Genomic DNA, 114,543 nt, shown 5'->3' with positions numbered 1-114,543 from the left:
GCTGCTGCTGAGGTTTAAAGGGCGGTTGTGGATATTGCGTCGTCGGATCCTGCTTCCGAGGCGGCGCAGCGACCGCGGCATTGCTCGCGGCACTGGCCTGTTGCACCTGCGCGGGGGTTGCAAGAGCCGCCAGTACGCCTGTCGCCATGCCGCCAACCAACTTGCGCCGGGATGGATCCGCGGGCTGCGGGTTGCGATCGTCCGTCATCTGTAACTCCGTGTTCAGGTGGCTAATCCTGCCCGGATCGCTGTTCCGGCCCAGCCCGAAGCAACGGGGCCATCGATTGTTCCAGCGCATGTCAAGATTTTCTGCCACCGGCAAGCCGCCGGGCTGGCGTTCTCAGTCCTTGCGATCGCGCTCAATGAATTTGTTGAAGCGGCTGGCCTTTCCGTCGCTGGTCTTGGCCTGATAAAGGAAGGCCAGGTCATTCTCGTCGAAAATCCGGAAGAACTCGTCCCAATCGATGGGCTCGAATGCTTCCTCTGGCTCGCCGAAGTCGATCCGCAAGATACCGCCCTCGCCTTTGGTGCGGACCACTGCCGGTCGGCCATCGCGCTCCTCGGCCCATTTGCGAATTTCGTCATGATTGGTGGTCGTCTCGGACTGCGACATCGAAACCTCCTTTGATCATCGGCCTCGCCCATTGGCGTCATGGCAGGTGCCGGGCGCCCTAACAGCACACCGGCGGCAATGTTCCAGTCATCGTGGCCCGACGGCGATACGCGCCTTGGTTCGAAGCCCCGCGAGGGGAACTTTGTTGAAGCACAGGGAACAAACCTTTTGCCGAAAAGTTCGGGGCGCCGAGGTCACTTGTCCGAGGAGTCGTCGTGAAACGCATATTGGTTACCGGAGGCTGCGGCTTCATCGGCCGCTACGTCACACAAGAACTCATCTCCCAGGATTATTCCGTTCGCATCCTCGATGCCCTGCTGGAGCAGGTGCATGCGGGCGAGGCTGTCGCGCTCCCTGCCGGAGCCGAACTGATCAAGGGTGACATCCGTGACCGCGAGGTCGTCATCGAGGCGCTGGAAGGCATTGACGCGGTCATTCACCTTGCGTCTGAAGTCGGCGTCGGACAATCGATGTACGAGATCGCGCGTTATGTCAGCACCAACGATCTCGGCACGGCTACCCTGCTCGAGGCGTTGATCAAACACCCGGTCGAGCGGATCGTCGTCGCCTCCTCGATGAGCGTCTATGGCGAGGGCCTCTATGTCACGCCCGGCGGCCGGCGTATCGACAACGCCCGGCGCAAGGCGAGCGAAATCAAAAGCGGACAGTGGAATCCGCTGTCGCCGGAAGGCGAACCCCTTTCGCCGGTGCCGACGGATGAAGAAAAGCCGGTCGATCTCGCCTCGATCTATGCGCTGACGAAATACGCCCAGGAACGCGCCGTGCTGATCTTCGGCGAAGCGTACGGCATCGATGCGGTCGCGCTGCGCCTGTTCAATGTCTTCGGTGCCGGCCAGGCGCTGTCCAACCCCTATACCGGGGTGCTGGCCAACTTCGCTTCACGTCTCGCCAATGGCCAGCGGCCGATGATCTTCGAGGATGGCGAACAGAAGCGCGATTTCGTTCATGTGCAGGACGTCGCCCGCGCCTTTCGCCTTGCGCTGCAGCAACGTCAGGCAAAGGGCCACGTCCTCAACATCGGCAGCGGCCGGGCCTATGCGATCAGCGAAGTCGCGCGATTGCTGGCCGAGGCCATGGGAACGCCGAACCGCTCGCCCGAGCTGCTCGGCAAGGCGCGCTCCGGCGACATACGCAACTGCTTCGCCGATATTTCCAAGGCACGTGAACTGCTCGGCTTCGAGCCCGGGCAACGATTGGAGAATTCTCTGGGCGATTTCGTTTCCTGGGTGCGCAACACGGCCGCGGTCGATCGTGGCGCCGAAATGAAGCGCGAGCTCGAAGAGCGCGGATTGGTGTCATGAGCCCGGGTGCGCGCAACCGTCGCGAAGCGCCGGTCGCCATCGTCGGCGGCAGCGGCTTCATAGGGTCAAACCTGGCCGACAGCCTGTTGTCGGACGGCGAGCCGGTGCTGGTGATCGACAATCTCAGCCGTCCCGGCGTCGAACAGAACCTTGAATGGCTGGGCCAGAAACACGGCGGCCGCCTTACCGTCGAGACCATCGACGTGCGGGACGCCAATGCCATGGCGCCGGCTCTGATGAGATCAAAAGCGATCTTCCATCTGGCCGCGCAAACGGCCGTTACCACGAGTCTTGTCCGGCCGGACGAGGATTTCGACATCAACCTTCGGGGAACGTTCAACGTGCTGGAAGCGGCTCGACGGAGCGGTGAGCGCATCCCTGTGATCTTCGCCAGTACCAACAAGGTCTATGGCAGCCTTCCCGACGTCGCGGTTCGCGAGGACGGCGATCGCTACATACCTTGCGACAATGCCATCCAGGCCAGCGGCATCGATGAAGCCCGCGGCCTGGATTTCTGCACACCCTACGGCTGCTCCAAGGGAGCGGCGGACCAATACGTGCTCGATTATGCCAAATCGTACGGCATGCCGACAGCGGTGCTGCGGATGAGCTGCATCTACGGACCCCGCCAGTTTGGAACCGAGGATCAGGGCTGGGTAGCGCATTTCCTGCTCAGCGCCCTGACCGGACGGCCAATCACCATCTATGGCGACGGCAGGCAGGTGCGCGACATCCTGCACGTCTCCGATGCGGTCTCCGCCTATAGGGCCGTTTTGGACCGTATCGAGACCACCAGGGGCCAGGCATTCAATCTCGGCGGCGGACCTGAAAATGCGCTCAGCCTGCGTATGCTGTTGAGCGAGATCGGCGACCTGACAGGCCGTGAGCTTTCGATCCGCCACGATGGGGAGCGGACCGGCGATCAGCCCTTCTTCGTCGCCGACACCCGCAAGATCGAGAGCGCGCTTGGCTGGAAGGCACGTGTCGCGTGGCGCGAGGGCATTCGCGACCTTGCCGACTGGCTGCAGCGCCACCGGCTTGAGTCCCGCCCCGAAACCGTGAGGTACGTGGCATGAGAATAGCCCTGGTCAATCCCTACTGGACATATGACGACAGCATATATTTCGGCTGCCGCCAACCGCATCTGCCGCTGGAACTCGGCTATTCGAAAGCCCTGCTCGAAGCGGCCGGTCATGAGGTGCTGCTGCTGGACGGGCAATTGCAGAAGCTTGACAATTCCGGGCTCTGCGACCGTGTGGCCGATTTCGCGCCGGCGATGACGGTCGTCAGCACCGCGCCGACTTACCTGTTCTGGCGCTGCGCACCGCCGGAGTTGCGCGTACCCGCCGACTTTCTCAATCGTCTCGCCGGGCGCGGCGGGCGCACGGTCGCGGTCGGGCCGCATGGATCGGCAACACCGGCGCCGACTTTGCGCAAGCTTGGCGTCGACATCGTCGTGCGCGGCGAATGCGAGGAGGTCGTCGCGGACCTTGCCCGACGCGACGATTGGAGTGCGGTGCCCTCGACCGCCTATCTGCGGGACGCCAAGCTGGTTTCGACCGGCGGCGTCCATGCCAGTTCGTTTGTCGATCACGCGCCGCTGGAATGGCCGTCCGACTGGATCGCCGCTCATTCGCATCACCATCACAGGTTCGACGACCAACAGCATGGGTTCGGCGCCGAGGTCGAGGCGTCACGCGGCTGTCCGTACAATTGCAGCTTCTGCGCCAAGATCGATTTCCGCGACGCCTATCGCCGCCGCAACCACGAAGCGGTGGTGAGCGAAATCGATCGGCTGATCGCCCAAGGTGTCGGCTACATCTACTTCATCGACGAAATCTTCCTGCCGCAAAAAGCGTTGCTGGAGGCATTGGTCGATCGCGACGTGAAATTCGGCGTACAGACCCGCATCGATCTGTGGAAACCCGAGCTGCTTGAATTGCTGGGCGAGGCCGGCTGCGTGTCCATCGAAGCCGGCCTCGAAAGCCTGACGGTCGAAGGGCGGGCGATGTTGGCCAAGCGCTGCCGGCTCGGCACCGAGGAATTGGCCGCGCTGCTGGTCAAGGCCAGACGCCACGTTCCCTTCGTCCAGGCCAATCTGATCGGTGTGGTCGAGGACGACCCTGCCCTTGTCGATCACTGGCGAGCCCACCTGATCGACAATGGCGTGTGGGCCAATGAACCAGTACCGCTTTATCCATATCCGAGTTCGCCCAGCTATCGCGAGCTTTGGGGCGAACCCGACGATCTTGCCTGGGAGCGAGCCCATGACCACTACCTCGCATCATTCCAGAAGTTCAGCGATATCCAGGAAAAGCGCCCGCGTCCTCTGGCGGAACTGGAGGCGGCATGTTGCGGACACTGAGGCCGCGCAAGCGCCGCATCCTGATGACCGTCGACGCCATGGGCGGAGTATGGCGCTATGCGCTTGACCTCGGCCGGGAACTGGTCAACGGCGGTGACAGCATCGTGTTCGCCGGCCTGGGGCCGCAACCATCCAGGCAACAGGCCGAGGAGGCGCAGTCTTTCGCGACACTCATCTGGCTTAATACGCCGCTGGATTGGATGACCCGTGACGCCGGCGATCTCGACGGCTTGCCGCGGGAATTGCGTGCGCCAATGCGTGACCACGGCATTGACCTCGTCCACCTCAACGCGCCGTCGCAAGCGGTGGGATTGGATGCGACCTGCCCAGTCATAGTGGTTTCGCATTCATGCGTGACGACATGGTTCCATTCGGTCAAGGGACAGGCGTTGGACAGCGCATGGAACTGGCAGAAAGAGCGCAACAGGCGCGGCTTCGACAGGGCGGACGCGGTGATTGCGCCGAGCCGTAGCCATGCCGCGTTGCTCGAGACATGCTATGGGTCAATCGCAGGCCTCCACGTCGTCGGAAATGCCGCACGCCCGGTCCCGAAAGCCGAAAACCGCCAGCCGGTCGTCTTCGCCGCCGCCCGCTGGTGGGACGAGGCAAAGAACGTTGTGGCGGTCGATCAGGCCGCCTCGTTGACGCAATGGCCCATCTTCACAGCCGGTTCGGTTCACGGCCCGAACGGCGAGCGTGCCACCATCAACCGAGCCGTTCCTCTCGGGGCGCTGCCGTATGACGAGGTGCGCTCCCTGATGGCCCGCGCCGGTATTTTCGTATCGCCATCGCTCTACGAACCGTTCGGTCTCGCGGCGCTGGAGGCGGCGATGTCGGGAACGCCCCTGGTGCTCTCGGACATCCCGACCTATCGCGAACTATGGGATAAGGCCGCGGTGTTCTTCGACGCGCGCGACGCGCATGATCTTGCCGCCTGCCTAAATCATCTGTCCAGCGATGCCGAACACAGGCGAGAGCTCGGCCAGGCAGCCCTTCGCCGCAGCCGCAGGTACACGCTGGCGAGGCAAGCAGCGGCCATGCGCGATCTCTACGAAAAGGCGGCGCTGGCCGTGGCGGAGCGCTGATCATGCGCTTCCTGTTCTACACCCACTCGCTCGTCTCAGACTGGAACCACGGCAATGCCCATTTCCTTCGGGGCGTTATGCGAGAATTGGTGGCGCGCCGGCATCAGGCCATCGCTCTGGAGCCGGCGGATGGTTGGAGCCGGTCGAACCTGCTGGCCGAGAAGGGATCCTACGCGATCGAACGTTTCCGCAAGGATTTCCCCGAATTGATGCCGGTGACCTATGATTCCGGGTTCGACCACGAAGCCTGGATCGCCGAGGCCGACGTGGTGATCGTCCACGAATGGACCGACCCGGAGCTTGTCGCTCGTATCGGCCGTGCCCGGGCCGGTGGCGGCAACTTCATCCTTCTGTTTCACGACACGCATCACCGGGCCGTGTCGGCCACCGAAGCAATCTCGGCACTCCGTCTGGAGCATTATGACGGCGTTCTCGCTTTTGGCGAAGCCTTGCGCGAGAGTTATCTGCGCGCCGGCTGGGGCAAGCGTGTCTTCACCTGGCATGAAGCGGCGGACGATCGGCTGTTCAAGCCGCACCCGGAAATCCACCGCACTTCCGATCTGGTCTGGATCGGAAACTGGGGCGACGACGAGCGGACCGCTGAACTCAAGGAGTTCCTGATCGAACCGGTCCGCGATCTCGGCCTTGAGGCCACTGTTCACGGTGTCCGCTATCCCAGGCCGGCACTTGCCGATCTGTCCGCCGCTGGGCTGCACTACGAAGGGTGGATCGCCAATGCCGACGTGCCGAAGGCGTTCGCCGCGCATCGTGTCACGGTGCACATTCCGCGGCGCCCCTATCGTGAAAGCCTGCCCGGTATTCCAACAATCCGCATGTTCGAGGCACTCGCCTGTGGCATTCCGCTGGTTTCAGCGCCCTGGTCCGATGTCGAGCAGCTTTTCAGACCCGGCATCGACTTCCTGTTTGCCGAGGATGGCACACAAATGCGGCTACGCCTTCAGGCGGTGTTGGCCGATTCCGATCTTGCGACCTCCCTGGTGAACTCGGGGCTCGAGACCATCCGCACCCGACACACCTGCCGCCACCGCGTCGACGAGTTGTTCGACGTGCTCTCGCAATGCGCGAACCGGCACACCGCCCACCCGACCGCCGCAAAGGAAGCCGCCGCATGAAGATCGCATTCTATGGATCGAGCCTTTTGTCGTCCTACTGGAATGGTGCCGCGACCTATTACCGTGGCTTGCTGAAGGCGCTTTCCCAACTGGGCTACGACATCACCTTCTATGAGCCCGACGTCTATGACCGGCAGAAGAACCGCGACATCGAGGCGCCGGACTGGTGCTCGGTCGTCGTCTACGAGGCGACCCGGCATGCTCTCATGCAGGTGGCGGCGCGTGCCGCCGAGGCCGACATCGTCGTCAAGGCGAGCGGCGTCGGCTTCGAGGACGAGGCGCTGCTGCGCGCCGTGCTCGACCACGCCCGCAGCGACGCGCTCATCGTCTTCTGGGATGTGGACGCGCCGGCCACGCTCGCCCAGCTACGCGACGAGCCGGACCATCCGCTCCATCATGCGCTGCAGGAAATCGACCTTGTGCTGACCTATGGCGGCGGCGACCCCGTGGTCTGGGCCTATCGTGCCATGGGTGCAAACGAGTGCGTGCCAATCTACAATGCGCTCGATCCCGAAACGCATCATCCGGTCGCCGGCAATGCGCGGTTTGCCTGCGATCTGGCGTTCCTCGGAAACAGGCTGCCGGATCGTGAAGCGCGTGTCGAATCGTTCTTCCTCGATCCTGCAAGCCAGTTGCCGAAACAACGTTTTCTCCTCGGCGGATCGGGCTGGGGCGACAAGCCGCTTCCCGCCAATGTCGGCTGGCTCGGCCATGTCGGCACCCGCGATCACAATGCCTTCAATGTCACGCCAAAGGCGGTGCTGAACATCAGCCGCGACAGCATGGCGGCGAACGGTTTTTCGCCGGCCACGCGTGTCTTCGAGGCGGCAGGCGCCGGCGCCTGTCTGATCACCGATGCCTGGCTGGGCGTCGAGCTGTTCCTGAAACCCGGCGAGGAGATCCTTGTGGCGCGAGACGGCGGCGACGTCGCGGAGATCATGCAGGCGCTGACCCCCGTTCGGGCAAAGGCAATCGGCCAGGCCGCGCTTCGCCGTGTTCTCGCCGACCATACCTATGCATTGCGCGCGGCCGTGGCCGATGCGGTCTTCAGACGGCATTTGACGCACGGCACCGTGGAGGCGGCCGAATGACCAAGAAACTGGACATCGTCTTTCTCGGCCTTTCGCTGTCCTCGTCCTGGGGAAACGGCCACGCCACCACTTTTCGAGGTCTGCTGAAAGGCCTTTGCGAACTCGGCCACCGCGTGACTTTCCTGGAGCGCGATGTGCCGTGGTACGCAAATCACCGCGATTTGCGCGATCCGGATTTCTGCGCCTTGCGCTACTACGAAACCGTACAGGAACTGCAGCGCGACTACGCCCGGTGCCTGCAACAGGCCGACGTCGTGGTCATCGGCTCTTTCGTGCCGGAAGGGCGCGCGGTGATCGACATCGTCGCTTCGCTTTGCAAAGGACAACTCTGCTTTTACGATATCGACACGCCGGTAACTCTGGCGAAGCTGTCGGCTGACGATTGCGACTACCTGAGCTGGCGCCAGATCCCCTACTTCGACATCTATTTCTCTTTTGCCGGCGGGCCGATGCTTGTCGATCTGACGCAAACCTTCGGCGCACGCCGCGCCGAACCGCTCTACTGTTCGGTCGATCCGGAACGGCATCACCGCACCGCCGATCCGATCCGCTGGGACCTCGGCTATCTCGGCACCTACAGCGCCGATCGGCAGGCTACGCTCGATGCGCTTCTGCTCGAGCCTGCACGGCGCATGCCGGACCGCCGTTTCGTCGTGGCCGGATCGCAATATCCCTCCGAGATCGACTGGCCCGATAATGTCGAGCGCATCGAACACTTGCCGCCGGCCGATCACGCCGCGTTCTATAGCCGTCAGCGCTACACGCTGAACGTCACACGCCATTCTATGATTGCAGCGGGATGGTCGCCCAGCGTGCGCCTTTTCGAAGCCGCCGCTTGCGGCACGCCGATCATCAGCGACCGCTGGCCAGGCCTCGACAGTTTCTTTCCCGCGTCGACCATCCACACAGCCAAGAAGCCGGACGAGGTCGTCGCGATCCTGTCCGGGGAGTCGGCTCATACACGTCTCGCCATGGCCGACCGGGCACGCGAACTCGTCCTTGCGTCCCACACCGGTGTGGCCAGGGCTCGCGAATTCGTCACGGCGCTTACGCAAAGGGGGCCGGTAGTCCTCGATCTCGATATCGGAAGTGCAGCATGACTGGCAGACAGGAGAAAATCGCGATGCGACAAACAAAAAAAGCGCAAGGGGCAAAGACGGTGCTTGTCGCCGGTGGCGCGGGCTTCCTCGGTTCGCATCTTTGCGAAGCATTGTTGCGCGATGGCTGGCGCGTGATCTGCGCCGACAATTTTCTCACCGGTCGCATGGATAATATCAACGCGATCATTGACCAGCCGGGTTTCCGGTTGATTGACCAGGATATCTGCCGTCCATTGGATCTTGGTGAGCCGGTGGATCGCATCTTCAACCTGGCATGCGCCGCCTCGCCGCCGCGTTATCAGGCCGATCCGATCCACACCACGCGAACTTGCGTCATCGGAACGCTGAACCTGCTCGAACTCGCAGCCCGCAACGATGCCCGATTGCTGCAGGCTTCCACGAGCGAAGTGTATGGCGATCCGGAACAACATCCGCAGAGGGAAGATTATGTCGGCCATGTGAACTGCACCGGCCCACGCGCCTGCTATGACGAGGGCAAGCGCACGGCCGAGACACTTTGCTTCGATTATCTCCGAGCCGGCAAGGCCGACGTTCGTGTCGCGCGCATCTTCAACACCTACGGGCCGAGAATGGATCCGGCGGACGGTCGCATCGTCTCGAACCTGATCATGCAGGCGCTGGAGAAGCGCCCGCTGACGATCTTCGGCGACGGCATGCAGACCAGATCCTTCTGCTACGTCTCCGATCTGATCGATGGATTGAGGCGCCTGATGGATATCGATCCCAATCCGGGCAAGCCGATCAATCTGGGCAATCCCGGCGAGTTCACCATTGTGCGACTGGCGGCATTGGTGAAGGCGATGACCGGCACCAAGTCGGATATGACCTTTCTGCCGCTGCCGCAGGACGACCCTCGACGCAGGCAGCCCGACATCTCGCGCGCAAAAGCGCTGCTCGGTTGGACACCGAAAGTACCTCTCGACGAGGGGCTTGCGCGGACAATCAGCTATTTCGCCACGATTGAAGGCGGTCCGATCGGCAACCAAATAGCAGATCGCACCACAAGGGCGAGGCCCACGCCAGGCGGGCTGCAGAACCTGCCTGCCTAACGGCGGGCCGCAGCCGTGTCGACATCCTGCGGAACATCCGCTCAAGTTTGTGGTTGGGCGAGAGGACCAGACATGGAGGAGTCCTCATGCAACCCAAGCGATCCACAGCCGATATCGACAAGATGGCGCAACGGGAGACGGCTGCCTATTTGCGGCGAGCTTCGATCACCTATCTGGAGTGCTGCATCAGCCTGATGATGACGCATCTGCAGCGCGAAGAAGTGGCTACTATTCTCGAGCAGGAAGCAGACATGCTGCGACGACTGGATTGACGGGCCCTGTCATGCGTCGGTCTCGGCCAGGAAGCGTGTCAGACCCGCCTTATACCGGTTTGCCATCTTCGCCAGCCTGGCTTTTTCCGCTCCACTCTCTGATTGGGCAGCCATGCTCCACAACCCCAGTTGAAATGCCAGATAGCAAGGTTCGAAATAGCCGATTAGCCCGGCGTCGACGTGGTCGCGCATTCCGCCGATCAACGTCGCAGCTTCGCTCTGCGACAAACCATACTCGACGCAAGCGCCGGCAATGTCCCACTCTATCGGCTGGCAGCCGATCAGATCGTGTCCCCGGCAATGGTCGACAGCATCGGTCTTGACGAGCGTGCCATCGGAACCGACCAGAAACTCCCAGGGATGAAGCCTGCCGTCGATCTCGACCCGTTCCGGCACGTGCGCGGGAGCCTGCTTCGACAACCAGGTCCGCAGTCCCGCCGCCTGGTTTTCGCCCAAAGCCTCGGAAACATTGTGAACGGCCATCTGCCCAAGGGCAGGCAATGACGCACCTGGTTCGCGGGTTCGCAGATGGGTCGCCCGCCAGGCCAGGTAGCGTGTGAGCTCCGCGACAAGTCTCTGCCTGGGCAGCGGCAGCTGATCCATCGTGGTGCCGTCGGTCCACCGTTCGACCAAAAAACCGTGGCAGAGGCCGACGACTTGCGGTCCGAGTCCGGCCTGATGCAACATCTTGGCGGCGCGTGTCTTACGCAGCCCGGTTTCGCCAAGGCCGACAAATTTGACATGCCAGCGATCTTGACCCGCGGAGGCCAGGAACTTTCGCCGTTCGGTGCCGCGTGCGCTCGGTGGCCAGAGCTTTTCGCCGGCGTAGTGAAAGGTCCGCCACGCGCCGCCAGATATTTCGGTCAAACGCACTTCCGGTCTGCCGACCGCCTCGGCCACCCAATCGCGCAGCGTTGGAATTCGCGAGCTTTCGTGGAAAGTGCGTTCAAACGTCATCGCCACGTGTTTGCGGCAGCGCATCCATGTCTCCCGAATGTCCTGCGACGCTTCGGCCCCCGGCTCGCCCGAGTGGCTGGGGAACAGGTGAATGCGGCCTGTTTCGATCCCCAGCTCCCGCAGCCAGGTGACGACGGCGTGGATCGAACTTCCCGACAGGCCGGGACCTTCGTCGACGACAGCGAAACGAGCCGACGGCTTGTTTCTCCAGACAGCGATCAGCCGTGGATCGGCCTCGACGTGCCGACGGAAAGGATGGCCGACCGGACGCAGGCTGATTGGCGCCGGCGCACCGAGCGCGGCGGCCACCATGGCCGCAAGCCCCAGGCCGATGCCGCGGATGCCGATCACGCATGTGTTCGCATCGAGACCTGATTCCTGCGCCGCGCCCAGATAGCTTTCGGGATAAAGCGCATAATGCGCGTAACCCTCGGCCGATCCGGTCAAAATCTCCGCCTCGCAATCGAGCGCGTCGAGCATCTGGAGCAGTCGCGGGTCGATGCCACCGCAGACGGCGAAACCGCTTCGCCACGACTCCGCCACCTCTGCCGCGAGTTCGACCAGCAACCTGGCGCCTCGCTGTCGCGAAGGCGAATTGGTGTCGACGCCCCGGGCCTTGAATTCGGCATCGGCGAGCCCCCGAACCAGTTCCGACACGATGACGAAGAGCTCGACCAGAGCAACATGGCGCTGGATGCCGCGAGACATGCGACCGAGGTTTTGGGCCAGTTCAATCGTGGCCTCTTGAAGCTGTTGCGCACTCTCGCTCCGCTTGTGGTCGCCGTAGACGATCATCGATCGATTTCCTCTGCTTGCCGTGCGGGCAACGCGGCGGCTGCAGCTTCGATCCATGCTGCCCCATGCAATCTTTCGGCCAGTCCCGCAATTTTTCCGCGGCCCGAGGAACATTCCGGCGCGATGGCGGTTCGGCGCAAGGAACTTACCTTTGAGCAGCATAGGACGGCGGTTTCGTGGGATCGAAAAAGGTTCGTGTTGGTATCGCCGGAGTCGGCAATTGCGCATCCTCTCTGGTGCAGGGCCTCTCCTATTATCGTCACGCAAAAAGCAACGAACCGATCCCGGGCCTGATGCATGCCGATCTCGGCGGCTATCACGTCGACGACATCGAAATTGTCTGTGCGTTCGATGTCGCCAAAAGCAAAGTTGGCCGCGACGTCGCGGAGGCGATCTACGCCGCCCCGAACAACACGTTCCGCTTTGCCGACGCACCGACGACCGGCGTTCGCGTCGAGCGTGGGCCGACGCTTGACGGGATCGGCAAATATCTGCGCGACGAGATCGAAGAGGCACCCGAACCGGTTGCCAATGTCAGCGATATCCTTCGCGACAGAGGAGCCGATGTGCTGGTCTCCTACCTGCCGGTAGGTTCGGAGGAGGCTACGCGCTTCTATGCCGAATGCGCGCTCGAGGCTGGCTGCGCCTTCGTCAATTGCATACCCGTTTTCATCGCTTCGCGTCCAGAATGGCGCCGGCGCTTCGAGCAACGCGGGCTGCCGCTGGTCGGCGACGACATCAAGAGCCAGGTCGGCGCGACAATCGTGCACCGGCTGCTGGCCAATCTCTTTCGCGAGCGCGGCGTGCGAATCGATCGGACCTATCAGCTGAATTTCGGCGGCAACACCGATTTTCTCAACATGCTGGAACGCGAGCGGCTGGAATCGAAGAAGATCTCCAAGACGCAGTCGGTGACCAGCCAGCTCGATGTTCCCCTCGAGCCGGGCAACATTCATGTCGGACCGAGCGACCATGTGCCTTGGCTCACCGACCGAAAATGGGCCTACATCCGTGTCGAAGGAACAACCTTCGGCGGCGTGCCGCTGAATGCCGAGCTCAAGCTGGAAGTGTGGGATTCGCCCAATTCAGCCGGCGTGGTGATCGATGCGGTGCGCTGCGCCAAGCTGGCGCTCGATCGGGGCATCGCCGGCGCGCTGACCGGTCCTTGCAGCTATTTCATGAAATCGCCTCCCGAACAGTTCACCGACGTCGAGGCCCGCCAGCGCACGCTCGCTTTCATCGACGGCAAAGACGAGCCTTTGCTGGATGCCGCGGAATGACGACGACGTTCTTCTTGGTCCGCCATGCAGCGCACGACAATGTCGGCTCCTATCTTGCAGGGCGCATGGCCGGCGTTTGCCTTGGCGAAGCCGGCAAGGCTCAAGCCGTACATCTTGGCGGCCGCATGGCCCGAGAGACGATTGCCGCCATCCTTTGCAGCCCGCGCGAGCGCACGCAGGAGACGGCGGTGCCCATCGCGCTCGCTTGCGGTGTCGGTGAAATCGCGATCTGCGCCGAACTCGACGAGATCGACTTCGGTGACTGGTCGGGAAAGACTTTCGACGAATTGAACGGCGATGCCGGTTGGCGCGCTTGGAACGACCAGCGGCAGGAGGCCAGGACGCCCAGCGGCGAGACCATGCTTGATGTCCAGCAGCGCATCGTCTCGCTGATGAACGGCGTCCGCGAACTGCATCAGAACCAATGCGTCGCGCTGATCAGCCACGCCGATGTGATCAAGGCCGCCGTCTGCAAGGTGCTCGGCTTGCCGGTCGGCGACTGCTTTCGCTTCGACATCGATCCAGCCTCGATCACGACGATCGTATGGGGCGACTGGGGCTCGAAGCTCCTGCGATTGAATGAAGCGGCCTGACGAGGAGATGCCTGATGAGGATGGTCATTTTCGGTCTCACCGTCACGTCTTCATGGGGGAACGGCCATGCCACGCTGTGGCGCGGGCTGATCCGCGCCCTCGCCCGGCTGGGCTGGTCCATCACCTTTTTCGAACGCGACACTCCCTATTACGCCGGGACCCGCGATCTGGATCAGCTCGACGGCGGCAATGTCGTCATCTATCCGGACTGGGAGGACATCCGCCGCGTCGCGGAGCGGGCGATGAAGCAGGCGGATGTCGTGGTCGTCACGTCCTACTGTCCCGACGCTGTTGAAGCTTCCCGCTTGGCGCAGCAGGCAAGTCGCGGACTGCGGGTCTTCTACGATCTAGACACCCCCGTCACGCTGGCCCGCGTCGAGCAAGGGGAGCGTCCGCCTTATTTCGGACCTGAGGGCCTTGCCGACTACGACCTCGTCCTGAGTTACACCGGGGGCTCGGCGATCGAGGCGCTGAAGACGGTCCTGGGTGCGCGCCACGTGATGCCGCTCTACGGGCACGTCGATCCGGACCGACACCGGCCGGCACAGAAGCGGGCCGAATTCGCCGGTGATCTGTCCTATCTCGGGACCTACGCGGCAGATCGCCAAGCAGGCGTCGAAAAGCTGCTGGTCCGCCCGGCCGCACGCCTGCCCGATCAGCGCTTCATCATCGGCGGCGCGCAATATCCGCAGGAATTCCCGTGGAGCGACAACATCTTCTTCGTCAGGCATCTGCCGCCCGCCGACCATCCGGCGTTCTTCTCGTCATCGCGGCTGACGCTTAACGTCACCCGGGAAGCGATGGCGCAAAAAGGCTGGTGCCCGTCGGGACGGCTCTTCGAAGCGGCCGCGTGTGGGGCCGCCATTGTCACCGACGTATGGCCGGGGCTCGCGGAATTCTTCGAACCCGGCCGCGAAGTCCTGCTGGCGCACGACACGGATGACGTGGTCGCGGCATTGCAACTTCCGGAGTTCGAACTCGACGCCATCCGAAGGCGTGCCCGCGAGCGGGTCTTGAGCGAGCACACTTCCGCGAAGCGTGCAGCGGAGCTGGATGGAATCCTGGCCGATGCCGCACGAGATCCGGTCGGCGAACCGATGAAGGAAGCAGTCTGATGTTGGGCATCGTGCCCGCTGCCGGACGCGGCAGCCGCATTCAACCGCTCGGCTTCTCGAAAGAGCTGCTGCCGGTTGGCAGCCGGCTCGACGGCCAGACCGAACGTCCCTGCGCCGTAAGCGAGTATCTGGTGCGGCGCATGGTCCAGGCCGGCGTCGACAAGATCTGCTTCATCATCGGGTCGGGCAAATCCGATATCCTCGAATATTATGCCGCGGGCTACGGCGACGCGGCGGCACTCTTCGTGGTGCAGCCCCAACCCGTCGGACTCTGCGATGCGATTTTCCGAGCAGCGCCGCTCGTCGCGCCCGACGAGGTGGTCCTGGTCGGTCTTCCTGATACGATCTGGTTTCCGGAGGACGGTTTCTGTCAGTTGCCTGACGATCAGCTTTCATTTCTGCTCTTCCCGGTGGATAGCCCGGAATTCTTCGACGCCGTCGTTACCGATGATGACGAGCGGGTGATCGAAATCCAGGTCAAGCGACAGGATGCCTCGACAAACTGGGTTTGGGGGGCGTTCAAGATGCCCGGCCATATCCTGCACCGGCTTGCGGCACTCTGGCGCGAGCGGGATGGCGGTGATGAATATATCGGCACATTGATCAACGCCTACCTTGCGGCCGGGGGTGTAGCCTATGGCCTCAAGGCCGGGTCCGCTTATGTCGATGTCGGCACGTTCAACGGCTATCGAACCGCCCTGCGGCTGCTTGAAACCGGCGTCCCGCCAGCTCATCACCAGCCTGCCACGATCATGCCCGGCGCGCTTTCGCATGTACCCGTCGTTCCGGGCGAAGGAGCTTGACCATGTTGCATTCCCATGCCGAAATCCGCCGACGCATCGACGCGCTCGGGCCGTGGTTCCACAACATGGAACTTGCCGGCGTCGAGACCGCGCCCGATCACTTTCTGGGCAATTACCCGCTGATCAAATGGCGCAAATTCGCCGATGCCATACCCGCCGATCTGGCCGGCAAGACCGTGCTGGATATCGGGTGCAACGCCGGCTTCTATTCGATCGAGATGAAACGGCGCGGCGCCGCCCGTGTCCTCGGCATCGATTTCGACGAGGCCTATCTGGCGCAGGCACGCTTTGCCGCCGAGATCGCGGACTGCGACATCGAATTTCAGAAACTGTCGGTCTACGATGTTGGTGCCCTGCGCGAGACGTTCGATGTGGTGCTGTTCATGGGGGTGCTTTACCATTTGCGCCATCCCCTGCTCGCGCTCGACCTGATCCGCGAGCACGTCGCAGGCGACCTGATGATCTTTCAGTCCATGCAACGCGGCAGCGCGGACCTGCCCGAGCTGGAAGAGAACTATCATTTCTGGACACATGATTTGTTCGACCGGCCGGATTTTCCCAAGCTGCATTTCATCGAACACCGCTACGCCGACGACCCGACCAACTGGTGGATCCCGAACCGGGCTTGCACCGAAGCAATGCTGCGCAGCGCCGGTTTCGAGATCGTTCTACATCCCGAGCAGGAGGTCTATTTCTGCCGTGCCGCCGGCGACCCGGCCGGCGGCGGCGCGATTTACCCGTCGAAAGGAAAGTTCCATGATTGAAGCCGCGATGATCTGGAACGAGCCTAACAACAAATCGCATTGGGATCCGGAACTCGATCCCGATTGGAGCCGCTTTGCCAAGATGGCAATCCTGTCGGCGGACGCGATCGAATCCGAGAACTCGGCTTTGACAAAAGTGCTTGGCGGCATCTCGCCGATAGATCCCGGCTTTATCACGCGCATGAAGGAATACGGCGTGCTGGGCCATGTCGACGCCGTCGCGGTGCACGGCTTTCCTCTCGACTGGAACCTGTGGCAAATCCAGGAATGGCCGCAGAAGATCGGTGAGATCGCGACCGTCACCGATCTTCCAATCTGGGTCAGCGAGGTCGGCGTGTCGACCTTCGGAGCCGAGGAAGTACAGGTCTGGGGGCTCAAGCGCACCGCCGAATTGCTGCTCGGTAACGCACCGCGCATCCAGTGGTACAGCCTCTATGACCTTCCGCGTGAATGGGAGGCAACGACGCGGCATCGCGAAGCGGAGGGATCCTCCTATTATCGTCATTTCCACATGGGGTTGTTGCGCCAGGACGGCACGCCGAAGCCGGCCCTGGAGGAATTCCTGCGCTACACACCCGCGTTGGGGCTGGTGCAGTGGTTTCATTTCGAGGACCCGCGACTGGACGATGCGGTCGCCTGGATGAAGCGGCTCGGCGTCACCAACTTGCGCACGGGGTTGTCCTGGGCCGACAGCTTCAGGCCGAATGCGTTGGAGTGGTTCGATCGACAGATGGAAGCACTTGCCGATTTCGAAGTCACGGTCACCTTCTGCTTCACGCCTGAACATCGCGGAATGATGCCTCACCACACCAGCCCCCCGTTGGTGCCCGAGGAATTCGCCGAGTTCTGCGCAACGATGGTCCGCCGCTACGCGCCCGGCATGACGACCGCCTCACGCCCGGCGCAACGGATCTCGGCTGCGTGAGGCTCTCATGCGACCCGGTCCACGATCATTGGATGTCCTGACCGAAGTCGAAGCTCACGCATCCGACATCAATCCACTGCCCTTGGGGTTCGGCTGGCCATGACGCTCACCGTCCTCAATGTCGCCTATCCCCTTGCGCCCGTCGGACCGGATGCGGTCGGGGGTGCCGAACAGGTGCTGTCGATGCTTGATCGGGCACTGGTCGGCGCGGGTCATCGGTCCATCGTCGTCGGCTGCCGGGGCTCCAGCGCGAGCGGCACCCTTGTGGAGACACCTTCTGAAAACGGCGTGCTCGACGAGGCCGCCAAGAGCCGCGCGCAGCAGGCTCATCGCGCCGCGATCGCTGCCGCCCGCGCCAGTTGGCCGATCGATGTCGTTCATCTGCACGGCATCGATTTCGATGCCTATCTGCCAAGCGATGGCCCGACCTTGGTGACCCTTCACCTGCCACTGGACTGGTATCGGGCGGAGGCACTGCGCCCGACGCGCGACGACCTGTGGCTTCATGCGGTTTCGGCCGCCCAGCAGCAAACCGCGCCACCAGACGCCAGACTGGCCGCGCCAATTCCGAATGGCGTCGATATAGACGCGCTGAACCTGTTGCAGCCGAAGCGCGACTTTGCGCTGGTTCTCAGCCGGATCTGCCCGGAAAAGGGCATTCACCTGGCGCTGGACGCAGCCAAGCAAGCAGGTGTGCCGCTGGTTATCGGCGGCAAGGTTTATTCCTATGAAATACACACGCAGTACTTTCGTGACGAGGTCCAACCTCGCCTCGATGGCCGCCGTCGCTTCCTTGGTCCGCTCGGTTTCACTGCCAAACGGCGCTTTCTCAACGCTGCGCGCTGTCTGATCATTCCAAGCCTTGCCGCCGAGACCAGCTCACTTGTCGCCATGGAGGCGCTGGCCTGCGGCACACCGGTGGTCGCCTTTCCGAATGGTGCGCTTCCCGATGTCATCGAGCACGGCAAGACCGGGTTTCTCGTCGATACGATCGACGAGATGGCGCAGGCCATCGTTGCGGCGTCCAGCCTGGACGCCGAGACATGCCGGGCCGAGGCGCGGCGGCGCTTTTCGCTGGAACGAATGATCTCGTCTTACATGAACGCTTATCAAGCGCTGGCACGACTTGGCACCGATGCCGGGCACCTCGCCGCCACACCGTGAGCGAGCTTGTGTTGCGCAGCGAGATCATCGATGACCCGGCGCAATTCGATGCGCTGGCGCCGCATTGGTGGAAACTGTGGGGGCAGAGCACCTCAGCGACGCCGTTTCAATCTCCGGCCTGGCTGGTGCCATGGTGGCGCACATTCGCGCCCGGCGACCTGGCGACGGTCGCGGTCTGGCGCGGAGGCGACCTGATAGGGCTGGCGCCGCTCTATCTCGAGCACGGGAACACCGGCTCGAAACTGCTCCCGGTCGGCATTTCGCTCAGCGACTATCTGGACATCCTGTGCGCCCCCGGCATCGAGGCTCGGGTCCTCGCCCTCATTGTGGAAAAGATCCTCTCGATCGGCTGGTCGCAATGGATCCTGCCGGATTTGCCTGAAGGCGGTGCCGGTCTTGCGATTGCGCATCCCGATCTGAAGGCGGGGCTGCCGACCACCCATGGCCCTTGCCCTGTGCTCGCCATCGCCGGCGACGAAACCCTTGCGGGCTGTGTCCCCTCCCGGCGCAGGCGCCAATTGCGACGGGCGTTCCAAGCCGCATCCAGACGCGGCCGGATCGCGTTGTCGTCGGCAGGCGGCAATCCTCAAACGTTCCTCGATCAACTGATCCGCCTGCATGAAGCGCGCTGGGCCGGACATGGAGGCGGCGTGTTGGCCGACGTCGCGGTCGAGCACTTCCACAGGCGCTCACTTCCCTTGCTCGACGCTCACGGACTGGTTCGATGCTGGCTGTTCGCGATCGACGGCAGGACCGTCGGCGCCTATTACGGCTTCCACCATCGCGGTCGTGCCTATGCCTATCTCGGGGGCTTCGAACCTGCCTATGCCGATGAGAGTCCGGGCGCGATCCTGATCGGCCACGCGATCGCGGAGTCGATCCGCGAAGGTGCGCGCGAGTTCGATTTCCTGCGCGGTCAGGAGGCCTACAAATATACCTGGGGTGCCGTCGACAGGTGGACGATGCGCCGGGTCTGGACGCGGAGTTGATACCTTGACTGCAACCAGGCCAAAAAAATCCGCACAGCGCCAGACAGCAATCAGGTCGGCCGTCGAAGACTGCATGGCGGATGGTGTTTGCGCGGAAGCCGTCGTCGCCCGGCTGGCGCTTCATCTGCCGACGGCGGTGGACGCGGCGGAACTGGCGGAGATCGCGCGGGATATGGTTCCCTTGGATTCGCGAGACGCAGAAAGGCTGCAAGAGGTAGCCGGGCTGCTTCGCCGCAAACCAGGCGTCTTTGCTACGTTGCGAGCGACAGGCGCCGCCGTTCGGCACGCACGCGACGACGAAGAGACGGATGCCGCCGTCGTCATGCGGCTGGCTTCGAGTTTCGATACGGCAGCAGCGATTTCGGAGATAGCAAGTGTCCAGCTCGCATCCCTCGGCGATGAGGATAGGCTGTCAACCACGACAGAGGAAGTCGCTGCATGGCTCAAAGAGCAGGACTTCACCGGAACCGGGCGGAATATCCTGGACATCGGCTGCGGCATCGGCCGTTTCGAGCTTGCGCTTTCCAAATCCTTCAACCGGATGGTTGGCATCGATATATCCTCGCGGATGATCTCCATCGCCTCGGAGCGGTGTGCCGCGCTGGGCAACGTAGACTTGCGGCAAACCTCCGGTCTCGATTTGACCGAATTCGACGATAGCAGTTTCGATTGCGTGCTGGCGGTTGACAGCTTTCCTTATCTGGTTCTGGCCGGCATGGCCGAGCGGCATTTCGATGAGATCGCACGCGTTCTGAAACGGCGGGGCTGGCTGGCCCTGCTGAACTATTCCTATCGCGGATCGCTTTTTTTGGACCGCGCCGATGTCAGCCGTCTGGCGGAAGCTCACCAATTGCGGGTTGTCATCAATGGCGAGAAGCCGTTTCGGTCATGGGATGGCGACGCCTTCCTGCTTGCTCGTGGCGACGGAACATTACCGCGCGCCGCCAGTTCGGGCGTCGAACCAGAGGCACTTGAAAGTGCCACCAATCCGAAGGAGGACATCATGGCATCCGGCCGCAAAAAACATTCCGGCCTCGGCAGCCAAGGCAAGGGCACCGGTGCCGGCGCAATAACCAACGACCAAGGACAAGATCGAGGAAAACGCGGTTCTGTCCAATCGTGACATGAAGCAGCATAGCGATGAGCGCGGACTGGACGGCAATCGAATCAAGTCCGACCAATATCAGGATCACGTCGCGAACCAATTGCCGAAGGATTGAGCGCCGTGACGCCGCATTCCTGGCCCGCCGCGATGCGAGGCCAGAGAAATAAACATGTGCAAGGGTCGCCGGCAACCCTGCAGGCGGTGGACATCGCCTTGTAATGTCGAGCATTTGTCACCACACTAGCGCCAAGGGACCGCTTTATATCAAGGGAATATGATGTCTCGTTCGAGCGACGATCCCGTGGACCCGCATGTGGGCTTGGCGATGGATCAGGAGATTACGTCTCTCCTGTCTGCTATAGAGCAGGAAAAGATTCCGGACCGGCTGACCAAGCTGGCGATAGAATTGCAAAACGCGCTTGTCGAGAGGCGTCGGCGTGACGTGAAGAACTGATTATCCGCGGCTGTCACCCTCGACATCGAGTTGACCATCCGACAGATGATTTCGTCTTTCAATCAATGTCTGGAGCGAACTCTCCCCAAGCAACTCGAGAATATTGGCGCGGGCACGGTTCAGCCGACTTTTGACCGTCCCTACTGCGCAGCCGCATATCTCGGCCGTTTCCTCATAGCTCACTCCCAGAACGCCGATCAGCATCAGAACCTCGCGTTGGTGTTCGGGTAGCTTTTGAATGGCGCCATGGACTTCCTTGCTCTGAACGCTCCATTCCTGGGTGGCTTCCGAAATCGGCCTGGAAGACGCACAGTCGAGCAGGCCCGGCGCTTCCCGGGCAGCAATCTTGATCCGGGTGTAGTAAGTGTTGCGCATGATGGTGAAGAGCCACGACTTCATGCGTGTGCCGGGTTCGAACTTGTCGATGTTTGCCAGCCCCTTGGTCAACGTCTCCTGCACGAGGTCGTCGGCATCGTCGGGAACGCGGCAGAAGGTACGCGCGAAAGCCCGCAGCGCGGGGATGAGCTCAACGATGGAAACTTCATTGGTTTCCTTATCAGCCAGAATGTAGCCTCCGGATGACAATGTTCCAGCTCCTAGAAAGAATGTACGAACGCAGCCCCAGCTAAATGCATGGAACTTTGGTTCGTTCCTCGTGCTTGAGACAACTCTTCAGAATTCGTGAAGGCGGTCTTCAGAATTGGTGCAGGCGGAATATCTCACCAATCGGCCGGTAGCATCGCTGCAACGGCGACGGTTCCTTCGACCATGCATGCGTGCCGCTCCCGTTCTTTTATGGGAACAAAGCCGCGCACCGGCAGTTTGACGCCCTGAGCACTTCAACCTTCCGGCATCAATCGAGGATCTGTCATGGCCAAATCCGCCCGTCGCTCCGCTCGCCAATCGGCAAGTGGACTGGAACCGGACAGCGCGCGCGGAAACGGCGGGGAATTACACCAGATCGCCGGAGGTGAGACGCCCACTCTGACCACCGCGCTCGGAACACCCGTCTCCGATGATCAAAATACACTGCGGATCGGGGAACGCGGACCGTCGCTGATCGAGGACTCTCATTTTCGCGAGAAGATTTTCCACTTCGACCACGAAAGAATCCCGGAAAGGGTCGTCCATGCCCGCGGCTACGGCGCGCATGGTTACTTCGAGACCTACGAGTCACTGGCCCAATACACACGTGCCGATATTTTCCAGAGAGCCGGCGAAAAAACACCGGCTTTCGTGCGGTTCTCGACGGTTGCCGGCAACAAGGGCTCGTTCGATCTCGCCCGCGACGTGCGCGGCTTTGCGGTCAAGCTCTACACGAAGGAAGGCAATTGGGATCTGGTCGGCAACAACATTCCGGTCTTCTTCATCCAGGACGCAATCAAGTTTCCCGATCTCATCCATGCCGCCAAACAGGAGCCGGACCGGGCCTTCCCTCAAGCCCAGACCGCGCACGACAATTTCTGGGACTTCATCAGCCTGATGCCGGAATCGATGCACATGGTGATGTGGATCATGTCGGATCGCGCGATCCCGCGCTCCTTCCGCTTCATGCAGGGCTTTGGTGTGCACACGTTCCGCCTCGTCAACGCGAAGGACGAATCCACCTTCGTCAAATTCATCTGGAAGCCAAAGCTCGGCATGCAATCGGTGGTCTGGAACGAAGCGGTCAAGATCAATGGCGCCGATCCCGACTTTCATCGTCGCGATCTGTGGGACGCCATCCAGTCCGGCAATTTCCCGGAATGGGAGTTGACGGTACAACTGTTTGATCAAGATTTCGCCGATAGCTTCGACTTCGACATTCTGGACCCGACAAAGATCATTCCGGAAGAGGTACTCGAACCAATCCCGGTCGGGCGGCTGGTGCTCGACCGCATGCCGGATAATTTCTTCGCGGAGACCGAGCAGGTTGCCTTCATGACGCAGAATGTGCCGCCCGGAATCGACTTCTCCAACGATCCGCTTCTGCAGGGCCGCAACTTCTCCTACCTCGACACCCAATTGAAACGGCTAGGCAGCCCGAACTTTACCCATCTCCCGATAAACGCGCCGAAGTGCCCGTTCGCCCATTTTCAACAGGATGGGCACATGGCCATGCGCAATCCGGTCGGCCGCGCCAACTACGAGCCGAATTCATGGGGGCTCGGGCCGCGCGAGGATCCGCAACGCGGCTTCCGTTCCTTCGCCGATGCCGAAGAAGGGCAGAAGGTGCGCCTGCGCGCGGAAAGCTTCGCCGATCACTACAGCCAAGCCCGGCAATTTTTCAACAGCCAGACACCACCGGAGCAACGCCACATCGCCATGGCGCTGACGTTCGAATTAAGCAAGGTCCAAGCACCAGCGATCCGGGAACGCATGGTGGCGCATCTGCTGAACATCGACGAAACCCTGGCGACCACCGTCGCCGACAAGCTCGGCATTCGCAACATGCCCGAACCCGCGGAGGCAGCCGTTCCGACGCGCGACGACCTGCCGCCGTCGCCGGCGCTTAGCATCATCGAAAACGGACCCGATAGTTTCAAAGGCCGCAAAGTCGGTGTCCTGCTTGGCAATGGAGCCGACATCGCGCTGTTCGAAGAACTCCGTTCCGCGATCGAAGCGGAAGGGGCGGTGCTGGAGGTGGTTGCGCCCAAGGTGGGCGGCGTCGAGGCGGCTGACGGCACTCACATCGAGGCCAGGCACATGATCGACGGCGGTCCATCTGTGTTGTTCGACGCGGTGGTGCTGCTCCTCTCCGAGGAAGCAGCCGAGATGCTGGTCAACGAGGCAGCCGCGAAAGACTTCGTGTCCGATGCCTTTGCGCATTGCAAATTCATCGGCTTCACACCGGGAGCCCAACCTCTCCTGGCCAAGGCGGGCGTAGCTCCCGATGCCGATGAGGGGCTGATCGAGCTTGGTACCGCAGGTTCCGTGAAGACGTTTATAGAGGCGTGCCGCAAACTGCGGCTGTGGGCACGGGAGACCGCCGTCAAGCTTTGATGCGGAGAGCAATGCGTTGTCACACCGGCGCATGGCTGCAAGGCCCGGTATGCAGCCATGCCCAGGCCCTATGGTTGGCGGGCCTCTCTGGCGGCCTGTTCTCGCTGCCGTCCCAGGACCTCGTCGGTCCCGACCAGCTTCTTTGCTCCGCCTGGAATTGCTGTGGACACCACCGCGGGCGGGTCGCTTGCCGGAAAAGAATCCTCCAACCCTGCCTGCAGTTGATCCTCGAGCGTCTGCGGTTCTTCGGAGCGGCCGGGCGTCCTGCGTGTATCTATCTTCTCCAGCGGCTGTTTCTTCTTTGGCGATTCATTGGCTTCCCGGATCAAGGCATAAAGCTGCTCGATCGCGAATTCCTTGATCGTTTCGATGTCGGACCGATCGTCCTGCGTCGCCTCTATCTGGTCGACCATGGCCTTCTCGAACCGCCCAAGGCTTTCACCGCCGCAGGCGTGGGATAGGCGCAGCAATGCCTCGTGCAGCATCATCGGGGTGAAGTAAGCCGACGCTTCAAGCCTGAGTTGTCGCAGACGATCCGGAGTGGCAGCCTGGAATTTTGACATGGACGGTGTCCTTTCTCTCACGAGCGTGTCAACGACAGTTGATCGCCGATGTTCCACCACGCCTGAACATACTTGATGTCCAGCGACCTACCGGAACCAGCTTACCGCCCTCTGGAGTAGTCCATTATCTGCGTGACTGGTCATGAGAAGCCGGTTCTCCTGCAAGGGGCCCGACGACGCCTCCAACATGTCACGATTTCTTGTGATGAAGGAACCAACTCGGGATTGACCGGTTCGGACGTCATCCACCGGAGCAATCCTGACATGGCAAATGCAGCAGAAATTCTCGTCGATACACTCATCGCCTGGAACGTCGAGGTGGTGTTCGGCTTGCCAGGAGACGGCATAAACGGCGTCATGGAGGCGCTGCGCACCCGCCAGGACAAAATTGCCTTCGTGCAGGTCCGGCACGAAGAGTCGGCCGCCTTCATGGCATGCGCCTACGCCAAATGGACAGGAAAGCTAGGCGTCTGCCTGGCGACCTCAGGTCCCGGCGGAACGCATCTTCTGACCGGCCTTTATGATGCCAAGCTCGATCAAGCTCCGGTGCTTGCGATCACTGGCATGCAGTTCCACGATCTCATCGAGACGTTCACGCAACAGGACGTCGATCTGACGCGCGTGTTCAACGATGTCTCCGTCTACAATGCCCATGTCTCCGATGCCGCGCATATGGAAAACGTCGCCAGCCTCGCCTGCCGAACCGCACTGGCGCGCAAGGGCGTCGCCCACCTTTCGATTGCAAGTGACGTCCAGGAGCAAGAGGGCGATCCCTCCAAGCGCAGCCAGCGCAATCGCCCGGCGCACACGCCGCAGCAAATGTTCGTCGGCCACAGCATGCCGCTGGACGCCGAACTCGACGAAGCAGCCGCCATTCTGAATAATGCCTCGCGAGTGACGATCCTGGCGGGACGCGGCGCTATCGGCGCGACCGCCGAGCTTGACCATACGGCGCGCCTGTTGCGGGCACCTGTCGCCAAGGCGTTACTGGGCAAGGCGGTGCTACCCGACGACCATCCTCACACGACGGGTGGGATAGGCATCCTCGGAACCCTGGCTTCACAAGAAGCGATGGAAACCTGCGACGCGGTGCTGATCGTCGGTTCCACCTTCCCCTATATCGAATACTACCCGAAGCCCGGCCAGGCCCGTGGCGTCCAGATCGACTGCGATGCGCAACGGATCGGCCTGCGCTTTCCGGTCGAGGCCGGTCTTGTCGGCGACGCTGCCGAGACATTGCGCGCGCTCAATCAACGTCTGACGCAGAAGCCATCCGGTGAATTCCTGCAGCGCTCCCAGGAAACCATGAGGAAATGGCGCGAGATGATGAGACAATCGGAAGACGCGCAGGCGCAACCGTTGAAACCGCAAACGATTGCCCGTGCGTTCGGACAAAGACTGGCCGGCGACACCGTGCTGGCCACCGACTCCGGTCAGAACACGGAACTTGCCGCCCGCCATGTCGATCTTCGCAGCGGCCAGGCATTTGGCGTATCCGGATCGCTGGCATCCATGGCCTGCGGCCTTGCCTACGCTATCGCCGCCGGCATAGCATTTCCTGGTCGACCGATCGCAGCTATCGTCGGTGACGGCGGTTTTGCCATGCAGCTCGGCGAATTCTCGACAGCGGTGCGCTACAAGATCCCGCTGAAGATTCTAGTCATCAAGAACAACATGCTCAACCAGATCGCCTGGGAGCAGATGATGTTTCTGGGCAACCCGCAATTCGGTTGCGAACTGCAGCCGATCGATTTTGCCAAAGCGGCGGAAGCGATGGGCGGGAGCGGTTTTCGCATCGAGCGGGCCGATCAGATCGAGACCGTTCTCGACGAGGCCTTTACAACCGAAGGTCCGGTTGTGGTCGAAGCATTGGTCGATGCCTATGAGCCGCTGATGCCGCCCAAGATGCCGTCCGACTATGCAAAGAATTTCCGCCAGGCCTTGCCACAGACGCCAGGGCACGAGCGCATCGAAGAAAATATCGCCCGGGAGCCGGCGAAGTCGATGATGGATGCCTAGAGCAATCCGGTCGAACCCAGTTTCGCCGGAAGTGCTCCAGAGCCGCGAAATGCACCCTGGAGGGCGATGCCTCAAAGGCGGACCATGAGCTTCGACGCACTCTTCTCGACCTCTATCTGCTATGGCAACGGCGCCCCGCAAGCCGGATGGACGCTGGCGTTTCCGATTACATTTCCGCTCGCGGCTGTTGTGTCCCTGTACATTGCTGGCGCCAGCCGGCTCTGGCGGCGGAGCGCACGCGGACGTCCTTTGCGATCGCGGCAGGCCCTGCTGTTTTTCGCCGGCTGAGCCGCACTGGCGGTTGCGCTTGTAAGCCCGATCCATGCATTGGGCGAACATGTGTTTGCCGCTCACATGCTCGAGCACGAACTGCTGATGGCCGTCGCGGCACCTCTGCTGGTCGCTTCCCGCCCAACGGCGGCGATGATGTGGGCGCTGCCCGCGCGGATGCGCCAGACGGTCGGTGCGTGGCCGCAAACGAAATCCATGTCCCGGTTGGAGAGCCGGTCAAGGTCGAGCTCGATTCGCTCGATGTCATCCATAGCTTCTGGGTGCCAAGCCTTGCCGGCAAACGGGATCTCATTCCAGGCAGGCCAAGCGACCTCACGCTTATTGGTTCGGCGCGAACAGCTCTTGCTGGCGGACAAGTTCGTCCGCGATCGGCTGGCGCAGGCGTCGCGTGCCATCCGCCTGAATGACCGAAAACAATCCCACCTCCGCATGTCTGGAGTTGTCCCACCCGGGGTAGGCGGTTATGGGATACAGGCAAATACCCTCGATCGGTGCTTCGAGGCTCATCGCGGCACGCACCTCGTCGCAGACATAGTGGAACCAGGCCGGCCCGCCGGATCCCTCCGAGCCGGTCTCGGCAATGAACATCGGCTTGCCGTATCGATGAGCGACCTCGATCAACATCTCCGACAGAGCACGGTACTCGTGATGCCCCATCGGAATCGTCGGCCCGCTTAGGTACCATTGATTGTGCGGGTAGAAGTTCAGGCCCACGACATCGATGACATCTTCGCTCCCGCCCAACTCAGGTTCGACGCGGCCCAGCAACATGTCGTAAGCCTCGAACTGTCCCAGTCGGGCGTTTTCGGCCCGGCGCCGTTCGCCGGGGCTGCGGTCGCGAGGCGCGATATGGATGAGCGGCTCGGCCCAGACAAATCTGCATGCCGGATCGACCTGCCGCATTGCACGAACACCGGCGATGGCAGCCTTGACGAGGTGCCGCTTGAACCATCCTCGCTTGTTGGGACCCACGCGCGGGAAATAGCCGACTTCCACAGCCCAGGCGAAGAAGGAGATCTCGTTGATTGGACACAACAAAGGCGATGTTCCGGTGATCGAGCGGTGTACCCTCACCGCTTCCGCCGCGAACGAGGCATAGGCATCGATGAAATGGATGGACCCCTGATCGACATGGTCCGGGGATCCGTAATGGAAGATGTCCCAGATGACCTGGACACCTGCCGTCTGCGCAGCCTCGACCATGGGCGCCCAACTTGACCAGTCATAGGTTCCGGGAACGGTTTCGATCAGGTGCCAGCGCAGCCCGTCGCGGATAGTGCGAAGGCCGAGTTCGGCGCAGCCGCGGTAGTCGCTCAAGGCATGCAAATTATGCGAGGTCGCACGAATAAGGTCGAGGCGGACGCCGTCCTTGCGCCGGTGCGAGGAGCACTCGAAGCCCGCCATGAAAAAACTGGCGAAGCGCGAGTCTCCCGAAACCGACGCGGCCACTTCGTGCCCGTGCGCGCCTCCCACTTCGTTCATTCGAAGTCTCCTTTGGACGGTCCTTTTCGAACTCGGCTGCCCTGTTCCGACCCGAATTGCCTTGGCGAAACGCCGAATCCGTTCGGGCAGCCGCATCCCATTGCTCAGCTCAGCAGACCTCGCGTCCTGCCTGACCGGATAGTGCAGAACCGACTGGCCGAGCCTTTGTTCCTGTGGTCGCCCCCGCGAGCTGGGTGGCGACTGGCGACATCAGGAACAAGGAGGCTCGAGCCAAGTTCGGGGCGATGCAGCACCGGCGTCGCTTAATTCGACCGGCTGCTCGGCAAACAACAGAGGCACGGGATGATATGACCGTTCAAATTCGACTTTCCGATATCGACCATGCCAGGCGTGAGGATCGTGGCGACGGCGCTTGGAGCATCGCGCCGGATCTCGCCTATTTGCGGCTGGCAATCGTCAATGTCGTGTTCTTCGGCGCACCAGGCAGCGGCGATCGCAAATGGGTGCTGATCGATACCGGGTTGCCGACGTCCCGCAGCAGCATCCTTGCTGTCGCGGAAAAGCGGTTTGGGACTGACGCGCGGCCGGCCGCCATCATCTTGACGCATGGCCATTTCGACCATGTGGGAACGGTTCTGGACCTGGCGAATACGTGGGACGTACCCGTCTTCGCGCACCCGCTCGAGCGACCCTATCTGGACGGGACCACATCCTACCCGCCGCCGGACCCTTGGGTTGGGGGTGGACTGATGGCGCTGCTTTCGCCGCTCTTTCCCCGCGGGCCGATCGATCTTGGCAACCGTCTGGAACTCTTGCCGGCCAACGGGTCGATCCCCGGAATGCCAGGATGGCAATGGCTGCACACGCCAGGACACGCCCCGGGGCATATCTCGCTCTGGCGCGAGGAAGACCGCTCGCTGATCGTGGGTGACGCTTTCATCACCACAGGCCAGGAATCCGTCTATGAGGTCGCCGTTCAGGATCTCGAGATGCACGGTCCGCCACGCTATTTCACGCCGGACTGGGATGCGGCGGAAAGATCCGTGAAGCGTCTGGCCGCGCTGAAGCCGCAGATAGTCATCAGTGGGCACGGGGCGGCGGCGGCTGGCGTGGGCATGCAACAGGCTCTCGACAGTCTGGCTGATCGGTTCACGGAGTTCGCCGTCCCGCCAAAAATGAAATTCGTGCGCGAGCCAGCAACGGCGAGCAGCTGAGCTCTGTCCAAACCGCGGCACTCCGCTGCTCCAATATCTGTCAAAAGCGTGCCAACTTTGCTGCTTGGTCGGTTAGGACAGGTGTCGGGGAACAAACCCTGGACGCGCCAGTTAGGGCGTCGTTGGACGGCGGGCGGCACCCGGCGAAGTTCCACGTCAGGGAAGACTTGAAATGGAAAACGCGAAGAGCGCGTGCCCTTACGACGCGTCCTCCCCGAGATGCGTGGCGGAACCGCCGTTGTTGCCATCCAGCCTAAAGCCAGCGCGCTCGCTGCTCTGGATCCCCACCGCGGCATGCCTGCCCGGTTGCGCTGGGGGCGTGCTCGACCCGCAAGGGCCAATTGGCGCGGGCAATCGCACCATCCTTTTGAATTCGCTGGCGGTGATGCTGGTGATCGTCATCCCGACGCTGATTGCGCTGCTGGCCTTCGCCTGGAAATTCCGCGCCTCCAACAGCAATGCCCGCTACGACCCGGAATTCACCTATTCAGGGCGGATCGAGCTGATCGTCTGGTCGATCCCGACGCTCACCATCCTCTTCCTTGGCGGACTGATCTATTACGGTTCCTATCACCTCGACCCGCGCAAACCGATCGCCTCGGCGCAGCCACCACTCGATATCCAGGTGGTGGCGCTCGACTGGAAATGGCTGTTCCTCTATCCCGAGCAGGGTGTCGGAGCGGTCAACCAGCTGGTCATCCCGGCCGGCATTCCGGTGCATTTCAAGCTGACCTCGGCCAGCGTGATGAACACGTTCTTCGTGCCTCAACTTGGCAGCATGGTCTATGTCATGAACGGCATGCAGACCGAGCTGCATCTGCAGGCCGACCGCGAGGGCAGCTATTTCGGTCAGTCGGCGCATTTCAGCGGCGACGGCTTCTCGGACATGAACTTCAGCGTGAGCGCGGTTTCGGCCGATGCCTTCACTCGCTGGGCGTCGTCGCTGCATGGGGGCGGCGGCGTGCTCAACGCCAGCGCCTACCGCGAGCTCGCCCGGCAAAGCACAAACGTGCCGCCCGCCTCGTTCGGCCACGTTCAGCCTGGGCTGTTCGAGGCGGTTGTTCAGCAGACGCTGCCGCCGGGTCCGGGGCCCGCCGAAAGGGCCAGCAGCGGCGAGCCACAGGCGAGGCCGAGTGCCTTACCCTCGGCGCCAACCATTGCGCACCACCAGCAGGCGGAAGGGGGAGAATGACGATGCTCGGCAAGCTCGATTGGTCGGCAATTCCGTTCGACCAACCCATCCCCCTCGGTGCGGCCTTCGCCGTGTTCCTCGCGGCGGCAGCGGTGCTCTGCTGGATAAGCCTCAAGGGATATTGGCCCTATCTGTGGAGCGAGTGGATAACTTCGGTCGACCACAAGCGCATCGGCGTGATGTACATCGTGCTGGCGATGCTGATGCTGCTGCGTGGCTTCGTCGATGCCATCATGATGCGCACGCAGCAGGTGCTGGCGATCCACGGGCCGGGCTATCTTCCTCCGGAGCATTACGACCAGATCTTTTCGGCGCACGGCACGATCATGATCTTCTTCGCGGCGATGCCTTTCATGATCGGCCTGATGAATTTCGTCCTGCCGCTGCAGCTTGGCATCCGCGATGTCGCCTTTCCGACGCTCAATTCAGTCAGCTTCTGGCTGACGGCTACCGGAGCCCTGCTGGTCAATATCTCGCTTGTCATCGGCGAATTCGCGCGCACCGGCTGGTTGCCCTACGCGCCCTTGTCGGAAACCACCTACTCGCCGGGCGTCGGTGTCGACTACTATCTGTGGTCGATCCAGATCTCCGGCGTCGGCACGCTGCTGACCGGCGTGAACCTGGTGACGACCATCCTCAAGATGCGTGCGCCGGGAATGGGGTATTTGCGCATGCCAATGTTCTGCTGGACATCGCTGGCATCCAACCTGCTCATCGTCGCAGCCTTCCCGATCCTCACCGCCACGCTCGCGATGCTGACGCTGGACCGCTATCTCGGCTTTCATTTCTTCACCAACGAGGCCGGCGGGAACCAGATGATGTTCGTCAACCTGATCTGGGCGTGGGGGCATCCCGAGGTTTACATCCTGGTGCTTCCAGCCTTCGGGATCTTTTCCGAGATCTTCTCGACCTTCTCGTCAAAGCCGCTGTTTGGATACCGTTCGATGGTCGCGGCGACGATGTTCATCTGCATCGTCTCGTTCATGGTCTGGCTGCATCATTTCTTCACCATGGGCGCCGGAGCCGACGTCAATGCGGCCTTCGGCATCGCTACCTCGGTCATCGCCGTCGGCACCGGCGTAAAAATCTACAATTGGCTCTTCACCATGTATGGCGGGCGCGTTCGCTTCGACACGCCGATGCTGTGGGCGCTGGCTTTCGTGACCACCTTCACCATCGGCGGCATGACCGGCGTTCTGCTTGCCGTCCCTCCCGCCGACTTCGTGCTGCACAACTCCCTTTTCCTCGTGGCACATTTTCACAACGTCATCATCTCGGGCGTGCTGTTCGGCGCTTTCGCCGGTTTCACCTACTGGTTCCCCAAGGCATTCGGCTTCCGGTTGCACGAAGGCTGGGGAAAGGCGGCATTTTGGGTCACCTTGGTCGGCTATATGCTGGTCTTCGTGCCTCTCTACATCGTCGGCCTGCTTGGCATGACGCGGCGCCTTCAGCACATCGACATGGATCTTTGGGCGCCGTGGCTGGTGGTGGCCGCGTTCGGCGTGCTGGTGATGATCATCGGCGCCGCACTGCAGATCATGCAGCTGGTGGTTTCGATCCGGCATCGCGACAAGCTTCGCGACGAGACCGGCGACCCGTGGGACGGACGCTCGCTGGAATGGTCGACTTCCTCCCCTCCGCCCGCCTTCAACTTCGCGCGGCTGCCACATGTCGAGAACGAAGAACCCTACTGGAGCATCAAGCAGCGGGGAATCAAGGAGCAGAGCGCGGAGACTGAGGCCGCGTACGATCCCATCGAGATGCCGCGCAACAGTCCGACGGGCTTCGTCACCGCCTTCTTCAGCACGCTGATCGGCTTCGCGCTGATCTGGCACATCTGGTGGCTGGCGATCGTCGGCTTCGTCGGCGCTTACGCCACCTTCGTCGTCTTCGCCTGGCGCGATCATGGCGACTATGAGATCTCCGCCGACGAGGTCGCACGTATCGACCGGCATCGGCAGGCCGCGCAGCTTGCCTGGCTGCGCAACTGGGAGCGCCCGGCATGAGCGATCACGCCTTCACCATCAGCGCTGACAGCCGGATACGCGACCCCTATCGGCTCAATCGCGCCGGCGGGCATGGCACAGGATCCGCGACAGGCCACGGACAGGGCGGCCCTGCCTCGAAATTCGTCACCGTGGCCTACGGGTTCTGGATCTTTCTCCTGTCCGACATCATCATGTTCTCGGCCTTCTTCGCCGCCTATGCCGTGCTTGCCAAGGCAACCGCCGGCGGGCCGACGGGCAAGGATTTGTTCGAACCCGCGCGCGTTGCGGTTCAAACGGGCGTTCTGCTTACGTCGAGCTTCACCGGCGGCCTGGCAACGCTTGCGAGCCACCGCAGATCGATGGCTGCCACTCAGTTCTGGCTGCTCATAACGGGCTTGCTCGGGGCGGCCTTCCTGTTCCTGGAAGTGCAGGAATTCGCGACGATGATCGGCGAACAGGCAGGCCCCTCGCGCAGCGCGTTTCTTTCAGCCTTCTTTGCGCTCGTTGGTTGCCACGGAACCCACGTCGCACTCGGCCTGCTCTGGCTAGGCACCATGATGGCGCAGCTGTGGGTCAAGGATTTTCGACCCGATATTTTGCGGCGGCTCCACTGCTTCGGGCTCTTCTGGCACGCGCTCGACATCATCTGGGTTGCCATCTTCACCCTGGTTTATCTGTTGGGAGCATCGCCATGACCGAGGTCGGCAACGAGAGCGGGACCAGCGAGACGCCAGACCGCCGCGATTCGGCACCGGGGGAGGAGCGCATAACCGAACACGAAATGGCGGGGGGCCTTTCGGGCTACCTGCTCGGCTTCGGCCTGGCCATCCTGCTGACGATCGCTTCGTTCTTGGCGGCTCAGACCAATCTGATCTACCAGCCGGCGGTGATCTCGGCCCTGGTGGTGCTCGCTATCGCGCAGATGGGCGTGCATCTTGTCTTCTTTCTGCACCTGACGACCGGACCGGACAACACCAACAATGTCCTGGCCCTCGCCTTTGGCGTGTTGATCGTAGCACTGGTGGTGTTGGGCTCGGTCTGGATCATGGCCCACCTGGATCAGAACATGGCAGCCATGACGGCCCATCAAGCCGGAGCGATGCCCTGAGCGAGCTACACGCCGGACGCGCCTTGGCCTGACTTGGGTTCGCTTCGCGAAGGGCCTTGAACGGCGCCCCTTGCAGAACAGCGCGTCACGCGTTTCACGCGGGAACATTGGTTTCGGCAGCAAGTTCGAAAGCCATAGCACACAACAGGCACGCGGAAGATGGGCGCCCAGATCAATCACTTCGTGAAGGATATCCTCATCGAGGTCGCTGAAATGCTTCCGTCCGTGACTCCAAGACATAAAACGCCAACCGACGAACTGCCCGTCGAAGCGGCGAACTTTCCCCATGATCTGGAACCGGTGATCCGAGCGAACCCATCATGGGCGGCGCCGGGCCGCACGCAAGGCGCCGAGCACCGTGCGGACGGCATCGACGCCTGAGCCGCGGGACTGGGTGGACGGCCTGAAGATCAACCGGCCGTTGCGGAACTCGAAGCCCTGTGCGTTTTTCAAGCGCCATTTTGATGCCGCCGCTTTCTCGCGGAAGCTGATCGCGATCGCTTCGGGCCCCACATCGACCTTGCTGACGCCAAGTTCAGCCGCGGCTATGCGCAACCTGGTCAGTTCCAGCAAATCCGCTACTTCGCCGGGCATATCTCCAAAGCGGTCCTCGAGCTCTTCGCCGAATGCCTCGAGGTCCGTCTCGGAAGCCATGCGAGACAGCCTCGCATAGAGGCTGACGCGCACCGTCGGCTCGTTGACGTAGCTTTCGGGAAAGGCTCCCTTTCCCGCGCCGTTGATGTCGGCAAGCTGCCTGTCGTGATCGGTCCCTCCCCCAGCCAGCGAGACCGCCCGCCCCAGCAGATGTTGATAAAGGCCTGCTCCGATCAGCTTCATGTGTCCGGCCTGATCTTCGCCGAAGAGGTCTCCTGCCCCGCGCAGGTCGAGGTCCCTTTGGCTGATCGCAAGGCCGGAGCCAAGCCGATCGAGCGCAATCATCGTCGAAAGTCGGGCGCTTGTGCCTTCGGCCAGTTCGACGCCAGGCTCGGTCAGAAGAAAGGCAATGGCCTGCACCGCTCCCCTTCCGACCCGGCCGCGAAGCTGATGCAACTGTGCCAGACCGAACCTGTCCGCCCGCCAGATCAGGATGGTGTTGGCCCGCGGCACGTCGAGGCCACTCTCGATAATGTCGGTGCTCAACAGGACGTCGCCGTCGCCGTCAGCGAACCCGACCATGATTTCGTCCAGCTGTCTCCCTTTCATTTCGCCATGCGCCGTCTTCACGGCGAGTTCCGGCACCAGTCTGTTTAGCTGCTGGCGAACCGGATCGATGTCCTCGATGCGCGGAACCACGAAGAAGCTCTGTCCGCCCCGGCGGAGTTCGCGCAGAAGGGCGGCTCGTACCGAAGCTGGATCGAAGGGGGCAAGGATGGTGCGAACGGGACGTCTTTTGGCCGGCGGAGAATTGAGGACGCTGACCTCCTGGATGCCCGACATTGCCGATTGCAGCGTCCGCGGTATCGGCGTGGCGCTCATGCTCAGCGTATGAAGGCAGGGCGCCATGTTTCGCAACGCCTGCTTCAGCTTGACACCGAACCGGTGTTCCTCGTCGATCACCAGCAGTCCGAGATTGGCGAATCCGACGCTCTTGGCCGCCAGGGCCTGGGTACCCACAACCACCGCGACCTGACCGCTCCGCAGCCTCTCCTTCACCGCTCTCGCCTCCGCCGCTCCGACCATTCTCGAGAGGTGGGCAACCTCGAGGCCCGTTCCCGCGAATCTTCGGCTGAACGTTTCATAGTGCTGGCGTGCCAATACCGTTGTCGGTGCTATGACCGCAACCTGCTTCCCGCAGAGGGCCACGGCGGCGCAGGCCCGCAGGGCCACCTCTGTCTTGCCGAAGCCGACGTCGCCGCAGACAAGCCGGTTCATTGTTCTCCCCGACGACAGATCGTCGAGCACGTCGCGAATGGCGGCAGCCTGGTCGGGAGTCTCGGTATAGGGAAACCGCGCCGCGAACCGGGCCAGGTCGGCGCGAGAGGGTTTTATGATCGCGGCAGGCTGGCTGGACCTGGCTTTGGCGATGTCCCTCAAGCGTTTGGCCAGCCTGTCGACGTCGCGCAGCGCCGCCTTGCGGCGGCTGAGCCATCCGTCGCTGTTCAAGCGGTCGAGCGGCACGGCACCGGGTTCCGAGCCGTAGCGCCATATCCGTCCAAACTCACCGACCGGTACCAGCAAGGAAGCTCCGTCATGGTATTCCAACCTGACGACATCCTGCTGCTGACCGGCCAACTCGACCTGTTCGACCGCCGCCAGCACGGCCAGGCCATGGTCCTCATGAACGACGGCGTCGCCAATGCGCAACTCGGGTTCCAGCAGGGCGGTGGCCGCGCTGCCATTTGCCTTCATGACCTGGCCAAAGACGTCGCCTGCGGCCACCACCGCGATGCCTGATTGCTCGTCGACAAAGCCTTCGTCGAGAACGATCTCGGCCTTGAGAAGAGAGCCCCTTGGGGCCGAACGGATCCGCGGCCAGTCAGCCGCTTGCTCCATTCGCCGGCCGAGCTTCCGATCGAGCAGACGATCCGCTCGATGCAGGTCGGAGGCGTCGCCCATGAACGTCACAGTGAAACCCGATCTTGTCTGCCTCTCCACAAATTCGGCGAACTGATGCCCGGATCGCGCCTGCCGGAAGAATTTGGGAACTCGGGCGGCAGAAACGGCAAGGCTCATGCCGTGGCGTTTGCGGACTGCGATGTCCCATTCTTCACGCGACAGGTAAAACTGTTCCGGCAAGGGCTTGGCGGGCACGGCGACCTCCTGCCTCGCGCCACGTGCGTCTTCGATCAGGTCCAGGAAGCGGTCGAGCGGCGCGCCTTCGAGACCTTCCGCGATGGAGACACATGCGCTGGACGTCACATCAAACACCGACGGCATGCTGCCGTACAATGCGACGAGGCGTTCTTCCATCGACGTCGCGCGCATGGCAGCCAACTCGGGATGATCCCCCGTTGCGAAAATCAGCTCGGATGCCGGTCCGACGGTGACCGAGTCTCGCGAATGTTCGCTAAGCTGGCTGATGGGGTCATAGGTCTTGAGTTCCAGGATGCAGCTATCTGGACCGATGACGACACGAACCGGGTGATCGGCGCCAGCGGGGAATATGTCCATGAGGTCGCCCCGAAAAGCTATCTCGCCCGGCTCGTCGACCCTCTCGTCGACACCGTATCCAATCGCCTCGGCTCTCGTTCGGAAACCATCCGCGTCGAACTTTTGTCCAAGTTCCAGAATCGTGAAACCGCCCGCAATGACCGGTGCGGGCGGGATCCGCTGGAGAGTGGTCTCGATCGACAGAATCACGATGCGCGGACGTTTGGGCTCGCTTGCGATCTCACGCAGAGCACGAAGCCTCTGCCCCATATTGGCGCGTGTCGGCCATACCCTGTCGTAAGGCAGGCAATCCCAGGACGGCAGGAAGATGGCGTCCGCGCCGGGCAGAAACTGACGCAAGGCCGCAGCGATCTCTTCGGCACTGCGTTCCGAGGCGGCTATGTGAACGATATGCTTGTTTGGACCGCTGTCCAGGGTATCGGCCAGGGCCGCCGCGATTGCGGCGGAAGGCGAGACGCCCTGTTCTCCCGCGAGGTCCCTGTCAGTCGACGGGTGATCGGTTTGTTCGATGATTTTCGTCCGCGAAATAGGTCTGTTCACTGAGATCTCACCTTGCCATCGGTGGGGAACGTCAGTGGAACCACCCCGTTCCTGAGGCGCGGATTAAAGTGTTGCAAGCGGCGGCAGCCCGTGCGGCCTTGCGTTCCAAGGACGGCCAATTGAGCCTTGGCAAGGCCACCAGTTCGCGGGCGTCTTTTCGCTGATGCTGGTCTCTTCCATAGCGAACTCCCCGAAGAGTGCGACTTAACCTCGAACGCCTGCCGGCGGAGCGAGGGTAGGTATGAAAACGTACAAGCTGTTGGTGCGTTTGCTACACAGGCCGCGGCTTTGATCGCGCCTCCTGCTTATTCGGATTCATCGCCATCCGGAACTTTTGGCGTGGATAAAAGTTCGGTGTGCAAAATCAGCTAGGTAGCCATTTTGTCCCCTACTTCATCCTCGGATGTCCTTATCCGCAAGCTTGAGACCATCTCGGAAATCCGAGAGGCTGAAATTGCGGTTTTGAAAAGCATACCGATTCAGGAGAAAGACTTTTCCGCCAACCACGACCTGGTGCGTGAGGGCGAGCGTCCTGTTTACTCGTTTGTCGTTCTGGATGGTTTGATCGGCTCCACCAAATACACGAGCGAAGGAAAGCGACAGATCACGTCCTTCTTCGTGGCCGGGGACATTCCTGATCTGCACGGGCTGCATCTGTCGGTCATGGATTGCAATTTCTCGACCCTGACACCGGCCCGAGTGGGCTTCATGCGACATGACGTTCTCCGCAGCGTTTGTGACCAGCACCCTCGTATCGCCACCGCTTTCTGGCGGTCGACGCTGATCGACGCGGCGATGTACAGGGAGTGGGTCACCAACGTTGGAAGACGTGAGGCTTATACCCGCATGGCTCATATTTTGTGCGAACTCATATTTCGCTTGCGGGCAGTCGGACGCATTGAGGATCACATTGCGGATATTCCGATAACCCAAGCCGCACTTGGCGATGCATTGGGGTTGTCCACGGTCCACGTCAATCGAATGCTTCAGGAACTACGTCGTGACGGCCTCATCGCGACCACAGGCACGAGAATGCATGCGATCGACTGGCCCCGCCTCACTCACGCAGGAGATTTCGACACGACCTACCTGCACCAAAAGAACCCGGCAGATTAGTGGTGACGGAAGCTCTCCCATGGCACGATTTTTCTTTGACACCGGCGATCGCGATTTGGTCTTGCTGGATGAGATAGGTGTCGAATGCGGTGGCCTCGAAGAGGTACGCCGAGTCGGATTCGAAGGCCTTATCGATCTTACGAGAGACGCATTGAAAAGCGTTGACGGTCAGAAAGTGTTTGTCGAGGTGCGTGATGAAAATGGCGACAAAATCCTGCGGCTAAGCCTCTCGCTTCAGATCATGTTGATGAGATGAATTCCGCCGATTTTCGCGGCACCGCCGATCAGCCCCTCCTCATCCAACCAGCTTCAGATGCCTATCGGACGGCATCCAGCGAGACGACGTATCTCGAAAGCCCCGAGCCGTAGGACCACGCAGTGCTCGGTCGCGTAGCATATCCATCGGTGCAAGCGGGCGCGCGCTTTAATCTATGTAAGTGCGCCGGGTCAGTGATCGGATTAGTTGGGTCTGTGCGTGCCGAGGGACAATGCACCCCTGCTTCGCACGCAGCAGGACCCGGCAGATGACGGGTCCGAGCATCAGCCCGGAGCAAAACATGACGATTGTGGCTTCTTGGACCCTCCACCCCACCAGATCGGGCCGACACGAAACAGGGCCTATCGATCTTCAGGATAACTGCGATGACTGAACACCGTTCCGACCTCAACGCGTCCGGTCCGGTCCTTGCGGAGCAGACACAGCCCGCTACCTATCCTGGAGGTTTGTCTTTACCAGATTCTGGCGAACAGACGAACCTGGTGGACCTTGTTCCGGCATTGCGGGCATTCGCCCGTTCGCTCAGTGGCAGCATCGATGAAGCTGACAACCTTGTCCGAGAGACACTGATCAAGGGGATTGCAGATCTCGATGGTGTTGATGGAGGCCGCGTGAAGCCCTGGATCTTCGCCACCATGCGCAGGGCGTCCTTGGCCAGGCTTGAAGACACGGACTTACAAAGTCGAGGAAGGGCTAGTTGCTTGTCGGAACCTTTTGCCTCCGAGGCTCTGGAACAGATGGGAACCGGCCCCGGGATAGCACGTGCCATAGACCTCCTGGCGGATCAGGAGCGGCAGGCCATCGTCTTGGTTTGCATGCTCGGGCTGTCCTATGAAGACGCCGCCGACATCTGCGACTGCGACACAGCCACCATCAAGGGCCGGATACAGGATGCGAGGACAAGAATGGTTGTCCAGTCGGGTGTCCCCGCGGAAGCCACACCTGAACAATCGAATGGATGATGAGCAAAGCGCGGTAGTGTTCAAGGCAGAAATTCGAGCAAAAATTCGGAATGGCTGCCAGGCAGCCAATGCATCGCTCGCCCTGAGGTAGCCGATCGCTCAACCGCAGGTTTGTTGTGCATGGCAGGGAACCATGAGGGATCCGCCGAGTTCGACCCTCGGTCAGCTCGGGTTCCCAAGATGGAAGAAATCGGCAAGGCGCAACAGAAAGCCATAGCCCGTCTCATACGTCAGTGGATCGCATCGGACGCCAGCCGTCGCCAGCTTCGCCAGTTGCTGGATCTTCCGACGGATGCGGACATGCCCCGCGAGCATCGGTCATTGCTCGACGAACTCGACCGAAAGCTCGACGAATAGGTGGTGCATGCTGCTTGGACAACTCCCACAGGCATCCGGTTGCGGAGTCCGAGGGCCCCTGCAACGGCAGCTCTCAGAGACGAGGCGAAAGCTCACCTGCCCAGCGGTTGTCGCGAAAGCTGTTCGAGCTCGTTCTCGTCCGTGATCCCGGCTTGGTAGTAAGCAAGGATGCGCGATGCGCGCCGTTCTCTCTCGATTTCGGTCTCGTTTTTGAGGTTGCTGCGTGCAAGGACGCGGCTCAGGACCGCAAGTTCCGATGGGGTATAGGCATCCCTATGCATTGCATCCCGCCTCCGCGCCGCAAAATCCTGCAATAGGGATTCCCCGGCGCGCCCTAACGTCACACAGGACAGAATGTTCCATGGTTTTCATGAAGGAGAAATTCCCATCAGCGAGATGTGAGTTTCCCGGGGCTTGCTGTGCGCTTTAAAGCAGAGAAACGGCGATTATGATCTGCGGCAGAAAGAAGGGTTTGGATCGGGATGGAAATCCGCCAGCGCCTCGGCCGCATTTCGCACGCCGACGACCTGGAAGCCGGCCTCCTCCAAAGCTGGCTCTAGGTCGAGAAGGATCATCGTCTCATTTCCGACGATCGGAACAGCATCGCTCGTCCCGAAACTCTCAAGTCGCCGCCGCTACTACGATCTCGGCGTCAAATTGTTCCATATGACAGGTATCGCCGGTGTCGGCTGAGTCCCGCCGCGACCTCGCGGCGGAGTCATGGCCGCGTCGGAAAACCGAGACGGGCTGAAGCTGCTTCGCCAGCTTCGAAGGCCAAGACAATGAGGGAGGATTGTAGGCCTGCGACCGAACCTTGAAGTGCAGCGAATGCTCCCGGGTATAGGCTCTTGTTGGATCAGCCCCTGCGGCGGCCGCCTCCGACGCGGGCATCTTCGTTTCTGCTCAAGCTTTCTCCTGATCTCCAGAAGCTTGCTGGATTTCCGTCATCACCTGCCGAGGATCGACATTCTCGGCCAGTTGCGGCAGCTCCTCATCGGCTGGTGTCGAGACATTCAGGCGCTCCGTCAAGGCAGCCACCATTTCGATGAGCCGCGTGGTTTCGTGCTCGTTAAGAAGGCTGATCTGCAGATCCAGCTCCGCTCGGCGCTCGCTGTGTTCGGCCATTCTGTTCTGGTTGATCAGCACGAAAGTGGACAGGAAGATCGCCTCGACCGAGGCCACCATGGCCAGGATTACAAAGGTCGGGTCCCAAGCTGGAATGGCCGGTATCAGGCCTAGGTTCGCAAGCATCCAGGCGAGGAGAATTGCTAGGTGCAAATAGACAAAAGGCATGCTTCCCGCAAAGCGCGAAATGGCGCCGGCAATGCGCACCTGAACCCCCTGGTGTTCCTCCTGTTGTCGCCTGTGGTCGACCAAAGCCTGTATGTTCTGGTGAAGGATCGACTGCATGTCGGCGGGATGCTGATCGTTCATTTTAAAAAGCCCGGTTTGGCGGCCAAAATCATCCCAGCGCCGACCATCGCCGGCCTGGCACGCCCGGCGAGGCTGCATCGCCTGAATTCGCCGGCTCACGGCCGCCGGTCTCTTGAGACGAGGAGTGCCGTCCTGCAATCGTGTCCACCATGGCGATCACCGCCTCCGGGGCGCTCTGATGAACCATATGGCCGGCGCCCTCAACAACATCGAGGAGGGACCCACCGACCTCCGAATGCAGGCGTCGTGCCTCCCCCTCGGCGTCGAACAGCCGGTCTCCAGACCCCGCCAGGATGCCCGTCGGGACGGCAATGTCCGTGTAGCTGGGCTTCCTTAGCAGGGCTGCCCCCAGCATCGATGCCGATTCCGAACACACCGCGCGCAGTTGGGAAGGGCGGCTGGCGACATCCTTTGCGAGAACGGCGAAGTCGGCAGCGACATCCGCCGGATGAAAGATCTTCTGCATCGCCCAAGGCCAGGCAAGCCTCACAAGCAACGGCAGCAAGGTGTGGCGAAACGCAGTGCCGACGACCGGGAGAGCCGGCAGGGCGGCCAGCGCAAGATCAAGCCGGGGCGGTGGATAGTAGTAGCCGGAGACCAGCACGATGCCGGCAACCGAAGGAGAATGCCTGCGCGCCAATTCGAGGGCTACCCAGGCGCCCCAGGAATGTCCAAGCACGAGATAGTTCTCGATGCCCAGCCTGCCGACGGCGGCATGTATGAGATCGGCTTGGTTACGGGCGGAACACCGCCGGCCGCGCGACCGCGTGCTTCGGCCGAAGCCCGGCCGATCAAATGCGAGTACCCGGTAGGTCTTTGCCGCCCGATCGAAGATACCGCTCGACTTGAAATCCTGCGCCATGGATCCGTTTCCATGCAACAAAATGAGCGGCATGCCGGTGCCGGCTTCGATAAAATGCAGGCGAAGACCTTCAATCTCCATGAAATGGCCGTGCGCCCGGCCAAAAAGCGCACGTTTGGCGCGGGCGTGATTGTACCCGGCAAGTGCCGACAATGCGGCGACGAGCAGCACGGTCGAGAGCTTCGGTCTGTCTCTGTGGAACGCCATGCACTGCCTGCCAGGAACTGTCTTGCTCGGTGCCCCGCCGCGCCCCAACCTTCGGAAGGGCAGCTTGTTCCGCTAGACAACGACACTGCCTATGGCTGGCTCAAACGGCTTGAAACGCGAACTCTCTGAGGCATCGGATGCGGCGATGGCAGCATGTTCAAACGCGATGGCCATCTGATTCAGCGCTTTTACAACGTCACCGATGGCGTACAGATCGTCGACGGAAGTCTGCTGGTGAGGTAGCTCTTCGCAACGTCGCGCCGACGGCCAAGGCGGTCCCTGCCCGCTGGCTGTTTTGCGGGCCGGCTTCCGAAACCTGGCGTCTGAAATACGAAAAGCCCGCTACCCCACGTGGAGTAGCGGGCTAAGCCCGCAACGCGATCAACAGTGAATTCTCCAGGCCTGAAAGGCGGTGGCTTCATGTTACGGCTTGAAACCGGATTGGTTCGCCCGTTGGCGGAGAGGGTACCATTTCACGTCACCAACCTGTGCTGGCGCGCCCTAAAGGCATGTGATTTCCGTCGCCCTTACAATGACGTCGTCCTGTTCAAACTGGTCAGCGAGCTTCCCTTTCAATGTTTGCCAGAAGGCAGCGTCCAATGTTTCCGCCATGATCTCAAATAGCACCACCTCATCATGGCGAGTTGCCCCTGCTTCATCATTCCAGGTGCCACTTGCCGGCGACCGCGTGTAGGCGGTGACCCCGCCGAACTTTTCGGTAAGTTGTTCCTGGAGGTGCTTGTAGACCTCGCGCGGAAAAGGATTTCCGAGATTATCGTTCAATGGGAGCAGGATCTCTATCAGTACCATTTTGAGGCCTGTGTGGACTGGCCCACGCCGAACGCAGCCCGTCATGCCGACTTGCGGCGCTTGATCCCTTCACGAGCCAAGCTCTTCTTCAGAACGGATGCCAGGTCGACAACATTCTCTTCCGGACGCGGCGCCGCCTTGGGAGGCTTCTTGCCTTTCCGCTTCGCGTCGATCATTGCGATTAGCGCGTCCTCATAGGTGTCCTCAAACTTCGAGGGATCGAATTTGGTCACCTTCTTGTCGATCAGCAAGCTTGCGATTTCGAGAAGGTCCTCATCATACGTGGGACTCTTCAAATCGTCGAATACGGCTTTTTCCGAGGTCATCTCGTTGTGAGTACGAAGCTCGGTCAGCAGCATTCCCTTGCCGTACGGTTGGATCACGACCTCGCGGCCACGCTGGTACAGAACCACGCAGGACCGCGCCGCGACACGCTTCTTGGCCATGGCATCGCGGAGAACGGAAAAGGCTTCGATCGAGGCGCCATCGGCGGGAATGAGGTAATAGGGTTTCTCCAGGTAGCGCGTGTCGATGCTTGAGATGTCGACGAACTCACCCACCTCGAGGGTGTGGGCCGATGTCAGTTTGAGCTTCTTGATCTCCTCCGGCTCGACCTTGATGAAATCGTCCTTCTCGACCTCGTACCCCTTCACTTGATCTTCGCTCTCGACCCTGTCGCCAGTTCCCTCGTCAACGTAAGCGCTGTTGACCGGGAGGCCGTCTTTTCTGTTCAGAATTTTGAAGTGGATTTTCGACGCTTCGCTGGTCGCACTCACGAGTTTCACGCCGCAAGACACCGAACCGACCTTCAGAAAGCCCTTCCAGACCGCGCGGGGAGCCGCCATGTCTTTTCTCCGCTCTTCAATCCTTCACGTAGGCGCCGGGTTGCCGACCTGACCTGGGCGCCTTGGCGTCCTTGGAATGCTCCGCGACGGCCGGCCCGGCGCCGGATGTTTTCTGCGTGGCGGGGCTTGGTGTCGGCCGACACGACGAATTCTGACCATCAGATTGATGCCTCTTGTCTTGTGAGAATTCGCTTTGGTGGTCGCCTCCATCTTTGTTCGAGTATTTTGTGGCGCCGGTTTCGCGGCGGTTTTCATTTCCAGCCATGATCGATCCTCCCGAGGGATGATCATGAACTTGGTTCCGGTCAACAAAGTTCCCTGTTCGTCACGATGGCGTCCGAACGATCGAACGGGTCCCGTATCAAACATTGTGTTGAATGTTCTGAGGTACCGTGGCCGCCAGCCAAAAGCCGGCCATGAGGGCAGCACGAAGAACGCGATGAGCTGCAAGGCATCGGCGATGACTGCCGTGCCGTGATCAAGAAAACCTGCCGACCGGGACCGACGTGCAGTTTTCACGGCCGTTGCCAAAAGATCAATGATTGGTGCCTGCATACTGCCATCTGATGATTGAACGTCCAGGCGTCTTGCTGGTGCCGAAGGTGTGTGCCGTGATCGTCCCGTCTGGCTTCAGACGACTGCCAAGAAAGGGAACCTCTTTTGTGGGCGGGAGTTAGACGACGTATGCCGGCTTCGAGCCGCTGGCGTGGACAACGAAACAGATCTTTGGCACCAGCCTGTAAGACAACGAGGTCAGCAAGGCGACTTGCCCCTAGCTATTGGACACGAGGTGCTGGGGCGCGGACGGCTGCTTCAACACATCAATGTGAGCTTGCCTCTTCATGCGGTTTCGCTCGGCGCTTAGAAGCTCTTCCTCGCCCGTTAGGCCGTTTAGGAAAAGCTTCAGGACATGGGACGCGAGTGTCTGTGCCTCCTGGCTGTTGAGCGGAATGCCCCTCTCTTTGCAGGCGGTCCGACAGACGCGGGCGAGCATTTCCAGTTCGCCGCACATGACGACTTGACCAGGAAACAACATGGCTTCCTCCATCTCTCAGATGTTGCATTGGCGCTGCAACATGACTCCGTCCTCCCTTTGTGTCGTTAAGAAATGATGGAGGTGGCGATTTGGTCCGAAATGGTACAGTCTTTCGTTGGAACGTTCGTGCTTTTGGACGGTTGGAGACGCGGCAATCTTTCCCTCGAGACTGCCATAGAAGAGCCCGCTCCGCCGGCCCTCAGCGTGAGCGGGCTCTTGCTCAGCTGGCAAGATTGGAAGTTCTCACGCTACGTCAGAATGGTATGCGCGCGCCTCTAGCTCGATCGAGCGCCGCCAGACCAGTCGGGGTGAAGGGGGGCACGGTCTCCCAACTATGCCAAGTCGCGGATGTAGGCGGGGTGGTACGAACGACGAACGCGGAACGCTGTACGAAAGTCACAACAATTTGTACATGTTATGACCACGCAATCGTACAGAGACTGGCATTGGGAATAGGAAAGGTCGAATGATAAATTCCTAATCTGTAGGTCACAGGTTCGATTCCTGTCGGGATCACCTGCTTTTTGAACTTTACGATGGCTACGTGCAGTAAGTCGGTCGGTCGACGCGGCCCGCTTCCTCACTTGCCGATATAGGCGGCCAATTCGTCAGGCGTCCCCATCGGGAATGCCTGTTTGAGATAGTCGAGGAACGCGGCCACCCGGGCGCTTAGCAGCCGCCTGGACGGGTAGAGCGTCCACAAGGTGATGTCGCCTCCCTCAACATCACCCCAATGCACCAGCGAGCCCTCGGTTATATCGTGGCTGACAAGCGACACGGGGAGGCGGCCGGCACCGACGCCTGCTCGCACCGCATCCCGGACCATGATCAGCGATGACAGAGCGAGGACCGGCTGGACCGCGATCGTTGCCCGGCCGGTGGGCGTCTTCACGGCCCAGGTCGGTTGATCGCCGGCCGAGCGCACGACCGCGGGAGCGGGGCGGTGTCCGGACGGCCGGGCAAGGTCAGGGCTTGCCACGACCACCAGCCGATCGCGCAGGAAGACTCGTCCGACGAGGCTGTCATCCGGATCCGGATTGACCCTGATCACCAGATCAAATCCCTCCTCGATCATGTCCACGGAACGATCTTCCGTCGAGACCTCGAGCCTCACTTCCGGAAATTTCAGGGCGAACCCGGCGGCGATCTTTCCCATCGCGGTCTGCGAAAAAACAAGCGGCGCGCTGATCCGCAACCTGCCTCGCGGCTTCTCACCACCCGAGGCGATCGCTACAGCAGTCTCATCGAGCTCGGTAAGCAAGCGACCCGCACGCTCATATAAAGCGCGCCCTTCCTCAGTCAGCTTGAGCGTGCGTGCGCCGCGTTCGAACAGGCGCAGGCCAAGGCTGGCCTCGAGATCCGCGACCCGACGCGACAGCGTCGCCTTCGGGCGGGCGGCGGCGCGCGCCGCGCGCCCAAAGCCGCCGTGGCGCGCCACGGTGACGAAATCAGCGAGAGCAAGCAAATCCATGCGTTCCACCAGTGATACGTTGTGTCCAAAATTCGCATCTATTGGTCCATGTGTGAACCACTCATATTCGGGTCGTCAAGCAACCCAACCCGGAGAAAACAACCATGACAATCCTCGTTACCGGAGCCACTGGCCGTGTCGGCCGCCAAGTCGTCCAGCAACTCGTCAAGCGCGGCGCCGATGTGCGCGTCCTAGTTCGCGACACCTCGAAGGCTGATTTTCCGGCCGTTGTAGAGGTCGTGCAAGGTGAACTGCTCGATATCGGATCCCTGCGCAAAGCGTTTGCCGGCGTCAACACGCTGTTCCTGCTCAACGCGGTGTCGGGGGACGAATTCACCCAGGCGCTCATCACCCTGAACATTGCCCGAGAGTCAGGCGTCGATCGGGCTGTCTACCTGTCGGTGATCCACAGCGATCACTTCGTCAACGTTCCGCATTTCGCGGTGAAGGCCGGCGCGGAGCGGATGATCGAACAGATGGGTTTCTGCGCCACGATCCTGCGCCCGGCCTACTTCATCGACAATGACCTCATGATCAAGGACGTCATCTTCAACCATGGCGTCTATCCGATGCCGATCGGAGCCAAGGGCATCGCCATGGTCGACGCCCGCGACATTGCCGAGGTCGCGGCCATCGAGCTGATCCGTCGTGACCTGGCCCCAGGCAAGCTCCCGATCGAAATCATCAATCTGGTCGGCCCCGATACGCTGACTGGTTCGGATGTAGCCACGATCTGGTCGGATGTCCTGGGTCGTCCGGTTGCCTATGGCGGTGATGATCCGGCCGGCTTCGAGCAGAATCTGGCGAAAATCATGCCCACATGGATGGCCTATGAGATGCGCCTGATGGCGGAGCGTTATGTCACCGACGGGATGCTTCCAAAGGCCGGCGACGTCGAGCGTTTGACAGAAATCCTGGGCCGCCCGCTGCACTCATACCGCGACTTCGCGACTGAGCTTGCCGCATCATGACCGTCAACCTGGGACTGCCTCTTGCGAGGCGCCCCCCCTTCCGAGGTAGCTATCATGCAAAATTCCCAAACCGATAACGGCCCCAATGCCCGACCCAGGATATTGCTCCTTGGAGCGACCGGCGGCACCGGTCGCCTGATCGTAGGTCAGGCGCAAGAGAGAGGCTACGATGTCACCGTGCTCGTGCGCTCTCCCGAAAAGGCGGGCGATCTCCAGGGCGCAAAGCTCATCGTGGGAGATGCCCGCGATGAGGAGGTCCTGCGGCAAGCGCTAAAGGGCCGCGACGCCGTCATCAGCGCGCTTGGCACTGCCGCTAGCCCATTTCGCGAGGTGACCCTCCTCTCGTCCGCGACGCGGACGCTCGTGACCGCAATGAAGGCCGAAAACGTCTCCCGCCTTGTCGCCATCACGGGCCTGGGCGCCGGAGACAGCGCGGGCCATGGCGGCTTTCTGTTCGACAACCTGGTTTTCCCGCTGCTTTTGCGCAAGGTCTATGCCGACAAGAACCGTCAGGAAGCTATCGTCAGGGACAGCGGTCTCGACTGGGTTCTCGTTCGCCCCTCCGTGCTCAACGACAAGCCCAGCCGAGAGACGATCCGCGCGCTCACCGATCTCTCAGGTTTCCATGGCGGAACCATATCGCGAGCAAACGTTGCCAGCTTTGTCTTGGACCAGGTGCGCAACGACACATGGCTGCATCGTTCCCCGTTGATAACCTGGTGAACGCCATTCAGCGTGCGATCGGTCGTGGTCCCTCTGCCGAGATGACCACGGCCGCCAGACCGCCTCAGCCAACCTTGACCACGAAATGCTTGGTCACCGGCTCGATGATCTTCCAGGTGCCCTTGAAGTCGGCTTCCACCACGAAGGCGTCGCCAGGACCGACTTCGACCGGGGTGCCGCCATCGGGCGTGATGATGATGCGGCCGGCGATCATGTGCACGAATTCATAGTCGGTGTAGGTCGCATGATAAGTGCCCGGCGACGCCCGCCACGTGCCCGATATCACCTTACCATCCGCGGTCGTATGTTGGACGGCGGTCTGCATGGTCGGCTGGCCCTCGACCGCGATCCAGCCAGGCAGATCGCCGGCTTCCGCGTGCTCGACCGCGCCGAATTTGAGGATGGTCTTGTTCGTCATGCCGGGCTCCGTTTGCTTCATGTGTCGCAGAGGTCGGATAGCCGATGCACTTGACGGGAGCAATGCCGTGCAAAGCGAAACAGGCGCGGCCGCGCATCCGGGCAGACCGCCGGCTACCCGCGCCGACCTTGAGTTGCTAAGGCTTGTGCGGCGCCGAGACGAGTTCAGCCTTGCGTTGCGCCGTCTCCAGCCCGAGGCCGATGAAAGCGCGCGCGTGCTTGGCGAGCGCCTTGTTGTCGGTCCACAGATTGCGCCAGATCGCGGTCTTTTTCGACAGGTTCTCGTCGACGATCTCCGAGGAGAAGGATTCGAAGCTGAGATCGTCGGCGTAACCGATCGCGGTCAGTGCATCGAAAATCGCCGCGAAATCGATATTGCCGGTGCCGAGAAAGCCGCGGTGGCTCTCGCCGATATGGACATAGCCGATCTTGGCCGCGGCATGGCGGATGGCGAGCCCCACATCGGCCTCTTCGATGTTCATGTGGAAGGTGTCGAGATGCAGGAAGATGTTGTCCGAACCGGTGTCCTCTATGAAGGCCAACCCTTGCGCTGATGTGTTGAGCAGGTTGCTTTCGAAGCGGTTGACGATTTCGAGATTGAGCGTGACGCCGGCGGCCTTCGCGGTTTCGGCGACCTCGGCCAATGTCCCGGCGCTGCGGTTCCACTGATCGCGCGTCGGCGCCTCGACCTGCAGGCCATGGCTGGTCGAAAGAATGCCGGCCACCTTGCGGCCGCCAAGGTCGCGCGTCAGCGCGATGGTGTCGTTGAGAATCTCGACGCCGCGCGCCGCAATCGCCTTGTCGGCGCTCGATATGTCGCCGTCGGCTGGCAATCCGATGCTGATCGCCACACCGAGGCCAAGGTCGGCGATACGCTTGGCAAGCCCGCCAATGTCGACATTGGCGGGATCGAGATAGGAGAATTCGATCAGGCCGAAACCGGCCTCCCTGGTGCTGGCCAGCGTGCGTTCGAGTTCGCTCTGCGCCGAGCTTGCCGACCAGACGAAAGAATGGATTCCGATGCGCGACATGATCGTCTCCGGTATACAGAAGTGAGAAAGGCGCGGCCGGATCGAACCGGCCGCGCCTTCGTTGGATGGATCAGCGGGCCGCGGTCCAGCCCTTGTAGTCCTTCAGGTTCTCGGCCGTGATCAGCTTCGGGTCGAGCAGCACGGTGGCCTCCGCCGGCTTCTTGCCGGCCAGCAGTTCGGCCGCCATGGTCAGCGACTGGCCGGCCATCACATAGGGATCCTGCGAGGCCGAGGCCTTGATCATCGATTTGCCGGAAGACAGTTCCTTCTCGATATCCGGCGCGCCGTCGACCGCCGTGAAGATGAACTCGGAGCGGTTAAGCTGCTTGGCGGCAAGCTCGGCGCCGATCGCCGTCGGATCGTTGATGGCGAACACCGCGTCGATCTTGTCGAAACGGGTCAGCAACGACTGGAACACCTTCAGGCCGCCGTCGCGCGAGCCTTCGGCGTTCTGGTCGTCCGACAGGATCTTGATGTCGGGATGCTGGGCAAGCACGTTCTTGCAGCCCTTCACCCGCTCCAGGATCGACGATGACGCGGGCCCGTTGAGGATGACGTAGTCGCCCTTGCCGCCGGTGTGGTCGACCAGATACTGGCAGGCCTCTTCACCGGCCTTGACGTTGTTGGTCATCACCGTGACATCGGCGCCCGGCGCCGAAACGTCGAAGGCCGCGACGATGATGCCGGCGGCCTGCGCCTTCTTCACCGCCGGCGCGATCGCCTTGGCGTCGACCGCGTTGAGCATGATCACGTCGACGCCGGCGGCGATGAAGGAATCGACCTGCGAGACCTGCTTGTTGAGGTCATAGTCGGCCGACACCGATGTCACCTCGACCTTCGGATTGATCTTCTTGGCCGCGTCCTCGATGCCCTTGATGGTGGCGACGAAGAACGGGTTGCCGAGCAAGCCGACCGAGATACCGACCTTGTTGAGGTCCTTGGCCGATGCCGGCGCGATCGCGACGGCCGCGAAAGCGGCGCCGCAGAGCAGTTTGGCGATGGTCTTCATTACGCTTACTTCCTCCTGATGCCCCGCGCCTCTCGCGGTGCGTTACACAAGCCGGTCTTTGATGCCGGCGACCAGGTCACTCACGTTCTCGCCCCTGCCTGGAGCCGGTAGCGGTCGAGGGCGACCGCCACGATGATGACCAATCCCTTGATGATGTACTGCCAGATGTCCGAGACACCGGCCAAGATGAGCCCGTTGGAGAGCACCGCGATGATCAGGCCGCCGATCAGCGTGCCCCAGATCGAGCCGACGCCGCCGACGAAACTGGTGCCGCCGAGGATGACGGCGGCGATGGCGTCGAGTTCGTAGCTTTGCCCGAGTTGCAGGCCGTTGGCGGCGTATAGCCGAGCCGCCGACATGGCGCCGCCGAGGCCGGCAAGCAGGCCGGAAACGCCATAGACGAAGAGCAGCACCAGCGGCACCTTGATGCCGGTCAGCCGGGCGGCCTCGGCATTGCCGCCGACGGCATAGATCCAGGTGCCGAGCACCGTGCGTTTCAGCACCAGCCAGGACAGCACCACCACCGACAGCGCGATGATGACCAGCCAGGGGATGCCGAGCACCGAACCATTGCCGATGAAGTCGAACGGCAGGTCGGAATTGAACACCGTCGTGTCCTGCCCGAGCAAGCGGGCAACGCCGCGCACGGCGGTCAGCGAACCCAGAGTGACGATGAAGGGCGGCAGCCTGATATAGGCGATGAGCAGCCCGTTGATCAGCCCGAAGCCGAGCCCGGCCAGGATGGCCGCCGGCACGCCGAGCAGGCCCCAGTCCGGCACCAGCGACACCAGCACCGCCACCATGGCCGCGGCGGCGAGGATCGAACCGACCGACAGGTCGATGCCGCCGGTCAGGATGACGAAGGTCATGCCGGCGGCCAGCACGATGTTGATCGACGATTGCTGCGTGACGATCAGCAGGTTGGTGCCGGTGAGAAAGCGCGGGTTGATGAACTGGAAGCCGGCCGCCAGCAGCACCAGCACCGGCAGCATGCCAAGCGCCGCAAGCGCGGTGCGCAGCCGCCGGTTCCTGGCCACCGCCTGGTCCACACTCTTCGTCCCGGTCGTCCTGTCTGTCATCGCTGAGACGCTCCCGTCGCAAGTTCCATGATCGCTTCCTGGCGAAGCGGTTCGCCTTCCGACGCCGTCACCTCGCCAGCGATCGCACCATCGCGCATCACCAGCACGCGGTCGGCGACGCCGATCACCTCGGGCAATTCGCTTGAGATCATCAGGATGGCGATACCCTTGTTGGCGAGATTGTCGATCAGCCGGTAGATTTCCGACTTGGCGCCGACGTCGACGCCGCGTGTCGGCTCGTCGAGGATGACGACCTTCGGCTCGGTTTCGAGCAGCCGCGCGAGCAGCACCTTCTGCTGGTTGCCGCCCGACAGCGAGCCGGCATTGGCTTGCGCGGAGCCGGTGCGGATGGAGAGGTCCGCAATGGCCTTCGCCGCACGCCTGTCCGCAGTGGTGAAGTCGCGCAAGCCGCCGGCCCGCGCGTCCCTGGCCAGCACGCCCATGCTGATATTGTCGGAAATCGACATGTCGAGGAACAGGCCGAGTTCCTTGCGGTCTTCGGTGAGGTAGGCGATGCCGGCATCGAGCGCCTCGCCCGGCGAGCCGATGGCTATGGGCCTGCCGTCGAGTTCCATCGTGCCGGCGCTGCGCTTGTCGGCGCCGAAGATCAGCCTGGCGAGTTCGGTTCGGCCAGAACCGACGAGACCCGCCAGCGCCAGCACCTCACCGTGATGGAGGTCGAACGAACAGTCCTTCAGCAGGCGCCCGTCGGACATGCCGCGCACCGAGAGCGCGACAGCGCGCTTCTCGCCCGGCGGGCGATGGTCCTTCTTGTAGAAGGCCGAGAGATCACGGCCGACCATCATCGACACCAGCCGCGAGGCGCTGAGGTCGGCGCGCTCCAGCGTCCCGACATAGCCGCTGTCGCGCAGCACGCTGACGCGATCGGCGAGTTGGTAGACCTCTTCCATGCGGTGGCTGATATAGATGATGGCGATGCCTTGCGTCTTCAGCGTCGCGATCACCTCGAACAGAAGGTCGGTCTCGCGCGAGGTCAAGGACGTGGTCGGCTCGTCCATGACGATGATGCGCGCATTGGTCGAAAGCGCCCGGGCGATCTCGACCAACTGTCGTTCGCCGAGCGACAGGCTGGAAACCAGGGCGCGCGCCGAGAACGAGACGCCGAGCCGCGCGATGATTTCGCCAGCGCGACGGTTGCACTGGTCACGGTCGACGATGCCGAAGCGGCGGGGTTCATTGCCGAGGAAGATGTTCTGCGCCACCGTCAGGTTCGGCGCCAGCGACAGCTCCTGGTAGATCACCGCGATGCCTGCGGCGCGCGCCTTGATCGGATCGCCGGTCGCGGCGGGCGCGCCATCGATGAGTATCTCGCCCCCCGCATCCGGCCGATAGGCGCCGGACAGCACCTTCATCAACGTCGACTTGCCGGCGCCGTTCTCGCCCATCAGCGCGTGCAGTTCGCCGGCATGGACGCTGAGCGAGACGTCCTGCAGGGCACGGATCGCACCGAAGGTCTTCGAGATGTGGCGCATCTCCAGCACCGGCTGGCGCGTCGCCTGCGTCTGCACGGCCGCGCTCATCGCGCACCACCCGCAGCCTTGACGGCGGCGCCATGTCCGGCAGCGACGCGATCGCGCCAGGCATCGCGATAGCCGGCGAGGCCACTGAATTCTGTCGCCCGCACCGGCTCCGGCGGCTCGGCGGCGAAGTCATGACCTTCGCTCTCGAAGGCGAGCGCTGCCGCACCCGTGGCGCTGCCTTCCAGCGAGGCGCCTTGCAGGAAGGTCTGGCCGGGACGCAGTTGCGCCAGCAGCCCGGCAAGCAGGCCGCCCGTGTTCAGCCCGCCATCGACGATGACGGTATTCTGCGAACTAATGAGATCGAGGCAGAGATCAATCATCAGCGCCACGTAAAGCAGCGCCACCGCCGCGCTCTGCCCGTCACTGGGCTTACCGCCGATGATTTCGCCGCGATGGCTCGGCATTGGCCCGCCCGGCGCGAAACTGGGCAGCGCCATGAGGCGAGCATCGAGCGCCTGCTGTATCGAGCCAAGCGGGATCGCGCCTTGCCAGCCGCCGCTGATGACGGCGAATTCGCGCCCGCCCATGAAGCGGATGGTCGGCACCGGACCGCCGTCGACATCGACATTGACCAGCATGTCGCGCTCACGGTCGAGCGCTTCGAGCGGGCAGTCGGGATTGAGCACGACGACCCAGGTGCCGGTCGAGACGACGGTCAGCGGTCCAAGGCCTTGCCGGCGATAGGCATGCAGTGCCGCATTGGAGTCGTGGACGCCATTGTGGATCGCGATCGATCGCTTGATATCGCCGAAGCGCTGCTCGCCGATGACGGTGCCGGCACGTTCGAAAGCCGGCATCTGGCCGCGCCAGCCCTGGGCGTCGACCAGCGAGGAGAAATCACGTTCGCGCGGCGCCCACAAATGCGAATGGCACCCGAGATAGGAGACTTCCGAAACCGGCCGCCCGCCGAGGCGCCAGCTCCAGTACTGGGGATAGCCGAGGATCGATGTCGCTGCCGTAAAGGCATCGGGATCGACCTCCTGCAGCCACAGCATGTGGCGGCCATAGTTAAAGCCGAGCGGCAGGCGCGGCGAAAACGTCTCGGCAAAATCCGGGATGCGGCGGTCGATCCGCGCCGCGATCTCGGCCGGTGGCTCCTGTTCGTAGTCGAGGATCGGATGCGTCAGCGCCTTGTCGCCGACAAGGGCGAAGGTGCAACCATGGCCCGACACCATCACCCCTTCGACACCATGGTTTTCGACCGCGTCGGTGACGGCACCGAACGCCCAGTCATGGAGGGCGGCTTCGTCAAGCACGCTGAAGCCGCCTTGGTGCGTCCATTTCGGCTGCGTCCTGCGTTCGTCCAGGATGCGGCCGTCCTGGCTGAAGACGAACAGCTTCGAATTGGTCTTGCCGAAGTCCAGCACCGCCACATTCACGGGGTCGCTCCCGAGGTAGCAGCAATCCGCACCATGACGCCGGCGTCCTCCAGCATGCGCGCATCGGCATCGGAGAGGCCGTCATCGGTGACCAGCGTGCCGATGCGCGACAGCGGCAGCGCGACGTTGCGCGCGTGGATCGAGAGTTTGCGGCTGTCGGCCAGCACCACGATCTGGTCGGCGCAGAGGCTGAGATCGGCAATGGAGCGGACCAGCAGCGGATGCGATTCCAGCAGCCCTTCCTGGTTGAGCCCTTGCGTGCCGAGAAAGAATTTCGAGGCATAGAAAGGCGTCGCCTGGGTCGGCGAATGGATGATGCCGGGTTCGCGGTGCAGATCACCGCCGGCGACCGTCAGGCTGCAATGGCCATGGTCGCTGAGATAGGCAGCGAGCGGCATCGAATTGGTGTAGAGTCGGATGTTGCGGTCGGCGAGCTTGACGCCGAGATGGAAGCAGGTCGAGCCGCCGTGGACGATAACCGCGTCGCCGTCGCGCACCATGGTCGCGGCGACGGTTGCAATCTGCCGCTTGGCCTCGACGGCGAGGTCCCGGTTCTCGTCATAGGGCCGGGCATAGGCAACGCCCGCATGCGAGGCGCCATCGAGCGCCGATATGCCGCCATAGACCTTGCGGGCTTCACCGGCCTCGTCGATCCGGTCGATATCACGCCTGACCGTGGCTGCCGAAACGCCGAGCCGCTCCTGCAACTCGCGCACGGAGGCGAACGGGCGCTCCCGGAGCAATTCGACGATCTGACGCTGGCGGCCGAAGTCGCTCAACTCTTCCTCCCTGATGCCATTTTCTACGGCAACTGGTGCAACTTACTCAACATTAGTCGGATTGCAAGCTAGTTTTGACGATAGTAGATCACCATTGACGTAGATCACTCATATCTGCGATATCAACGCCAGCAGCGGCCCGGCGACGGGATTTCGTGCAGACGTTGGAGGAAAGGCGCCGTGGCAACCCAAGCTGATGCACAGGAACTGGCTTCCCTGCGGGCGCTCTCGGCCAGCATCGGGCTCAATCCCCATATGACACAGGCGGCGGGCGGCAACACTTCGCTCAAGGCCGGCGACACGCTGTGGATCAAGGCCTCGGGCACCTGGCTGAAGGATGCGCTCAGCGACGACATCATGGTGCCGGTGGCGATGGCGCCGCTGCTCGAGGCGGTCGAACGGCGCGATCCAGCCGCCGACAAGCCACAGGCCTTCGCCATCGAAGACCTCAATCCGCGTGGCCTGCGGCCGTCGATCGAAACCACCGTGCATGCCTTGATGCCGCAACGCGTGGTTTTGCATGTCCACTGCGTCGACACGATTTCGCTTGCAGTGCAAGCCGATGGCGAGACCGAGGTCGCCAGGCGGCTCAGCGGCATCGAATGGGCCTGGGTACCGTATTTCCGTCCGGGCCTGCCGCTTGCCCGCGGCATTGCCGAGAAGCTGCGGCCTGGGGTCGACGTGCTCATCCTTGGCAATCACGGGCTGGTGGTCGCTGCCGAAACCGTCGCCGGGGCCGAGGCTTTGCTGCACCGCGTCCGGTCGCTCCTGGCACGGCAGCCGCGCGCGACCGCCGCGCCGGATATCGCCGCCTTGACGGCGCTAGCCGACGGCTACCGATTGCCGGCGGATGTCGAGGCGCACGCGGTCGCCCTCGATCCGGAAAGCCTTGGCATGGCCGAGGCCGGCAGCCTTTATCCGGACCATGTCATCTTCCTTGGCCAGGGCTCGGTCGTTGCGAGGCCGGGCGAAGACGTGGCCGGCGTCACCGCGCGGCTCGGCGCGGCGCCCCCGGCAATCCTGTTTCCCGGTGCCGGCGTGCTGATGCGCGGCGACGCCAGCGCAGGTGCCGACGCCATGCAACGCTGCCTCGCCGACGTGACCGCGCGCGTCGACAGCAAGGCGCGGCTGAACTATCTCACCGCCGCCGAGAATGGCGAACTGGTCAACTGGGACGCCGAGCAGTATCGCCAGAAGCTCAACGCCGCCAACACGGCCTGACAAGGACGGACGACATGACGCCACTTGTCGTCGGCATCGATATCGGCACCTCTGGCGCCCGCGCCGTCGCCATGCGCCAGGATTTTTCCATTGTCGGCCAATCCGCCGTGCCTCTCGACAGGTTTGGCCAGAACCCTCGCGACCCCTCGGTATGGTGGCAAGCGGTCCAGGCGGCGCTGGCGGAACTGCTTTCTGGCGTCGACCGCGCCGCGATCCTCGCTGTCGCCATCGACGGCACGTCGGGCACGCTGCTCCCGGTCGACATTGATGGGCGGCCTCTGGCCGAGCCGCTGATGTACAATGACAAGGTCGATGACGCCGCCATCCTGGCGGCGATCGTCCGCGAGGCGCCGGAAGCGAGCGCCGCCCACGGGGCGACTTCAGGCCTCGCCAAGGCTTTGCGGTTCCAGCATCAGCCCGGCATAGCGGCGGTGCTGCACCAGGCCGACTGGATCGCCGGCAACCTGTCCGGACGCTTCGATGTCAGCGACGAGAACAATGCGCTCAAGACCGGCTATGACGTCGAGCAGCGCCGCTGGCCGGACTGGATCGCGGCCACCGGCATGCGCATGGATTTGCTGCCTGATGTCGTCGAGCCGGGCGACGTCACCGGCACGCTCACCGCGGCCGCTGCCGAGCTTTTCGGCCTGCCGCGCGATGTGGTCGTGGTTGCCGGCACCACCGACGGCTGCGCCTCGTTCCTGGCGACGGGTGCGACAGCGGCCGGCGACGGCGTCACCGCGCTGGGGTCCTCGCTCACCATCAAGATCCTGTCCGACCGGCCGATCTCGGCGCCGCGCTTCGGCATCTACAGCCATCGTCTTGGCGACAGCTGGCTTGCTGGCGGCGCCTCGAATTCCGGCGGCAAGGTGTTGGCCCGGCATTTTCCGCTCGCGCGGATCATCGAACTCAGCGCGATGATCGACCCCACGACCGAAACCGGCCTCGACTATTATCCGCTTGGAACGGCCGGCGAGCGGTTCCCGATCGCCGATCCGGCCTTGCCGCCGCGTCTCACCCCACGGCCTGCCAACGACGCCGATTACCTCAAGGCGATGTTCGAGGGCATGGCGGCCATCGAGGCGCTGGGCTACGGCAGGCTGGCCGAACTTGGAGCGCCCGCCCTGACATCGGTCCGAAGCGTCGGCGGCGGCGCCGCGAACCCGGTATGGACGGCGATCCGGCAGCGCAAGCTGGGCGTCGCTTTCCTGCCGGCCCTCTCGGACGAAGCGGCCGCCGGTACGGCACGGCTGGCGCTGAAGGGTGCAAGCGAGGCAGGCCTGTTATGAGTGCCAAAAGCATCGAACATCTAGACGGCATCGGGCCGCTGGCGGAGCGCTACCAGGTCTTCCTGCTCGACCAGTTCGGTGTGCTGCATGACGGCCAGGCCCCCTACCCCGGCGCGGTGGCGGCATTGTCGGCGCTGAAGCGCGCCGGCAAGACGGTGGTGCTGATTTCCAATTCCGGCAAGCGTGCCGGTCCGAACGAGGATCGCCTGCTGAAGCTCGGCTTCGCGGCCGGCAGCTGGGACCATTTCGTGTCCTCCGGCGAGGTGGCGTGGCGGCGTTTCCACGAAATGGCGGCGACCGGGGCGTTGCGGCCCGGCACCAAATGCCTGCTGATCAGCCGCGACGGCGATCGCAGCGCGATCGAAGGCCTGCCTTTCGCGCTGACCGAAGCCGGCGAGGATGCCGAACTCGTGCTGATCTCGGCCAGCGAAGGCGACCGCCACGACCTCGACCGCTATCGCCGGCTGCTGGCTCCGGCAGCGGTGCGGCAAGTGCGCTGCTACTGCACCAATCCAGACAAGGTCATGCTGACGGCGGTAGGGCCCCGCTTTGGCGCGGGCGAGATCGCCGATCTCTACGAAAGTCTCGGCGGCGGCGTCACCCGCATCGGCAAGCCCTTTCCGGCGATCTTCGATGCCGCGCTCGCCCTGGCAGGCGAACCGGAGCGCGCCAGCGTGGTCTGCGTCGGCGACAGCGTCGAACACGATATTGCGGGCGGCAACGGTGTCGGCATCGCCACGGCGCTGGTGTCGGGTGGAATATTGGCCGACACGGCCGACCTCGCCGCCGTTTTCGACGGGCACAAGGCCTGGCCGGACTACATCACGGGATCGTTCAGCTTTCGCTGACCGCTTCGAGCATGCGCCTTGCGCTTTCCTCGTCGGTGATCAGGATCGTCGGCGCAATCAGGTTCATCGCTCCCAACAAGGCCTCGATCTTCTCCGCCCCGCCCGAGGTCAGGATACGGATTGGCGCCTTGCGCAGCCGGTCGACATCCACCGACATCACATGGTTGTTGACGGGATGGTCGACCAGATCGCCATTGCGGTCGTAGAAATGGAACAGCAGGTCGCCGACGGCGCCGCGCGCCAGCAGTGCCTCGCGGTCCGCTTCCCTGAGGAAGCCGCCGCGCGAGAAAGTGGTGGCCGAAGCAATGCCGCCGACACTCAGCAGAACGGCATCGAGCGCGTCGGCCATCTCAAAAACCTCCTGCAGGCCGCAGCGTTCGATCAGCGCGATCTTGGTCTCGACGCTGTCGACGACGGCTGGCGTCGGCATCAGATAGCCGTCGCCCTGGAAAATCTGGGCAAAGCGCCAGGCGAACTCGGCCGGGTTGACCCGGCGCGCGACGCCAACGCCGCCAAGCAGCGAAATCACCTTGAAATCGGTCAGCGATTTGGCGCTGATGAACGGCAAGGTGTGGAACAGCGTATTGCCCCAGCCGACGCCGACCTGCATGCCGGACTTCATCGCATCTGACAGGAACATGCCGGTCTTGGCGGCGATCGCCGGGATCGGATCGGCGTTGGCCGCGGTCAACGGCGCCACCAGCGCCTGCTGCAGGCCGAAGGTCCTTTCAAGCGCTCGCTCCAGCCGCACGATCTCCAGAAGCTCGCTCTCGATTGTGATCTTGACCTCGTTGCGCGACCTGGCCTCCGCCAGCATGCGCACGATGGTGACGCGGCCGACGCCAAGCACATCGGCGATCTCGTTCTGCGTCATCTGCTCGACGAAATACATCCAGGCGGCGCGGATCCGGAGGCGGTCTGTCCGGCTCTCGCTGACGACCTGCTCGGCCGCTTCGGCTCCTGCTCGCCTCTCGTCGGCCCGCCTTTCCTCGATTTGTCGTCCCCTGGCCAAATCATCCCTCCCCCGCGGCGACGGGCGCGTGGCCGCTGCCGATTCTGCATGCTGGTCTAGTATCGCCTATTGATCTACCAATCGATAGGAACAATGTAGAGGTGGTGGCCGGCCCACCGCGGCTGGTCCCGCACGGCACATTCGAGGCAAACCGCGATGCTCCGACAAATCTCCGAAGACGTCCGCGTCAACCTCAAGGACCGGCTGCGGGAAGTCCGCGACATCATCCGCCAGAGCCGCCATGACGGCGCCAGCGAGGCCAGCCTGCTGCGCGAAGCGACCAGCCATCTGCCGCCATTTCCGGGCAAAGGCATCGAAGGCCTGCTCAGCCATGCCGCCAGTGCCGTCGACGAAGCGCTGTCGATCGCCGAATCCTTCGTCCCGCATGAACGCCCGATAAGGGTAGACGGAACGACGGTGAAAGGTCTCGGCACCTATTTCCCGGCCGGGGACGAAGAACAGCAGTTGAGCGCCGAGCGCCTGTTCCGGCGCGACATGTATTACCTGACCAAGGCGGTGCTTGCCGGGCTCAAGATCGACAATGCCCGTATCCATGAAGCCGGATTCGCCGCTGTCCATGCGGCCATGCGCAAACGGCGTGGCGAGATGTTGGCCGCGCTCACCGCGCCCGATGCTGGATTGCAGGCCATCGCGGCGACGTGTTCGGCGTTGCTGGTCGAGTGCCTTGGCCAGCGCCCGATCCGTTTTGGTGACGCCGCCCCGGACGCGGTGGCAATGGGTGACAAGGCGCTCGAGGTAAGCTGCCTCGCGCCGGTCGTCCTTGCCTGCGGTCTGGCGACAACCGGCCGCGATGGCGCGCCGGAGCCCGACATGCTTGAGATCGCGATCCTGGCCGCCGACATCCGTCGTGACCGCATCGTCCAGGCCTGTGCCAAGGCGAGCCCGGTCGACGAATTGACGCCTGTCTTCGCCACCTTGCTTGCCCACTTGCCGTAAGCTCCAGCAGCAGCGGTCGCGGAAACTACTCCCCGGCCGTCATGACCATGATCGTCTTCTTGGCGCGCTGGATCGAGGCCGGGCTCATCGACAGCTCGGTCAGGCCCATCTTCAGGAAGGCTGGAATGAGATCCGGCCGGCACGCCGCCTCGCCGCACATGCCCACCATGATGCCGGCGGCGACGCCGGCCTTGGCCGTCAGCTCGATCGCCGACATAACGGCCGGATTGGTGACGTCGTTGAGCTTGGCAACGGTCGGGTTGAGCCTGTCGGCGGCCATGATGTACTGGGTCAGGTCGTTGGTGCCGATCGAGAAGAAGGCAACCTCCTTGGCCAATGCCGGCGCGATCAGCACCGCGGCCGGGGTCTCGATCATCACGCCGAGATCGAATGTCGCGTGCGGCACGCCTTCGGCCTTCAGTTCGGCGGCGCATTCATCGACCAGAAGACGCGTCTGCCTCACCTCGCCGATATCAGACACCATCGGCAGCATCACCTTGATGTTGCCGTGTACGGCGGCCCTCAGCAGCGCCCTCAGCTGACGCTTGAAGATATCGGGCCGGTCGAGGCACATGCGGATGCCGCGCCAGCCGAGGAAGGGATTTTCCTCATCGGGAAACTCGATGCCGGCGATCGGCTTGTCGCCGCCGATGTCGAGCGTGCGCACGATGACCGGATAGGGGGCGAAGGCTTTGGCCAGCGCCGCATAGGTCTCTGCCTGCATGTCTTCCGACGGCAGGTGCATATGGCGCATGAACAGAAGCTCGGTGCGGAACAGGCCGACGCCCATGGCGCCCGCCTCCTGTGCTGCTTCGATCTCCTCCAGCGAGCCGATATTGGCCGCGACCTCGATCACCCTGCCGTCCGCCAGCTTCGGCGTCACCGTCTTGAAGGCGGTCAGGCCGGCACGCTCCTTTGCCGCCGCTTCGACACGGCCGGCGAAATCGGCGCGCGTCGCCGCGTCGGGATCGATGATCACCTGGCCACTATTGCCGTCGAGCGCCACCTCTCGCGCCGTGCGCAAGGCGTTGACCTGGTCGCCAAGCCCCAGCACCGCCGGAATGCCGTGCGAACGGGCGATGATGGCGATATGCGAGGTGGCGCCGCCATGGCCGCACACCACGCCGCCGATGCGTTTTAGCGGCGCGCGCGCCAGATCCCAGGCGCCGATATCATCGGCGATCAGGATCGCACCCTGCGGGATGTTTTCGAGGCTGACGTCGTCCTGTCCGAGCAGCACCAGGCAAATCTGCCGCCCGACCGCGTGGACGTCGTCCGCCCGCGCATTGAGATAATGATCGTCGACGGCGCTGAAATCGGCGGCGATGGTGGAAGCGGCGGTGATCGTGGCCGAGATCGCGTCATTGCCGCCCTTGATCGCCTTTTCGGCCTCGCCGGTCAGGCTGTCGTCGGCGGCGATATCCCTGAGTGCCGCGACGATGCCGCGGTCTCCCGCCGACAGACTATCCTGCGCCAAGGCCCGATCCATGCGCGCCTGGACGGCGGCGACGGCGGCGCGGAACCTGTCGATCTCGCCGGCGATTTCTTCCGCCTGCAGCATACGGCCCTGCCCGGCGATGTCAGGCGGGAAATGCGCGAAGGCCGGCCCGATGGCGACGCCCTCGCTTGCGGCAACGCCGCGCAAACCACCTGCATCCTCCGATGCCGCCGGCGCGGATTCGGTCGCCGGCGCGGGTGGCGTATCCTTGCCTGCGTCATTCGCCGGGATGTGGGTTTCTTCGTCTTCCAGACCCGCCTTTGGGTTCTCGAGATAGCCGATCAGCGCCTCGATCGCCTCGATCGCGTCGGCGCCGTTCGCCCGCACGGTGACTTCCTGGTTTTCCTTGACCGCCAGCAGCATCAGCTTGACCGAGCTCTTGGCGCTGACCGCCTTGCCGTCCTTGACCAGTTCGACGTCGGATTCGAAACCCTTCGCGAGCTTCACGAAGCGCGTGGCGGGGCGGGCGTGCAAACCTTCATGCACTCTGACGATGGTCGAGCGTTCCATGGCAAATACTCTGCTTTTTTGGGCGCCAAAGCCAGACTGGGCGGGGCGCGAGTGCTTTCAGGCGGCGATTGTGATGATCGCGTCTGTCTTCAGGGCGGCGACAAGCGCCTGGGCATCGACCGGCGATGCGCAGATCTCGCCTGGCCTCTCGGCCTCCGGGGCGCCGTTGAACGAGATGACGACGTGGCCCATTTCGAGCACCTTGCTCCAGGCGCTGGAGCCGACCGCGGTTATGACGGCTGAAACCGGGCCGATGGTGATCGAAGCGCCCTTCGCGGGCGCTCCGTCACTCGGGCCTTGCTCCGTCCTGTGCAGGACGGAGACTTCGGCAAGCTCGGGCGGCGAGCCATCCGCGAACAGGATGACCACGCCTCCTTCGGCAAGGTCCGCCACTTCGGGTCCGATTGCAGTGACCCGTGTCTTGAGAAGAACCGACATATGGCGAACCTCGTTGTTGTTGGTGTTTTTCAGAACACGATCAGGGAGACGACCCAGGCGATCAGCACCGAGACCGGACCCATGATCTGGCGGCTGATGAGCACCGCCGGAACGCCGATTTCGATCGTCTTGGGCTTGGCCTCGCCGAGCGCCAGACCGACGGGGACAAAGTCGCAGCCGACCTGGGTGTTGTAGGCAAACAGCGCCGGCAGGGCCATTGCCGGCGAAATCGTGCCGTTGGCGATCTGCGGGCCGATGATGGCGACGCCGATGACCTGCGCGATGACGGCGCCTGGTCCCAGGATGGGCGACAGGAAAGGCAGGCCGCAAATCGCCGAGATGACCAGCAGACCGACGATGTTGTTGGCCAGCGGACCCATCGGCTGCGCCAGCACGTCGCCGATACCGGTGTAGAGGATCAGGCCGATGAGCATGGTCACGAAGGCCATGAACGGCAGCACGTTGCGGATGACCTGGTCGATGGTGCGGCGGCCGGCATTGAAGAAAATGCCGACGACACGACCCATGACGCGGCCGATCGTGCTGATGAAACCGATCAGCCCGCCCTCGCTGGGCAGCGCCGCCGGGGTCGCGGTGTTGTTGGTAGAACTCATCGATGCTGCTCCCCCCGCAGTGGTGACCGCCTCGGAACCGTCGGCCATTGTGACGTCGGCCGGCTTGACGCCCGAAACATAAATATCCTCGGTGATGAACTGCGCGAGCGGCCCGGACTGACCGACCGGTGTCAGGTTGACGGTCGGGATACGCTTGCGCGGGTAGACGCCGCAGCGTGCGGTGCCGCCGCAGTCGACGACGACCACCGCCATTTCGCTTTCGATCGGCGGCGCCTTGAAGCCGTCGACGGCTTCGGCGCCGGTCATGTCGGCGATGAGCTGCGCCACCGGATGAATGCCGCCACCGGTGACGGAAACAACCTTGCTGCGCTGTTCGGTCGGCTCGATCACGAGCGGACCGCCCCACCCTGTTTTGCCCCGGGTGATCCTTACGGCTTTGTATGTCTTGGCCATGATGTCCTCCCCGCCCTTACAGCTCGACGCCCTGGCGGCGTGCCATGATGGCGGTGATGCGCTCGGTCAGCATGCCCTTGAGCAGAATGACGACGAGGCCGACGATGGCGTACCAGATCGCCACCTTGACGTGGTAACCGGCGACGACGGCGCCCTTCTTTTCCAGTTCCAGCAGCGCGACCAGAATGCCGCCCCAGACGAAATATTCGCCGGGGTTGATGTGCGGGAACAGGCCGAGCGGCGGATGCACGTAGGACACGGCCGCGTCATAGAAGGCGGGCTTGTGCTTCTCTTCCAGGAACGATCCGAACGTATAGGCCATCGGATTGGTGAGGAAGAACACCGCAAGCAGCGGCAGCAGCGTATAGCGCGTCAGCGCGATCCTGCCGGCGCCACGCGCCAGGCCATGAACGCGCTCTTCGCCGACCAGTTCGGTGACGGCGTAGAAGGCGGTCATCAGCACCACCAGCGTCGGAATGATGCCGGTGACGAAACCGGCGAACACTTCGCCGCCCTTCTGGAAGATGCCGATGAAGTACTTGCCGATGGCGGTCAGCCAGCCGAGCTGCTCTTCCTGCTGGACGTCCTTCAGCTTTTCCTTGAACTGGTCGACGGTAATCGGCCCGCTGTCGGCTTGCGCCAGGACAACGAGATGGTCGGAAGCATGCTCGACGGCGAGCTTACCATGCAATGCAGCATCCGAAACCATGGCACCCGCGACATGCAAATTGTGCACGGCCATGTCGGCATGCTGCGCCAACAACGAAAATACAGACATTTCTCCTCCTTATGCCGGCCCGCCGGGTGATCCCGGTCGGCGCACGGCCTCCTCTATGCCCTTGCTACGTTCAAACCGGACAGGCCCGGCTTCTTCCCCGGCTCCGACCGTGCTTTGTCGATCTGTTCGATCGCCCGCTTCACGGCCTCGGCCACACCGGGTTCCCCCTCCCCCATGATCGCAGGGTTGGACCGGAGTCGATCGAGGGGAACACCCTCGAATTCTTCATGTCGCTTGAATTTGGTGAAGACGGAACGGCCGCTCATCACCATCATGCGGCGCACGATCAGGTCGGGCGTAACCACGACCAGCGCGATCGTGCCCTTGGCAAATCGGCCGCGAAAATTGCCGGCGCCGACGAAGCCATCCTTGTATTGGTCGGTGACGCCACGGAAGACATCCGAATAGTGCCGCATCTGCAGCCAGACGCCGAGCGACTGCAACGCCCACACAATAACCAGCAGAAGCAGTCCCCACTGCCAAATCGCCATTCGGTTCTCCTCCCGAGCCTCAATTGAAGTGCACCTTGGACCGGCGCGCGACAACAGCAAAGTGAGAACATTTGTTTCCGTGAATGTCAATATGTATGATATTGGCCGTGGCCACGGTCATCCACAGGGCCGCCGCACGATTTCGGCGGCGGCACGTCTGTGCTAGCCTGTGATGAAACGGGATGCATGCAATGGAACTGCCCTTCAGGGATGAACTGGCCCTCATGCCCGACCTGCGCCACAGGTTGCGGCAGTTGCGCTGGTTCCGTGCCACCTTTCGCGGCAGCGCCAAGGTCGTTTCTGACACATTCGGCGTGCGCTTCGAAATCGACGAGGCCAAGCTGACCCGGGCTTTTCTCGACTGGGTCGAGGTCATGGAGGCGCAGAAGCGCTTTGCCGCGATCGACCGCGCCGACTTCATCGTCTTTGCCGCCGGCCTCGTGCTGCGCGAACTGATCAAGCAGGCACCGGCCAGGGAGATCTCCGGCCTTACCCACCTTATCGAAACGGATCAGAATGCCAGCACGCTGGACATCATCCGCTTCTGGCCGGAAGGCTTTCTCTACACCAACTACTGCGTCTCGGTGATTTCGGCGATCCATGAGCAGGAATTCGGCTCGGCGCCCAGCATCGACAAATGCGCCGACGACCTGCGCACATGGTGGTCCTATCGCGAGAACGTCACCGAGATGCCGGCCTATGCCGTGGCATTCCTCGACCGCTTCCTGGGCGCGGAACCGAACTGGATCACGCCCGATCGCGCCCAGTCCCGGCAAGCCATGCAGAGGGCGCTGGGGTCTTCCCGCGCCAGCGATGCGTTGCGACAGCTTTGAGCCATCGCCGGTTCGCATGTCCCCAAAAAACGCCGCACTATTGAACATTTGATTTTTTGCCGATAGCGATGTGCGAAATTTGACTTGAGGAGACGAGCGCGTGGCGCGAGCAAGGCCTATCATTTTCGATTGCGACGGCGTGCTGGTCGACAGCGAGCCCTTGGCCGCCAGGGCCTACGAGCGCGTCTACGAAAAGCACGGCATGCCGGGCGTTGGCGGCGGCATCATCGCCCAGTGCGTCGGCATGAAACAGGCCGACATCATCGTCAGGATCAGGGAATTGACCGGCCATCAGTTTCCTGCGGCCGCCGACGGCGATATCTGGGCCGAGACAAAAACCCTGTTTTCGCAGGAATTGAAGCCGACACCGGGAATCGCGGCATTCCTGGAAACGCTCGAAGGCGATCGCTGCGTTGCCTCGTCATCCTCCGTCGAGCGCATAAACCACAGCCTGGCCATCACCGGACTGGCACGGTTTTTCGGCGATGCCATCTACAGTTCCTCGATGGTCAAGAACGGCAAGCCGGCGCCCGATATCTTTCTGTTCGCCGCGGCAAGGATGAGTGTCAATCCGGCCGACTGCATCGTCATCGAGGATTCGCCCTTCGGCATCCAGGGCGCGGTCGCCGCCGGCATGACGGCGATCGGCTACACCGGCGGCGGCCACACCTATCCGGAGCATGCCGCGCGGCTGACGGCCGCCGGTGCCGATTTCGTCTGCGCCGACTGGCATGAAGTTAGCCGGCAATTGGTTGGACTTGGTGTCCCTGCCTGAGTAAGGGAAGCTAGAGAGGATGGTTTGGCGGCCAGTCGCTGCGTGGAATTTCGGCGCCGACTCGGAAGTTGAATGACAAGACCCTCGTCGCATCGGCATCCACCTCGCATCGGAAGCTCAGTTGGTACCATGTGGTTGTCGTGCTGAAAGCCGCTTCGGAGCGGTCGAGTACATTACCGGTCTTCAGCGGAATCGTCGGCAGCCATTTGGGAGAATAGTCGGCACCCTGCAGCTCCTGGTCCAGCACGTTGGCGCAAAGGGTCGCAACGCGCTGACTGCGAGGCACGCCACTCATGGAACTCGTGGCCAACGCGTCGCCGGTAGCGCCCTGCGAATAGAGTTTCCGAACCCCCGGAAGACCGGAATACATCGGTGATCCAGCACCTGCGTCGTTCGTGGAATTTGAGGCGGTGGCCTTCCCGGGCCGGGACTTCAGGGCCTTTTCGGACTTGAACTTCATCGTCTTGACGGCTTTGGCCTTCGGCTTTTCGGGCGCGGACCCGGGCTTGGCGTCGCTTTCGGTCGGCAACGGCTTTGGCGTTACGGCTGCTTGCTGATCGGCGGCTTTTGGCACAGCCTGCTGTTTGTCCGCGTCCTGCGTGACCTGCTTTTCCTCACTCGGCGTGGGCTTGGCGTCCGTCGGCTGGGTTGGCGCATTCTCGTCGGCCTTGCTCGCATCCGGCCGCTGCTCCGCGTTCACCGTCGCGGCAGGCTTGTTCTCGGCAGGCTTGGGCATGACAGGAGGCTTCGAAGCGTCATCCTTCGCAGGCGACGGCGCATTGTCCTTGGCCGCGGCCCCATCCAGGGATTTCTTCGGCCCTGTATCTTTATCGCCATACTGAAAAACGCGCTTCAAAGCCGTATCGTCAGGTTGTTTGCGCGGCTGTTCGGGCGGCTTTTCAACTTTCTGCTCGGGTGGCTTCTCAGCCTTCGGTTCCGGTGGCTTCTCGGCTTTGGGCGGCTGCGGCTTCGGTTTTGGCTGATCGGGCGGAGGCACGAGCGCGACACTTATCGGTTGCTCCTGCTGCGGCTCCTGAGAGGTTTTTGACAGGCCGTAAATGAAGAACGATGCGACAAGCGCATGCAGGATCAGCGATGCGGCCAAGCCCCAAAGAAGATTCCGGCGCCATTCGCGTGTCTCATCCTTCATCCTTTCCGATGTGGAATGAAATAGCGGCGGCTTCAAGCATAGGCTTGGAATTGACGCGATTTAGCCGCTGACAGCTTGGTGATCGCAGGCAGGCTAGGGTCGAATTCCGTCCAGAAACCGGTCCTGCAACCGGGTCTCCCCAAACCAGTTCAGCCGGTTGATGCTGACGAAACCCGCATCGATCGCCTCGTTTTCATCGCCCGGTTCGCTTGCATGGGCCCGGCCGCGCGGCACGGTGATGACCGTGCGATCTCCATCGGTCTCCACGATCTCGGCCTTGCGGCCGATCTTGTCGCGGCCGATGCGCGGTTGCCGGATTTCGGCCGGCAGCACGGTCGGCAGGTTGACGCTGAGCCAATGGCCTTCCCTCGCCCAGTCGGCGCGCGATTGCCACAATGAGCCAATCAGCGCGCCGAGCCATTGGTCGTCGCCATCGCTGAACTCAGGATTTTTCACACGCGAAAAACCGATTGCCGGCGCGCCCCAGAAGCTTGCCTCCCGGGCAATGCCAAGCGTGCCGGAATAGGCAATATCCTCGGCGACGTTGCGGCCATCATTGACGCCCGCCAGCACCAGATCCGGTTTTGCTTCCCGTGCGAAAAGCCACGTCATCGCACTCACCACGCAGTCGGCCGGCGTGCCCGAGCAGGAATACCAGTTCGTCTTGACGCGTTGCATCGTCAGCGGCCTGGCGATCGTCAGCGACGAGCCGGCGGCGGTGCGCTTGCCGTCGGGGGCGACCACCCAGACATCGTTGCTCAGCCCGCTGGCGGCATTGACCAGCCGAGACAGGCCGGGGGCTTCGATGCCGTCGTCGTTGCAGATCAGGATTCTCATTTTTTGCTCCCTTGCCCCACCGTGACACGGTGGCCTGTGCGGCATTGCGTGAGCAACGACGGGATATGGCTTTTCAAGTCGCCGAGCAGATCGGGCCCGCAGGAATGGCCCAGCGCCGCGGGGCGTCCCGCCTTCTCCCAGATGCCGACATTGCCCGACAGTGTCGGATGGGTGGGCATGCGTATCCAGTCCGCCCGACCGGCTTTGTTGAGGAGCTGACCCGGAGAGCCCGGCGGCAGATGCCCGGTGAGCAGCACCGGGTATCCGGCCTCTCCAGCACGCGGCAACAGCCTGGAGGACGGGCCGGCTTCGCCCATGCCGTCATCGGCCAGCAAGGGCAGCGCCGGCAAGGGCTCGCCATCGGCCCAGTCGGCTGCCTCCCGCAAGCGGCGCCGCAGAAACCCGGAAACGCCAGGCAACAGGGATGCTCCGGCGTCCATCTGCGCCTCCAGCGACGAGCGCATGCCGGCATGGATGGCGAACGGCCCCGGCAAGGCCGCGATCAATTCCAGTGATCGGCCCGACAGCGGCGTCGGCAGGAGGCAGCCCCGTGGGTGGCGCGCCACCCATTCGGAAATTTCTCGCGCCCGGGCAGCCCCCGGCACGGGATCCGCGCCGTAGGAAGCATCGAAGACCAGAAGGTCGCAGTGCGGGATCGTGTCCATGACGAAGACATTGCTGTCCGGCACCACATCGGCCGAATAGGCAATGCGGCTTTCCCCATCGTCGACGGCGAACCAGACGCCGCCCACGACATGACCTGAACGTCCCGTGCTGACCACGAGATTGCCGCTGGTGAGCGTGTCGCCCGGCTCGAAGAGTTCGATACGGTCTTCGGGCAAGGGAAATCGGCTGAAGTCGCCCGGTTCGGCATAGGCGGCAAGCGTCGCCGGCGCCTCGCCGCGGGTCTCCGCCGTCATGAAGATCGGGCCGGCATAGCCACGCGCCAATAACCAGCTCAGCGCGCCGACATGATCCTCATGGGCATGCGAGACAAACACTGCATCGATGTCGTCGACCGGCCCTTCCAGCGCCGGATAATATTCAGCCCCGGAAGCGCCGACCTTGATGCCGATGTCGAGCAGGATAAGCGTGCTTCCGCTCCGGACGGCGAGGCTGGTGCGGCCTTTTTCCCCAAAGCCGCCGAGCAGGTCGAGCATCATCACGATGCAGCCCCCGTCGCCGGGATGAGCCAGCCGGATTTTATCCGCAGACGCGCCTCGGTTCCGCTCTCCAGCGTCACGGGATCGGCTTGCTCGAAATGCAAGGTGAGGTCCGGACCAGCGGCGGGTGTGAATTCGATGCGCGCCGCGCCGCCCTGGTATATCGCCCGCTTGACCCGGCCGTCGAAGCCCGTGGCATCGGCCGAGACTTCGAGGTCGGCGGAGCGGCAGCAGATCTTGGCGCCGGCGCGCGGCCGCTCGCCGGGCCGGCAGCGAACCACAATCTCGGTTCCGAGAACCCTAACCTTGCAATGCCCGCCTTCTTCACCCGTCAAGACATCCGCCGGCAGCAGAATGCCTTGCGAAATGAACGACGCGACCATTTCGTTTGCCGGCTCATGATAAAGCTCGCGCGGCGTGGCAAGCTGCGCCAGGCGGCCATGGTCCATCACCGCGATGCGGTCGGCCAGCGCCATCGCCTCGGCCTGATCATGGGTGATGTAGACGATTGTCGTGCCGGTGCGCTTGTGGAAAGCGGCGAACTCGTCCTCCATCGAGGTCCGCAGATGCACGTCGAGATTGGCAAGCGGCTCGTCGAACAGCACCAGCGAGGGTGCCGCCACCAGGCAGCGCGCCAATGCCACGCGCTGGCGCTGGCCGCCGGAGAGATTGGCGGGCCTGCGCTCGCCCAGCCCCTGCAGATCGACCAAGGCCAGCGCGTCGTCCACTTTTTGACGCGCAACCGCCTTGTCGAGCTTGGCCACCTTCAGCGAATAGCCGATGTTCTCGGCGACGCTCATATGCGGCCACAGCGCGTAATTCTGGAAGACGATGCCGACACGCCGCTTTTCCGGCGCGACACTGCCGCCGCTGTTCGAAACGACATCGCTGCCGATGCGGATTTCGCCCGATGTCACTTTTTCGAAACCGGCCACCAGCCGCAGCAACGTCGTCTTGCCGCAGCCGGAGGGGCCGAGCACCGCCAGGAATTCGCCGTCAGCGACGTCGATCGAGACATCCTTCACCGCGTCGAAATCGGCGAAGCTCTTGGTCACATGGTCCAGGCTCAGTCGCGCCATGGCAGAACTCCGCTCGGAAGATGAGGGGCAAGCAGGTTGGTCACCAGCATCAGCACGAAGGTGACCGCGACCGTGATAACGGACATCGCCGCCGCGTAATTGGAATCGCCGCCTTGCTCGAAGGAGAACATCACCACGCCGATGGTCTCCGAGCCCGACGACCACAGCAGCGCCGAGACGGTGAGTTCGCTGAGCGCCGTCATGAAGATCAAAAGGCCACCGGCGACCGCCGCCGGCGCCACCAGCGGAAAGACGATGGTGCGCAGGCGCGTGAACAGGCCGGCGCCCGCCACCTGCGCGGCCTCTTCCAGCGCCCGGTCGATCTGGTGATAGCCGCTGATGGTCGGCCGCAACGCCAGCACCAGGAAGCGGGCGAGATAGGCATAAAGGATAATCCAGACGGTGTTGTAGAGCTGGATCCCGGTCAACGGGATCGGCCGCAGGAACAGGAGCAGCGAGGCGATCGCCAGCACCACGCCTGGCAAGGCATAGGGCAGTTCGACCGACAAATTGAGCAGCCGCACCCAGCGCTGCTTGCCCCAGGCGATCAGATAGCCAACCGGCACCGCGACGATGACCGCAAAGAAGGCGGCGGCGATCGAAAGCCAGAAACTGTTGAAGAAGGCGCGGTTGGCGGCATCATGCTCGAAAAGCACGAAACGGTAATTGTCGAGCGTCGCCGTCTTGGCGGTGAGCGCGATGCCGTAGCCCGGCACCAGCGAGGTCAGCACCAGCCCGAACAGCGGCAGGACCAGCACCAGCACGATGAGCAGCCACATGCAGGCCTGGACAACCGGCCGCCAGCGGCCAAGTTCATAGGGCTCGGCCGGCAGCGACGTCGAGGAGATGCGATAATCGCGGCGACGGCTCATCACCTCCTGGGCGAGAATACCGGCCATGGCGATGACGCCGATCAGCACCGACAGGAACGCGGTCTCGCCGAGCACGGCCGGACCGCCGCCGGCCAGCTTCTGATAGATGAGCGTCGGCAGCACCAGATAATTGGCGGGGATGCCCAGAAAGGCCGGAATGCCGAAATTGCCGACGCAGGAGACAAAGGCAAGTGCGGCGGCCGCCATGATCGACGGCGTCATCAGGGGCAGCACGATGGTGACCAGCACGGTGAACCAGTTCGCGCCACCGGCACGCGCGGCTTCGACCAGTTCGCGCGGCAGCTTGCGCAGGCCCGCGCGCACCAGCAGGAACACGAGCGGGCCATATTGTACGCCAAGCAGCAGGACGATGCCCGAGGTCGAATAAAGCGGGTTCTTGGTGCCGAGGGGCGGCGCCGCCCCGAACAGTTTTAGGAACGGGCTTGCCGGGCCGAACAGCTGCAGCCATGCCAGCGCCGTCACCTGCGGCGCGATCATCAAAGGCATGACGTAGCACAGCACGAGGGCGCTTCGGCCACGTATGTCGGTCAGCGAGACCAGCACGGCCACCAGCGTTCCCGACAGTACCGCCAGAAGAGTGCCGCCGATGCCGACGACCAGCGTGTGCCAGGTCGCGATCCAGGTTGCCGGGCTTTTCAACCCGGCCTCTACCGCCACGGTCGACAAGCTGCCGCCGGGTGCCACGATCTCCTTGACCAGGCGCAGCATGGGCAGCAGCGAAAGCAGCACGATGACGACGGCCACCGCCGCCGTCAGGACCATTTCCTGGCCCCGGCTCTCCCTGATACGTGTCGGCATGATTGCGTTTCCTGGGATCTATGCGCGCGGGCTTCGCCCGAAGCGGGCGGGATGCCGCTGACCGGCATCCCGCTGCGACCGGCGGCTCAGCCGCCGAACAGTTCCTGGAACTTCGCTTTGTCGGCGTCGGTCTTGGCGACGATCGCCTTGGTGTCGAACGGCATCACCTTGACCTTGACGCCCTCCGGCAGCCAATCGGGGCGGCCGACCGACGCACGCGCCGGCAAATAGCCCATCGACAAGGCCAGCTTCTGGCCCTCGTCCGAGAGGATGAAGTCGACGAACTTCTTGGCGCCGTCGACGTTCTTGGCCGTCTTCATGATGGCGACCGGCTCGGTCACGGCGGGCACGCCTTCGCTGGGGAACACGAACTCGACGGGCGAGCCCTTCTTCTTGGCGTTCATCGCCATGAAGTCGACGAGGATGCCGTAAGGCTTCTCGCCCGAGGCCACCGACTTCAGCACCGCGCCATTGCCGCGTACGCTGACGGTGTTGTTGGTCTTCAGCTTCTGGAAGAAATCCCAGCCATAGTCGGTATCGCCGGCGAAACCCGAAAGCAGGTACGCGGCCGCACCCGAATAGAGCGGGCTTGGCATGACCAGGCCGTCGGCATAGGCGGGCTTGGCGAGATCGGCCCAATGCTGCGGCTTTTCGGCGGCGGCGGTGTTGTAGACAATGCCGGTGGTGATCAGCTTGCTGCCGAAATAGGTCTTGTCGGCGTCATAGGCATCCGCCTCGATGCCGTCGAGCTTGGCCTCGGGATAGGCCATCAGCCGATCGTCTTTCTTCAGCAGTTCCATCGAGACCGCGTCGGCGATCAGCAACACATCTGGCTGCGGGCTGCCGGCGGCGAATTCGGCCGCCATCTTGGTCAGGATGTCACTGGTGCCCGAGCGATAGATGGTGACGTCGATGCCGGGCTGCGCCTTCTTGAAGGCATCCACGGTCTTGGCTGCGTCCGCCTCGGGTTGGGATGTGTAGAGCGTCAGTGTTTCGGCATTTGCCACGCCGGCAAACAAAGTAGCCGCGAGCGCCAGCTGGCTGGCCAGCAGCTTGATGAATAGCGTCTTCATGAGACCTCCTGTCTTGTCTGTGCATGACCGGTCCGGCCTCTGGCCAGCGCCCCGTCTCTTCCTCCCTGCACGGCGCATATGACTGGTGGATGACACTGCGCGTGAAAGGCACAAAATATGTTCATATGTTCAATGTCAATTACAAATGATCACGACTATGCGATAATCGAGCTGTCGTTGACCGCACCCGGTTGACAGATGGGCGGCGTTTCTCGGATCAGAACAACGCTGCGGATCATGACGCACGAGGGAAGACGATCTATGCCCACGGAAAAGTCCACGCCGGCTCGCCTACCGATGGTCTCGTCGGACCTCAGCGTCAAGACGGCATGGCTCTATTACGTCGAGGGTTTCACGCAGGAGCAGATCGCCGAGAAGCTCGATGTCTCCAGGGTGAAGGTCATGCGCACGCTGGCCGCCTGTACCGCCGAAGGCATTGTCGTCACCATGATCAACGCGCCGACCGCCGAACAGGTGGCGCTGGAGCGGGAACTGGAGAAACGCTGGGGCCTCAATGCCGCCGTCGTCATCCCCACACCTTCGGCCCACGATCATCTGGAGAAGGCCATTGGCCACGCGGTGGCCGCCTATCTCGGCGAGCAGATGCAGGACGGCATGACGCTGGCGATCGGCGGCGGCGCGACACTGCATGCCAGCCTGGGTTTCCTTGCCCGACGCCAACTGAAGCACGCCTCGGTGGTCGCGCTTGTCGGCAGCCTGCCGCATTCGCAGTGGATCAACCCGTCGATCGTCGCCGCCAAGGTCGCCGATGTCTTCGAGGTCGACAGCTACCAGATCACCGCGCCGGTGATGGTGGACGACCCCTCGCTGCGCGAACTGCTTTGGGCGCAGCCGACCTTGCAGGATGTGCGCCGGCGCGCGGCCGCGGCCGACATCGCATTGCTCACCGTCGGCGATATGTCGCCCGACGCCACCATCTTCCGGCATGGCATCGTGCCCTCATCGCTGATTGCGCCTTTGAAGGCGAAAGGCGCGGTCGCCAACATGCTGTGCTATTTCGTCGATGCCACGGGCACTCTCGTCGATCACGAGGTCAACGGCCGTGTCATGGCCATCGATCTCGACGTTGTCGGACGGGTACCCAATGTCGTACTGGCCGCCGGGGGAAAGCGCAAGGTGGCGGCTATTCTCGCCGCGCTGAAGGCCGTCAGCACCAATGTGCTGATCACCGACAGCGACACCGCCGTGGCGCTGCTGGCCAAGGCCGGGCGAGGCGCTTCCGGGGTTTAAATCAAGCCGCGTTCGCGCAAAAAGTCCTCGACGCCGACATGGGTCATGGATTCGAATTCGGCGACCGCTTCGGCCACGCGTCTGCGCTGCCCTGCCAGCAACGTGAACACCTGCTTCATCTCTCCCGAAACGCCGAAACGGCTCCACCGCTCCGCTATATGCATGGGCAGGCCAATATCGGCACAGAACGAATCGAGGCTGTCATAGCCGAGACTGACGACAAGCTGCCTGGTCTCTTCCGCCGACATGCGCGGCTCGAAGGCGTGGTCATGCAGGCGCTGCGCCACCAGCTTGATGTCGGAAGGCGACGCGCCCATGACCTTGCCGAACAAGGTTTTCATGTCAGATGGGTCGAATGCAGGCATAGCGGCCTCCCTTGCTCGCGATCCACTGGGGAAGATGGGTCAAGGGCCGACGCCTGGCAAGTCGTTTCTGTCGTGAGCCGGCGCATCATTTGGCACCGGCTCGCGACTATGGTCTAGACCAGCATGCCCATCGGGCTCTCGATCAGCCGCTTGAAGGCGACCAGCAGTTCCGCACCCAGCGCGCCGTCGACGGCGCGATGGTCGGTCGACAGCGTCACCGACATCACCGTGGCTATCTTGATCTCACCGTTCTTGACCACCGCCCGCTCCTCGCCGGCCCCGACCGCCAGGATCGTCGCGTGCGGCGGGTTGATGACGGCGGCGAAATCCTTGATGCCGAACATGCCGAGATTGGACACGGCCGTCGTGCCGCCCTGATACTCCTCCGGCTTCAGCTTGCGGCTGCGCGCCCGGCTCGCCAGATCCTTCATCTCGTTGGAGATGACAGACAGCGTCTTTTCGTCGGCATGGCGGATGATCGGCGTGATCAGCCCGCCGGGGATCGACACGGCGACCCCGACATCGGCATGCTTGTGCTTGACCATGGCGCTCTCGGTCCAGGAGGCGTTGGCATCCGGCACTGCCTTCAGCGCCATCGCCATCGCCTTGATCACCATGTCGTTGACCGACAGCTTGTAGGCCGGCGCCTCGCCCTTGTCGGTCTTCTTCATCGGAGCCGCCGCATTGAGCTGCGAGCGCAGGGTCAGCAGCGCGTCGAGTTCACAGTCGAGGGTCAAGTAGAAATGCGGGATTGTGGTCTTGGCTTCGACCAGGCGCCGCGCGATGGTCTTGCGCATGACGTCATGCGGAACGAGCTCGTAGGAGCCCTGCTCGAACAGCTTCAGCACCTGATCGTCCGACATCGCCTTTACGGCCGGCGCGGATGCAGCGGGGGCGGGAGCTTCCAGGGCGACTGCTGGAGTCTCTTTAGCACCGCCCTTGGCGTTCGCTGCGTCGACATCGGCTTTCACTACACGGCCATGCGGACCGGTGCCGGATATGGCTGAAAGGGTGAGACCCGCCTCTCGCGCCAGACGGCGCGCCAGTGGTGTCGCGCGCGCACCCGCCGGCGATTGGTTGATCTCCCCTCTCGTGGGGGAGATGGCAAGTGGCGGCAAAGAGGGGGGCGCCTCGCTCCCTGCGGTTGGCGGGACAGCGCCCGCCTCTGTCGGCTTCGCCGACATTTCGGGAGAGATTTGCGCCTTGGCCCCATAGACCTCGCCATCGGCATAAATCCAGGCAACCGGCGCGCCGACTGGAATATCGACGCCTTCCTTGCCGGTCACGTCGCGAAGCACGCCGCTGGCAGGCGCGTCGATCTCCATCGCCGCCTTGTCGGTCTCGATCTCGAACAGCACGTCGCCCTTCTTGACCTGCTGGCCTTCGGTGGCGAACCAGCGCGAGATCTGTCCGGTCGCCATGTCCATGTCGACCTTGGGAAGAATGACTTCGGTCGGCATGTCTCAGCGAACCCCTTTCACGAGGTCGCGCGCGGCGGTGATGATGTCGGGAACCTGCGGCACGGTGGCCTTTTCCAGCTCCGGATTGTAGGGGATCGGCGTTTCCGCCCCGCCCAGCCGCACGATCGGCGCGTCGAGATAGTCGAACGCCTCGCTCTCGGCGATCATGGCGCTGACCTCGGCCCCGATGCCCAGCGTCTTGACCGCTTCATAGACGCACATCAGCCGCGACGTCTTCTTGACGCTGTCGATGACGGTCTGCTTGTCCATCGGCCGGATGGTCCTGAGGTCGACGACTTCGACGTCGATGCCTTCGGCCTCCAAGGTCGCTGCGGCATCAAGCGCCTTCTGCACCATGATCGAGGTGGCGACGATGGTAAGGTCGCGGCCCTCGCGGCGGATGTCGGCCTTGCCGATCGGCACCGTATAATAGCCTTCGGGCACGGGACCCTTGGCCTTGTAGAGCAGCTTGTGTTCGAAGATCATCACCGGATCGGGATCGGCGACAGCCGCCAGAAGCATGCCCTTGGCATCGTAGGGCGTCGCCGGCTGGATGACTTTCAGCCCCGGCACATGGCCGAGCCAGGCTTCCAGGCTCTGGCTGTGCTGGGCCGCCGCGCCCGTGCCGGAGCCGGCGGGGAAACGCATCACCACGGGCACGGAAACCTCGCCGCCCAGCATGAAGCGCATCTTGGCCGCCTGGTTGACGATCTGCTCCATGGCGAGCGTGGCGAAATCGGAAAACTGGAATTCGAAGATCGGCCGCATGCCGGTGACGGCGGCACCCACGGCGACGCCCGCGCCGCCCAGTTCCGAGATCGGCGTGTCGATGACGCGCTCCGTGCCGAAGCGCTCGACCAGATCGCCGGTCACCTGGAAGGCGCCGCCATAGACGCCGATATCCTCGCCCATCAGGAAGACGCGCTCGTCCATGTCCATGGCGATCGCCATGGCTTCCTGGATCGCCTGGGCGTAGCTCAGTTCACGCACCATCGCGTCCATCACGCCTGCTCCGTATACACGTAATTTCCGGTCTCGCTGATATCAGGCGACGGGCTCGCCTTGGCGAACTCGATGCCGTCGGCGATCTCTTGCGCCACCGCCTCGCGGATGGCCTCGATGCCCTTGTCGTCGGTGAAGCCGAATTCCCGCAGTTCGTTCTCGAACAGCGTGATCGGGTCGCGGTTCGACATCCAGTCCTCGATCTCTTCCTTGGTGCGATAGCGATTGCGGTCGCTCTTGGAATGGCCGCGATGGCGGTAGGTCTTGGATTCGATCAGCGTCGGACCTTCGCCCGCGCGCGCCCGCTCGACGGCCTTGTAGGACGCCTCGGCGACCTCCGAAAAAATGTTGCCGTTGACGATGACGCCGGGCATCGAATAGGCGGCGGCGCGGTCGGCGATGTTCTTGACCGCGGTCGATCGGGCCGTCGATGTGGACATGCCATAGCCATTGTTCTCGCAGACGAAAATGACCGGCAGCTTCCAGACCGCCGCCATGTTGAGCGCCTCGTGGAAGGCGCCTTCATTGTTGGCGCCATCGCCGAAGAACGAAACCACGACCTTGCCGGTCTTCATCATCTTGGAGGAGAGCGCCGCCCCGACGGCGATCGGAATGCCGCCGCCGACAATGCCGTTGGCGCCGAGATTGCCCTTGGCGACATCAGCGATATGCATCGAACCGCCACGACCCTTGCAGTAGCCGGTGGTCTTGCCGAAGAACTCGGCGAACATGCGCTTCACCTCGGCGCCCTTGGCGATGCAGTGGCCATGGCCGCGATGCGTCGAGGTGATCTGGTCGTCTTCGCCAAGCGGCATGCAGATGCCCATGGCGCTGGCTTCCTGGCCGATCGACAGGTGCATGGTGCCGTGGATGAGGCCGCGCGTGTAGCTCTCCTCCGCGCCTTCTTCGAAGCGGCGGATGAGGTACATCTTGTAGAGCACCTGCTTGAGTTGCTCGGCGCTGTACTGGCGATACACGAAGGGCAGGTTGGCGCGGCTGTCCGCGACGGCTTTGTCTGTGGCCATGATCACGCCTCCACGGTTCCGTAGACGAGCTTGTCCTGGCGGGCGCGCAGTTCGGCGATCTTGGAACCCGCGGCCGGGGCGGCATTGCCGTAGGTGATGAGTTCGCCCTTCTTGATCGGCGCGGTCACCGAACCGCCCTGCAGCAGGCCGCAGGGAATGGCTCGTGCGGCATGCGCTTCCGGTGCCGTCATGATCCAGGCGCGGTAGCAATATTCGCCGATCGCATCGAGCTTCTCGCCGGGCTGCATGTCCTTCTTGGCCACGGCGGCCACTTCGGCCACCGGCTTGGCCAGCGGCACCATATCGGCCTTGCCGTAGAGCACGACGCGGGCGCAGGTCAGCGGCACTTCGAGCGACGTCAGGTGATAAGGGCGATGGAAGGTGAAATACGGGCCCTTGCCCATCTTCAAATCTTCCATGCGCTCCGAAATGCGCGGGTGCGACATGTCGGCGACGACGAAGACGCCGGGCGCGACACCCTTGCCGATCGAATAGTCGACGACGCCGACCCTCGACAGCACGCCGCCATCCTTCTGTGGCACCAGCACCTTGTTCAGTTCGCCAAGCGTTGCCGCCGGGCCATGCATGCCGGCCTTGTCGGGAACCAGCCCGGTGGCATTGGCGATCGCCGCCATCTCGACCATGGTCTTGGAACCGTCGACGAATTCGACCAGCATACGCACATTCATGTGCCTGCGCCTGGCCTCATCCTCATAGGCGGGCGGCGTGGCGTCGATGTTGAGCGGATTGTTCTTGCCCTTGCCGGCGGCGACGATCGGATGGCCCATCGCCGAGACGAATTCGATCAGCTCCATGCAGGAGGACGGCTCATCGCCGGCGCCCAGCGAATAGGTGACGCCGAGCCGGTCGGCCTCGCTCTTCAGGTAGGCGCCGATGGTGACGTCGGCCTCGACATTCATCATCACCAGATGCTTGCCGTGTTCCATGGCCCGCAAGCCGATCTCGGCACCGACGGCGGGGACGCCGGTCGCGTCGATGACGACGTCGATGAGGTCGTTGTTGATGACCAGGCTGGCGTCGTTGGTGACCGCCACCTTGCCGGCCTCCATTGCGGCCGTCATCGCCGAAGCGTTCGACACTTCGCGCGCGTGGCCGGTTTGCTGGAAGGCGATGTCCACCGCGCGGCTTGCCGCGGGCAGATTCAGCTCCGAGATCGCGCCGATCTCGATGCCGGACATGTGGGCGACTCGGGTGACGATGTCGGTTCCCATTTCGCCCGACCCAATCAGGCCGATGCGGATTGGCTTGCCCGACTTGCCGCGTTCATCGAGATCGCGGGCAAGGCCCGTCAACGAAATATTGGAAGCCATACCGCTCATTCCTCCCATAGTGCAGGCTTGTTCGATTGCCTGACGGGTTATTGAACATCTGTATTTCTGTCAAGACTAATGTCCAAATCTGCGTGCTTTTGCAGCACTTTCCCAACCGGACGAAAAGGCCTTCGGAGAGCCGGCAAACCGCGACCTTCCGCGTTGCCATGGCCAGACAGGACTCCAACGGCGGCTCGGCGTGTGGCGCACAGGACACTTGTGAGGAGCCCTCACCCTGCGTAAAAGCGTTGACAGTGAACATCCATCGGTCAGGGGCTCTCCGATGAACGTCCAACAACGGGTTAGACATGTGCCGGCGGCGGGCGATGGACCGGCCCATGCGATTGCCGGCATCTTCGCCGCGGAATTGAAAGTACCGGCCGTCGGCCTCGACGACAATTTCTTCGACCTCGGCGGTGATTCGCTGATGGCGGAGACTCTGGTGCTTGCCGTGCAGAAGCGGTTCGGCGTGAAATTGCAGACTTCCGTCCTGCTCGAAGCGCAGACACCGCGCGAATTCGGCCGGTTGATCGCATCGCTGGTCCCGGAGCATCCGGCCCGCGAGCTGATCGTGCCGGTGTCCGGCGGCATCGGCCAGGAGCCGATCGCGATGATCCACGGCATCAGCGGCTCGGCCTTGTTCGCCAATCGCTTCAGCAGGCGCCTGAAAGAGAAGTACGCGATCATGGCCGTGCGCGGCATGGGCACCGAACCCGGCGAGACGCCCTATTCCACCATGGCCGAAATTGGCACCAACTATTTTGAAGCCTTCACCTCGGTGACAGGCATGCACCCCGACGTCATCGGCGGCATCTGCGTGGGTGGCCTGCTGGCGATCGAGGTCGGCCGGCTGAGCCACGAGGCGACCGGCAAGCGGCCGGCGATCGTGCTCATCGATCCACCGTCGCCAGGTTCGGCCTGGCTGAAGCCGATGCCCGACGATCGCCTCACCGAGAGGCGGCGCCGCGATATCGCGCGCAAGGTGATCTACTGGCGCCTGCTGCGCGACACGCTGAAGACGGTCGGCCTTGGCCAGACACGCCTGGGGCGCCATCTGCGCAAGAAGGCCTACAAGAGCGCGCTGTTGCAGGCCGCAGCCGGTTTTGTGCCCTCGTCCTATCCCTGCGACATCCTCATCCTCGCCAGTTCGGAATGGGGAGCCACCACCGTGAAGGATTACAAGGGCTGGGCGTCCGACAAGGCCAGTGTGAAAACGGTCGTCATGCCGGGCACGCATAACAAATTCCGCAAGGCCAACATGGATGCGATCGACGCGGAAATTCTCGCATTCCTCGACGACAGGCAGACGGCGGCGCGCGAAGTCCAGCACAAGCAATGAGTTTTGGCCGGCAGATACTGGAGGCCTTCGCCGCCCATGGCGACAAGGTCGCGATGGTCAGCGACAGGTCTGATATCACCTATGCCCAGGCCCTGACGCAGAGCAGGCATCTTGCCGCCAATTTCAGCGCATCCGGCATCGAGCCGGGCGACCGCGTCGGGCTCGCCATGGTCGACAACATCGACGTGGTGCTCTCCATCCTCGCCTGCTGGAGAATCGGCGCCACCCCTGTCGTCATCGACTTTCGAACGCCCAGGAGCCAGCGAGCCAGGCAGGCCCGCGACTTCGGCCTGAGAATGGTTTTCGAAAGCCGCGCCATGCCGGGCGACGAGGTCTATCCGAGCGCCCTTTTCGACGCCGGCTGGAAATCGGCCTCGGCGCCGGGATTCGACGCCGGCGCCCCGGTGGACGATGCCGCCCCGGCCTTCCTGATTTTCTCGTCCGGCACGACGGGCGATCCAAAGGCCTACACGCAGTCGCACGAAGCGCTCGCCAGGCGTATCGCGGCGCGCCGGGGGGTGGTGGAGGGAACCGCCAAGCGATTCCTGACGCCGATGGCCCTGTCTTATTCGGCAATGCGCCACCAGGTCCTGGGCTATCTGCTTTACGGCGGCGTCGTCAGGTTCTTCCCGCCCTTGTTCACCCCCTCGGAACTCATCGAGGCGCTGCTGTCGTTCCATGCAAGCGGCACGGCGCTGGCCCCATCGGTGATTGCACGGATGGTCAGGGAAGCCGGCGAACGCGCGACCCACCTGCTTCCCGAGCTTTCCGTTCTCTACAGCATAGGCGGGCCGGCCAGGGGCGAAGACAAGATCGCGGCCTACCGCTATCTCTCGCCTGGATACCGGATAAGCTACTCCTCGAGCCTGACCGGCATCATATCCTCGCTGTCGGGCGGGGATATTCTGACAAAACCCGAAAGCGCTGGCCGTCCGGTGGCCGGCGTACAGGTCGAGATCCTGGGCACCGATGGCCGCGTGCTGCAGCAAGGTGAGCGCGGGCTGATCAAGGCGCGGACGCCAACCATGGCATCCGCCGTTCTGATGCCCGGCAACCGCCTTTTCGTCGATCCGCAGATCATGGGCTCCGACTGGGGCATACCCGGCGATATCGGATTTCTGGACGCCGACGGATTTGTCACGATCGTCGATCGGGAGGCCGATATGATCGTCCGCGGCGGCGTCAGCGTCGCGCCGCAGGAACTTGAAAAACTGATCCGCACCCATGCCAAGGTGCAGGACGTCGCCGTGGCCGGCTTCCCGGACGAGACCATGGGGCAGGAAATCGCCGCCTTCATCGTCTCCGACCGGGGAACGGTCGAGGAATTCCAGGCTTTCATGCGCGCCAACATCGCGCCCGACCGGCGGCCGCGCGAGATACGGCTCGTCGCGTCACTGCCTTACAGTGGCAACGGCAAGCTACTGCGCCGCCAGCTGGTCGAAGCGCTGGCGCACAAAGGACCTTAGAAGAACCGTCCAATGCCGGCGAGCCATGGCGTCGGCCAGGGCTGGGACGCCAGCATGTCGAAAACCGAATAGACAAAGGCCGTCGCGGTGGCCGCGATCATCAGGGGTGACCGCCACGACTTCGTCCCAAGCACCGCGATGCTGCCGGCAACGAAAATGAAGGTCGCCGCCAGGTGCCCGACCAGCAGGATGAGAACGGCCAGGGCCAGGCAAAGGCCGATGATCGCGAGATTGCCTTTCATGGTGGGTTCCGAAACCGGCGACCATTCGCCTGGTGTCCCGTCACGCGCGGATAGGACAGGCGTGGCTCGCCTGCGCCATCGCAGGGTCGTTTGCACTGTCGTCACCAGTGAAAACACCATCAGCAATCCAGCCGTGATGATCGGGAAGATGGCGGCCTCGAAGGGAAAGCCGGTCGCGGCGGTCACCAGCGCGGCAAACGCCAGCAATGTCATCGTGGCGCCTGCGACAAGGTCGGGCAGCGCGGGCGGCAGTGGGCCGCCGGGATTTCTGGCCCTGATCCATGACAGCGTCTGCCTGACGACGCCGACCACGGCCAATCCAAGCAGGATGAGCACCAGTGGCTGGGCGAGCCACGACCAGCCGGAAATCTGATAGGCGAGAAAGAAATAATTCTCGAGGCTCGGCCCGAGCACGAACCCTAGCGAAAAAGCCGAGCGCGGCCAGTTGAGTTCCTTCATCGCCATGCCGACGGCGCCGACGCCGATGACCAGCGCGAAGTCGAAAGCACTCATATTGGTCTGGTATGCGCCAACCACGATGAAGGTCACCACCAGCGGCACCAGTATGGCGGCCGAAACCTGCGCCACGCGCGCCAGCGGCCGGGTCAGCACAAGGCAGGTCACCGCGCCGACAATGTTCGCCACGGCGATGCTGAACACCATCGACATCGTCAGCGCGGCGTTCTTGCCCAGCATGTCGGGGCCGGGAACCAGCCCATGGACGACAAAGGCGCCGAGCAGGATGCTCATCGAGGCCGAACCGGGCACGCCGAAAGCGATGGTCGGGATGAGCGAGCCGCCTTCCTTGGCATTGTTGGCGCTCTCGGGAGCGATGACGCCCCTGACATTGCCCTCGCCGAACTTCGGCCCGGAGCCCGGGCGACGCGACGCATAGCCATAGGCGATCCAGTCCAGCACCGCGATGCCGACACCGGGAACCGCGCCAAGCAAGGAGCCGATGGTGCTGCACCGCAGCACCAGCGGCCATTCCCGCAGCGTATCCCTGATGCCTTGCCACATCCCGGCATAGGTGGGCCGCTCCGCATTGCCCTGGATAGAGCCGCGCAGCAGAAGCGAGGACAGCTCCGGCAGGCCGAAAAGGCCGAGAAACACCAAGGCAACCGGCAGGCCGTCCCAGAGATAGATTTCCCCGAAGGTCCATCGGTCGATGCCGGCGATCTTGTCGATGCCGACAAAGGAGGCGAGCATGCCGAACATGGCCGCCGCCAGCCCCTTCAGCGGCTGGCTCCCCGCCAGCATCGCCACGATGGAGAGGCCAAAGGCGCAGATGGCGAAGAAGTCCGGCGTCTTCAGATAGAGGACAAGCGGCCGCATCACGGGTATTGCCGCGGCAAGCACCAGGGCACCGAACACGCCACCGATCATCGAAGCGGAATAGGAGGCGCCGAAGGCACGCGCGGCTTCGCCCTTCTTGGCCATGGCATGGCCGTCGAGCACCGTCGCCGCCGCGCCGACCGAGCCTGGAACCCCGAACAGGATGGCGGGGATCGTGTCGGAGGTGGTGTTGACCGATCCCATGCCGAGCAGGAGCGCGAAGGCGGCATAGGCGTCCATGTTGTAAGTCATCGGGATCAGCAGGGCCATCGCGAACAGCCCGCCAATGCCCGGGACGACGCCGACGACGAGACCGACGAAAACACCGGTCACCAGCATCAACATGCGAAACGGCTGCGCCATCTCGACGATGGCGGTGAGGATCAGATCCACCGTTGAGCCTCGCGGAGAATCTACTTCACCAGATTTCTGGCGGTTTCGAACACATCCGGCCCCGCGTTCAACTGCTTCGACACGAGCCGGCTTATGTCCTCGCCGCTGGTGGCGTTGACGGTCATTTCGCTGAGCTTGCCGATGTCGGCCAGGAACGCCGGATCCCGCACCATCTCCATATATCCCTTGCGCAGCGCCTCTACTGTCTCCTTGGGCGTGCCCGGCGGGACAACCAAGGGATGATGGAACTGCAGGGTCGTCTCGATGAGCGCGGCCGCCTCGCGGACCTTGGCATCCTCGATCTTGTCACTGAACCGCTCAAGCTTCGCCTCGCCAACGGCCGTGCCTGAGCCGAACGTTCCAATGAGATTGAGCGTGTCGCGGTTTCCGGAGATGTTGTAACTGGAAACGCCGCACATTCCGGCGATTTCGCCCCGCTGCATCGCCAGTTCGATATCGGCGGTACCGTCAAAGCCCGTAACGATCTTGAACTTCGCCTTCAGCCCGTTCTTGGCCAGCGCGGCAAAAATGTAGGTCACGCTGCTCTTGCCGGTCGCCCCGATCAGGAAATCGGACTGCAGGAACTTGTCCATCGTGTCGATGCCGGAGCCCTTGGCAGTCATGCAATAGGCGGGCTCGTTGACGAGCGAGCCGATCCATTGCAGCGCAAGCGGATCGAAATTGGCGTTTTGCGGATCAAGCACCGGCGCATAGGACATGGCTTCGCTGACCGAAGCGATGACGCTTCCGTCGGCCGGCTCGCTGCCCAGCACCATCTTGGTGAGCTTCAGGCTGCCGCCGCCGGGTACATTCTGGACAATGATATCCGGACCGCCCGGCAGGAACCGGCCAAAATGGCGGGCGATCAGCCGCGATGTCTGGTCATAGCCCCCGCCGGGACCATAGCCGACCTTGATCGTGATTGTCTTGAATTCGACCGCTTGCGCCTGCGCGCACATCGCCAAGGCAAAGCCGGCGGCAATGAAGGCGCGCAACGCGCGCAAGATCACAACAAACATATCAACCCCCGTGCAGAACCCGGATGGCGTTTTAGCGCTCCGATGTCTCGATTGATAGCGCCCGCGACCAGATCGGATTGAAATACAGCATGCGTGTACGGACAAGCCGGTGGTCGCGAAATTCTCGCGGTTCGAGACCGGAGTTGTGGGAAGATGGGCTTCGTCTTATGGAGCAAGCATCTGATTTTGGAGCAATGGCGAAGTATATGAGTTGGAAGCCGGCCAAGGGCCTTGTTGATCTGCTGAACCACAACTGGCCTGTCAGAAAGGCCAAGGCTTTTCGCAACGCCTTGGTTGAGCGTGATTTTCGCGCGCGCGGCATTCCAGAAGGCCTGAAATTCGCAGAGGAACTGCGCCAAACCGGCTCCCGACGCTTCTGCTTTGTCATTGCCTTCAATACGCCCTGGGTCATCGATGCGCTCACCCGCGCCTGGCAATTGCATTCGTCGGGAATGACGCTGGTCGTCATCGACAATTCAACCGATCTGTCGGCCAGGGTGCATATTGCGGATATCTGCCAGGCGCGAAAAATCACTTATTTCGGTTTGCCTCGGAACCGGGAAAGCCATCCCAATCGGTCGCACGGCATATCCATGAACTGGATCTTCCACAACATCGTTCGGTCATTGCGGCCGGAGCTTTTCGGGTTTCTGGATCACGACTGCTTTCCGATCGTCCCCGTGGACATTGCCGCGATGATGGAGGGAAAAGTCGTCTATGGCTCAAAGCGCCCGGCGCAGGCGGACCCCGAAGCCTGGTTCATGTGGGCTGGCTTCTGCTTCTTCCGCTTCAGCGCCGTGCAAGGACTGGACTTGGACTTCACACCGCGTTTTATCAGCGGGATGGATACCGGCGGCGGAAACTGGACGCTGCTGTATCGCGGGCTCGGCGAGAACGATGTTTCCGATGCGCAAAAGACGGCAGCCGATCTCGACCTTGGTGGGATAGAAGCGGACCATCGCATGCTGGGCGGAGCTTTTTTTCACGTCGGCGGCGCCTCGCATAGAAAACTGGTCATGACCCGGCAATACCGGCGGCTGATCTCCGATCATGTGTGGGAGACCCACCTTGGCGGCGGCGAAAGCCGCCTCGTCAACGACCCTTGACCGACTCGGGCCGGCCGGCCTCAAAATCGTGAAAATGGACGACCACGCCATCGGCTTCGATGAAGATCACGGCATAGGCGGGCGGCTCGTGGCCCAGCCGCCAGTTGTCCGAAAAATCGAGTGCGCTCTGATGGTTGGTGCTGCGCAGCGTGCTGACCGGTATGCCGCGCCAGCTGCCGGCGATCAGCCTGTGGACATGGCCGGCGAAGACGTGGCCGACATTACCGTGGCACCGCAGAACGTCATGGAAGGCATCGGCCTCGGCGAGCCTGACCTCGTCAAGCACCGGCATGTGGATCCGGAACGGCGGGTGATGCATGAAGAGGAAGACCGGCTGGTCCCGCGCTTCTTGCAGCTTCTCGTCCAGCCAGGCCAGCCGGGCCGCGCACAACCGGCCCTCGACACGGCCGTTGTCCAACGTGTCGAGCAGGATCAGCCGGCCTTCGCCGCCATCGAAGACGCTCTGGACAAAACCTTGTTCGGCTGGCGCTTCCGGGAACATTTCGAGAAATAGCGCCCTGTCGTCGTGGTTGCCGAGCATCAGTCGGCACGGCGGCGCGAAGCCCGCCAGCGCCTCCCGCAATGCCGCATAGGCGGCGCGCTCGCCATCATTGGTCAGGTCGCCCGATATCACCACCAGATCGGCGTCGGCATGGTTCCGGCCGATATCCGCCAGGCAGGCCTGCAGCCGGTCGAGCGGATCGGAGCCATGGAGAAGACCGCCCGGCGTCATCAGATGCGGATCGGAGAGCTGGATGATTTTCATGGAACCGCGCACTGCCTTCCCGCCGGCGCCCATGGCATCGGCCGGAAGGCGGTCTGTCTCGACCAGTTCTACTGTGCCGTCCAGCCGCCGTCCATCGGCAAGGTCGTGCCGGTGATCTGCTTGGCCGCATCCGAACACAGGAACAATGCCAGGGCCGCAAGCTCCTCGACGGTGACGAATTCCTTGGTCGGCTGCGCGGCCAGCAGCACGTCGTGCTTGACCTGTTCCTCGGTCATGCCGCGCGCCTTCATCGTGTCGGGGATTTGCTTTTCGACCAGCGGCGTCCAGACATAGCCGGGCGCGATCGCGTTCACGGTGATGCCGTTCTGCGCGACTTCCAGCGCCACCGTCTTGGTCAGGCCAGCAATGCCATGCTTGGCCGAGACATAGGCCGACTTGAACGGCGAAGCGACCAGCGCGTGTGCGGAGGCCGTGTTGATGATGCGGCCCCATTTGCGGCTCTTCATGCCCGGCACCACGGCCTTGATGGCGTAGAAGGCGGCCAAAAGGTTGATGCGGATGATGGCTTCCCACTTGTCGTCGGGAAATTCCTCGATCGGCGCCACATGCTGGATGCCGGCGTTGTTGACCAGTATGTCGAGACTGCCGAACGCCGCTTCGGCGTCATGGATCATGGCGGTGACGGCGGCGCCGTCCATCATGTTGGCATCGGAGTAGCGGCACTTGACGCCGAAATCCTTCTCGATGCCGGCGCGCTCCTGCTCGATGGCAGCCGCGTCGCCCAGGCCGTTGATGGTGACGTTGGCGCCTTCGGCGGCAAAGGCGCGGGCGATCGCGAGGCCGATGCCGCTGGTCGAGCCGGTGACAAGCGCATTCTTCGAAGACAGGGAACCCATGGGGAGATCTCGCAAGAGGTGGGAGGGACTGTTGAGGGACATAGTTTGTGCGACGCAACATGACAATGCCACGGCCATGTGTCGGCTCGATTACAGCCCCGCGACGGCCCTTGCCGGCTCCGAGACAGGGCGTCGCCGAGGTGACACGGCATTGTCATGCTGCCATGCAACATATTTGCCAGCGCATTCGCGCGGGGTCATTTTCGAACCGTTGGGGGCACCTGGATGGATATCGCCGATGTCGTGAAGCGCGCCTATGCGATGCCGCTCACCAATCCTTCCTTCCCGCCGGGCCCTTACCGCTTCTTCGACCGCGAATATATCATCATCACCTACCGCACGACGCGCGAGGCGCTCGAAGCCGTCGTGCCGGCGCCGCTGGAAATCGACGAGCCGCTGGTCAAGTACGAGTTCATCCGAATGCCCGACTCCACCGGCTTCGGCGACTACACCGAGACCGGCCAGGTCATCCCGGTGCGCTACAAGGGCCAGCATGGCGGCTACGTCCATTCCATGTATCTCGACGACGACGCGCCGATCGCCGGCGGGCGTGAGCTGTGGGGGTTCCCAAAGAAGCTCGCCAATCCCAAGATCGTCCATGAGGGCGAGGTGATCGTCGGCACGCTGCATTATGGCAGCGTTCTGTGCGCCACCGGCACGATGGGCTACAAGCACCGGGAAGCCGATCACGATTCGGTGCTCGCCTCGCTCGCCGCCCCCAATTTCCTGATCAAGATCATCCCGCATGTCGATGGCACGCCGCGCATCTGCGAGCTGGTCCGCTACTACCTCACCGACATCACGTTGACGGAAGCCTGGACCGCGCCCGCCGCGCTCGACCTGCGGCCCCATGTCATGGCCGACGTGGCGAAGCTGCCCGTGCTCGACATTGTGTCGGCCGTCCACTTCAAGGCCGATCTGACGCTCGGCCTGGGCGAAGTCGTGCATGATTACCTCGCTGACCACAGCCGCCCCGCTGCCAGCGCAACCCAGCTGGAGAAAGTCAGTGCTTGAGCGTACCCGCAACAAGGCAGCCGCCGCCACCATCGAGGAAATCACGGCGCAGTATGACCGTATCGCGCTGGTCTTCCAGGGCGGTGGAGCGCTCGGTGCCTATCAGGCAGGCGTCTATCAGGCGCTGGCCGATGCCGGCTGCGAACCGAGCTGGCTTTCCGGTGTCTCGATCGGGGCGATCAATGCCGCGATCATAGCCGGCAACGAGCCGAGCCGCCGGCTGCAGCGGCTGGAACAGTTCTGGCAGACGATCTCCGGCCGCAAGATCTGGTCCTATACGCCCGAAGGCGACATCTACCGCGATATCCGCAACCAGACCTCGTCGCTGATGACCATGACGATGGGCCAGCCCGGCTTCTTCAAGCCGCGCAATCCCAACCCCTGGTTTCAACTCTCGGGCGCGGATGGGGCCACCAGCTTCTACGACACCGCCGAGTTGAAAGACACGCTGGAGAGCCTGATCGATTTCGACGTGCTGAACGATGGCAAGAAGCGACTGAGCGTCGGCGCGGTCAATGTCAGGACCGGCAACTTCGTCTATTTCGACACCGAGAAAGTGCGCATCGGACCGGAGCACATCATGGCGAGCGGCGCGCTGCCGCCGGCCTTCCCATCGATCCGTATCGAAGGCGAATATTACTGGGATGGCGGCATCGTTTCCAACACGCCGCTGCAATATCTGCTCGACCAGGAAGAGGACCGTTCCTCGCTGGTCTTCCAGGTCGATCTGTTCAGTGCCCGCGGCGTGCTGCCGCGCGGCATGGCCGACGTATTGTCGCGCCACAAGGACATCATGTATTCCAGCCGCACACGGCAGAACACCGACAATTTCGAGCGCATCCATGCGCTGAAGATGAAGCTGCTCGACGCGCTGAAGCGCGTGCCGCCGGAACAGCTCAGGGAAGGCGAGCAGGAGTTGATCGCCGACTACTCCAATGCCGGCGTCGTCAACATCGTCCACCTGATCTACCAGCACAAAGGTTATGAAGGCCACGCCAAGGACTACGAGTTTTCGGGCACCTCGATGCGCGAGCATTGGGAGATGGGCCTTGAGGACACCGAGCGCACGCTGCGTCACAAGAAATGGCTGATGCTGCCGACCAATGCCGACGGCGTCACCATCCACGACCTGCATCGCGAGGATCCGACCTGAACGTTCAGGCCGGAAACGCCTTGGCTTGGAATATCGAGCCAGGCTCAGAACCTTAGATTGGCGCCGGCTCTCAGCAAGAGCCAGTAGAATACACCGGTCGCCGCCGCCGCGATCAACAGCGCCAGTTCGAAGCCGCCCGGCGTCTGCGTGAGCGGCAGGCCGGCGGTGTTCATGCCGAACATGCCGACGATCAGCGAGCCCGGCAGAAGCAGCGCGCTCATCACCGCCAGCGCCTTCAGGCTGCGGTTGGATTCGTCCGCGAGTTCGGCCGCGACCTCCTCCTGCAACAGCCGCGCCCGGTCGTTGACCATGACGACCTCGCGGTCGAGCCGCTCCAGACGCGTGGTGAGCCGGCGCAAGGTCTCGTGCGCCGCTTCCGACAGTTTCCAGTCCGAGCGGTCCTCGTCCTGGAAAAGCGCCGCCAGCGCCGAGATCGGCCGGTGCAGCGAGACCGCGAGACGGCGCACGTCCTTCAGCCGCTGCCTTTCGTCGGCAAGCCGCTCGGTCACCAGATGGTCTTCCACCTCGTCGAGCCGCTTGGTGGCGGCGGCGAGCCGCAGGCTGGTGCCGCTGCAGAAGGCGAGCACGATCGTCTCGAAGAGCCCGAATGCGGTGGCGGGCCGCAGTCCCGCGGCCAGCGCCTCATGCACCTCCTCGACCGCCGCCAGCGAATGGCGGCGGCCGGTCACCAGCAGCCGCTCCGAGACCGCGAAGCGCAACCTGCCAATGGTGGTCGACTGACGCGCGATCTCGCTGTGCAGATCGGCGGAGATGCCGTGGACGACCCCATCCTCATGCGCCAGCGCGGGACTGTCCTCATGGCCTTCGAGGATCGCATGGGCCGAGGCCGGCAAGGCGCAGGCGTGGCTGACCCAGGAATGGGCGCGCTGGTCGACGAGATCGACATGCAGCCACACCCAGCCCTTTGGCATGGCGAGTGCGGCATCGATGTCGCGCGGGGCAAGCGCCACGGCCTGCTCGCCCGGCGCGCCGCGATAGGCCCAGACCAGCCCGGGCGCCGGATGCTGGTCGTCGACGGCAAGCAGGGCCAGATGCGAAGCGTCGTTCATGACTGCCGCCGATCGTTAGGGAGAACATCCCCCGAAAGCGAGGCGGCGCCAAACTGGCGCCGCCGGTAGTGCGTCACTTGCGTCGATCGCTCAGAACACCTGACGGAAGACGATGAACAGCACGAAGGCCAGCGTGATCGAGCAGGGCAGCGTCAGCACCCAGGCCAGCAGCAGGTTGCGAACCGTCGACCATTGCAGGCCCGAGCCATTGGCCGCCATTGTTCCGGCGACTCCGGACGACAGCACATGGGTCGTCGACACCGGCAGGCCCAGGCGGTCGGCCATGCCGATGGTCACCATGGCGACGAGTTCGGCGGCGGCGCCCTGGCCATAGGTCAGGTGGCTCTTGCCGATCTTCTCGCCGACGGTGACGACGATGCGCTTCCAGCCGACCATGGTGCCGAGCCCGAGCGCCAGCGCAACGGCGATCTTCACCCAGAGCGGGATGAACTTCGTCGCGTTGTCGACGGCCTTGTGATAGTCGGTCACCGCTTTCAGGTCGGCGGCCTCCATCGGCAGCAGCTGCTTCTTGTCGATCAGCTTCAGCGCCTCGCCGATCAGGTAGATGTCGTTGCGGGCGTTGCTGACCAGATCGGTCGGCACCTTCTCGACCGACGCATAAGGCTGCAGCCCGGCGGTGGTGTTGTGGATGTAGGTCTGCAGCGCGACCGTCGTCTGGTCGCTCCAGGTGCGGGTGCGCACGGCATCCTGCACGGCCGCCTTGGCATCCGTGACGGTGACGCCTGGCTTGACATACTTGCCCAGCGCCTGCTCGACCCCGACCGAAGCGGTCTTATAGGCCTCGAGATAGTTGATGTCGGGGGTGCGGTTGAGCGCGAAGGCCGTCGGCACGACGCCGATCAGGATCAGCATGATCAGACCCATGCCCTTCTGGCCGTCATTGGAGCCATGCGCGAAGCTGACGCCCGTGCAGGTGAAGATCAGCAGCGCCCGGATCCACAGGGGCGGCGGGGTGTTGCCCTTCGGCGCCTCGTAGAGGGCCTTGTTGCGCACCAGAAGCTTCATCGCATAGAGCAAGGCGGCGGCGGCAAAGAAGCCGACAATCGGCGAAACCAGCAAGGTCGTGCCGACATTGGTCGCCTGCGACCAGTCGACGCCGCTGGTGGCGCTGCCGGCCGGTGCCATGAACTGGTTGGCGAGGCCGACGCCGATGATCGAACCGACCATCGTGTGCGAGCTCGACGCCGGCAGGCCGAGGAACCAGGTGCCGAGGTTCCAAAGGATTGCCGCGACGAGCAGCGCGAACACCATCGCGAAACCGGAAGAGGAGCCGACCTGCAGGATCAGTTCGACGGGCAGCAGCGAGAGGATGCCGAAGGCAACCGCGCCGCTGGAGGTAAGAACCCCGAGGAAGTTGAAGAAGCCCGACCACATGACGGCGAATTCGGCCGGTAGCGAGCGCGTGTAGATGACCGTCGCCACCGCGTTGGCGGTATCGTGGAAGCCGTTGACGAATTCGAAGCCGAGCGCGATCAGCAGGGCGATGCCGAGCAGGATCCACGGCACGGTCTTGGCTTCCGCCAGGTCCTGGCTCAGCGCGTAGCCGACATAGACCACGCCGACCAGCACCAGCACGCCGAAGGCGGGCAGGAACCATTTGGCGCCACTCGATTGCTCAAGCGGATGATCCGGTCTCGGAATCCCCGCCTCGTTTGAAACTATATCCACCATGTCCCACTCCTTTTGCATTGCAGCAAAGAACCGGGAATGACGCTATGTCCGCACGATGAACCCTGTGTGACGACCAGGAATGGCTTGGCTGGAGCAAGCCGGGCCGACGGGTTCTCACGCCGGACCCGAACGTGTCTTCAGAATGGCCGAGAACAGTGGATCGAAGGCGCGGCTGATCGGCGCCGCCGCAGCGCCCAGCGCGATCGACCAGGGATCGGTGGTGCCGAGTTGCAGGCGCGGCAAGGTCCGGCCGGGCCGGTCGGCGATGGACGGTAGCAGCGGATGCATGGCCTCGACGAGCCGGCGCGCCAGCGCTTCGGGCGCGCCGCTGGTCAGGATGACGGTTTGCGGATCGAAGATGGTTTCGATGAGATGCACGCTCCAGCGCAGGTCATGCGCCGCACCCTCGATCCAGTGCATGATCTTCACATCCCCCGCCTCGGCCAGCGCACCGATCTTTTCGTAGAGGCGCTCGTCGGCGGGATCGAGACCAAGATGCTGGTAAAGCGAGGCCAGCGACGCGCGATGTTCGAGCGGTGTCGAGCCGGGTCCGGCCGGCGACAGCAGGGCCATGCCGATTTCGCCGGCATTGCCATGGCCGCCGCTGTACAGCTCGCCGTTTAGGATCAGTCCGGCGCCAATACCATAGCCGACATAGAGGCACACTGCGTGGTCAACGCCATGCGCGGCACCCACGATGCGCTCGGCCGTCGCGCAGGCGGCGGCGTCGTTCTGCAGGCCGACATTCAGGCCGGTGCCCGTTGCCAGCGTGTCGAGCAGCGGGAACTTCTGCCAGGCCGGCATCATCCATTTGTCGTCCGAATTCTTCAGTCCGAACGGGCCGGGCATGGCGACGCCGAGGCCGACAAGGCGTTTTTCCGACTGCGAGGAGATGCCGGTCAGCTCGCGTCGTACGCCATCGATCAGACCGAGGATCACCTCGACGCCCTTTGACGGCTCATCGAAAGGCAGGTTCGCCTCGGCGCGCGCCAGCACGCTGCCCATCAGATCGACCGCGACCGCCCGCGTCAGATGACGATCGATCTGCAGGCCGATGGCGAAGGCGCCTTCGGGCACCAGCCTGTAGGGGGTCGACGGCTGGCCCCTGCCCTTGCGCACCGCATCGAGCGCGACGACCAGACCGTCGCTTTCCAGATCCTCGATGATGTTGGAGACCGCCTGTTTGGTGAGCTGCGTCGCCCGCGCCAAATCGGCCCGCGAGAGGGCGCCATTGAGACGCAGCGCCTCGATCATGACGCGGCGGTTGTGGGCGCTCGTGCCTTCCTGGTTGGTGCCGCTCTTGGCGCGGATCGGGCTGATGTCGTCCACCGGCGTTTCCCCTCTTGACTCCACTAGAATATTGATCGACTAATTAAGTCAAGCGAATTGACTTAATAGAAATACAAGTCACGCGACATCAACCCGGGAAGGCAGGGAACGCCGGCCCGTCACCTTCGGAAATGGGAGAAGAAGATGCTGAAATCGATTGGTAGGACGCTTCTGGGCGCAGTCTTCATCGGAGGGCTCACTGTCCCTCACGCCTTCGCCGAGACGACGCTCAACGCGCTTTTCATGGCACAGGCCGCCTATAGCGAGGCCGACGTGCGCGCCATGACGGATGCCTTCACCAAGGCCAATCCGGACGTCAAGGTCAATCTGGAATTCGTCCCTTATGAGGGCCTGCACGACAAGACCGTGCTCGCTCAAGGTTCGGGCGGCGGCTATGACGTCGTCCTTTTCGACGTCATCTGGCCGGCCGAATACGCCACCAATAAGGTGCTGGTCGATGTGTCTTCCAAGATCACCGACGACATGAAGAAGGGCGTACTGCCCGGCGCCTGGACCACCGTTCAGTATGACGGCAAGTCCTATGGCATGCCGTGGATTCTCGACACCAAATACCTGTTCTACAACAAGGAAATTCTGGAAAAGGCCGGCATCAAGACCCCGCCCAAGACCTGGGAAGAGCTCGGTGCGCAGGCCAAGATCATCCAGGATAAGGGCCTGCTGAAGACGCCGATCGCCTGGAGCTGGTCACAGGCCGAGGCCGCCATCTGCGACTACACCACGCTGGTCAGCGCCTATGGCGGCGATTTCCTCAAGGACGGCAAGCCCGACTTCCAGAATGGCGGCGGCCTGCTGGCGCTGAAATACATGGTCGACAGCTACAAGTCGGGCCTGACCAATCCCAATTCCAAGGAATTCCTGGAAGAGGACGTTCGCAAGGTCTTCGAGAACGGCGATGCCGCCTTCGCGCTGAACTGGACCTACATGTACAACATGGCCAACGACCCGAAGGACTCGAAGGTGGCCGGCAAGGTCGGCGTCGTGCCGGCGCCGGGCGTTGCTGGCACCAGCGAAGTGTCGGCCGTCAACGGCTCGATGGGCCTCGGCGTCACCGCGGTCTCCAAGCATCCCGACGAAGCCTGGAAGTACATCGAGTTCATGACCTCGCAGGCAACGCAGAACCAGTACGCGAAGCTGTCGCTGCCGATCTGGGCCTCGTCCTATGACGACCCGGCCGTCACCAAGGGCCAGGAGGAACTGATCGCCGCCGCCAAGCTCGGCCTGGCAGCCATGTATCCACGCCCGACCACGCCGAAATACCAGGAGCTGTCGACCGCGCTGCAGCAGGCCATCCAGGAATCGCTGCTCGGCACGGCTTCCCCGGAAGATGCGCTGAAGACCGCCGCGCAGAACAGCGGTCTCTGAGCTGATATCCTTGATGCGGGCGGCGCCATGGCGCCGCCCGTGCTATGTCCAAATCCAGACGAATAAAGAGAGGCGCCTCCAATGTCGGGCACCTGGATGACAACCCGCGCGTGGCTGCTGATGCTGCCCCTGCTCGTGGTCATGGTCGCCGTCATCGGCTGGCCGCTGGTCGACACGGTCGGCCTTTCCTTCACCGACGCCAAGCTGGTCGGCACCGGCGGCAATTTTGTCGGCTTCGACAACTACACCAACATGCTGTCGAGCTCGAATTTCTCGCGCACGTTGACCACCACGACGTTGTTCGCGGTGGTTTCGGTTGCCGCTGAAATGGTGATCGGCGTGCTGGCCGCGCTTCTGCTCAACCAGCAGTTTCGCGGCCGCGCCGTCCTGCGCGCCCTGATGATCCTGCCCTGGGCATTGCCGACGGTGGTCAACGCCACGCTGTGGCGGCTGATCTACAATCCCGAATATGGCGCGCTCAACGCGGCCTTGACGCAACTTCATCTCATCGACGCCTATCGCTCCTGGCTGGGCGAGCCGGGAACGGCACTCGCCGCCCTGATCGTCGCCGATTGCTGGAAGAACTTTCCGCTGGTGGCGCTGATCGCGCTCGCCGCCCTGCAGGCGGTGCCGCGCGACATCACCGCCGCATCGCTGGTCGACGGCGCGGGACCTTTCAACCGCTTCCGCTTCGTCATCCTGCCCTATCTCGCCGGCCCGCTGATGGTGGCGCTGGTGCTGCGCACCATCGAGGCCTTCAAGGTCTTCGACATCATCTGGGTGATGACCCGCGGCGGCCCAGCCAACACCACGCGCACGCTCTCTATCCTGGTCTACCAGGAAGCCTTCTCCTTCCAGCGTGCCGGCTCGGGCGCGTCGCTGGCGCTGATTGTCACCTTGCTCGTCACGCTGCTTGCCGTCGCCTATGCGGCCTTGGTCCGAAAGACCGCCGGGAGCGCCGCCTGATGGAACGCAGGAGCCTCGCCTTCACCATCTTCATCCACGCCTGCGCGCTGCTGCTCGCCGCGATCATCCTGGCGCCTATCGCCTGGCTGTTCATCATGAGCATTTCGCCGGCCGCCGATCTCGCCGCCAAGCCGCTGCGCTGGTGGCCGCGGGTCGCCGATTTCTCCCGCTACCAGCAATTGCTGTCGACCGCCGAAAACAGCGCCGGCGCCGCCTTCACCGCATCGCTGCGCAACAGCCTGGAAATATCCGGCATGGCGACGCTGGCCGCGCTCGCCTTGGCCATCCCCGCCGGCTGGGCGGTGTCGCGCACACCCGCGATCGGCTGGTCGCTGTCGATGGTCATCGCCACCTACATGCTGCCGCCGGTGGCGCTCGCCGTGCCGCTCTATATGGGCCTGTCGCATCTCGGCCTGCTCAACAATGTCTTTGGCCTGGCGCTGGTGTATCTGACCATCCTGGCGCCCTTCACCACATGGCTTATGAAATCAGGCTTCGATTCCATCCCGCGCGAGATCGAGGCGGCGGCGATGATCGACGGCGCCGGCCTGTTCCAGACATTGCGCATCATCACGCTGCCGCTGGCGGCACCGGTGATGGCGACATCGGCTTTGTTCGCCCTGCTGCTGGCCTGGGACGAATTCTTCTACGCGCTGCTGTTCACCTCCGACCAGCGCGCCAAGACATTGACGGTTGCCATCGCCGATCTGGCCGGCGGCCGTGTTTCCGACTACGGGCTGATCGCGACCGCTGGCGTGCTGGCGGCCTTGCCACCGGTGCTGATCGGCCTCGTCATGCAGCGGGCGCTGATCTCGGGCCTGACCAGTGGCGGTGTGAAAGGATGACGATGACCGCAGCAAGAAACCGGCCGGCCGGACTGGCCGCCATCGACCGCGAAATGGCACGCCAGCATGCGGACGCCATCGCTTCGTTCCGGCAGAACGCGGCCGAGGCGCAAAAGGCCTCCAGTTCCATCAAGCGGACCGGCCGCCTGCTCCTGCTCGGCATGGGCGGCTCGCATGCCGTAGGCCGTGCGGTCGAGCCGCTTTATCGCGCGCTTGACGTCGATGCGCTGGCGCTGCCGCTGTCCGAACAGCTTGGCCAACCCTTGCCGCTCGAGGGGCGCACCGTGATCGTTACCTCGCAATCCGGCGAGAGCGCCGAGGTCGTCAGATGGTTTTCGCAAGCTGGCGGCGGCCCGGACATTTTCGGCCTGACGCTCGAAGGCGGTTCACATCTCGCCCGCACCGCGCCTTGCCTGGTCGGCGCCGGCGGCACCGAATTGGCTTTCGCCGCGACCCGAAGCCTGACCGTGACCCTGGCCCTGCACCTCGCCATCCTGGCGGCTCTGGGTGAGGATCCCGCTCCTGCCCTTGCCGCGCTCCGGGCTCCGCAGGATTGCGACATTGCGTCCGCGCTCGCCGTGCTTGGCAAGGTGGAGACCATCGTCACCTCCGGCCGCCGCCTGCAAGGCGTCGCCGAAGCCCTGGCGCTTGGCCTGACCGAACTGTCGCGACTGCCCTGCTTTTCCCTCGAAGGCGGTCAGTTGCGGCACGGCCCGATGGAGATGCTCGGCCCCAAAATCGGCGTCATCCTGTTTCGCGGCAACGACCCGACCTCCGGACTGGTGACCGCGATGGCTACATCCGTGGTCGAGGCCGGTGCGCCGCTGGTCGTCTTCGACGCGTCCGGACAGGCTCCGGTCGGCGGTGCCGTCACGCTCTCCTTCAAACCGGCCGAGGGGATGGCCGCGATCTTCGCCATGCTGCCGGTGGCGCAGCGCCTGATGATCGCCTTCGCCGACAGCCGCGTCGACAATGCCGGCACGCCCGTGCGCACCACCAAGATCACCAGGAGCGAGTGATGCGTCCGCTGGCGGTGATCGGCAACGTCAATGTCGACCTGATTCTCGGCCCCGTCGCGCCATGGCCGAAGGCGGGAACCGAGACCGTCGTCGACCATGACGAATTGCGCGTCGGCGGCCAGGCCGGCAACACCGGGCTCGCCTGGCAGGCGCTGGGCGTCGATTTCGCGATTGCCGCCAATGTCGGTGACGACCAGTTCGGCCGCTGGCTTCGCGAAGCGTTCGGACCGCGCGCCGAAAAATGGACGATCCGTCCCGAAGGCACGACCTTGTCGGTCGGCATGACCCATCCCGATGGCGAACGGACTTTTCTGACCACGCGCGGCCACCTGCCCCGCTTCAGCCTTGGCGATGTCCTGTCCGTTCTCGACGGCAGCGCGCTCTCCGGGGGCTACGCGCTGCTCTCCGGCTCCTTCCTGACCGAAGACCTCACGCGCGAGTATGACGCGCTTTTCGACTGGGCCGACAGCCACGACATATCGGTGGCGCTCGACACCGGCTGGCCGATCGACGGCTGGACCGAGGCCAATTGCGCGGCGACAAGAGCATGGCTGTCGCGCTGCGCGCTGGCGCTGTTCAACGAGGTCGAGACGGTGACCCTGGCTGGATTACCAAGTCCTGAGGAAGCGGCGCGAGAAATCCGATCCAGCATGAAGCCGGGTGCGACCTTCGTGGTCAAGCGCGGGCCGCGAGGGGCGATCGCCATCGGCCCGAACAGCGCCCTCGTCGAGGCCGCCGCGCCCGATGTCAGGGTGGTCGACACGATCGGCGCCGGCGACGTCTTCAACGCCGCCTTCCTGGCTGCTTTTGCCGAGGGACGGAAGCTCTCCGCCTGCCTTGCCGCCGCGACGCAAATTGCCTCGCGCGCCATCTCTACCTTGCCCCGCAACTATGGCGGGCCGATTCAATTCGAGGGATCCATGCATGAGCGCGCTTGAAATCCGTGGCGTCCGCAAGAGCTACGGCAGCGTCGAGACGCTGAAAGGCATCGACATCGCGCTGCAAAGCGGTGAATTCCTGGTGCTGCTCGGCTCGTCGGGCTGCGGAAAATCGACGCTTCTCAACATCGTCGCCGGCCTTGCCGAGGCAACCAGCGGCGACGTGCTGATCGGCGGCCGTTCGATCCTCGGCGTCCATCCCAAGAACCGTGACATCGCCATGGTCTTCCAGTCCTACGCGCTCTATCCGAACCTGACGGTCCGCCGCAACATCGGCTTCGGGCTGGAGATGCGCGGCGTCGCGGCCGACGTGCGCGACAAAGCGGTGAACGAAGCGGCAAGGCTGCTGCAGATCGAAACCCTGCTCGACCGCAAGCCGAGCCAGCTTTCCGGTGGCCAGCGACAGCGCGTCGCCATCGGCAGGGCGCTGGTGCGCAAGCCGCAGGTCTTCCTCTTCGACGAGCCGTTGTCCAATCTCGACGCCAAGCTGCGCCTGGAAATGCGCACCGAATTGAAGCGCCTGCACCAGATGCTGCAGACCACCGTCGTCTACGTCACCCACGACCAGATCGAGGCGATGACGCTGGCGAGCCGCATCGCCGTCATGCGTGACGGCAGGATCGAGCAGCTCGGCACGCCCGAGGAGATCTACAACGACCCGGCAACGCTCTATGTCGCGGGCTTCGTCGGCGCGCCGTCGATGAACATGTTGAACGCGGTCGTCACCGGCGGCAAACTGGCCATCGCCGAGACCGATGTGCGGATCCCCTTGCCGGCCCGCTATGCGAACGCGGCGCGTGAAGGTGCGCAGGTGGTCATCGGCATCAGGCCGGAAGCGCTGCGTACGGCGACGGGAGCCGCGACGGACCTGTCATTGCCGGTGGAGATCGAGGTCGTCGAACTGACCGGACCCGAACTGGTCACCACGGCCCGGATCGGCGCGCAGCGGCTGACCGCCTCCCTGCCGCCGCGAGCCCAGGTCGCCAAGGGCGAAAAGCGCAACCTCACCTTCGACGAGGCCGCGCTTCGCTTGTTCGATCCCACGACGGGAAAGGCCCTGTAAGCGCCATCGATTGAATGACCGCGGCGGCCTTCGCCCATTCAGGGAAGCCTATTGGGCGATGTCGAGAAGCGACGATACAAGCAGATCCCGTTCGTCCTTCGACAGCACGTCGGAATCGAACAGGTTCATGCTGCGCAGCCCCTCGATGGCGAGATAGCAGACCAGCAGCGATTTCAGGTCTGGCGCCTCGCCCTTCAGCCGTTCGAACAGCTGCCGCTTGAATGTCTTGATCGGCGTCATGAAATCGGGATCCTCGGCGATCGCCGAAAAAATCCAGGACGCCGATGGCTGCTTTTCCTCGCAGTCCTCGGCTGACAATCTGATGTAGACGGCAAGGGGATTTTTATCTTTGTCGTTGCTGCCGGCCGTTTCCAGCGCTTGCTCGAAATCGCGCAGATAGCCTTCGACCAGGCCCTGCATCAATTTTGCCTTGGTCGGGAAATTGTAGAGCAGCCCACCCTTCGATACGCCGGCGCGGTTGGCGACGGCATCGAGCGACAGGCTGCCGGGTCCGGATTCCCGGGCGACATCAGCCGCCGCGGCGAGAATTTTCTCGCGCGAGTTCGGTCGTTGGGCTCTCATGGCGCCTCCCATCGCAAGCTTAGGCCCAATTGACAAGACCGTCCAGACGGTACAGTAAGACCGCCACTATTTGTAATCGGGACCAGCAGTCGATATGTGTCCCGATGTCCGCGCTTCGCGCCGGATTTTCGACTGAGGGGACTTCCTTGTTCAAGCGCATACTCCGTGTCTTCATCATTATTGTCGTCCTTGCCGTGCTCGTCGTCGTGGTCGGCGGCATCGTCGGCTTTAACTTCCTGCGCGACAACGGCATCAAGCAGTATTTCGCCACCATGAAGCCGCCGGCGGCGACCGTGTCGACGACCATCGCCAAGCCGTCCAACTGGACACCGGGCGTCGAGGCGATCGGTACGGTGCGGGCCGTGCGCGGTGTCGACCTGACGGTCGAGACCGCCGGCATCGTGAAGGAAATCCCCTTCCACGCCAATCAGAAAGTGGCGGCCAACGCGGTGCTGCTGCAACTCGACGACGCCGTCGAGCGCGCCGACCTCGATGCGCAGAAAGCGCAGGCGGCGCTTGATCAGACCACGCTGACCCGCGCCATCGAACTGACAAAGCGTGGTGTCGGCTCCGACTCGACGCTGGACACGGCGCGCGCGGCGGCATCCGCTTCGGCGTCCCAGGTCACCAGGCTGCAGGCCGTTCTCGACCAGAAGCAGCTTACCGCGCCTTTCGCCGGCACGGTCGGCATTCCGAAGATCGATCTCGGCCAGTATCTGGCACCCGGCACTGCGGTGGTGACGCTGCAGGACCTCGACACGATGCGGGTCGACTTCTCGGTTCCCGAACAGCAGCTACCGCTGCTCAAGATTGGCCAGACGGTCCGCCTGGGCCTGGGCGGCAGCGACGACATGCCCTTTGCCGGCGCCATTCGCGGCATCGATCCCAAGATCGACCCCTCCAGCCGGCTGGTGAACATCCGGGCGGAAGTTGCCAATCCCGAAGGCAAATTGACCCCCGGCCAGTTCGTGCGGGTGCGTGTCGAACTGCCCGAGGAGCAGAACGTGCTGTCGTTGCCGCAGACGGCACTGACCACCAGCCTCTATGGCGACTACATCTTCGTGGTGCAGCCGGCGAAGCCCGCCGAGGCCCCGGCGCAGCAGCCAGCCAAGGCGGAAGAGAAGCCGGTCGCGGCGGCCACCGATAAGCCGGCGGACGCGATGAAACCGGCAGCCGATGCCATGAAGCCGGCGGCTGACGCCACCAAGCCGGCGGACGCAGCCAAGCCAGCCGACAAGGCCGCTGCCGACACTGCCAAGCCAGCAGCAGCCGACCCGGCCAAGCCGACGGCGGAAGGTGACAAGCCCGCGCTGGTCTTGTCGCAGGTCTTCGTCAAGCCCGGTCGCCGCAATCAGGGCATGGTCGAGATCGTCGAAGGGCTGAAGGCTGGCGACGAGGTCGTCACCGCAGGCCAGAACCGCCTCTTCAACGGCATGTCCGTCGCCGTCGACAACACAATCGATCCGACCAAATCGGCGAACAAGCAGGCCGACCAGCAATGAGCTTTTCCGATCTCTTCATTCGCCGGCCCGTCCTTTCGACGGTCCTTGCCTGCATGATCCTGCTGCTCGGTTTCCAGGGTATCTTCAACCTGTCGATCCGGCAGTATCCGAAGGTCGACGAAACCGCGATCACCATCACGACGGCCTATCCGGGCGCCAGCGCCGACCTGATCCAGGGCTTCATTTCCGCCCCGATCGCGCGCGCCGTCGCCTCGACCGAAAACATCGACTACGTCACCTCGTCCAGCCGTCCGTCCTCCAGCACCGTGACGGTGCAGATGAAGCTCGGTTCCAACCCCGACGTGGCGCTGACCGAGGTGCTGTCCAAGGTCCAGGGCGTGCGCGGCACCTTGCCGGACGCCTCCAAGGACCCCGTCATCGTCAAGGGTACGGGTCAGCAGTTCGCGATGATGTACATCTCGATGCAGAACCCGAACATGACCAAGGAGCAGCTGACCGAGTATATCGAGCGCGTCATCAGGCCTCGCATGTCGACGGTCGAAGGCGTCGCTGACGTGCAGATCTTCGGTGCCCAGGAATACTCGATGCGCGTCTGGATCGACCCGGTCAGGCTTGCCGCGCGCGGCGTGACGGCGGCCGAAGTGCTGGCCGCGATCAACAACTCCAACTTCCTGTCGGCGCCCGGCAACACCCAGAACGAATATGTCGTTTCGTCTATCACGGTGCGCTCGACGCTGCAGACACCAGAGGCCTTCGCCGAGCTGCCGTTGCGTTCGACCGACGGCAATGTCGTGCGGCTGCGCGACGTGGCGCGCGTCGAACTGGCCGCTGCGAACACCGACACCAGGGTCTCCTTCAACGGCAAGCCCGGCACCTTCCTCGCCATCTTCCCGACCCCGGCGGCCAACCCGCTGACGACCGCGGCGGCGCTCACCAAGCTGGTCCCGCAGATTCAGGACACACTGCCGAAAGGCATGACGATCGAGGTCGTCTACGACGCAACCGGACAGATCAGCGCCTCGATCGACGAGGTGTTCAAGACCATCGCCGAGGCGGTTGCCATCGTCGTCGTCGTCATCCTTCTGTTCCTTGGCTCGTTCCGTTCGGTGCTGATGCCGATCATCACCATCCCGCTGTCGCTGATCGGCGTCTGCTTCCTTTTGTTCGCGGTGGGCTATTCGATCAACCTTCTGTCGCTGCTGGCCATGGTGCTGGCGATCGGCCTCGTCGTCGACGACGCCATCGTGGTGGTGGAGAACATCCACCGCCACATGGAAGAAGACCACATGCCGCCGATGCAGGCGGCCTTCAGCGGCATGCGCGAGATCGCCTCGGCCATCGTGGCCATGACCATGACGCTGGCCGCCGTGTTCGCGCCGCTGGCCTTTACCGGCGGTCTGACCGGCGCCCTTTTCCGCGAATTCGCGGTGACGCTCGCCGGATCGGTGGTGCTGTCTGGCATCATTGCAATCACCATCACGCCGATGATGTCGGCGCGCCTTCTGAAGCCTGGCAATGCCGGCCGGTTCCAGCGCATCGTCGACGGCACTTTCGCGCGCGTGGAGCACGTCTATGAGCGCGCCGTCACCGGGTCGCTGAACTATCGCCCGCTGACGCTGCTCATCGTGCTGGCCCTTGTCGGCGTGACCGGCTTCATGTTCACCAAGACCTCGACGGAACTGGCACCGGAAGAAGACCAGGGCTTCCTGCTCTCGCTGGTTACGGCGCCGCGCTATGCGACCTCCGATTACACCGAGACCTACGTCAATCAGATCCTGGGCCTGGTGAGGGACATTCCCGAAACCCGGGCGCAGTTCTCGGCCGTCGCCTTCGGCGGCACGACCAACAGCGCCTTCGTCGGTTTCGCTTTCAAGGATTGGGCGGAGCGGAAGCGCAATTCTAAGGAGCTGCAGGCCGACATTACGGCCCGTATCGCCAAGGTGGCGGGAGTCCAGGCCTTCGTCTTCGCACCGCCGACGCTGCCGGGCTCGGGCGGCGGGTTGCCGATTTCCATGGTGGTGCGCTCGACCGGCGATTCCGCTCAGGTTTACGAGGAAGCCGAGAAGATCAAGAACAAGGCGCAGGCCTCGGGCCGTTTCATCGTCGTGCAGAATTCGATGGCCTATGACGCGCCGCAGGTAACGGTGACCATCGACCGCGACCGCGCCGCCGCGCTCAACCTGCCGATCGCCGATATCGGCCGAACGTTGACACTCCTCGTCGGCGGCGCCGAAGTGGCGCAGTTCGACCGCGACTCCAACAGCTACGACATCATTCCGCAGGTGCCGCAGGAGTTCCGCGACAACCCCGAAAAGCTCGGCGAGTACTTCGTGCGCAGCGTGACCGGCGAGATGGTGCCGCTGTCGGCGGTGGTGACGATCTCGAACAATGCCTCGCCGGCGGCGATCGAACAGTTCAACCAATTGAATTCGTCGACGATCTCGGCGCTGCCGCTGCCCGGCGTCACCACGGGCGACGGTTTGAAAGTGCTTGAGGACATTGCCAGGGAGAGCCTGCCCGAAACCTTCTTCATCGACTATTCCGGCCAGTCCCGGCAGGAGAAGGAACAGGGCAACACCATTCTGATCGCTTTCGGCGCGGCCGTCATCGTCATCTACCTGGTGCTGGCGGCGCAGTTTGAAAGCTTCCGCGACCCGCTGATCATCATGATGGCGGTGCCATTGTCGATCTTCGGCGCAATCGTACCGCTCAATCTGGGCCTCGGCACGCTCAACATCTATACCCAGGTCGGCCTGATCACGCTGATCGGACTGATCACCAAGCACGGCATCCTGTTGGTCGAGTTCGCCAACCAGCAGCGAGAGCTGCATGGCATGCGGCGGCGTGACGCCATCATTGCCTCGGCCAAGGTGCGCCTGCGGCCGATCCTGATGACGACCGCAGCGATGGCGCTGGGCGTGGTGCCGCTGATCGTTTCCAGCGGTGCCGGTGCCGCGGCCCGCTATTCGATGGGCCTGGTCATCTTCACCGGCATCCTGGTCGGCACCATGTTCACGCTCTTCGTCGTGCCCATGTTCTACACCTTCATCGCCAGCAAGGACCTGCCGCATCTGGCGGAAAAGCCGGATCCGAAGCTTATGCCGGCGCTGCCGAACTGAGCCACGAAGGCGCAAGAAACAAAAAAAGAGGCCGGGATTTTCCGGCCTCTTTTTTTGGCAGTCGCTCCACGGCTCCGGCGCAATCGGCCGGAGGCAGCAAACCTGCCGCTACTTGACGATGACGATGCTGGTGTTGGCCGGCCCGAAGGTCTCGACGAGCTGGTAGAAGTCGGCGGCATTGTCGGGATGAAGCCTCACGCAGCCATGCGAGGCCGGCTGGCCGAGGCGCTTGATGGCATAGGTGGCGTGGACCGCGTAGCCGCCGCTGAAAAAGACCGAATGCGGCATCGGCGCGTTGTCGTACTTCTTCGAATACCACATCTCATGCATGCGGGTCGGCTTGAACGAGCCGGTCGGCGTCACATGCGCCCTGTCGCCGGTGGAAACCTTCCAGGCGAAGGTCGGCCGGCCGTCGACCGAGACTTCCATCACCTGCTGCGACAGCGAGACGCGCGCCACGACGGTGTTGGCGGCGTGGGCGGCGTGGGCGTCGAACAGAAGTGCGCTGCCCATGAGCGCGGCGGCGGCAACGTTGATGAGCTTGGCGGAAATGGTGGTGTGCATGATGTCCCCTCTCTCTGCCGGTCGAGCCGGCTCCAATTCGATGGCTGGCTTATCCCCCTCGCGTGTTTCGGACATATTTCGCTGAATGCTCGTTTGCGTTTCGAATTTGTTTCCCCTGGTCAACAGGACAGGCAATCGAAGCGCGCCTGTGTGGTCGCCATCGGCGGTCCGGGACGACGAGGCACAAAGGTATCCGCCTCGAAACGAAAGTTCGCATTGCCTATACGTGAAAGAGACAGGCTCTATTTCGAAACCAATCTGCAACAAAGCGCGGCTCCGGCGGCATGATCCGGATACGGATTGGACGCAAAAGTTGACGCAACGAAAGCAAACAGCAACGACCACGGGAACGAAAACGAACACGCGGTCCTGGCTCTTCAGGATCAACATCGCGGCGGCAGCCATCGGCGGCGTCGGCACAGTTGCCGGCGATCCCGCGGCGAGGCTGGCAGCGATAAGTTCGAGTGAGATTTCAACCCTGCACGTTTCCCTGTTTTGCGCCTTGGTCTGGATTGTTTCCAGCCTGCGCATCGCCCGGTTGAAGGCCCTCTGGCGGGTTGGCCTTCGGCTGCTGGCATTGCGCGGCCCCTCCGGCAACTTGCTGCCGAGAGGACCGAAGGCCCGCGCCGCGACGGGGGGCTCCGTGGGCGGCGCGGGCACTTCGGGAGTTTCCTGAAGCGACCCGCGACAGATTCATTTTTGGGGATTGGGACGATGAAAACAAAATTTGCGGCTTCCGTGCTTTCCGCGCTGCTCTACGCACAGGGTCTGCTCGGCTTTGCCGCTCTCGCCACCGTGCTGCTCAAGGAGCGTGCTCACGCAAGCGAACTCGTCACGAGCGGCGAAATGCCCTCGGGCCCGTCATTGCTGGTGGTGCGCTGAACCTCGTGACATCGGCGTGACGATGGAAAGGCCGATGTTCATCCGGAAAACCAGCGGGAAAAGAGGACCGTCAGTCGGCGAACTGCCGTGGCGGATCGAACCTGTAGCCGGCGCCGCGTATGGTGGTGATGGTTTCGGTGTCGAGCTTGCGGCGCAGCCGCACGATGCGCGAATCGATCGAGCGATCGAAGGCGTCGGCATTCTCGGCCGGCGCGGCGGCGATAATGTCGTCGCGCGTCAGCACCTTGCGCGGGCTCGCCAGGAACAGCCTGAGCAGCGCCACCTGGCCGGGCGAGAGTTGCTCCTGCGTACCGGAGCGATGCATGACGATCGCCGATCTCAGATCGACGGTCGCGTTCTCCAGCACAATCAGTTCCTGGGTGCCCCTGCCGCGCCGCGAAAGCAGGCCGCCGACGCGCGCGGCGAGTTCCCTGACATTGAGCGGACTTTCGACGACGTCGGCGGCGCCAAGCTCAAGCGCCAGCACCTTGTCGAGGAGATCGGCGGGCCGGCAGATCAGGATGAAATCCGGCCCACCCTCGCCGCCGCCACCTTGATGGCCATAGCGCCTGAGCAGATCTCGACCCTCGGCCTGGCTGAGGCTGTCGCCAACGACGACGACGTCGATGCCGCCGCCCGCCAGCAGCGATTCCGCCTCCCAAGGTTGCCGCGCCTGGCGCACGTCATGGCCGCGCCGGTCGAGATGGTCGGCAAGCTCGGTCGCCACCACCTCGGCGACGGAAACAAGCGCGATGACGGCTCTTGCGGCCATGTTTTCCAACCGTTCCCTGGCAACCGGATATGAGTGCTGGACATCATGTTTATACCCAATCTACTTTCCACTGAAAGTGGGAGCGAGAGCATAGTGCGGGCAAGAATTGTCATCGTCGAGGACGAGCCCGACCTGAGGGACGCGGTGGCCGAATATCTCGGCGCCTCCGGCTACGAAGTGGCCACCGCCGAAAACGCGGCCGCCGCGCGCGCCCTCGTCGAAACGCAGCCCTTCCATCTGGCAATCCTCGACATCGCCATGCCGGGCGAGGACGGCCTGTCGCTCGGCCGCTGGCTGCGCTCGAAAATGCCGATCGGTATCATCTACGCGACCGCCGCCGGCACCGCGCTCGATCGCATCGTCGGGCTGGAACTCGGCGCCGACGACTATATCGTAAAGCCCTATGAACTGCGCGAAGTGCTGGCGAGAGTCCGCAGCGTGCTGCGCCGCGTACCGCAGCCGACGGAGCTGCCGGACAGGAAAGCCAGGACGGATCGGCGCTCCGTCGCCTTCGGCCCTTTCCGGGCCGATCTCGACGGCAGGCTGGTCACGGGCGCCAACGGCATGGTGATCGACATGGCCAAGAGCGAGTTCGACGTGCTGGAGGTTTTCCTGACCCGCGCCAACCGGCTCTTGACCCGGGCCGCGATCTCGGAGGCAATCGGCTTCACCGAGGACCCGGAATCGTCGCGCGCCGTCGACATCCGCATCATGCGCCTACGCAAGAAGATCGAGGCCGACCCGGCCAACCCAAGATTCCTGCGCACGGTGCGCGGCGAAGGCTATATCTTCTCGCTGCCGACCGGCGACGGCAACTGAGCGTCGGACCCACGGGGGTTCCGCTTCGCAGCCGTTGCCAGACGATCGAAGTGGCGTGACTCTGGAAATGACGGCTGACAATGACGGGCGACACGGCAAGCACGGATATGCAGGGTTTCAGGCAGGGCGCGGCGATGGCGGCCGTGCGCGTCGTGCGCCGGCTGCGCGAGGCCGGCGACTGGCAGCGCGAAATGGACGGCATACTGGAAACGCTGTGCCGTGCCATGGAGTGCCAGCGCGGCATCCTGTTTCGTCTGCGCGAACTGCCCGGCCAGGGTTTCGCCCAGTCTGTCGCCGCCTACTGGATCGACCCCGATTTCGGCGGCGAACTGGCCTCACCGACCGTCATCATGCAGTCGATCGTCAATTCGGATCCGCTGCTGGAGCGGCTGGCCGAGGATGAGCGGCAGGGCAAGATTTTCGCGGGGCATACGCGCGATCTCGAAGGATTCCTGAGGGCTGATTTCGAAAAGCAGAACATCAAGTCGTTCCTGTCGGTGTCGGTCTTCGCGCACGGTCATCTGTGGGGCACGCTCGCCGTCAATGACTGCATCGAGGAGCGTGAATGGACCGACGAGGAAGAGGCGACGCTGCACATCATCGCACTCGCCATCGGCGACGCCATCGAACACTCGCCCTCCGACGCCCATGCCAGCGAAGTGATCCGCCGCACCATGCTGCAGGCCTCGCTGGACGCCATCATCGTCATCGACGAGGCCGGATCGATCATCGAATTCAATCCGGCCGCGGAAAAGATGTTCGGCTTTCCGCGCAGCGCCATCCTCGGCAAGGACCTGCTCGACACCATCGTGCCGGTCTACTACCGCAAGGGCTATATGTCTGGCGCCGATTACATGTCGGGCCGTGGCGCACCGATGGTCGGCCAGCGGCTGGAAACTGTCACCCAGAATGCCGCCGGTGAGGTGTTCCCGATCGAACTGACGGCGACAGAGATGCGGGTCGCCGACCGTCGCCTCATCTTCGGCTCGATCCGCGACTTGCGCGACAAGCTGCGCGCCGAGGAAGAGATCAACCGCCAGCGCGAGAAGCTGCACCAGAACGAGAAAATGGCGGCAATGGGCTCGCTGCTGGCGGGCGTGTCGCACGAACTCAACAACCCGCTGGCCGTGGTGGTCGCACAATCGACGCTGCTGCATGAATTCGCATCCGACCCGCAGACCAAGGTTCGTGCCGAGAAGGTGCGTGCCGCCGCCGAGCGCTGCGGCCGCATCGTCAAGAGCTTCCTGTCGATGGTCCGGCTCCATCCGGCGGCGCAGGCCGAGACCGATCTCAACCAGGTGATCCGCGCCGCTCTCGAGGTGACCGCCTATGGCGCGCGCTCGAGCGGCATCATCATCGATACCGATTTCGCGCCGGGTCCGCTGCTGGCCATGGCCGATGCCGACCACGTGACCCAGGTGGCGGCCAATTTCCTCATCAACAGCCAGCATGCGCTGGCCGGCATCGCCGGCGACCGTCTGATCAAGGTGCGGACGTTTCGAAGCGAGCGCGGCAATCCAGGCTTTTCCGTCGAGGACAACGGCCCCGGCGTGCCGGAAGCGATCCGCAACCGCATTTTCGAATCCTATTTCACCACCAAGCCGGTCGGCGTCGGCACGGGCATCGGCCTGTCGATTTCGAAATCCATCATTGAACGGCACAATGGCAATGTCTGGTTCGAGGAAGTACTACCCAGGGGCGCGCGTTTCGTCGTTCAGTTGCCGGCCATATCCGTAGGTATCGCCGCCGCCGGCGAAAGCCAGCCACGATCGAGCGGCCTTCGCCATGCCCTGATCATCGATGACGAGCCTGACGTCGCCGGTTCGTTGTCCGACATCCTCGAATTGATGGGCATCAAGTCGCGGATCGCGTCGATCTGGGAATCGCGCGAAGCCACCCTGAGCGGCCACATGCCGCCCGACATCGTCTTTTCGGATCTGCGCATGCCCGGCAGATCGGGCATTTCGATCTACCGGGAACTGCTTGCCGAGCGGCCCGATCTGGCGCGGCGCTTCGTGCTGGTCACTGGCGACCTGATCGGCGCCAAGGCGGAAATCGAAGCCTTGCCGGCGCAGCAGCGGCCACAGATCCTCGAAAAACCGTTCAGCACGCTGGATGTGCGCAGCGTGCTTTCGACCATTGCCGAGCAGGCAGTGTCGCAAGGATAAAAAAGAGGCCCCCGGCCGACAGGGCGGCGGGAGCCGAGGGGAGCGCTGGAGGAAGCGCTCGGGGAGTCCAGGGCATGATCCCCAAACGGGAACCTGTTTTAAGATCATGCCCGGGCCAGAAACCCGGAGGCGGAAATCAGAAGATGTTCGGCGTGCCGGTCAGCGGCGCGGCGTTGGCGATCATGCGGATCGCGCGGGCCTTGTGCGTTCCGGACTGCTGGGCAATGGCGCGCAGGCAGTCCACGTTCTCGGCGCCCCAGGCCTGCCCCTTGCAGGCGAAATCGATCGCCGGCATCGGCAGGCGGGCGGTCGTGGTTGTGGTCGGTGCGCCTTCGACGATGTTGGCCGGCGGATTCAACGAAGCGAAGGCTGGGCCGACCGTCGGCGTGAACGCCATGCCGGCGAAGGCGCAAGCAGCCAGCGCCATGAACATTGCCATCGGGTGGTCGCTGGCGCGCTGGCGAAGCGCCAGCTTCGGGCGGCGGTCAGAGCGCTCTGGAGCCTGAAAGCGGTTGCCGCTGGTGGTCTGGACTTTCGCATGCATCGTCATCCCCTTCGTTGATTTTCTTTTTGCGATGAAACGAATTTAATCGCGCTCTGTAACGACGCAAAGGTGACGACAGCCCGAGCATGTAACCGGATTGAAACATGAATACGGGCAGAATCGGTCAAAATCGGTCATTGGCCATTCCGATGGGGGGGGTAGCACGTTGCGCAGTCCGTGCGCCTCCGTGGGCGGCCGGGGCGTCGGCGAGGCTTTTCTTACCGACGAAAGGCCCTGTCCGCAGGGTCTGTCCGGAGAGCACGATTTGCGGCGTGACCCGGCGGCGGCTGGAGGTTTTGGAACCCTGGCTAACACCCGGATTTTTCGGGGTTTTCAGAGCCAACCGCGACCCCAAATTCCGCCAAAACCGGCGTTTGGATTTTCAATGGTGAATCGTCTGAGTTCCACAAGCCATTGCATTTCAATGAAAAATGTGATTTTATTGAATGATCATTCAATAAAAAGAAGAGACGTTTCATGAACCCGCACCTCCGTGACGTGGCAATCCCGAACGATTGGGACCGGCGGGGACTACCGGGCTGGAGTTACCATTCCGCCGCCCTTCTCGAACTGGAGAAGGAGCATGTCTTCCGCAATCATTGGCAGATCGCCGGGCATGTCTGCGACATACCGAACGCCGGCGACTACCTCACCATGGACGTCGTTGGCGAGCGCGCGCTGATCGTGCGTGGCAAGGACGGCGTCGTGCGCGGCTTCAACAACATGTGCCGCCACCGCGGCAGCCGCGTCGTCGCCGACAGCCAGGGCAATTGCAAGAACGCGCTGGTCTGCCCGTTCCATGGCTGGGTCTACAATCTCGACGGCACGCTGCGCGGCGCTGCCCGCCCGCGCTCCTTCCCCGATCTCGACAAGACCGAATTCGGCCTGATGCCGCTCGATCTCGAAGTCTGGATGGGCTTCATCTTCATCCGCTTCCGCGATGGTGGCCCACAGCCCTCCGTCGCCGAACTGCTGAAGCCGATCGAACCGGAATTTGCCCATTACAAGGCCGCCGACATGGTGCCCTCCTGGGGCATCTGGACCCAGAAGACACCGGTCAACTGGAAGTCGGTGCGCGACGTTGACAATGAAGGCTATCACGTCGCCATGGCGCACCCGGCGTTGCAGGATCTCTACGGCGCCACCTATTTCGACGAGCCTTTCGTCAACGGCGTCTCGCGTTCCTTCGCCAGCTACAACCCGCATGCCGGCCGCCGCTGGAGCGTCAAGAACTACGTCAACCTCGCACCGGAGCCGACGCATCTGCCGGACCATCTCAGGAAGGCCTGGGTCTATTACGGCATCTTCCCCAACGCCGTTCTGTCGGTGATGCCGGAATCGGTGCAGTTCTATCAGGAGTTTCCGCTGTCGACGGGCGAGACCCTGCTGCGCGGCGCCATCTACCGCTACCGGGACGAAAGCCGCGAGCAGGCCGCCGCCCGCTACCTCTCCTTCCGCATCGACCGCGACACCATGTCGGAAGATGTGCAGCTTTCGGTCTGGTCGAACGAATCCATGCTGTCCGAGGCCTTCGAGGGCTTTTACCTCTCCGACCTCGAATATGGCGTGCGCACCCACCACGACCATTTGCGCCGGCAGATTCCGGTGCTCGGCCTGGAGACCGCGCCTGAGGAAAAGGACATGTGGAATCTGAACGACGCGCTGCGGTCGCGAGGGTAACCCCTTCCTTCTCCCCCTAGAACGCAGGGCTGTCCGGGGAAAGTATCTGGTGAATCGAAATGCCGCATGCGCATGCCCCGTGAGACGGTTGTTTTCCG

105 protein-coding genes and 2 pseudogenes (1 of these 107 only partly in view) are annotated in these 114,543 nt (G+C 63.1%); 58 read left to right on the top strand and 49 right to left on the bottom strand.

Annotated features, from left to right (window positions below; all coding sequences use genetic code 11):
- Together LB564_RS20145 and LB564_RS20140 are read right to left on the bottom strand one after the other, a co-directional pair.
- Positions 1–208, bottom strand: the start of a protein-coding gene (locus LB564_RS20145) for an SDR family oxidoreductase (protein WP_210242281.1). The gene continues 821 nt to the left of window position 1, outside the view; 208 of the gene's 1,029 nt are visible here — the first part of the coding sequence; its start codon is at positions 206–208; the stop codon falls past the left edge of the window.
- 132 nt (positions 209–340) lie between these two features.
- On the bottom strand, positions 341–613 hold the full coding sequence (locus LB564_RS20140; protein ID WP_224540359.1) for a hypothetical protein: 273 nt from the start codon (positions 611–613) through the stop codon (positions 341–343).
- A gap of 215 nt (positions 614–828) precedes the next feature.
- Between LB564_RS20140 and LB564_RS20135 the strand changes: the two genes are divergently transcribed.
- The 9 genes from LB564_RS20135 (at position 829) to LB564_RS20095 (ending at position 10,051) form a co-directional block, all read left to right on the top strand.
- Entirely contained in the window at positions 829–1,935 is a 1,107-nt protein-coding gene (locus LB564_RS20135) for an NAD-dependent epimerase/dehydratase family protein (RefSeq protein ID WP_224540357.1), read from the top strand.
- On the top strand, positions 1,932–3,011 hold the full coding sequence (locus LB564_RS20130) for an NAD-dependent epimerase/dehydratase family protein (RefSeq protein WP_224540355.1): 1,080 nt from the start codon (positions 1,932–1,934) through the stop codon (positions 3,009–3,011). The genes LB564_RS20135 and LB564_RS20130 overlap by 4 nt, the downstream gene beginning before the upstream one ends.
- A complete protein-coding gene (locus LB564_RS20125; protein ID WP_224540353.1) occupies positions 3,008–4,300 on the top strand; it encodes a TIGR04295 family B12-binding domain-containing radical SAM protein in 1,293 nt (430 codons plus the stop codon). Before LB564_RS20130 ends, LB564_RS20125 begins: the two co-directional genes overlap by 4 nt.
- Entirely contained in the window at positions 4,285–5,385 is a 1,101-nt protein-coding gene (locus tag LB564_RS20120) for a glycosyltransferase family 4 protein (RefSeq protein ID WP_224540351.1), read from the top strand. Before LB564_RS20125 ends, LB564_RS20120 begins: the two co-directional genes overlap by 16 nt.
- Positions 5,386–5,387: 2 nt before the next feature.
- The gene (locus LB564_RS20115; protein ID WP_224540348.1) at positions 5,388–6,518 is read left to right on the top strand and encodes a glycosyltransferase; all 1,131 of its coding nucleotides are present in this window, start codon (positions 5,388–5,390) and stop codon (positions 6,516–6,518) included.
- Complete coding sequence (locus LB564_RS20110; RefSeq protein ID WP_224540346.1) at positions 6,515–7,609, top strand: glycosyltransferase; 1,095 nt, start codon at positions 6,515–6,517, stop codon at positions 7,607–7,609. The genes LB564_RS20115 and LB564_RS20110 overlap by 4 nt, the downstream gene beginning before the upstream one ends.
- The gene (locus LB564_RS20105) at positions 7,606–8,709 is read left to right on the top strand and encodes a glycosyltransferase (RefSeq protein ID WP_224540343.1); all 1,104 of its coding nucleotides are present in this window, start codon (positions 7,606–7,608) and stop codon (positions 8,707–8,709) included. The genes LB564_RS20110 and LB564_RS20105 overlap by 4 nt, the downstream gene beginning before the upstream one ends.
- A 23-nt stretch (positions 8,710–8,732) precedes the next feature.
- On the top strand, positions 8,733–9,779 hold the full coding sequence (locus LB564_RS20100) for a UDP-glucuronic acid decarboxylase family protein (RefSeq protein ID WP_224540341.1): 1,047 nt from the start codon (positions 8,733–8,735) through the stop codon (positions 9,777–9,779).
- 86 nt (positions 9,780–9,865) lie between these two features.
- Complete coding sequence (locus LB564_RS20095) at positions 9,866–10,051, top strand: hypothetical protein (RefSeq protein WP_140708289.1); 186 nt, start codon at positions 9,866–9,868, stop codon at positions 10,049–10,051.
- Positions 10,052–10,060: 9 nt separating this feature from the next.
- Here the strand turns inward: LB564_RS20095 and LB564_RS20090 are convergent, their stop codons facing one another.
- Positions 10,061–11,803, bottom strand: a complete 1,743-nt coding sequence (locus tag LB564_RS20090; protein ID WP_224540339.1) for a hypothetical protein — start codon at positions 11,801–11,803, stop codon at positions 10,061–10,063.
- 176 nt (positions 11,804–11,979) lie between these two features.
- Between LB564_RS20090 and LB564_RS20085 the strand changes: the two genes are divergently transcribed.
- The 9 genes from LB564_RS20085 (at position 11,980) to LB564_RS31750 (ending at position 20,559) form a co-directional block, all read left to right on the top strand.
- On the top strand, positions 11,980–13,083 hold the full coding sequence (locus tag LB564_RS20085) for an inositol-3-phosphate synthase (RefSeq protein WP_224540337.1): 1,104 nt from the start codon (positions 11,980–11,982) through the stop codon (positions 13,081–13,083).
- Positions 13,080–13,676: a histidine phosphatase family protein gene (locus LB564_RS20080; RefSeq protein ID WP_224540335.1), complete on the top strand. Its 597-nt coding sequence runs from the start codon at positions 13,080–13,082 to the stop codon at positions 13,674–13,676. Before LB564_RS20085 ends, LB564_RS20080 begins: the two co-directional genes overlap by 4 nt.
- Before the next feature lie 14 nt (positions 13,677–13,690).
- Positions 13,691–14,791, top strand: coding sequence for a glycosyltransferase (locus LB564_RS20075; protein WP_140708281.1), 1,101 nt, complete (start codon positions 13,691–13,693; stop codon positions 14,789–14,791).
- Positions 14,791–15,594: a sugar phosphate nucleotidyltransferase gene (locus tag LB564_RS20070; protein WP_224540334.1), complete on the top strand. Its 804-nt coding sequence runs from the start codon at positions 14,791–14,793 to the stop codon at positions 15,592–15,594. The genes LB564_RS20075 and LB564_RS20070 overlap by 1 nt, the downstream gene beginning before the upstream one ends.
- 2 nt (positions 15,595–15,596) lie before the next feature.
- Positions 15,597–16,358, top strand: a complete 762-nt coding sequence (locus LB564_RS20065; RefSeq protein ID WP_224540332.1) for a TIGR04290 family methyltransferase — start codon at positions 15,597–15,599, stop codon at positions 16,356–16,358.
- On the top strand, positions 16,351–17,283 hold the full coding sequence (locus LB564_RS20060; RefSeq protein ID WP_224540330.1) for a beta-xylosidase: 933 nt from the start codon (positions 16,351–16,353) through the stop codon (positions 17,281–17,283). Before LB564_RS20065 ends, LB564_RS20060 begins: the two co-directional genes overlap by 8 nt.
- A gap of 99 nt (positions 17,284–17,382) precedes the next feature.
- The gene (locus LB564_RS20055) at positions 17,383–18,447 is read left to right on the top strand and encodes a glycosyltransferase family 4 protein (RefSeq protein WP_224540328.1); all 1,065 of its coding nucleotides are present in this window, start codon (positions 17,383–17,385) and stop codon (positions 18,445–18,447) included.
- Positions 18,444–19,436, top strand: coding sequence for a GNAT family N-acetyltransferase (locus LB564_RS20050; RefSeq protein ID WP_224540578.1), 993 nt, complete (start codon positions 18,444–18,446; stop codon positions 19,434–19,436). The genes LB564_RS20055 and LB564_RS20050 overlap by 4 nt, the downstream gene beginning before the upstream one ends.
- Before the next feature lie 4 nt (positions 19,437–19,440).
- On the top strand, positions 19,441–20,559 hold the full coding sequence (locus tag LB564_RS31750) for a class I SAM-dependent methyltransferase (protein ID WP_411910190.1): 1,119 nt from the start codon (positions 19,441–19,443) through the stop codon (positions 20,557–20,559).
- A gap of 436 nt (positions 20,560–20,995) precedes the next feature.
- On the opposite strand, the gene LB564_RS20035 is transcribed toward LB564_RS31750, so the two are convergent.
- The gene (locus LB564_RS20035) at positions 20,996–21,559 is read right to left on the bottom strand and encodes a sigma-70 family RNA polymerase sigma factor (protein WP_224540576.1); all 564 of its coding nucleotides are present in this window, start codon (positions 21,557–21,559) and stop codon (positions 20,996–20,998) included.
- Positions 21,560–21,865: 306 nt separating this feature from the next.
- Between LB564_RS20035 and LB564_RS20030 the strand changes: the two genes are divergently transcribed.
- Positions 21,866–23,977 (top strand): catalase, encoded by a 2,112-nt coding sequence (locus tag LB564_RS20030; protein ID WP_224540326.1) that lies wholly within the window; start codon positions 21,866–21,868, stop codon positions 23,975–23,977.
- Between the two features lie 68 nt (positions 23,978–24,045).
- Here LB564_RS20030 and LB564_RS20025 read toward each other — a convergent pair whose 3' ends face one another.
- A complete protein-coding gene (locus LB564_RS20025; RefSeq protein WP_140708265.1) occupies positions 24,046–24,540 on the bottom strand; it encodes a hypothetical protein in 495 nt (164 codons plus the stop codon).
- Positions 24,541–24,804: 264 nt separating this feature from the next.
- Between LB564_RS20025 and LB564_RS20020 the strand changes: the two genes are divergently transcribed.
- The 3 genes and pseudogenes from LB564_RS20020 to LB564_RS20010 all read left to right on the top strand — a co-directional run.
- Positions 24,805–26,559, top strand: coding sequence for a thiamine pyrophosphate-dependent enzyme (locus LB564_RS20020; RefSeq protein WP_224540575.1), 1,755 nt, complete (start codon positions 24,805–24,807; stop codon positions 26,557–26,559).
- Between the two features lie 339 nt (positions 26,560–26,898).
- Positions 26,899–26,979 (top strand): annotated as a pseudogene (locus LB564_RS31510) (hypothetical protein); the annotation flags it as partial.
- A gap of 47 nt (positions 26,980–27,026) precedes the next feature.
- Positions 27,027–27,170: pseudogene (locus tag LB564_RS20010) on the top strand (cytochrome c oxidase subunit II); the annotation flags it as partial.
- Here the strand turns inward: LB564_RS20010 and LB564_RS20005 are convergent.
- Positions 27,169–28,332, bottom strand: a complete 1,164-nt coding sequence (locus LB564_RS20005; protein WP_224540324.1) for a beta-glucosidase — start codon at positions 28,330–28,332, stop codon at positions 27,169–27,171. The pseudogene LB564_RS20010 and the gene LB564_RS20005 sit on opposite strands and share 2 nt — an antisense overlap.
- A gap of 308 nt (positions 28,333–28,640) precedes the next feature.
- Here LB564_RS20005 and LB564_RS20000 point away from each other — a divergent pair, with 308 nt between their 5' ends.
- From LB564_RS20000 to LB564_RS19975, 6 genes are all read left to right on the top strand, one after another.
- The gene (locus tag LB564_RS20000; protein WP_224540573.1) at positions 28,641–29,507 is read left to right on the top strand and encodes an MBL fold metallo-hydrolase; all 867 of its coding nucleotides are present in this window, start codon (positions 28,641–28,643) and stop codon (positions 29,505–29,507) included.
- Between the two features lie 241 nt (positions 29,508–29,748).
- Complete coding sequence (gene cyoA, locus LB564_RS19995; RefSeq protein ID WP_224540322.1) at positions 29,749–30,699, top strand: ubiquinol oxidase subunit II; 951 nt, start codon at positions 29,749–29,751, stop codon at positions 30,697–30,699.
- 2 nt (positions 30,700–30,701) lie between these two features.
- Positions 30,702–32,705 carry a cytochrome o ubiquinol oxidase subunit I gene (gene cyoB / locus LB564_RS19990; RefSeq protein WP_224540571.1) on the top strand — a complete coding sequence of 668 codons (2,004 nt, stop codon included), beginning with the start codon at positions 30,702–30,704 and terminating at the stop codon, positions 32,703–32,705.
- The gene (locus tag LB564_RS19985) at positions 32,702–33,382 is read left to right on the top strand and encodes a cytochrome (ubi)quinol oxidase subunit III (RefSeq protein WP_224540320.1); all 681 of its coding nucleotides are present in this window, start codon (positions 32,702–32,704) and stop codon (positions 33,380–33,382) included. The genes cyoB and LB564_RS19985 overlap by 4 nt, the downstream gene beginning before the upstream one ends.
- Positions 33,379–33,795 carry a cytochrome o ubiquinol oxidase subunit IV gene (cyoD, locus tag LB564_RS19980; RefSeq protein ID WP_224540318.1) on the top strand — a complete coding sequence of 139 codons (417 nt, stop codon included), beginning with the start codon at positions 33,379–33,381 and terminating at the stop codon, positions 33,793–33,795. Before LB564_RS19985 ends, cyoD begins: the two co-directional genes overlap by 4 nt.
- A gap of 159 nt (positions 33,796–33,954) precedes the next feature.
- A complete protein-coding gene (locus tag LB564_RS19975; protein ID WP_224540316.1) occupies positions 33,955–34,176 on the top strand; it encodes a hypothetical protein in 222 nt (73 codons plus the stop codon).
- Here LB564_RS19975 and LB564_RS19970 read toward each other — a convergent pair.
- Positions 34,114–37,446 (bottom strand): DEAD/DEAH box helicase, encoded by a 3,333-nt coding sequence (locus tag LB564_RS19970; protein ID WP_224540314.1) that lies wholly within the window; start codon positions 37,444–37,446, stop codon positions 34,114–34,116. The genes LB564_RS19975 and LB564_RS19970 overlap by 63 nt on opposite strands.
- Before the next feature lie 381 nt (positions 37,447–37,827).
- Here LB564_RS19970 and LB564_RS19965 point away from each other — a divergent pair, with 381 nt between their 5' ends.
- From LB564_RS19965 to LB564_RS19950, 4 genes are all read left to right on the top strand, one after another.
- Positions 37,828–38,562, top strand: a complete 735-nt coding sequence (locus LB564_RS19965; RefSeq protein ID WP_224540312.1) for a Crp/Fnr family transcriptional regulator — start codon at positions 37,828–37,830, stop codon at positions 38,560–38,562.
- A 19-nt stretch (positions 38,563–38,581) separates the two neighbouring features.
- A complete protein-coding gene (locus LB564_RS19960) occupies positions 38,582–38,818 on the top strand; it encodes a DUF6894 family protein (RefSeq protein WP_224540310.1) in 237 nt (78 codons plus the stop codon).
- Between the two features lie 386 nt (positions 38,819–39,204).
- Complete coding sequence (locus LB564_RS19955) at positions 39,205–39,801, top strand: sigma factor-like helix-turn-helix DNA-binding protein (protein WP_224540308.1); 597 nt, start codon at positions 39,205–39,207, stop codon at positions 39,799–39,801.
- Positions 39,802–39,981: 180 nt separating this feature from the next.
- Positions 39,982–40,158 carry a hypothetical protein gene (locus tag LB564_RS19950; RefSeq protein WP_157163632.1) on the top strand — a complete coding sequence of 59 codons (177 nt, stop codon included), beginning with the start codon at positions 39,982–39,984 and terminating at the stop codon, positions 40,156–40,158.
- A 446-nt stretch (positions 40,159–40,604) separates the two neighbouring features.
- Here the strand turns inward: LB564_RS19950 and LB564_RS31505 are convergent, their stop codons facing one another.
- From LB564_RS31505 to LB564_RS19915, 7 genes are all read right to left on the bottom strand, one after another.
- Positions 40,605–40,733, bottom strand: a complete 129-nt coding sequence (locus LB564_RS31505) for a hypothetical protein (protein ID WP_263491444.1) — start codon at positions 40,731–40,733, stop codon at positions 40,605–40,607.
- A 328-nt stretch (positions 40,734–41,061) separates the two neighbouring features.
- Complete coding sequence (locus LB564_RS19940; RefSeq protein WP_224540304.1) at positions 41,062–41,592, bottom strand: DUF1003 domain-containing protein; 531 nt, start codon at positions 41,590–41,592, stop codon at positions 41,062–41,064.
- Positions 41,593–41,620: 28 nt separating this feature from the next.
- A complete protein-coding gene (locus LB564_RS19935; RefSeq protein WP_224540302.1) occupies positions 41,621–42,625 on the bottom strand; it encodes an alpha/beta fold hydrolase in 1,005 nt (334 codons plus the stop codon).
- Positions 42,626–43,162: 537 nt separating this feature from the next.
- Positions 43,163–43,471, bottom strand: a complete 309-nt coding sequence (locus LB564_RS19930) for a hypothetical protein (protein WP_140708237.1) — start codon at positions 43,469–43,471, stop codon at positions 43,163–43,165.
- Between the two features lie 41 nt (positions 43,472–43,512).
- The gene (locus tag LB564_RS19925) at positions 43,513–44,316 is read right to left on the bottom strand and encodes a Ku protein (protein ID WP_140708235.1); all 804 of its coding nucleotides are present in this window, start codon (positions 44,314–44,316) and stop codon (positions 43,513–43,515) included.
- A 16-nt stretch (positions 44,317–44,332) separates the two neighbouring features.
- Positions 44,333–44,581 carry a hypothetical protein gene (locus LB564_RS19920; RefSeq protein WP_140708233.1) on the bottom strand — a complete coding sequence of 83 codons (249 nt, stop codon included), beginning with the start codon at positions 44,579–44,581 and terminating at the stop codon, positions 44,333–44,335.
- 1,351 nt (positions 44,582–45,932) lie between these two features.
- Positions 45,933–46,823, bottom strand: a complete 891-nt coding sequence (locus LB564_RS19915) for a LysR family transcriptional regulator (RefSeq protein ID WP_224540300.1) — start codon at positions 46,821–46,823, stop codon at positions 45,933–45,935.
- A 104-nt stretch (positions 46,824–46,927) separates the two neighbouring features.
- On the opposite strand from LB564_RS19915, the gene LB564_RS19910 reads away from it, so the two are divergent.
- The gene (locus LB564_RS19910; RefSeq protein WP_224540298.1) at positions 46,928–47,794 is read left to right on the top strand and encodes an SDR family oxidoreductase; all 867 of its coding nucleotides are present in this window, start codon (positions 46,928–46,930) and stop codon (positions 47,792–47,794) included.
- Between the two features lie 54 nt (positions 47,795–47,848).
- Positions 47,849–48,517, top strand: a complete 669-nt coding sequence (locus LB564_RS19905) for an NAD(P)-dependent oxidoreductase (protein ID WP_224540569.1) — start codon at positions 47,849–47,851, stop codon at positions 48,515–48,517.
- A 64-nt stretch (positions 48,518–48,581) separates the two neighbouring features.
- On the opposite strand, the gene LB564_RS19900 is transcribed toward LB564_RS19905, so the two are convergent.
- The 7 genes from LB564_RS19900 to LB564_RS19870 all read right to left on the bottom strand — a co-directional run bounded on the left by LB564_RS19900 (position 48,582) and on the right by LB564_RS19870 (position 55,752).
- Complete coding sequence (locus tag LB564_RS19900; RefSeq protein ID WP_140708223.1) at positions 48,582–48,935, bottom strand: cupin domain-containing protein; 354 nt, start codon at positions 48,933–48,935, stop codon at positions 48,582–48,584.
- Positions 48,936–49,071: 136 nt separating this feature from the next.
- On the bottom strand, positions 49,072–49,965 hold the full coding sequence (locus tag LB564_RS19895; RefSeq protein ID WP_224540296.1) for a sugar phosphate isomerase/epimerase family protein: 894 nt from the start codon (positions 49,963–49,965) through the stop codon (positions 49,072–49,074).
- A gap of 70 nt (positions 49,966–50,035) precedes the next feature.
- Positions 50,036–50,974 carry an ABC transporter substrate-binding protein gene (locus LB564_RS19890; RefSeq protein ID WP_140708219.1) on the bottom strand — a complete coding sequence of 313 codons (939 nt, stop codon included), beginning with the start codon at positions 50,972–50,974 and terminating at the stop codon, positions 50,036–50,038.
- Positions 50,975–51,054: 80 nt separating this feature from the next.
- Positions 51,055–52,053, bottom strand: a complete 999-nt coding sequence (locus LB564_RS19885) for an ABC transporter permease subunit (RefSeq protein WP_224540294.1) — start codon at positions 52,051–52,053, stop codon at positions 51,055–51,057.
- Positions 52,050–53,594 (bottom strand): sugar ABC transporter ATP-binding protein, encoded by a 1,545-nt coding sequence (locus tag LB564_RS19880; RefSeq protein ID WP_224540292.1) that lies wholly within the window; start codon positions 53,592–53,594, stop codon positions 52,050–52,052. The genes LB564_RS19885 and LB564_RS19880 overlap by 4 nt, the downstream gene beginning before the upstream one ends.
- Positions 53,591–54,973: an FGGY-family carbohydrate kinase gene (locus LB564_RS19875; RefSeq protein WP_224540290.1), complete on the bottom strand. Its 1,383-nt coding sequence runs from the start codon at positions 54,971–54,973 to the stop codon at positions 53,591–53,593. Before LB564_RS19875 ends, LB564_RS19880 begins: the two co-directional genes overlap by 4 nt.
- On the bottom strand, positions 54,970–55,752 hold the full coding sequence (locus LB564_RS19870; RefSeq protein ID WP_224540288.1) for a DeoR/GlpR family DNA-binding transcription regulator: 783 nt from the start codon (positions 55,750–55,752) through the stop codon (positions 54,970–54,972). Before LB564_RS19870 ends, LB564_RS19875 begins: the two co-directional genes overlap by 4 nt.
- Positions 55,753–55,932: 180 nt before the next feature.
- Here LB564_RS19870 and LB564_RS19865 point away from each other — a divergent pair, with 180 nt between their 5' ends.
- From LB564_RS19865 to LB564_RS19855, 3 genes are read left to right on the top strand one after another with little or no spacing between them, the layout of a single operon-like run.
- Positions 55,933–56,973: a class II aldolase/adducin family protein gene (locus tag LB564_RS19865; RefSeq protein WP_224540286.1), complete on the top strand. Its 1,041-nt coding sequence runs from the start codon at positions 55,933–55,935 to the stop codon at positions 56,971–56,973.
- Positions 56,974–56,987: 14 nt separating this feature from the next.
- Positions 56,988–58,262: an FGGY-family carbohydrate kinase gene (locus LB564_RS19860; RefSeq protein WP_224540284.1), complete on the top strand. Its 1,275-nt coding sequence runs from the start codon at positions 56,988–56,990 to the stop codon at positions 58,260–58,262.
- Entirely contained in the window at positions 58,259–59,110 is an 852-nt protein-coding gene (locus tag LB564_RS19855) for a TIGR01459 family HAD-type hydrolase (RefSeq protein ID WP_224540283.1), read from the top strand. The genes LB564_RS19860 and LB564_RS19855 overlap by 4 nt, the downstream gene beginning before the upstream one ends.
- On the opposite strand, the gene LB564_RS19850 is transcribed toward LB564_RS19855, so the two are convergent.
- On the bottom strand, positions 59,097–60,122 hold the full coding sequence (locus tag LB564_RS19850) for a sugar-binding transcriptional regulator (protein ID WP_181173770.1): 1,026 nt from the start codon (positions 60,120–60,122) through the stop codon (positions 59,097–59,099). The genes LB564_RS19855 and LB564_RS19850 overlap by 14 nt on opposite strands.
- Positions 60,123–60,278: 156 nt before the next feature.
- Between LB564_RS19850 and LB564_RS19845 the strand changes: the two genes are divergently transcribed.
- Positions 60,279–61,079: a hypothetical protein gene (locus LB564_RS19845; protein WP_224540281.1), complete on the top strand. Its 801-nt coding sequence runs from the start codon at positions 60,279–60,281 to the stop codon at positions 61,077–61,079.
- Between the two features lie 25 nt (positions 61,080–61,104).
- Here the strand turns inward: LB564_RS19845 and ptsP are convergent, their stop codons facing one another.
- Genes ptsP through LB564_RS19820 form a run of 5 tightly spaced genes read right to left on the bottom strand, consistent with a single transcriptional unit; the run spans position 61,105 to position 65,822 of the window.
- A complete protein-coding gene (ptsP, locus tag LB564_RS19840; RefSeq protein WP_224540279.1) occupies positions 61,105–63,087 on the bottom strand; it encodes a phosphoenolpyruvate--protein phosphotransferase in 1,983 nt (660 codons plus the stop codon).
- A gap of 57 nt (positions 63,088–63,144) precedes the next feature.
- On the bottom strand, positions 63,145–63,525 hold the full coding sequence (locus LB564_RS19835) for a PTS glucitol/sorbitol transporter subunit IIA (protein WP_140708199.1): 381 nt from the start codon (positions 63,523–63,525) through the stop codon (positions 63,145–63,147).
- A 29-nt stretch (positions 63,526–63,554) separates the two neighbouring features.
- A complete protein-coding gene (locus tag LB564_RS19830; protein WP_140708197.1) occupies positions 63,555–64,553 on the bottom strand; it encodes a PTS glucitol/sorbitol transporter subunit IIB in 999 nt (332 codons plus the stop codon).
- A gap of 16 nt (positions 64,554–64,569) precedes the next feature.
- Positions 64,570–65,331 (bottom strand): PTS glucitol/sorbitol transporter subunit IIC, encoded by a 762-nt coding sequence (locus LB564_RS19825; protein ID WP_127279228.1) that lies wholly within the window; start codon positions 65,329–65,331, stop codon positions 64,570–64,572.
- Between the two features lie 53 nt (positions 65,332–65,384).
- Positions 65,385–65,822, bottom strand: coding sequence for a transcriptional regulator GutM (locus LB564_RS19820; RefSeq protein ID WP_140708193.1), 438 nt, complete (start codon positions 65,820–65,822; stop codon positions 65,385–65,387).
- Positions 65,823–66,013: 191 nt separating this feature from the next.
- Here LB564_RS19820 and LB564_RS19815 point away from each other — a divergent pair, with 191 nt between their 5' ends.
- Positions 66,014–66,655 carry a hypothetical protein gene (locus LB564_RS19815; RefSeq protein WP_140708191.1) on the top strand — a complete coding sequence of 214 codons (642 nt, stop codon included), beginning with the start codon at positions 66,014–66,016 and terminating at the stop codon, positions 66,653–66,655.
- A 100-nt stretch (positions 66,656–66,755) separates the two neighbouring features.
- The gene (locus LB564_RS19810; RefSeq protein ID WP_224540277.1) at positions 66,756–67,430 is read left to right on the top strand and encodes an HAD family hydrolase; all 675 of its coding nucleotides are present in this window, start codon (positions 66,756–66,758) and stop codon (positions 67,428–67,430) included.
- A gap of 10 nt (positions 67,431–67,440) precedes the next feature.
- Here the strand turns inward: LB564_RS19810 and LB564_RS19805 are convergent, their stop codons facing one another.
- The 6 genes from LB564_RS19805 to LB564_RS19780 form a co-directional block, all read right to left on the bottom strand.
- A complete protein-coding gene (locus tag LB564_RS19805) occupies positions 67,441–68,580 on the bottom strand; it encodes a DUF930 domain-containing protein (RefSeq protein ID WP_224540275.1) in 1,140 nt (379 codons plus the stop codon).
- 93 nt (positions 68,581–68,673) lie between these two features.
- On the bottom strand, positions 68,674–69,417 hold the full coding sequence (locus LB564_RS19800) for a 5'/3'-nucleotidase SurE (RefSeq protein WP_224540274.1): 744 nt from the start codon (positions 69,415–69,417) through the stop codon (positions 68,674–68,676).
- Complete coding sequence (locus tag LB564_RS19795; RefSeq protein ID WP_224540568.1) at positions 69,414–70,580, bottom strand: MBL fold metallo-hydrolase; 1,167 nt, start codon at positions 70,578–70,580, stop codon at positions 69,414–69,416. Before LB564_RS19795 ends, LB564_RS19800 begins: the two co-directional genes overlap by 4 nt.
- Entirely contained in the window at positions 70,580–71,659 is a 1,080-nt protein-coding gene (locus LB564_RS19790) for an ABC transporter ATP-binding protein (RefSeq protein WP_224540272.1), read from the bottom strand. Before LB564_RS19790 ends, LB564_RS19795 begins: the two co-directional genes overlap by 1 nt.
- Positions 71,647–73,350, bottom strand: coding sequence for an ABC transporter permease (locus LB564_RS19785; RefSeq protein WP_224540270.1), 1,704 nt, complete (start codon positions 73,348–73,350; stop codon positions 71,647–71,649). Before LB564_RS19785 ends, LB564_RS19790 begins: the two co-directional genes overlap by 13 nt.
- Before the next feature lie 86 nt (positions 73,351–73,436).
- Positions 73,437–74,423 (bottom strand): ABC transporter substrate-binding protein, encoded by a 987-nt coding sequence (locus LB564_RS19780; RefSeq protein WP_224540269.1) that lies wholly within the window; start codon positions 74,421–74,423, stop codon positions 73,437–73,439.
- A gap of 261 nt (positions 74,424–74,684) precedes the next feature.
- On the opposite strand from LB564_RS19780, the gene LB564_RS19775 reads away from it, so the two are divergent.
- On the top strand, positions 74,685–75,674 hold the full coding sequence (locus LB564_RS19775) for a sugar-binding transcriptional regulator (protein ID WP_224540267.1): 990 nt from the start codon (positions 74,685–74,687) through the stop codon (positions 75,672–75,674).
- Here LB564_RS19775 and LB564_RS19770 read toward each other — a convergent pair.
- From LB564_RS19770 to LB564_RS19750, 5 genes are all read right to left on the bottom strand, one after another.
- Positions 75,671–76,039: a hypothetical protein gene (locus LB564_RS19770; protein ID WP_140708177.1), complete on the bottom strand. Its 369-nt coding sequence runs from the start codon at positions 76,037–76,039 to the stop codon at positions 75,671–75,673. The genes LB564_RS19775 and LB564_RS19770 overlap by 4 nt on opposite strands.
- 113 nt (positions 76,040–76,152) lie before the next feature.
- Positions 76,153–77,499, bottom strand: a complete 1,347-nt coding sequence (locus tag LB564_RS19765; RefSeq protein WP_224540266.1) for a pyruvate dehydrogenase complex dihydrolipoamide acetyltransferase — start codon at positions 77,497–77,499, stop codon at positions 76,153–76,155.
- A 3-nt stretch (positions 77,500–77,502) separates the two neighbouring features.
- Positions 77,503–78,501 carry an alpha-ketoacid dehydrogenase subunit beta gene (locus tag LB564_RS19760; RefSeq protein WP_224540264.1) on the bottom strand — a complete coding sequence of 333 codons (999 nt, stop codon included), beginning with the start codon at positions 78,499–78,501 and terminating at the stop codon, positions 77,503–77,505.
- Entirely contained in the window at positions 78,501–79,526 is a 1,026-nt protein-coding gene (locus tag LB564_RS19755) for a thiamine pyrophosphate-dependent dehydrogenase E1 component subunit alpha (RefSeq protein ID WP_224540262.1), read from the bottom strand. Before LB564_RS19755 ends, LB564_RS19760 begins: the two co-directional genes overlap by 1 nt.
- A gap of 2 nt (positions 79,527–79,528) precedes the next feature.
- Positions 79,529–80,857 carry an NAD(P)H-dependent oxidoreductase gene (locus LB564_RS19750; RefSeq protein ID WP_224540260.1) on the bottom strand — a complete coding sequence of 443 codons (1,329 nt, stop codon included), beginning with the start codon at positions 80,855–80,857 and terminating at the stop codon, positions 79,529–79,531.
- Between the two features lie 283 nt (positions 80,858–81,140).
- Here LB564_RS19750 and LB564_RS19745 point away from each other — a divergent pair, with 283 nt between their 5' ends.
- Both LB564_RS19745 and LB564_RS19740 read left to right on the top strand, forming a co-directional pair.
- A complete protein-coding gene (locus LB564_RS19745; protein ID WP_224540258.1) occupies positions 81,141–82,196 on the top strand; it encodes a phosphopantetheine-binding protein in 1,056 nt (351 codons plus the stop codon).
- A complete protein-coding gene (locus tag LB564_RS19740; RefSeq protein ID WP_224540256.1) occupies positions 82,193–83,662 on the top strand; it encodes a class I adenylate-forming enzyme family protein in 1,470 nt (489 codons plus the stop codon). Before LB564_RS19745 ends, LB564_RS19740 begins: the two co-directional genes overlap by 4 nt.
- Here LB564_RS19740 and LB564_RS19735 read toward each other — a convergent pair.
- Both LB564_RS19735 and LB564_RS19730 read right to left on the bottom strand, forming a co-directional pair.
- Positions 83,659–85,632, bottom strand: a complete 1,974-nt coding sequence (locus LB564_RS19735) for a tripartite tricarboxylate transporter permease (protein WP_224540254.1) — start codon at positions 85,630–85,632, stop codon at positions 83,659–83,661. The genes LB564_RS19740 and LB564_RS19735 overlap by 4 nt on opposite strands.
- A gap of 20 nt (positions 85,633–85,652) precedes the next feature.
- Positions 85,653–86,651 (bottom strand): Bug family tripartite tricarboxylate transporter substrate binding protein, encoded by a 999-nt coding sequence (locus LB564_RS19730; RefSeq protein WP_224540252.1) that lies wholly within the window; start codon positions 86,649–86,651, stop codon positions 85,653–85,655.
- A 206-nt stretch (positions 86,652–86,857) separates the two neighbouring features.
- On the opposite strand from LB564_RS19730, the gene LB564_RS19725 reads away from it, so the two are divergent.
- Entirely contained in the window at positions 86,858–87,757 is a 900-nt protein-coding gene (locus LB564_RS19725; RefSeq protein WP_224540250.1) for a hypothetical protein, read from the top strand.
- Here LB564_RS19725 and LB564_RS19720 read toward each other — a convergent pair.
- Both LB564_RS19720 and LB564_RS19715 read right to left on the bottom strand, forming a co-directional pair.
- Positions 87,744–88,523, bottom strand: a complete 780-nt coding sequence (locus tag LB564_RS19720) for a phosphodiesterase (protein WP_224540249.1) — start codon at positions 88,521–88,523, stop codon at positions 87,744–87,746. The genes LB564_RS19725 and LB564_RS19720 overlap by 14 nt on opposite strands.
- Before the next feature lie 68 nt (positions 88,524–88,591).
- Positions 88,592–89,380 (bottom strand): 3-hydroxybutyrate dehydrogenase, encoded by a 789-nt coding sequence (locus LB564_RS19715; RefSeq protein WP_224540246.1) that lies wholly within the window; start codon positions 89,378–89,380, stop codon positions 88,592–88,594.
- Between the two features lie 225 nt (positions 89,381–89,605).
- Here LB564_RS19715 and LB564_RS19710 point away from each other — a divergent pair, with 225 nt between their 5' ends.
- Positions 89,606–90,394 carry an acetoacetate decarboxylase gene (locus tag LB564_RS19710; protein WP_224540244.1) on the top strand — a complete coding sequence of 263 codons (789 nt, stop codon included), beginning with the start codon at positions 89,606–89,608 and terminating at the stop codon, positions 90,392–90,394.
- Positions 90,387–91,547, top strand: coding sequence for a patatin-like phospholipase family protein (locus LB564_RS19705; RefSeq protein WP_140708154.1), 1,161 nt, complete (start codon positions 90,387–90,389; stop codon positions 91,545–91,547). The genes LB564_RS19710 and LB564_RS19705 overlap by 8 nt, the downstream gene beginning before the upstream one ends.
- Positions 91,548–91,591: 44 nt before the next feature.
- On the opposite strand, the gene LB564_RS19700 is transcribed toward LB564_RS19705, so the two are convergent.
- From LB564_RS19700 to LB564_RS19690, 3 genes are all read right to left on the bottom strand, one after another.
- Entirely contained in the window at positions 91,592–92,617 is a 1,026-nt protein-coding gene (locus LB564_RS19700) for a transporter (protein ID WP_224540242.1), read from the bottom strand.
- A 90-nt stretch (positions 92,618–92,707) separates the two neighbouring features.
- The gene (locus tag LB564_RS19695) at positions 92,708–94,309 is read right to left on the bottom strand and encodes an inorganic phosphate transporter (RefSeq protein WP_224540241.1); all 1,602 of its coding nucleotides are present in this window, start codon (positions 94,307–94,309) and stop codon (positions 92,708–92,710) included.
- Between the two features lie 114 nt (positions 94,310–94,423).
- A complete protein-coding gene (locus LB564_RS19690) occupies positions 94,424–95,638 on the bottom strand; it encodes an ROK family transcriptional regulator (protein WP_140708149.1) in 1,215 nt (404 codons plus the stop codon).
- Positions 95,639–95,782: 144 nt separating this feature from the next.
- Here LB564_RS19690 and LB564_RS19685 point away from each other — a divergent pair, with 144 nt between their 5' ends.
- From LB564_RS19685 to LB564_RS19660, 6 genes are all read left to right on the top strand, one after another.
- A complete protein-coding gene (locus LB564_RS19685; protein WP_140708147.1) occupies positions 95,783–97,021 on the top strand; it encodes an extracellular solute-binding protein in 1,239 nt (412 codons plus the stop codon).
- A gap of 81 nt (positions 97,022–97,102) precedes the next feature.
- The gene (locus tag LB564_RS19680; protein WP_224540239.1) at positions 97,103–97,987 is read left to right on the top strand and encodes a carbohydrate ABC transporter permease; all 885 of its coding nucleotides are present in this window, start codon (positions 97,103–97,105) and stop codon (positions 97,985–97,987) included.
- Complete coding sequence (locus LB564_RS19675; RefSeq protein ID WP_224540237.1) at positions 97,987–98,832, top strand: carbohydrate ABC transporter permease; 846 nt, start codon at positions 97,987–97,989, stop codon at positions 98,830–98,832. Before LB564_RS19680 ends, LB564_RS19675 begins: the two co-directional genes overlap by 1 nt.
- The gene (locus LB564_RS19670) at positions 98,829–99,851 is read left to right on the top strand and encodes an SIS domain-containing protein (protein WP_224540235.1); all 1,023 of its coding nucleotides are present in this window, start codon (positions 98,829–98,831) and stop codon (positions 99,849–99,851) included. Before LB564_RS19675 ends, LB564_RS19670 begins: the two co-directional genes overlap by 4 nt.
- Positions 99,851–100,789: a PfkB family carbohydrate kinase gene (locus LB564_RS19665; RefSeq protein WP_224540233.1), complete on the top strand. Its 939-nt coding sequence runs from the start codon at positions 99,851–99,853 to the stop codon at positions 100,787–100,789. Before LB564_RS19670 ends, LB564_RS19665 begins: the two co-directional genes overlap by 1 nt.
- A complete protein-coding gene (locus tag LB564_RS19660) occupies positions 100,776–101,852 on the top strand; it encodes an ABC transporter ATP-binding protein (protein WP_224540231.1) in 1,077 nt (358 codons plus the stop codon). Before LB564_RS19665 ends, LB564_RS19660 begins: the two co-directional genes overlap by 14 nt.
- Positions 101,853–101,900: 48 nt before the next feature.
- On the opposite strand, the gene LB564_RS19655 is transcribed toward LB564_RS19660, so the two are convergent.
- Positions 101,901–102,434, bottom strand: coding sequence for a TetR/AcrR family transcriptional regulator (locus tag LB564_RS19655; protein WP_140708135.1), 534 nt, complete (start codon positions 102,432–102,434; stop codon positions 101,901–101,903).
- A 146-nt stretch (positions 102,435–102,580) separates the two neighbouring features.
- On the opposite strand from LB564_RS19655, the gene LB564_RS19650 reads away from it, so the two are divergent.
- Both LB564_RS19650 and LB564_RS19645 read left to right on the top strand, forming a co-directional pair.
- Positions 102,581–103,936 (top strand): efflux RND transporter periplasmic adaptor subunit, encoded by a 1,356-nt coding sequence (locus tag LB564_RS19650; protein WP_224540229.1) that lies wholly within the window; start codon positions 102,581–102,583, stop codon positions 103,934–103,936.
- Positions 103,933–107,016 (top strand): efflux RND transporter permease subunit, encoded by a 3,084-nt coding sequence (locus tag LB564_RS19645; RefSeq protein ID WP_224540227.1) that lies wholly within the window; start codon positions 103,933–103,935, stop codon positions 107,014–107,016. The genes LB564_RS19650 and LB564_RS19645 overlap by 4 nt, the downstream gene beginning before the upstream one ends.
- Positions 107,017–107,124: 108 nt before the next feature.
- On the opposite strand, the gene LB564_RS19640 is transcribed toward LB564_RS19645, so the two are convergent.
- Positions 107,125–107,580 carry a L,D-transpeptidase gene (locus tag LB564_RS19640; protein ID WP_224540226.1) on the bottom strand — a complete coding sequence of 152 codons (456 nt, stop codon included), beginning with the start codon at positions 107,578–107,580 and terminating at the stop codon, positions 107,125–107,127.
- A 714-nt stretch (positions 107,581–108,294) separates the two neighbouring features.
- Between LB564_RS19640 and LB564_RS19635 the strand changes: the two genes are divergently transcribed.
- Complete coding sequence (locus tag LB564_RS19635; protein WP_140708128.1) at positions 108,295–108,462, top strand: hypothetical protein; 168 nt, start codon at positions 108,295–108,297, stop codon at positions 108,460–108,462.
- 70 nt (positions 108,463–108,532) lie between these two features.
- Here the strand turns inward: LB564_RS19635 and LB564_RS19630 are convergent, their stop codons facing one another.
- Complete coding sequence (locus tag LB564_RS19630; protein WP_140708126.1) at positions 108,533–109,234, bottom strand: response regulator transcription factor; 702 nt, start codon at positions 109,232–109,234, stop codon at positions 108,533–108,535.
- A 45-nt stretch (positions 109,235–109,279) separates the two neighbouring features.
- On the opposite strand from LB564_RS19630, the gene LB564_RS19625 reads away from it, so the two are divergent.
- The gene (locus LB564_RS19625; protein ID WP_224540224.1) at positions 109,280–110,053 is read left to right on the top strand and encodes a response regulator; all 774 of its coding nucleotides are present in this window, start codon (positions 109,280–109,282) and stop codon (positions 110,051–110,053) included.
- 80 nt (positions 110,054–110,133) lie between these two features.
- On the top strand, positions 110,134–112,221 hold the full coding sequence (locus tag LB564_RS19620; RefSeq protein ID WP_224540222.1) for an ATP-binding protein: 2,088 nt from the start codon (positions 110,134–110,136) through the stop codon (positions 112,219–112,221).
- A gap of 136 nt (positions 112,222–112,357) precedes the next feature.
- On the opposite strand, the gene LB564_RS19615 is transcribed toward LB564_RS19620, so the two are convergent.
- Positions 112,358–112,765 carry a hypothetical protein gene (locus tag LB564_RS19615; protein WP_224540220.1) on the bottom strand — a complete coding sequence of 136 codons (408 nt, stop codon included), beginning with the start codon at positions 112,763–112,765 and terminating at the stop codon, positions 112,358–112,360.
- Positions 112,766–113,242: 477 nt separating this feature from the next.
- On the opposite strand from LB564_RS19615, the gene LB564_RS19610 reads away from it, so the two are divergent.
- Positions 113,243–114,445 carry an aromatic ring-hydroxylating oxygenase subunit alpha gene (locus tag LB564_RS19610; RefSeq protein ID WP_224540218.1) on the top strand — a complete coding sequence of 401 codons (1,203 nt, stop codon included), beginning with the start codon at positions 113,243–113,245 and terminating at the stop codon, positions 114,443–114,445.
- The last annotated feature ends 98 nt before the right edge of the window (positions 114,446–114,543 follow it).

Source organism: Mesorhizobium sp. ES1-6 (assembly GCF_020164775.1).
In the GTDB taxonomy this organism is placed as follows: domain Bacteria; phylum Pseudomonadota; class Alphaproteobacteria; order Rhizobiales; family Rhizobiaceae; genus Mesorhizobium.
This window is presented reverse-complemented; position numbering and strand designations above follow the sequence as displayed.

Bases quoted from the DNA above. Each gene is read 5' to 3' on its own strand.
- LB564_RS20140 (WP_224540359.1), bottom strand. From the start codon at position 613: ATGTCGCAGTCCGAGACGACCACCAATCATGACGAAATTCGCAAATGG.
- LB564_RS20130 (WP_224540355.1), top strand. From the start codon at position 1,932: ATGAGCCCGGGTGCGCGCAACCGTCGCGAAGCGCCGGTCGCCATCGTC.
- LB564_RS20125 (WP_224540353.1), top strand. From the start codon at position 3,008: ATGAGAATAGCCCTGGTCAATCCCTACTGGACATATGACGACAGCATA.
- LB564_RS20120 (WP_224540351.1), top strand. From the start codon at position 4,285: ATGTTGCGGACACTGAGGCCGCGCAAGCGCCGCATCCTGATGACCGTC.
- LB564_RS20115 (WP_224540348.1), top strand. From the start codon at position 5,388: ATGCGCTTCCTGTTCTACACCCACTCGCTCGTCTCAGACTGGAACCAC.
- LB564_RS20110 (WP_224540346.1), top strand. From the start codon at position 6,515: ATGAAGATCGCATTCTATGGATCGAGCCTTTTGTCGTCCTACTGGAAT.
- LB564_RS20105 (WP_224540343.1), top strand. From the start codon at position 7,606: ATGACCAAGAAACTGGACATCGTCTTTCTCGGCCTTTCGCTGTCCTCG.
- LB564_RS20100 (WP_224540341.1), top strand. From the start codon at position 8,733: ATGCGACAAACAAAAAAAGCGCAAGGGGCAAAGACGGTGCTTGTCGCC.
- LB564_RS20095 (WP_140708289.1), top strand. From the start codon at position 9,866: ATGCAACCCAAGCGATCCACAGCCGATATCGACAAGATGGCGCAACGG.
- LB564_RS20090 (WP_224540339.1), bottom strand. From the start codon at position 11,803: ATGATCGTCTACGGCGACCACAAGCGGAGCGAGAGTGCGCAACAGCTT.
- LB564_RS20080 (WP_224540335.1), top strand. From the start codon at position 13,080: ATGACGACGACGTTCTTCTTGGTCCGCCATGCAGCGCACGACAATGTC.
- LB564_RS20075 (WP_140708281.1), top strand. From the start codon at position 13,691: ATGAGGATGGTCATTTTCGGTCTCACCGTCACGTCTTCATGGGGGAAC.
- LB564_RS20070 (WP_224540334.1), top strand. From the start codon at position 14,791: ATGTTGGGCATCGTGCCCGCTGCCGGACGCGGCAGCCGCATTCAACCG.
- LB564_RS20065 (WP_224540332.1), top strand. From the start codon at position 15,597: ATGTTGCATTCCCATGCCGAAATCCGCCGACGCATCGACGCGCTCGGG.
- LB564_RS20060 (WP_224540330.1), top strand. From the start codon at position 16,351: ATGATTGAAGCCGCGATGATCTGGAACGAGCCTAACAACAAATCGCAT.
- LB564_RS20055 (WP_224540328.1), top strand. From the start codon at position 17,383: ATGACGCTCACCGTCCTCAATGTCGCCTATCCCCTTGCGCCCGTCGGA.
- LB564_RS20030 (WP_224540326.1), top strand. From the start codon at position 21,866: ATGGCCAAATCCGCCCGTCGCTCCGCTCGCCAATCGGCAAGTGGACTG.
- LB564_RS20025 (WP_140708265.1), bottom strand. From the start codon at position 24,540: ATGTCAAAATTCCAGGCTGCCACTCCGGATCGTCTGCGACAACTCAGG.
- LB564_RS20020 (WP_224540575.1), top strand. From the start codon at position 24,805: ATGGCAAATGCAGCAGAAATTCTCGTCGATACACTCATCGCCTGGAAC.
- LB564_RS20005 (WP_224540324.1), bottom strand. From the start codon at position 28,332: ATGAACGAAGTGGGAGGCGCGCACGGGCACGAAGTGGCCGCGTCGGTT.
- LB564_RS20000 (WP_224540573.1), top strand. From the start codon at position 28,641: ATGACCGTTCAAATTCGACTTTCCGATATCGACCATGCCAGGCGTGAG.
- cyoB (WP_224540571.1), top strand. From the start codon at position 30,702: ATGCTCGGCAAGCTCGATTGGTCGGCAATTCCGTTCGACCAACCCATC.
- LB564_RS19985 (WP_224540320.1), top strand. From the start codon at position 32,702: ATGAGCGATCACGCCTTCACCATCAGCGCTGACAGCCGGATACGCGAC.
- cyoD (WP_224540318.1), top strand. From the start codon at position 33,379: ATGACCGAGGTCGGCAACGAGAGCGGGACCAGCGAGACGCCAGACCGC.
- LB564_RS19975 (WP_224540316.1), top strand. From the start codon at position 33,955: ATGGGCGCCCAGATCAATCACTTCGTGAAGGATATCCTCATCGAGGTC.
- LB564_RS19960 (WP_224540310.1), top strand. From the start codon at position 38,582: ATGGCACGATTTTTCTTTGACACCGGCGATCGCGATTTGGTCTTGCTG.
- LB564_RS19955 (WP_224540308.1), top strand. From the start codon at position 39,205: ATGACTGAACACCGTTCCGACCTCAACGCGTCCGGTCCGGTCCTTGCG.
- LB564_RS19950 (WP_157163632.1), top strand. From the start codon at position 39,982: ATGGAAGAAATCGGCAAGGCGCAACAGAAAGCCATAGCCCGTCTCATA.
- LB564_RS31505 (WP_263491444.1), bottom strand. From the start codon at position 40,733: ATGATCCTTCTCGACCTAGAGCCAGCTTTGGAGGAGGCCGGCTTCCAG.
- LB564_RS19940 (WP_224540304.1), bottom strand. From the start codon at position 41,592: ATGAACGATCAGCATCCCGCCGACATGCAGTCGATCCTTCACCAGAAC.
- LB564_RS19930 (WP_140708237.1), bottom strand. From the start codon at position 43,471: ATGGTACTGATAGAGATCCTGCTCCCATTGAACGATAATCTCGGAAAT.
- LB564_RS19925 (WP_140708235.1), bottom strand. From the start codon at position 44,316: ATGGCGGCTCCCCGCGCGGTCTGGAAGGGCTTTCTGAAGGTCGGTTCG.
- LB564_RS19920 (WP_140708233.1), bottom strand. From the start codon at position 44,581: ATGGCTGGAAATGAAAACCGCCGCGAAACCGGCGCCACAAAATACTCG.
- LB564_RS19915 (WP_224540300.1), bottom strand. From the start codon at position 46,823: ATGGATTTGCTTGCTCTCGCTGATTTCGTCACCGTGGCGCGCCACGGC.
- LB564_RS19910 (WP_224540298.1), top strand. From the start codon at position 46,928: ATGACAATCCTCGTTACCGGAGCCACTGGCCGTGTCGGCCGCCAAGTC.
- LB564_RS19905 (WP_224540569.1), top strand. From the start codon at position 47,849: ATGCAAAATTCCCAAACCGATAACGGCCCCAATGCCCGACCCAGGATA.
- LB564_RS19900 (WP_140708223.1), bottom strand. From the start codon at position 48,935: ATGACGAACAAGACCATCCTCAAATTCGGCGCGGTCGAGCACGCGGAA.
- LB564_RS19895 (WP_224540296.1), bottom strand. From the start codon at position 49,965: ATGTCGCGCATCGGAATCCATTCTTTCGTCTGGTCGGCAAGCTCGGCG.
- LB564_RS19890 (WP_140708219.1), bottom strand. From the start codon at position 50,974: ATGAAGACCATCGCCAAACTGCTCTGCGGCGCCGCTTTCGCGGCCGTC.
- LB564_RS19885 (WP_224540294.1), bottom strand. From the start codon at position 52,053: ATGACAGACAGGACGACCGGGACGAAGAGTGTGGACCAGGCGGTGGCC.
- LB564_RS19880 (WP_224540292.1), bottom strand. From the start codon at position 53,594: ATGAGCGCGGCCGTGCAGACGCAGGCGACGCGCCAGCCGGTGCTGGAG.
- LB564_RS19860 (WP_224540284.1), top strand. From the start codon at position 56,988: ATGACGCCACTTGTCGTCGGCATCGATATCGGCACCTCTGGCGCCCGC.
- LB564_RS19855 (WP_224540283.1), top strand. From the start codon at position 58,259: ATGAGTGCCAAAAGCATCGAACATCTAGACGGCATCGGGCCGCTGGCG.
- LB564_RS19845 (WP_224540281.1), top strand. From the start codon at position 60,279: ATGCTCCGACAAATCTCCGAAGACGTCCGCGTCAACCTCAAGGACCGG.
- ptsP (WP_224540279.1), bottom strand. From the start codon at position 63,087: ATGGAACGCTCGACCATCGTCAGAGTGCATGAAGGTTTGCACGCCCGC.
- LB564_RS19835 (WP_140708199.1), bottom strand. From the start codon at position 63,525: ATGTCGGTTCTTCTCAAGACACGGGTCACTGCAATCGGACCCGAAGTG.
- LB564_RS19830 (WP_140708197.1), bottom strand. From the start codon at position 64,553: ATGGCCAAGACATACAAAGCCGTAAGGATCACCCGGGGCAAAACAGGG.
- LB564_RS19825 (WP_127279228.1), bottom strand. From the start codon at position 65,331: ATGTCTGTATTTTCGTTGTTGGCGCAGCATGCCGACATGGCCGTGCAC.
- LB564_RS19820 (WP_140708193.1), bottom strand. From the start codon at position 65,822: ATGGCGATTTGGCAGTGGGGACTGCTTCTGCTGGTTATTGTGTGGGCG.
- LB564_RS19815 (WP_140708191.1), top strand. From the start codon at position 66,014: ATGGAACTGCCCTTCAGGGATGAACTGGCCCTCATGCCCGACCTGCGC.
- LB564_RS19805 (WP_224540275.1), bottom strand. From the start codon at position 68,580: ATGAAGGATGAGACACGCGAATGGCGCCGGAATCTTCTTTGGGGCTTG.
- LB564_RS19800 (WP_224540274.1), bottom strand. From the start codon at position 69,417: ATGAGAATCCTGATCTGCAACGACGACGGCATCGAAGCCCCCGGCCTG.
- LB564_RS19795 (WP_224540568.1), bottom strand. From the start codon at position 70,580: ATGATGCTCGACCTGCTCGGCGGCTTTGGGGAAAAAGGCCGCACCAGC.
- LB564_RS19790 (WP_224540272.1), bottom strand. From the start codon at position 71,659: ATGGCGCGACTGAGCCTGGACCATGTGACCAAGAGCTTCGCCGATTTC.
- LB564_RS19785 (WP_224540270.1), bottom strand. From the start codon at position 73,350: ATGCCGACACGTATCAGGGAGAGCCGGGGCCAGGAAATGGTCCTGACG.
- LB564_RS19780 (WP_224540269.1), bottom strand. From the start codon at position 74,423: ATGAAGACGCTATTCATCAAGCTGCTGGCCAGCCAGCTGGCGCTCGCG.
- LB564_RS19775 (WP_224540267.1), top strand. From the start codon at position 74,685: ATGCCCACGGAAAAGTCCACGCCGGCTCGCCTACCGATGGTCTCGTCG.
- LB564_RS19770 (WP_140708177.1), bottom strand. From the start codon at position 76,039: ATGCCTGCATTCGACCCATCTGACATGAAAACCTTGTTCGGCAAGGTC.
- LB564_RS19765 (WP_224540266.1), bottom strand. From the start codon at position 77,499: ATGCCGACCGAAGTCATTCTTCCCAAGGTCGACATGGACATGGCGACC.
- LB564_RS19760 (WP_224540264.1), bottom strand. From the start codon at position 78,501: ATGGACGCGATGGTGCGTGAACTGAGCTACGCCCAGGCGATCCAGGAA.
- LB564_RS19755 (WP_224540262.1), bottom strand. From the start codon at position 79,526: ATGGCCACAGACAAAGCCGTCGCGGACAGCCGCGCCAACCTGCCCTTC.
- LB564_RS19750 (WP_224540260.1), bottom strand. From the start codon at position 80,857: ATGGCTTCCAATATTTCGTTGACGGGCCTTGCCCGCGATCTCGATGAA.
- LB564_RS19745 (WP_224540258.1), top strand. From the start codon at position 81,141: ATGAACGTCCAACAACGGGTTAGACATGTGCCGGCGGCGGGCGATGGA.
- LB564_RS19740 (WP_224540256.1), top strand. From the start codon at position 82,193: ATGAGTTTTGGCCGGCAGATACTGGAGGCCTTCGCCGCCCATGGCGAC.
- LB564_RS19730 (WP_224540252.1), bottom strand. From the start codon at position 86,651: ATGTTTGTTGTGATCTTGCGCGCGTTGCGCGCCTTCATTGCCGCCGGC.
- LB564_RS19725 (WP_224540250.1), top strand. From the start codon at position 86,858: ATGAGTTGGAAGCCGGCCAAGGGCCTTGTTGATCTGCTGAACCACAAC.
- LB564_RS19720 (WP_224540249.1), bottom strand. From the start codon at position 88,523: ATGAAAATCATCCAGCTCTCCGATCCGCATCTGATGACGCCGGGCGGT.
- LB564_RS19715 (WP_224540246.1), bottom strand. From the start codon at position 89,380: ATGGGTTCCCTGTCTTCGAAGAATGCGCTTGTCACCGGCTCGACCAGC.
- LB564_RS19710 (WP_224540244.1), top strand. From the start codon at position 89,606: ATGGATATCGCCGATGTCGTGAAGCGCGCCTATGCGATGCCGCTCACC.
- LB564_RS19700 (WP_224540242.1), bottom strand. From the start codon at position 92,617: ATGAACGACGCTTCGCATCTGGCCCTGCTTGCCGTCGACGACCAGCAT.
- LB564_RS19695 (WP_224540241.1), bottom strand. From the start codon at position 94,309: ATGGTGGATATAGTTTCAAACGAGGCGGGGATTCCGAGACCGGATCAT.
- LB564_RS19685 (WP_140708147.1), top strand. From the start codon at position 95,783: ATGCTGAAATCGATTGGTAGGACGCTTCTGGGCGCAGTCTTCATCGGA.
- LB564_RS19680 (WP_224540239.1), top strand. From the start codon at position 97,103: ATGTCGGGCACCTGGATGACAACCCGCGCGTGGCTGCTGATGCTGCCC.
- LB564_RS19675 (WP_224540237.1), top strand. From the start codon at position 97,987: ATGGAACGCAGGAGCCTCGCCTTCACCATCTTCATCCACGCCTGCGCG.
- LB564_RS19670 (WP_224540235.1), top strand. From the start codon at position 98,829: ATGACGATGACCGCAGCAAGAAACCGGCCGGCCGGACTGGCCGCCATC.
- LB564_RS19665 (WP_224540233.1), top strand. From the start codon at position 99,851: ATGCGTCCGCTGGCGGTGATCGGCAACGTCAATGTCGACCTGATTCTC.
- LB564_RS19660 (WP_224540231.1), top strand. From the start codon at position 100,776: ATGAGCGCGCTTGAAATCCGTGGCGTCCGCAAGAGCTACGGCAGCGTC.
- LB564_RS19655 (WP_140708135.1), bottom strand. From the start codon at position 102,434: ATGAGAGCCCAACGACCGAACTCGCGCGAGAAAATTCTCGCCGCGGCG.
- LB564_RS19645 (WP_224540227.1), top strand. From the start codon at position 103,933: ATGAGCTTTTCCGATCTCTTCATTCGCCGGCCCGTCCTTTCGACGGTC.
- LB564_RS19640 (WP_224540226.1), bottom strand. From the start codon at position 107,580: ATGCACACCACCATTTCCGCCAAGCTCATCAACGTTGCCGCCGCCGCG.
- LB564_RS19635 (WP_140708128.1), top strand. From the start codon at position 108,295: ATGAAAACAAAATTTGCGGCTTCCGTGCTTTCCGCGCTGCTCTACGCA.
- LB564_RS19630 (WP_140708126.1), bottom strand. From the start codon at position 109,234: ATGGCCGCAAGAGCCGTCATCGCGCTTGTTTCCGTCGCCGAGGTGGTG.
- LB564_RS19625 (WP_224540224.1), top strand. From the start codon at position 109,280: ATGTTTATACCCAATCTACTTTCCACTGAAAGTGGGAGCGAGAGCATA.
- LB564_RS19620 (WP_224540222.1), top strand. From the start codon at position 110,134: ATGACGGGCGACACGGCAAGCACGGATATGCAGGGTTTCAGGCAGGGC.
- LB564_RS19615 (WP_224540220.1), bottom strand. From the start codon at position 112,765: ATGCATGCGAAAGTCCAGACCACCAGCGGCAACCGCTTTCAGGCTCCA.
- LB564_RS19610 (WP_224540218.1), top strand. From the start codon at position 113,243: ATGAACCCGCACCTCCGTGACGTGGCAATCCCGAACGATTGGGACCGG.